At 69.7% G+C, this 115,343-nt stretch carries 103 protein-coding genes (2 of these 103 only partly in view); 42 read left to right on the top strand and 61 right to left on the bottom strand.

Translation table 11 applies throughout. The features are described from left to right. The 4 genes in view from BLS97_RS15330 to BLS97_RS15315 are tightly spaced (at most 28 nt apart) and all read left to right on the top strand, a layout consistent with a single transcriptional unit that may run on beyond the window. Nucleotides 1–606 carry the 3' portion of an acyl-CoA dehydrogenase family protein gene (locus BLS97_RS15330; RefSeq protein WP_090477296.1) on the top strand. 603 nt of this gene lie to the left of the window's left edge, so only the last 606 of its 1,209 coding nucleotides appear in the window; the start codon falls outside the window, past its left edge; its stop codon occupies nt 604–606. 28 nt (nt 607–634) lie between these two features. Continuing rightward, a complete protein-coding gene (locus tag BLS97_RS15325; RefSeq protein WP_090477294.1) occupies nt 635–1,393 on the top strand; it encodes a beta-ketoacyl-ACP reductase in 759 nt (252 codons plus the stop codon). After that, entirely contained in the window at nt 1,393–2,565 is a 1,173-nt protein-coding gene (locus tag BLS97_RS15320; protein WP_090477292.1) for an acyl-CoA dehydrogenase family protein, read from the top strand. Before BLS97_RS15325 ends, BLS97_RS15320 begins: the two co-directional genes overlap by 1 nt. Next, on the top strand, nt 2,562–3,038 hold the full coding sequence (locus BLS97_RS15315; RefSeq protein ID WP_090477290.1) for a MaoC family dehydratase: 477 nt from the start codon (nt 2,562–2,564) through the stop codon (nt 3,036–3,038). The genes BLS97_RS15320 and BLS97_RS15315 overlap by 4 nt, the downstream gene beginning before the upstream one ends. Here BLS97_RS15315 and BLS97_RS15310 read toward each other — a convergent pair. Further along, the gene (locus tag BLS97_RS15310; protein WP_157695455.1) at nt 2,953–4,299 is read right to left on the bottom strand and encodes an MFS transporter; all 1,347 of its coding nucleotides are present in this window, start codon (nt 4,297–4,299) and stop codon (nt 2,953–2,955) included. The two genes, BLS97_RS15315 and BLS97_RS15310, sit on opposite strands and share 86 nt — an antisense overlap. Before the next feature lie 142 nt (nt 4,300–4,441). On the opposite strand from BLS97_RS15310, the gene BLS97_RS15305 reads away from it, so the two are divergent. Together BLS97_RS15305 and BLS97_RS15300 are read left to right on the top strand one after the other, a co-directional pair. After that, a complete protein-coding gene (locus tag BLS97_RS15305; RefSeq protein WP_157695454.1) occupies nt 4,442–5,050 on the top strand; it encodes a TetR/AcrR family transcriptional regulator in 609 nt (202 codons plus the stop codon). Between the two features lie 163 nt (nt 5,051–5,213). Next, nucleotides 5,214–7,004 (top strand): HNH endonuclease signature motif containing protein, encoded by a 1,791-nt coding sequence (locus BLS97_RS15300; RefSeq protein ID WP_157695453.1) that lies wholly within the window; start codon nt 5,214–5,216, stop codon nt 7,002–7,004. A gap of 91 nt (nt 7,005–7,095) precedes the next feature. Here BLS97_RS15300 and BLS97_RS15295 read toward each other — a convergent pair whose 3' ends face one another. The 3 genes from BLS97_RS15295 to dxs all read right to left on the bottom strand — a co-directional run bounded on the left by BLS97_RS15295 (nt 7,096) and on the right by dxs (nt 10,994). Then, nucleotides 7,096–8,217, bottom strand: coding sequence for a sensor histidine kinase (locus tag BLS97_RS15295; RefSeq protein WP_407938060.1), 1,122 nt, complete (start codon nt 8,215–8,217; stop codon nt 7,096–7,098). An 82-nt stretch (nt 8,218–8,299) separates the two neighbouring features. After that, on the bottom strand, nt 8,300–8,971 hold the full coding sequence (locus tag BLS97_RS15290; protein ID WP_090482327.1) for a response regulator transcription factor: 672 nt from the start codon (nt 8,969–8,971) through the stop codon (nt 8,300–8,302). A gap of 1 nt (nt 8,972) precedes the next feature. Continuing rightward, nucleotides 8,973–10,994, bottom strand: a complete 2,022-nt coding sequence (dxs, locus tag BLS97_RS15285; protein WP_407938059.1) for a 1-deoxy-D-xylulose-5-phosphate synthase — start codon at nt 10,992–10,994, stop codon at nt 8,973–8,975. A 252-nt stretch (nt 10,995–11,246) separates the two neighbouring features. Here dxs and BLS97_RS15280 point away from each other — a divergent pair, with 252 nt between their 5' ends. After that, nucleotides 11,247–12,026, top strand: a complete 780-nt coding sequence (locus BLS97_RS15280) for a glycerophosphodiester phosphodiesterase (RefSeq protein ID WP_157695452.1) — start codon at nt 11,247–11,249, stop codon at nt 12,024–12,026. Between the two features lie 44 nt (nt 12,027–12,070). Continuing rightward, nucleotides 12,071–14,521: a beta-mannosidase gene (locus BLS97_RS15275; protein ID WP_090477275.1), complete on the top strand. Its 2,451-nt coding sequence runs from the start codon at nt 12,071–12,073 to the stop codon at nt 14,519–14,521. 263 nt (nt 14,522–14,784) lie between these two features. Here BLS97_RS15275 and BLS97_RS15270 read toward each other — a convergent pair whose 3' ends face one another. Together BLS97_RS15270 and BLS97_RS15265 are read right to left on the bottom strand one after the other, a co-directional pair. Beyond that, the gene (locus BLS97_RS15270) at nt 14,785–16,083 is read right to left on the bottom strand and encodes a class I SAM-dependent RNA methyltransferase (RefSeq protein WP_090477273.1); all 1,299 of its coding nucleotides are present in this window, start codon (nt 16,081–16,083) and stop codon (nt 14,785–14,787) included. Next, nucleotides 16,080–18,158, bottom strand: a complete 2,079-nt coding sequence (locus BLS97_RS15265; protein ID WP_090477271.1) for an APC family permease — start codon at nt 18,156–18,158, stop codon at nt 16,080–16,082. The genes BLS97_RS15270 and BLS97_RS15265 overlap by 4 nt, the downstream gene beginning before the upstream one ends. Nucleotides 18,159–18,394: 236 nt before the next feature. On the opposite strand from BLS97_RS15265, the gene BLS97_RS15260 reads away from it, so the two are divergent. Both BLS97_RS15260 and BLS97_RS15255 read left to right on the top strand, forming a co-directional pair. Beyond that, nucleotides 18,395–19,060 carry a potassium channel family protein gene (locus BLS97_RS15260; protein ID WP_090477269.1) on the top strand — a complete coding sequence of 222 codons (666 nt, stop codon included), beginning with the start codon at nt 18,395–18,397 and terminating at the stop codon, nt 19,058–19,060. Continuing rightward, nucleotides 19,060–19,713, top strand: coding sequence for a potassium channel family protein (locus tag BLS97_RS15255; protein ID WP_090477267.1), 654 nt, complete (start codon nt 19,060–19,062; stop codon nt 19,711–19,713). Before BLS97_RS15260 ends, BLS97_RS15255 begins: the two co-directional genes overlap by 1 nt. Nucleotides 19,714–19,765: 52 nt before the next feature. Here BLS97_RS15255 and BLS97_RS15250 read toward each other — a convergent pair whose 3' ends face one another. From BLS97_RS15250 to BLS97_RS15235, 4 genes are read right to left on the bottom strand one after another with little or no spacing between them, the layout of a single operon-like run. Then, complete coding sequence (locus tag BLS97_RS15250; RefSeq protein WP_090477266.1) at nt 19,766–20,503, bottom strand: DUF3159 domain-containing protein; 738 nt, start codon at nt 20,501–20,503, stop codon at nt 19,766–19,768. After that, the gene (locus BLS97_RS15245) at nt 20,500–20,868 is read right to left on the bottom strand and encodes an OB-fold nucleic acid binding domain-containing protein (RefSeq protein ID WP_090477264.1); all 369 of its coding nucleotides are present in this window, start codon (nt 20,866–20,868) and stop codon (nt 20,500–20,502) included. The genes BLS97_RS15250 and BLS97_RS15245 overlap by 4 nt, the downstream gene beginning before the upstream one ends. Continuing rightward, nucleotides 20,865–21,302, bottom strand: a complete 438-nt coding sequence (locus tag BLS97_RS15240) for a pyrophosphohydrolase domain-containing protein (protein ID WP_090477262.1) — start codon at nt 21,300–21,302, stop codon at nt 20,865–20,867. The genes BLS97_RS15245 and BLS97_RS15240 overlap by 4 nt, the downstream gene beginning before the upstream one ends. A 4-nt stretch (nt 21,303–21,306) precedes the next feature. Beyond that, on the bottom strand, nt 21,307–21,606 hold the full coding sequence (locus BLS97_RS15235) for a DUF4193 domain-containing protein (protein ID WP_090477259.1): 300 nt from the start codon (nt 21,604–21,606) through the stop codon (nt 21,307–21,309). Between the two features lie 420 nt (nt 21,607–22,026). Here BLS97_RS15235 and BLS97_RS15230 point away from each other — a divergent pair, with 420 nt between their 5' ends. The 3 genes from BLS97_RS15230 to BLS97_RS15220 all read left to right on the top strand — a co-directional run bounded on the left by BLS97_RS15230 (nt 22,027) and on the right by BLS97_RS15220 (nt 25,438). After that, nucleotides 22,027–22,803: a LytR C-terminal domain-containing protein gene (locus tag BLS97_RS15230; RefSeq protein WP_157695451.1), complete on the top strand. Its 777-nt coding sequence runs from the start codon at nt 22,027–22,029 to the stop codon at nt 22,801–22,803. Nucleotides 22,804–23,026: 223 nt separating this feature from the next. Continuing rightward, nucleotides 23,027–23,791, top strand: a complete 765-nt coding sequence (gene ppgK, locus BLS97_RS15225; protein WP_090477255.1) for a polyphosphate--glucose phosphotransferase — start codon at nt 23,027–23,029, stop codon at nt 23,789–23,791. Nucleotides 23,792–24,019: 228 nt separating this feature from the next. Then, the gene (locus BLS97_RS15220) at nt 24,020–25,438 is read left to right on the top strand and encodes an RNA polymerase sigma factor (RefSeq protein WP_090477253.1); all 1,419 of its coding nucleotides are present in this window, start codon (nt 24,020–24,022) and stop codon (nt 25,436–25,438) included. Nucleotides 25,439–25,527: 89 nt separating this feature from the next. Here BLS97_RS15220 and BLS97_RS15215 read toward each other — a convergent pair whose 3' ends face one another. From BLS97_RS15215 to BLS97_RS15190, 6 genes are all read right to left on the bottom strand, one after another. Then, nucleotides 25,528–26,919, bottom strand: a complete 1,392-nt coding sequence (locus tag BLS97_RS15215) for a DUF6297 family protein (RefSeq protein ID WP_090477251.1) — start codon at nt 26,917–26,919, stop codon at nt 25,528–25,530. After that, a complete protein-coding gene (locus tag BLS97_RS15210; protein ID WP_090477249.1) occupies nt 26,916–27,611 on the bottom strand; it encodes an ABC transporter ATP-binding protein in 696 nt (231 codons plus the stop codon). The genes BLS97_RS15215 and BLS97_RS15210 overlap by 4 nt, the downstream gene beginning before the upstream one ends. A gap of 20 nt (nt 27,612–27,631) precedes the next feature. Further along, on the bottom strand, nt 27,632–27,904 hold the full coding sequence (locus tag BLS97_RS15205; RefSeq protein WP_090477247.1) for a hypothetical protein: 273 nt from the start codon (nt 27,902–27,904) through the stop codon (nt 27,632–27,634). Next, a complete protein-coding gene (locus BLS97_RS15200) occupies nt 27,897–29,909 on the bottom strand; it encodes a S9 family peptidase (protein WP_090482324.1) in 2,013 nt (670 codons plus the stop codon). The genes BLS97_RS15205 and BLS97_RS15200 overlap by 8 nt, the downstream gene beginning before the upstream one ends. A 122-nt stretch (nt 29,910–30,031) precedes the next feature. Then, complete coding sequence (locus BLS97_RS15195) at nt 30,032–31,015, bottom strand: M56 family metallopeptidase (protein ID WP_172832282.1); 984 nt, start codon at nt 31,013–31,015, stop codon at nt 30,032–30,034. Between the two features lie 19 nt (nt 31,016–31,034). Then, a complete protein-coding gene (locus tag BLS97_RS15190; RefSeq protein ID WP_269457509.1) occupies nt 31,035–31,379 on the bottom strand; it encodes a BlaI/MecI/CopY family transcriptional regulator in 345 nt (114 codons plus the stop codon). A 79-nt stretch (nt 31,380–31,458) separates the two neighbouring features. On the opposite strand from BLS97_RS15190, the gene BLS97_RS15185 reads away from it, so the two are divergent. After that, a complete protein-coding gene (locus tag BLS97_RS15185; protein ID WP_090477241.1) occupies nt 31,459–31,755 on the top strand; it encodes a helix-turn-helix domain-containing protein in 297 nt (98 codons plus the stop codon). Nucleotides 31,756–31,824: 69 nt separating this feature from the next. Here BLS97_RS15185 and cydC read toward each other — a convergent pair whose 3' ends face one another. From cydC to BLS97_RS15165, 4 genes are read right to left on the bottom strand one after another with little or no spacing between them, the layout of a single operon-like run. Continuing rightward, nucleotides 31,825–33,483 (bottom strand): thiol reductant ABC exporter subunit CydC, encoded by a 1,659-nt coding sequence (gene cydC, locus BLS97_RS15180; RefSeq protein WP_090477239.1) that lies wholly within the window; start codon nt 33,481–33,483, stop codon nt 31,825–31,827. After that, nucleotides 33,480–35,159 (bottom strand): thiol reductant ABC exporter subunit CydD, encoded by a 1,680-nt coding sequence (gene cydD, locus BLS97_RS15175; RefSeq protein WP_090477237.1) that lies wholly within the window; start codon nt 35,157–35,159, stop codon nt 33,480–33,482. Before cydD ends, cydC begins: the two co-directional genes overlap by 4 nt. Then, on the bottom strand, nt 35,156–36,193 hold the full coding sequence (gene cydB, locus BLS97_RS15170) for a cytochrome d ubiquinol oxidase subunit II (protein ID WP_090477235.1): 1,038 nt from the start codon (nt 36,191–36,193) through the stop codon (nt 35,156–35,158). Before cydB ends, cydD begins: the two co-directional genes overlap by 4 nt. Nucleotides 36,194–36,227: 34 nt before the next feature. Then, a complete protein-coding gene (locus BLS97_RS15165) occupies nt 36,228–37,661 on the bottom strand; it encodes a cytochrome ubiquinol oxidase subunit I (RefSeq protein ID WP_090477233.1) in 1,434 nt (477 codons plus the stop codon). A 376-nt stretch (nt 37,662–38,037) separates the two neighbouring features. Between BLS97_RS15165 and BLS97_RS15160 the strand changes: the two genes are divergently transcribed. Both BLS97_RS15160 and BLS97_RS15155 read left to right on the top strand, forming a co-directional pair. Further along, on the top strand, nt 38,038–38,226 hold the full coding sequence (locus tag BLS97_RS15160) for a DUF7455 domain-containing protein (RefSeq protein ID WP_090477231.1): 189 nt from the start codon (nt 38,038–38,040) through the stop codon (nt 38,224–38,226). Between the two features lie 276 nt (nt 38,227–38,502). After that, a complete protein-coding gene (locus BLS97_RS15155; RefSeq protein WP_157695450.1) occupies nt 38,503–39,054 on the top strand; it encodes a hypothetical protein in 552 nt (183 codons plus the stop codon). Between the two features lie 36 nt (nt 39,055–39,090). Here BLS97_RS15155 and BLS97_RS15150 read toward each other — a convergent pair whose 3' ends face one another. Then, nucleotides 39,091–40,845: a DEAD/DEAH box helicase gene (locus tag BLS97_RS15150; protein WP_090477227.1), complete on the bottom strand. Its 1,755-nt coding sequence runs from the start codon at nt 40,843–40,845 to the stop codon at nt 39,091–39,093. Between the two features lie 235 nt (nt 40,846–41,080). On the opposite strand from BLS97_RS15150, the gene BLS97_RS15145 reads away from it, so the two are divergent. Together BLS97_RS15145 and dapA are read left to right on the top strand one after the other, a co-directional pair. Further along, entirely contained in the window at nt 41,081–42,277 is a 1,197-nt protein-coding gene (locus BLS97_RS15145; RefSeq protein WP_231988126.1) for a YihY/virulence factor BrkB family protein, read from the top strand. A 46-nt stretch (nt 42,278–42,323) separates the two neighbouring features. Continuing rightward, nucleotides 42,324–43,238 (top strand): 4-hydroxy-tetrahydrodipicolinate synthase, encoded by a 915-nt coding sequence (gene dapA, locus BLS97_RS15140; RefSeq protein ID WP_090477225.1) that lies wholly within the window; start codon nt 42,324–42,326, stop codon nt 43,236–43,238. Between the two features lie 54 nt (nt 43,239–43,292). On the opposite strand, the gene BLS97_RS15135 is transcribed toward dapA, so the two are convergent. After that, complete coding sequence (locus BLS97_RS15135) at nt 43,293–43,532, bottom strand: DUF3039 domain-containing protein (protein ID WP_090477223.1); 240 nt, start codon at nt 43,530–43,532, stop codon at nt 43,293–43,295. 135 nt (nt 43,533–43,667) lie between these two features. On the opposite strand from BLS97_RS15135, the gene BLS97_RS15130 reads away from it, so the two are divergent. The 3 genes from BLS97_RS15130 (at nt 43,668) to BLS97_RS15120 (ending at nt 46,022) form a co-directional block, all read left to right on the top strand. Continuing rightward, the gene (locus tag BLS97_RS15130; protein ID WP_407938020.1) at nt 43,668–44,630 is read left to right on the top strand and encodes a pseudouridine-5'-phosphate glycosidase; all 963 of its coding nucleotides are present in this window, start codon (nt 43,668–43,670) and stop codon (nt 44,628–44,630) included. Next, entirely contained in the window at nt 44,627–45,496 is an 870-nt protein-coding gene (locus BLS97_RS15125; protein WP_090477219.1) for a carbohydrate kinase family protein, read from the top strand. Before BLS97_RS15130 ends, BLS97_RS15125 begins: the two co-directional genes overlap by 4 nt. A 100-nt stretch (nt 45,497–45,596) precedes the next feature. Next, on the top strand, nt 45,597–46,022 hold the full coding sequence (locus BLS97_RS15120) for a hypothetical protein (RefSeq protein WP_157695449.1): 426 nt from the start codon (nt 45,597–45,599) through the stop codon (nt 46,020–46,022). Here BLS97_RS15120 and BLS97_RS15115 read toward each other — a convergent pair. From BLS97_RS15115 to BLS97_RS15090, 6 genes are all read right to left on the bottom strand, one after another. Further along, a complete protein-coding gene (locus tag BLS97_RS15115) occupies nt 46,015–47,274 on the bottom strand; it encodes an acetyl-CoA C-acetyltransferase (RefSeq protein WP_090477215.1) in 1,260 nt (419 codons plus the stop codon). The two genes, BLS97_RS15120 and BLS97_RS15115, sit on opposite strands and share 8 nt — an antisense overlap. Beyond that, nucleotides 47,267–48,340 (bottom strand): 2-oxoacid:ferredoxin oxidoreductase subunit beta, encoded by a 1,074-nt coding sequence (locus BLS97_RS15110; protein ID WP_090477213.1) that lies wholly within the window; start codon nt 48,338–48,340, stop codon nt 47,267–47,269. Before BLS97_RS15110 ends, BLS97_RS15115 begins: the two co-directional genes overlap by 8 nt. Next, nucleotides 48,337–50,256: a 2-oxoacid:acceptor oxidoreductase subunit alpha gene (locus BLS97_RS15105; RefSeq protein WP_090477211.1), complete on the bottom strand. Its 1,920-nt coding sequence runs from the start codon at nt 50,254–50,256 to the stop codon at nt 48,337–48,339. The genes BLS97_RS15110 and BLS97_RS15105 overlap by 4 nt, the downstream gene beginning before the upstream one ends. Further along, nucleotides 50,253–51,116, bottom strand: coding sequence for an SCO6745 family protein (locus BLS97_RS15100; RefSeq protein ID WP_090477209.1), 864 nt, complete (start codon nt 51,114–51,116; stop codon nt 50,253–50,255). Before BLS97_RS15100 ends, BLS97_RS15105 begins: the two co-directional genes overlap by 4 nt. A 45-nt stretch (nt 51,117–51,161) precedes the next feature. Beyond that, entirely contained in the window at nt 51,162–51,527 is a 366-nt protein-coding gene (locus BLS97_RS15095) for a DUF3099 domain-containing protein (protein ID WP_090482320.1), read from the bottom strand. A 144-nt stretch (nt 51,528–51,671) separates the two neighbouring features. Continuing rightward, complete coding sequence (locus BLS97_RS15090; RefSeq protein ID WP_090477207.1) at nt 51,672–52,256, bottom strand: HhH-GPD-type base excision DNA repair protein; 585 nt, start codon at nt 52,254–52,256, stop codon at nt 51,672–51,674. 54 nt (nt 52,257–52,310) lie between these two features. Here BLS97_RS15090 and BLS97_RS15085 point away from each other — a divergent pair, with 54 nt between their 5' ends. Then, on the top strand, nt 52,311–53,834 hold the full coding sequence (locus tag BLS97_RS15085; RefSeq protein ID WP_090477205.1) for a DUF7782 domain-containing protein: 1,524 nt from the start codon (nt 52,311–52,313) through the stop codon (nt 53,832–53,834). Here the strand turns inward: BLS97_RS15085 and BLS97_RS15080 are convergent. Next, a complete protein-coding gene (locus BLS97_RS15080) occupies nt 53,803–54,132 on the bottom strand; it encodes a hypothetical protein (protein WP_197676198.1) in 330 nt (109 codons plus the stop codon). The two genes, BLS97_RS15085 and BLS97_RS15080, sit on opposite strands and share 32 nt — an antisense overlap. A gap of 99 nt (nt 54,133–54,231) precedes the next feature. Here BLS97_RS15080 and dtd point away from each other — a divergent pair, with 99 nt between their 5' ends. Beyond that, complete coding sequence (gene dtd / locus BLS97_RS15075; protein ID WP_090477203.1) at nt 54,232–54,657, top strand: D-aminoacyl-tRNA deacylase; 426 nt, start codon at nt 54,232–54,234, stop codon at nt 54,655–54,657. A 428-nt stretch (nt 54,658–55,085) separates the two neighbouring features. Next, nucleotides 55,086–56,072 carry a sigma-70 family RNA polymerase sigma factor gene (locus tag BLS97_RS15070; RefSeq protein ID WP_090482314.1) on the top strand — a complete coding sequence of 329 codons (987 nt, stop codon included), beginning with the start codon at nt 55,086–55,088 and terminating at the stop codon, nt 56,070–56,072. A 246-nt stretch (nt 56,073–56,318) separates the two neighbouring features. Here the strand turns inward: BLS97_RS15070 and BLS97_RS15065 are convergent, their stop codons facing one another. The 3 genes from BLS97_RS15065 to BLS97_RS15055 are packed head-to-tail and all read right to left on the bottom strand — an operon-like array spanning nt 56,319 to nt 61,091. Further along, on the bottom strand, nt 56,319–59,003 hold the full coding sequence (locus tag BLS97_RS15065; RefSeq protein WP_231988124.1) for a bifunctional acetate--CoA ligase family protein/GNAT family N-acetyltransferase: 2,685 nt from the start codon (nt 59,001–59,003) through the stop codon (nt 56,319–56,321). Further along, the gene (locus tag BLS97_RS15060; RefSeq protein ID WP_090482311.1) at nt 58,996–60,180 is read right to left on the bottom strand and encodes an acetoin utilization protein AcuC; all 1,185 of its coding nucleotides are present in this window, start codon (nt 60,178–60,180) and stop codon (nt 58,996–58,998) included. Before BLS97_RS15060 ends, BLS97_RS15065 begins: the two co-directional genes overlap by 8 nt. A gap of 50 nt (nt 60,181–60,230) precedes the next feature. Beyond that, on the bottom strand, nt 60,231–61,091 hold the full coding sequence (locus tag BLS97_RS15055; RefSeq protein ID WP_090477199.1) for a sulfurtransferase: 861 nt from the start codon (nt 61,089–61,091) through the stop codon (nt 60,231–60,233). 84 nt (nt 61,092–61,175) lie between these two features. On the opposite strand from BLS97_RS15055, the gene BLS97_RS15050 reads away from it, so the two are divergent. Continuing rightward, entirely contained in the window at nt 61,176–61,841 is a 666-nt protein-coding gene (locus BLS97_RS15050; protein ID WP_231988551.1) for an LON peptidase substrate-binding domain-containing protein, read from the top strand. A 21-nt stretch (nt 61,842–61,862) separates the two neighbouring features. Here the strand turns inward: BLS97_RS15050 and BLS97_RS15045 are convergent, their stop codons facing one another. Then, entirely contained in the window at nt 61,863–62,741 is an 879-nt protein-coding gene (locus BLS97_RS15045; RefSeq protein ID WP_090477195.1) for a sugar phosphate isomerase/epimerase family protein, read from the bottom strand. A gap of 130 nt (nt 62,742–62,871) precedes the next feature. Here BLS97_RS15045 and BLS97_RS15040 point away from each other — a divergent pair, with 130 nt between their 5' ends. The 8 genes from BLS97_RS15040 to BLS97_RS24360 all read left to right on the top strand — a co-directional run bounded on the left by BLS97_RS15040 (nt 62,872) and on the right by BLS97_RS24360 (nt 69,604). Further along, nucleotides 62,872–63,396, top strand: coding sequence for a PadR family transcriptional regulator (locus BLS97_RS15040; RefSeq protein WP_090477193.1), 525 nt, complete (start codon nt 62,872–62,874; stop codon nt 63,394–63,396). A 16-nt stretch (nt 63,397–63,412) separates the two neighbouring features. Further along, nucleotides 63,413–64,102, top strand: a complete 690-nt coding sequence (locus tag BLS97_RS15035) for an ABC transporter ATP-binding protein (RefSeq protein ID WP_090477191.1) — start codon at nt 63,413–63,415, stop codon at nt 64,100–64,102. After that, nucleotides 64,099–66,495 carry an FtsX-like permease family protein gene (locus BLS97_RS15030; protein ID WP_090477189.1) on the top strand — a complete coding sequence of 799 codons (2,397 nt, stop codon included), beginning with the start codon at nt 64,099–64,101 and terminating at the stop codon, nt 66,493–66,495. Before BLS97_RS15035 ends, BLS97_RS15030 begins: the two co-directional genes overlap by 4 nt. Nucleotides 66,496–66,575: 80 nt before the next feature. Further along, a complete protein-coding gene (locus BLS97_RS15025; protein WP_157695447.1) occupies nt 66,576–67,157 on the top strand; it encodes a TetR/AcrR family transcriptional regulator in 582 nt (193 codons plus the stop codon). Beyond that, a complete protein-coding gene (locus tag BLS97_RS15020) occupies nt 67,157–67,927 on the top strand; it encodes a maleylpyruvate isomerase family mycothiol-dependent enzyme (RefSeq protein ID WP_090477185.1) in 771 nt (256 codons plus the stop codon). Before BLS97_RS15025 ends, BLS97_RS15020 begins: the two co-directional genes overlap by 1 nt. 61 nt (nt 67,928–67,988) lie before the next feature. After that, nucleotides 67,989–68,453: an ester cyclase gene (locus BLS97_RS15015; RefSeq protein ID WP_157695446.1), complete on the top strand. Its 465-nt coding sequence runs from the start codon at nt 67,989–67,991 to the stop codon at nt 68,451–68,453. 4 nt (nt 68,454–68,457) lie between these two features. After that, the gene (locus BLS97_RS15010; protein ID WP_090477181.1) at nt 68,458–68,781 is read left to right on the top strand and encodes a hypothetical protein; all 324 of its coding nucleotides are present in this window, start codon (nt 68,458–68,460) and stop codon (nt 68,779–68,781) included. 130 nt (nt 68,782–68,911) lie between these two features. Beyond that, entirely contained in the window at nt 68,912–69,604 is a 693-nt protein-coding gene (locus BLS97_RS24360) for a metal-dependent transcriptional regulator (protein WP_090477179.1), read from the top strand. A gap of 3 nt (nt 69,605–69,607) precedes the next feature. Here BLS97_RS24360 and BLS97_RS15000 read toward each other — a convergent pair whose 3' ends face one another. Further along, complete coding sequence (locus tag BLS97_RS15000) at nt 69,608–70,402, bottom strand: septum formation family protein (protein ID WP_090477178.1); 795 nt, start codon at nt 70,400–70,402, stop codon at nt 69,608–69,610. A gap of 275 nt (nt 70,403–70,677) precedes the next feature. Here BLS97_RS15000 and BLS97_RS14995 point away from each other — a divergent pair, with 275 nt between their 5' ends. Continuing rightward, nucleotides 70,678–72,153 (top strand): DHA2 family efflux MFS transporter permease subunit, encoded by a 1,476-nt coding sequence (locus BLS97_RS14995; protein ID WP_090477176.1) that lies wholly within the window; start codon nt 70,678–70,680, stop codon nt 72,151–72,153. Here the strand turns inward: BLS97_RS14995 and cobF are convergent. Next, entirely contained in the window at nt 72,150–72,917 is a 768-nt protein-coding gene (gene cobF / locus BLS97_RS14990; RefSeq protein ID WP_090477174.1) for a precorrin-6A synthase (deacetylating), read from the bottom strand. The genes BLS97_RS14995 and cobF overlap by 4 nt on opposite strands. Nucleotides 72,918–73,022: 105 nt before the next feature. Next, on the bottom strand, nt 73,023–73,274 hold the full coding sequence (locus BLS97_RS14985; protein ID WP_090477172.1) for a type B 50S ribosomal protein L31: 252 nt from the start codon (nt 73,272–73,274) through the stop codon (nt 73,023–73,025). Between the two features lie 126 nt (nt 73,275–73,400). Here BLS97_RS14985 and BLS97_RS14980 point away from each other — a divergent pair, with 126 nt between their 5' ends. Continuing rightward, nucleotides 73,401–74,273: an NAD-dependent protein deacetylase gene (locus BLS97_RS14980; RefSeq protein WP_090477169.1), complete on the top strand. Its 873-nt coding sequence runs from the start codon at nt 73,401–73,403 to the stop codon at nt 74,271–74,273. Nucleotides 74,274–74,517: 244 nt separating this feature from the next. Continuing rightward, nucleotides 74,518–76,050: a stealth family protein gene (locus BLS97_RS14975; protein ID WP_090477166.1), complete on the top strand. Its 1,533-nt coding sequence runs from the start codon at nt 74,518–74,520 to the stop codon at nt 76,048–76,050. Between the two features lie 64 nt (nt 76,051–76,114). On the opposite strand, the gene BLS97_RS14970 is transcribed toward BLS97_RS14975, so the two are convergent. The 7 genes from BLS97_RS14970 to BLS97_RS14940 all read right to left on the bottom strand — a co-directional run bounded on the left by BLS97_RS14970 (nt 76,115) and on the right by BLS97_RS14940 (nt 86,067). After that, nucleotides 76,115–77,023: a phosphodiesterase gene (locus BLS97_RS14970; RefSeq protein WP_197676196.1), complete on the bottom strand. Its 909-nt coding sequence runs from the start codon at nt 77,021–77,023 to the stop codon at nt 76,115–76,117. Nucleotides 77,024–77,272: 249 nt separating this feature from the next. Further along, the gene (gene ileS / locus BLS97_RS14965) at nt 77,273–80,452 is read right to left on the bottom strand and encodes an isoleucine--tRNA ligase (protein WP_090477164.1); all 3,180 of its coding nucleotides are present in this window, start codon (nt 80,450–80,452) and stop codon (nt 77,273–77,275) included. A 282-nt stretch (nt 80,453–80,734) separates the two neighbouring features. Next, a complete protein-coding gene (wag31, locus tag BLS97_RS14960) occupies nt 80,735–81,550 on the bottom strand; it encodes a DivIVA-like cell division protein Wag31 (protein ID WP_090477162.1) in 816 nt (271 codons plus the stop codon). 52 nt (nt 81,551–81,602) lie between these two features. Continuing rightward, on the bottom strand, nt 81,603–81,902 hold the full coding sequence (locus BLS97_RS14955) for a YggT family protein (RefSeq protein ID WP_090477160.1): 300 nt from the start codon (nt 81,900–81,902) through the stop codon (nt 81,603–81,605). Between the two features lie 51 nt (nt 81,903–81,953). Beyond that, the gene (locus BLS97_RS23555) at nt 81,954–82,613 is read right to left on the bottom strand and encodes a cell division protein SepF (RefSeq protein ID WP_197676195.1); all 660 of its coding nucleotides are present in this window, start codon (nt 82,611–82,613) and stop codon (nt 81,954–81,956) included. Between the two features lie 416 nt (nt 82,614–83,029). Continuing rightward, nucleotides 83,030–84,232 (bottom strand): cell division protein FtsZ, encoded by a 1,203-nt coding sequence (gene ftsZ, locus BLS97_RS14945; RefSeq protein ID WP_090477157.1) that lies wholly within the window; start codon nt 84,230–84,232, stop codon nt 83,030–83,032. A gap of 236 nt (nt 84,233–84,468) precedes the next feature. Beyond that, nucleotides 84,469–86,067 carry a hypothetical protein gene (locus BLS97_RS14940; protein WP_157695445.1) on the bottom strand — a complete coding sequence of 533 codons (1,599 nt, stop codon included), beginning with the start codon at nt 86,065–86,067 and terminating at the stop codon, nt 84,469–84,471. A gap of 100 nt (nt 86,068–86,167) precedes the next feature. Between BLS97_RS14940 and BLS97_RS14935 the strand changes: the two genes are divergently transcribed. Continuing rightward, nucleotides 86,168–86,935: a sulfite exporter TauE/SafE family protein gene (locus BLS97_RS14935; RefSeq protein WP_231988122.1), complete on the top strand. Its 768-nt coding sequence runs from the start codon at nt 86,168–86,170 to the stop codon at nt 86,933–86,935. Nucleotides 86,936–86,996: 61 nt separating this feature from the next. Here the strand turns inward: BLS97_RS14935 and BLS97_RS14930 are convergent, their stop codons facing one another. The 11 genes from BLS97_RS14930 to mraZ form a co-directional block, all read right to left on the bottom strand. Beyond that, on the bottom strand, nt 86,997–87,743 hold the full coding sequence (locus tag BLS97_RS14930; protein ID WP_090477150.1) for a cell division protein FtsQ/DivIB: 747 nt from the start codon (nt 87,741–87,743) through the stop codon (nt 86,997–86,999). Then, nucleotides 87,740–89,128: a UDP-N-acetylmuramate--L-alanine ligase gene (gene murC / locus BLS97_RS14925; RefSeq protein WP_090482302.1), complete on the bottom strand. Its 1,389-nt coding sequence runs from the start codon at nt 89,126–89,128 to the stop codon at nt 87,740–87,742. The genes BLS97_RS14930 and murC overlap by 4 nt, the downstream gene beginning before the upstream one ends. 65 nt (nt 89,129–89,193) lie before the next feature. After that, nucleotides 89,194–90,291 (bottom strand): UDP-N-acetylglucosamine--N-acetylmuramyl-(pentapeptide) pyrophosphoryl-undecaprenol N-acetylglucosamine transferase, encoded by a 1,098-nt coding sequence (locus BLS97_RS14920; RefSeq protein ID WP_172832381.1) that lies wholly within the window; start codon nt 90,289–90,291, stop codon nt 89,194–89,196. A 5-nt stretch (nt 90,292–90,296) separates the two neighbouring features. Further along, a complete protein-coding gene (gene ftsW / locus BLS97_RS14915; protein WP_090477145.1) occupies nt 90,297–91,973 on the bottom strand; it encodes a putative lipid II flippase FtsW in 1,677 nt (558 codons plus the stop codon). 237 nt (nt 91,974–92,210) lie between these two features. Beyond that, the gene (gene mraY / locus BLS97_RS14910) at nt 92,211–93,302 is read right to left on the bottom strand and encodes a phospho-N-acetylmuramoyl-pentapeptide-transferase (protein WP_090477142.1); all 1,092 of its coding nucleotides are present in this window, start codon (nt 93,300–93,302) and stop codon (nt 92,211–92,213) included. Continuing rightward, entirely contained in the window at nt 93,299–94,819 is a 1,521-nt protein-coding gene (locus BLS97_RS14905; RefSeq protein ID WP_090477140.1) for a UDP-N-acetylmuramoyl-tripeptide--D-alanyl-D-alanine ligase, read from the bottom strand. The genes mraY and BLS97_RS14905 overlap by 4 nt, the downstream gene beginning before the upstream one ends. Then, a complete protein-coding gene (locus BLS97_RS14900; RefSeq protein ID WP_090477138.1) occupies nt 94,816–96,417 on the bottom strand; it encodes a UDP-N-acetylmuramoyl-L-alanyl-D-glutamate--2,6-diaminopimelate ligase in 1,602 nt (533 codons plus the stop codon). The genes BLS97_RS14905 and BLS97_RS14900 overlap by 4 nt, the downstream gene beginning before the upstream one ends. Nucleotides 96,418–96,448: 31 nt before the next feature. Beyond that, on the bottom strand, nt 96,449–98,578 hold the full coding sequence (locus BLS97_RS14895; RefSeq protein WP_172832281.1) for a peptidoglycan D,D-transpeptidase FtsI family protein: 2,130 nt from the start codon (nt 98,576–98,578) through the stop codon (nt 96,449–96,451). A gap of 128 nt (nt 98,579–98,706) precedes the next feature. Then, nucleotides 98,707–99,528 (bottom strand): hypothetical protein, encoded by an 822-nt coding sequence (locus BLS97_RS22945; protein WP_157695444.1) that lies wholly within the window; start codon nt 99,526–99,528, stop codon nt 98,707–98,709. Continuing rightward, the gene (rsmH, locus tag BLS97_RS14885; RefSeq protein WP_090477132.1) at nt 99,525–100,556 is read right to left on the bottom strand and encodes a 16S rRNA (cytosine(1402)-N(4))-methyltransferase RsmH; all 1,032 of its coding nucleotides are present in this window, start codon (nt 100,554–100,556) and stop codon (nt 99,525–99,527) included. Before rsmH ends, BLS97_RS22945 begins: the two co-directional genes overlap by 4 nt. A gap of 352 nt (nt 100,557–100,908) precedes the next feature. Next, complete coding sequence (gene mraZ, locus BLS97_RS14880; protein WP_090477130.1) at nt 100,909–101,346, bottom strand: division/cell wall cluster transcriptional repressor MraZ; 438 nt, start codon at nt 101,344–101,346, stop codon at nt 100,909–100,911. A gap of 608 nt (nt 101,347–101,954) precedes the next feature. Between mraZ and BLS97_RS14875 the strand changes: the two genes are divergently transcribed. From BLS97_RS14875 to BLS97_RS14865, 3 genes are read left to right on the top strand one after another with little or no spacing between them, the layout of a single operon-like run. Then, nucleotides 101,955–102,986, top strand: coding sequence for an AAA family ATPase (locus BLS97_RS14875; protein ID WP_231988120.1), 1,032 nt, complete (start codon nt 101,955–101,957; stop codon nt 102,984–102,986). Next, nucleotides 102,979–104,274 carry a DUF58 domain-containing protein gene (locus tag BLS97_RS14870; RefSeq protein ID WP_157695443.1) on the top strand — a complete coding sequence of 432 codons (1,296 nt, stop codon included), beginning with the start codon at nt 102,979–102,981 and terminating at the stop codon, nt 104,272–104,274. Before BLS97_RS14875 ends, BLS97_RS14870 begins: the two co-directional genes overlap by 8 nt. After that, complete coding sequence (locus BLS97_RS14865) at nt 104,271–106,634, top strand: transglutaminase family protein (protein WP_157695442.1); 2,364 nt, start codon at nt 104,271–104,273, stop codon at nt 106,632–106,634. The genes BLS97_RS14870 and BLS97_RS14865 overlap by 4 nt, the downstream gene beginning before the upstream one ends. Nucleotides 106,635–106,860: 226 nt before the next feature. Here BLS97_RS14865 and BLS97_RS14860 read toward each other — a convergent pair whose 3' ends face one another. From BLS97_RS14860 to BLS97_RS14850, 3 genes are all read right to left on the bottom strand, one after another. Next, nucleotides 106,861–107,238: a DUF3040 domain-containing protein gene (locus BLS97_RS14860; RefSeq protein ID WP_090477123.1), complete on the bottom strand. Its 378-nt coding sequence runs from the start codon at nt 107,236–107,238 to the stop codon at nt 106,861–106,863. 113 nt (nt 107,239–107,351) lie between these two features. Next, nucleotides 107,352–108,668, bottom strand: a complete 1,317-nt coding sequence (gene dinB / locus BLS97_RS14855) for a DNA polymerase IV (RefSeq protein WP_197676194.1) — start codon at nt 108,666–108,668, stop codon at nt 107,352–107,354. A gap of 16 nt (nt 108,669–108,684) precedes the next feature. Next, on the bottom strand, nt 108,685–109,416 hold the full coding sequence (locus BLS97_RS14850; RefSeq protein WP_090477121.1) for a class I SAM-dependent methyltransferase: 732 nt from the start codon (nt 109,414–109,416) through the stop codon (nt 108,685–108,687). A 287-nt stretch (nt 109,417–109,703) separates the two neighbouring features. Here BLS97_RS14850 and BLS97_RS14845 point away from each other — a divergent pair, with 287 nt between their 5' ends. Next, entirely contained in the window at nt 109,704–110,483 is a 780-nt protein-coding gene (locus BLS97_RS14845) for a ParA family protein (RefSeq protein WP_090477119.1), read from the top strand. A gap of 15 nt (nt 110,484–110,498) precedes the next feature. Here BLS97_RS14845 and BLS97_RS14840 read toward each other — a convergent pair whose 3' ends face one another. Then, nucleotides 110,499–110,852, bottom strand: coding sequence for an SAV_6107 family HEPN domain-containing protein (locus tag BLS97_RS14840; protein WP_231988119.1), 354 nt, complete (start codon nt 110,850–110,852; stop codon nt 110,499–110,501). 428 nt (nt 110,853–111,280) lie between these two features. Here BLS97_RS14840 and BLS97_RS14835 point away from each other — a divergent pair, with 428 nt between their 5' ends. After that, entirely contained in the window at nt 111,281–111,871 is a 591-nt protein-coding gene (locus BLS97_RS14835) for a GNAT family N-acetyltransferase (protein ID WP_090477117.1), read from the top strand. An 18-nt stretch (nt 111,872–111,889) separates the two neighbouring features. On the opposite strand, the gene BLS97_RS14830 is transcribed toward BLS97_RS14835, so the two are convergent. The 3 genes from BLS97_RS14830 to BLS97_RS14820 form a co-directional block, all read right to left on the bottom strand. Next, a complete protein-coding gene (locus BLS97_RS14830) occupies nt 111,890–113,578 on the bottom strand; it encodes a DUF885 domain-containing protein (RefSeq protein WP_090477115.1) in 1,689 nt (562 codons plus the stop codon). A 212-nt stretch (nt 113,579–113,790) separates the two neighbouring features. After that, nucleotides 113,791–114,474 carry a hypothetical protein gene (locus tag BLS97_RS14825; protein WP_090477113.1) on the bottom strand — a complete coding sequence of 228 codons (684 nt, stop codon included), beginning with the start codon at nt 114,472–114,474 and terminating at the stop codon, nt 113,791–113,793. A gap of 63 nt (nt 114,475–114,537) precedes the next feature. Beyond that, nucleotides 114,538–115,343: the 3' portion of a vWA domain-containing protein gene (locus tag BLS97_RS14820; protein ID WP_197676192.1), read on the bottom strand. 1,021 nt of this gene lie beyond the right edge of the window; 806 of the gene's 1,827 nt are visible here — the last part of the coding sequence; its start codon lies off the right edge, out of view — the gene reads right to left on this strand; it ends in the stop codon at nt 114,538–114,540.

Raw genomic sequence — 115,343 nt, 5'->3', positions numbered from 1 at the left:
CCACGGGACACGCCCGGCGTCCACATCCGGCGCGGCATGCACGTCCTCGGGTACGACGACGCCGACCACGGTGGCCACGCGGAGATCGACTTCATCGATGTCCGGGTGCCGGCCACCAACCTGATCGGCACCGAAGGGTCCGGTTTCGCCATCGCGCAGGCCCGGCTCGGGCCGGGCCGGATCCACCACTGCATGCGCCTGATCGGCATGGCCGAGCGGGCCATCGAACTGATGTGCCGGCGGGTCACCGCGCGGGTCGCCTTCGGGCGGCCCCTGGCCGATCAGGGCGTGATCGGCGAGTGGATCGCCGACTCGCGGGTCGAGGTCGAACTGCTGCGGCTACTGGTGCTCAAGACGGCCTGGCTGATGGACACGGTGGGCAACCAGGGAGCCCACACCGAGATCCAGGCGATCAAGATCGCCACCCCGCGAACGGTGTGCGGGATCATCGACCGGGCCGTGCAGGCCCATGGCGCCGCCGGTCTGAGCCAGGACACGCCGTTGGCCGCGCTCTGGGCCCAGGCCCGCACCATCCGCCTGGCCGACGGGCCCGACGAGGTGCACCGGCGTTCGCTCGCCCGACGCGAACTCAAGCGCCACCAGTAACTTCGACATCGACGTCAGGAGAACGAACATGAGCAGGTTCCAGTCCCGGGTGGCCATCGTCACCGGCGCGGCGCAGGGCATCGGGGCCGCCACGGCGAGACTACTGGCCACCCAGGGGGCCTCGGTGGTGGTCGCCGACCTGACCGTCGAACGGGCGGGTGGGACGGTCGACGCCATCACCGGGGCCGGCGGAAGGGCCATGGCCGTCGGATGCGATGTCACCGAGGCCGAGTCGGTCGACGCGATGGTGACGGCCGCCCTTGAGCGTTTCGGGTCGGTCGACATCCTGGTCAACAATGCCGGGATCACCCGCGACAACCTGCTCTACAAGATGCCGCGATCCGATTGGGACGCGGTGATCTCGACCAACCTGACCAGCATCTTCCTGTGCTGTCAGGCCGCTTCGGTGCCGATGGTGAAGGCGAAGTACGGCAAGATCGTCAGCCTGTCCAGCCAGTCCGCGCTCGGCAACCGGGGTCAGGTCAACTACGCCGCGGCCAAGGCCGGCGTCCAGGGCGTGACGGCCACCCTGGCCCAGGAGCTGGGCCGCTACAACATCAACGTCAACGCGGTCGCGCCGGGCTACGTGGCCACCGCCATGACGGACGCCACCGCCGAGCGGGTCGGTTTCCGGCCGGAGGAATACCGCAAGATGGCCAGCGAGCAGACCCCGCTCGGCCGGGTCGGGCAGCCGGAGGACATCGCGAACGTGATCGCTTTCCTGGCCAGCGACGAAGCCTCCTACGTCACCGGCCAGACCCTGTACGTGAACGGCGGTGTCCGATAGTGGACTTCTCGATGTCCGACGAGGAACGGGCGATCCGCGACACGGCCCGGGAGTTCATCCGGAAAGAGGTCATGCCGCTGGAACCGGAGGTACTGCGCCGCGAGCGCGAGCACCGCCCGGCGCTGGAGCGCAGTGAGCTGACCGAGCTGCAGCACAAGGCGAAGGCCTTCGGCTTCTGGGGGCTGGCCACGCCGGAATCGGACGGCGGGATGGATCTGCCCGCGGTCACCCAGGCGCTGATCTCCGAGGAACTGGGCCGGACGTTCGTCCCGTTCCGGTTCGGCGGCGAGGCCGACAACATCCTCTTCCACGCCAACGCCGAGCAGCGCAGGGAATACCTGGAGCCGACCATCGCCGGCGACCGGCTCTCCTGCTTCGCCATCACCGAACCCGGCGCTGGATCGGACGCGGCGAACATCAAGCTGTCGGCGGTCAGGGACGGCGACGACTGGATCCTCAACGGCGAGAAGACGTTCATCACCGGCGGCAACGAGGCGGACTTCGCCATCGTGGTCGCGGTGACCGACAAGGACAAGGGCGTCCGCGGCGGCGGGACAACGGCCTTCCTGGTCGACCGGTCGATGGGCTGGACGTCGGAGTGGATCCGGGTGATGGGTCCGGGCGGTCCGGCGTCCCTGGTGTTCGACAACGTCCGGGTACCGTCACGCAACATTCTCGGCGAGATCGGCCAGGGTTTCGAGCTGGGGATGAAGTGGATCGGCAAAGGCCGGTATCTGATCCCGGCCAATGCGCTCGGGATCGCCGAACGCGTGCTGCAGATGGCGATCGAGCAGGCCAACTCGCGGGTCACCTTCGGCCGGCCGATCGGCGAGAACCAGGCCATCGCCTGGATGATCGCCGATTCCGAGGTGGAGCTCGAGGCGGCCCGCTGGCTGGTGCTGCGGGCCGCTTGGACGGTCGACCAGGGCGCGGATCCGCGACATTCCTCGTCCATGGCCAAGTTGTACGGGGCCGGGATGGTGAACCGGGTGGTGGACCGCGTCCTGCAGATCCACGGCGGCATGGGCTACACGCAGGAGCTGCCGATCGAGCGGTGGTACCGGCAGGTGCGGCTGTACCGCATCTTCGAGGGCACCGACGAGATGCAGCGCCTCATCATTTCCCGCGACCTGTTGCGCGGGTACACGAAGATCGGCGGCCACCTGGCATGAGGACCTTCTCCAGCGCGGAGGAACTGCTCGGCGCGGTCGGCGAGACCCTCGGTCCGGGTGAGCCGTACCTGGTGTCCCAGGACCGCATCCAGGCGTTCGCTGATGCCACCGATGATCATCAATGGATTCATCTCGACGAAGCCAGGGCGGCGGCCGGCCCGTTCGGCACGCGGATCGCGCACGGCTTCCTGACGTTGTCCCTGCTGCCGGTTCTGATGAGCGGGCTGTATCGCCTGGAGGGCGTCCGGATGGCCGTCAACTACGGCCTGAACAAGGTTCGCTTCCCGGCGCCGTTGCCCAGTGGCAGCTCGGTCCGGGCGTCGGCCGTCATCTCGGAGGTCATCCCGGTGGCGCCGGACGTCCTGCAGGTGGTGATGACGGTGAGCATCAGGGGAGACGGCGCGGCGAAACCGTGCTGCGTCGCCGAATCGGTGGCACGGATCTCGTTCGGCGCAACCGCGGTGATTCCGTGACCAGGATGGTCACCAGCAGGACGATTCCGATCAGCACCAGGATTCCGGCTCCGGCGACCATGGCCGTGACCAGTCCGCCGACCGCGCCAACGGCGCCCGATCCGAGCACGATCACGGCGGCGAAAGCGTACGACCCGGCGGCGTAGCGCGAGGTCACTGCGCCCTGGTGAGCGGGGTCCAGCCCGCGCGTGAGCAGCACCATGCCGCCGCGATAGCCGAGGGCCGGGCCGCCAGCGGCCACGATGCATCCGAGGTAGACCAGCGTCAGGCTGGCCGTGAGCGCGCCGACCGCGAGCAGGGCGAGACCGATCGTGCCCATCGCGGTACCGGCGGTGAGCTCGTACCCGCGGACCGCCCGCAGGATCGGGCGTTTGGCCAGCACCTGGAGGCACCAGGCCGAGGCCAGCAGCAGGATCGCCGGGCTGGTGGCGACCACGACGGCGGTCGGGCCGGTGAACTGGCGCAGCAGGGCCGGGACCAGACCGGTGACCAGGCCGGGGATGGCCCACCCGAGGGCCCCGACCGCCGTGCCGAGGACGACGTGCCGCCGGATCGTCTGCGGCACGTCGGTCAGCGCCGGGACCTTGAGTTCAGGTCCGTCGGACACCTCGGGACTGATGGTCCTGGTGTGCAGGATGGCGCGCCCGGCTCGGGCCGCGAGGGCGGCCAGGAGGGCGCCCAGGACGATCGCCGTCGCCACCGCGTGCACCAGGTAGATCGACTCGCCGATGCCGAGCTGAGCCAGCAGCACGGCCCCGACGGTGCCGACCAGGGCGCCGACGATGTTGCCGGTGGCCACCGAACCGCGGCCTCTTTCCCCGACCAGACGCACCATCATGGCCGCCGCCGCACCGGTGGACACGGCCACGCTGACGCCGGACAACCCGCGTCCGACGAGCAGCATCTGCGACGAGCGACTGGTGGCCATCAGCAGGTCGGCGCCGAGAGCCGTGGCCAGTCCCACGCTCAGCAGGACTCCGGCACCGGCCCGGAAGGCCGGGCGCGTGCACAGGATCAGCGTCGGCACCAGGAGCAGCAGATACGCCGAGAAGACGAGCGACAGACCGAACGGCGTGAGCCGGTACGTCTCCCGATAGGCCGGGAGGAGCGCGGTGGGCAGGTTCGGGCCGGCGATGACGAGGCAGAACGACGCAACGACGAGCCCGCCCATGAAGCGGACGGTCGGTGTCCACCGGGCCGCCGTCCAGGTCGCGACCTTCTCGACCGGTCGGGACCGGACAGTCGTCAGTACATCGGTCACGACCCACCCCTTCACGCATACGATAACTTCTTCTCATGTTGCCGGTGGCGCAGGCTACGGTCAACTTGATCTGAGAACTTCTTCTCGTGATCTTCGTCGCTTTGCGGGGGGAAGGGGGTCGGATGCGCGAGATGATGAGCCGGTGCACCCCTCGTCGGCGGAGACGCCACTGCGCAGCGACGCCCGACGTACGCGCGAGCGACTGCTGGAGGCGGCGGCCCAGCTGCTGGAAGCCGGCGGCCAGCACTTCACGCTGCCCGACCTGGCCCGGCAGGCCGGCGTCGGTACCGCCACCGTGTATCGCCACTTCGCCGACGTGGGTGAGGTTCTGGCCGCCGTCGAGGTGCAGTCGATCGAGGGCCTGACGGCCGCGATCTCCGCCGTCGACCCGAACCTGGACGCCCGGGTTCGGTTCGAGTCGGTCTGCGCGTTGTGGGTGGGCCGTTCCAGTCGGGAGTCGGCTCCGGTGCGCTTCCTGCGCTCACCCGAGGGCGTGCTCGAACGCGCACACCGCGGCGATCCGAGCATCACCGCACTGGTGTCCGCCCTGGGTCTCGTGGTCGCGGCCCTGATCGACGAGCACGTCGTGCCCGACCAGGATCTGACGGCGGCCGTGCTGATCTGGATCACGCTGTTCGACGAGCGCACCGTCGTCGACCTCTCCCGCACCCACGGCTGGACCACCCACAAGATCACCGACTACCTCGGCCGGGCCCTGCTCGGCGCCCTCGGGGCGGAATCGATCGCCTGACGGTGAGCGTCGGGCGGTGGGCGCCGCCGGGCCGCAGGCGTCGGGCCGCGGGCGTCGGGCACGGCATTGGCCACCCATCTCGATGCACGAGCCGTCCGCAGCGCAACTTGCGAAAGCCGCTGTCCACCAACCACTGTGTCCGCTGGATTCTATCCTTCGGCGGTTGACCGCGACCGCGCCGCACGATAGAATCGAACACACGATCGAATCACTTGCCCCGGGGGGGACGATGACGAGCGACACCTTGAGCGGCTGGGCGCGCGCCGCCACCGCGGATCCCAGTCCTTCGACGTTCGGAGCCGTTTCGGACGCCGACGCGGCCGCGCTCTCGCCCGCCGATCTACTAGATCTGATCGTCGTCACCGATCGTCTGCAGTCCCGGCTGGCCGCGCTGCAGATGACCGCCATGGCCGAGTTCGCGCGGCCGGGTCGGGCCGGGCGCATCGAGCGATTGCTGGACGCCATGGCCGGGAAGGCCGGCTGGGCGAAACTGGCCGACGGAACGGCCGATCCGGATGCCTTGAAGGCTGTCGTCGAAGAGCACGCGGCCGGCCTCGCCGCCACGGAGATCGCTGCGGCCCTTCGTCAATCCCATCGGACCGCGGCGCGGCGGGTCAACGCGGCCGTCGAAATGCTCGATGAATTGCCCGACACGCTGGATGCTCTGCGGGCCGGCCTGATCGACCGACGGAGGGCGGAGATGATCGCGCAACGCACCCGCAATCTCGACCCCGAGAACCGGCGGAAGGTCGAGGCCCTCATCCTGCCGTTGGCGTCCACGCGAACGGCCCAGCAATTGCGCCCGATGATTGATCGAAGGGTTCTGCGCGCCGATCGTGACGCTGCCGTCAAACGGGCACGGCAGGCGCGCAAGGCGCGCTACGTCCATCACTCTCCGGGCTTGGACGGCATGGCCGGAATCAGGGCCAACTTCAAGGCCGAAGACGCACTCACCGTGTACGACCTGCTGGACCGTATGGCCAGAGCCGTTGCCGGACAGGACGATCGACCATTGTCGGTGCTGCGGGCCGACGCATGGACGGACTTGTGCACCCGCCTGACGGTCGACGGGTATGTCGACCTGCGGGGCAACTTCGGATTCGATCGCTCGGCGCCGATGGCGCCGTCGGACCGCCTTCGCGAACCAGGAGCGTCCAACGCCGACCAGGATCTGGAACCGCTTTCATCGAGAGTCCAAGCCGCAGAAGGGCAACACGACGCAACACGTCGCCCGGACGCCGTCGAATCGCCCGCGCGAGGTGGAAAACGGCAGCGGGGGCGGGTTGCCCGGTTCCACGGCCGTCTCTCCCATTACATCCTCACGATGAGTCTCGATACGTACCTCGGCCTGTCGAACGATCCGGTTGACCTCGCCGGCCACGGCGCCATGCCGGCCGAATTCGGACGGTGGATGCGGAAGTCGTTGAAATCGTTGGCCGTCATGGTGGTCGACCCGCAAGGGCACGCCATCGCGGTCGGCGGCACTGTCTACCCACCCAGCCAAGCGGTCACCGATCAGGTACTCGCCGCCTCGGCCGAGTGTCGGTTCCCGGCTTGTCGAACCCGTTCCGAGCTCTGCGATCTCGACCACAGGGTACCGTTCGATCACGAGAAACCCGATCGAGGCGGACGTACCGTGCCGTGGAATCTCGATCCAGCCTGCGAACACCACCATCTGCTGAAGACCTTCACCGATTGGTCCGGTGACCGCGACCGCCGCGACCGCCTGACCATGAATTGGACCAGCCCCACCGGTCACCACTACGTCGACCACCCCACCGAACATGCCCTCCCCGAGGACCCGAGTGCCAGACGAAAGCACAGCGACCCCACCGCCGCGTCATTCGACGAGGAGGGCCGTACCGATCACCGGGCCCGGGGGCTCCCGCCTCCTTGGCAACACCAACCTCTTCGCCGCGCCAGAGGATGGCGCGACCGATCGCCGGTTTCGTGAAAGCGTCATGACATGACGGAAGAGTCTGTGCGCACGGCCTGATTTGCGGTTGTCCCTCCTGACCGGGGTCTACGCGGCCTTGCGTCGAGGATCAGACGCTCGGCGACCGGTCACGGCTGGGCATCTGCGCCCGGCTCGGTATCTGCACGCGCACCCGGAGGCCCCCGCCTTCGACCGCGGACGCCGACACCGAGCCACCGTGGGCGGCGACGACGGCGCTGACGATCGACAGGCCGAGTCCGCTCCCCCGATGTCCGGTGCGGGCGCGCTCACCCTGGCGGAAGGGCTCGAAGAGCTGGGCCACGGTACGCGGGTCGATCACCGTGCCGCCCGAGGCCACCTCGATGAATCCGACCCCGTCACCGACCCCGGTGGTGACACCCACTGCACCGCCGATCACGTTGTGGCGCACGGCATTCTCGATCAGATTGCCAACCACCCGCTCCAGCAACGCCGGATCTCCGGACACGAGCGCCGGTGCGCCCGCCACCCTCACGACCAGACGTCGCGCGGCGATCTCCGGTTCGACCGCCAGCAACGCCGGAGAGACGAGTTCAGCCAGATCGACCCGCTGGACCACCGACAGCCCGCTGGCCTGGGTCCGGGCCAGGAACAGCAACGAGTTGAGCAATCGGTCGGCCCGGTCGGTGGCCTCGCGCGCCACCTCCCCCATCGCCCGCAGCTCGGCCACCGACGCCGAAGGATCGGCCAGCGTCACGTCGACCTCGGTGCGGATCACCGACAACGGGGTTCGGAGCTCGTGGGAGGCGTTCGCCACGAACCGCCGCTCCGCCTCGAACGCCGACTGCAGCCGGGCGAGCATGTCGTCGAAGGTGTCGGCCAGTTCGGCCACCTCGTCCCGCGGTCCGGTCAGCGCGATGCGCTGGTCAAGGGAAGACTCCGACAGCGCCCGGGCCGCGCTGGTCAGGGTCGACAACGGCCGTAGGGCCCGCCCGATCAGAACCCAGGACAACGAACCGCCGGCGATGACGACCAGCGGAAACGCGATCAGCCCGACCACCAGCACGGTCTCCCGGCCCTGGTGCACCACTTGGTCGGAGAACGCCCGTGCATCGACGCTCCGGCCGTCCTCCAGCCGTACCTGCGTACCCGGCAGGTAGTGCGGCAAGGCAGCGACGATCCGCCCCACCAGCAGATAGGCCAACGCCAGCAGCAAGGCGCCGACCAGCGCCAGCAGGGCGGTGGAGAGCATGGTCAGCCGCAGGCGCAGCCCGTTACGGGCCACGATCCGGCTCCGCGGCCGCTCCGGTTCGGTCAGGGATGCAGGAGTTCGGTCATTCAGCGGCATCGGCGGACACCCGGTAACCGGCACCGACGACGGTGTCGATCATCCCCGGCTCGCCGAGCTTGCGCCGCAGCGTCATGACGGTCACCCGCACCGTCGTGGTGAACGGGTCGGCGTTCTCGTCCCACACCCGCTCGAGCAGTTCCTCGCTGGACACGACGGTCCCGGCCGCCGACATCAGCACCTCGAGCACCCCGAACTCCTTGCGGGTCAGCTCGACCGCATTGCCGCCCCGGAACACCAGGCGCTTGGCCGGGTCCAGTTCGACATCGCCCGCCCGCAGCACCGGCGGCGCGGCCGGGGTGGCCCGGCGGCCGAGCGCACGGACACGGGCCACCAACTCGGGGAACGCGAACGGCTTGGCCAGGTAGTCGTCGGCGCCGGCCGACAGTCCCTCGACCCGGGCATCGAGCCCGGACGACGCGGTCAGCATGAGCACCCGCGTGATGTCGCCGGACGACACCAGCTCGGCCAGCAGTTCGTCCCCGTGCATGCCGGGGAGGTCGCGATCCAGCACCACCACGTCGTAGCGGGTGTACGTCGACTTCTCGTGTCCCTCGGTGCCGTCATAGGCGACGTCGACCGCCATGCCCTCGGCGCGCAACCCACGGGCGATCGCGTCCGCCAGACGTTGCTCGTCCTCGACTACCAAAACCCGCATGTCAGCCCTCTCCGGCCGTTCGTTTGTCCTTGGTCGGGGTCCCGTTCAGCGGAGCCCGGTTCACCGGCGCAGTGTCAACGGGGGCGGCCGCCGATCGGTTCCTGGCGTCGGCGGTGGCCCGCTCGGCAATCCGCTCGGTGATCCCGCGCGCCACATCTTTCGCGGTCAGCCCGAGATCCTGCAGCAGATCACCGCGGGACGCCGGCTCCAGGAACTCCTGCGGCAGAGCCAGCACCGTCACCGGGACGTCAAGATCGGCCAATGTGTCAGCCACCGAGGCGCCGACGCCACCGGAGCGGCCGCCGTCCTCGATGGTGACGACCATCTTGTGCTCGATGGCAAGCAGGCGCAGCGCCGCCGGAACCGGCAGCGCCCACCGGGGATCGACCACGGTGACACCGATGCCCTGGTCGGCCAACCGCGATGCGGCCTCCACGGACAGGGCCCCGAAGGCGCCGACGGCGACCAGGAGCACGTCGTGGTCGTGGCCGGCACCAGGCTCCGCCAGTACGTCGACGGCACCGATCCCGCCGGCCGCCGGCACCAGCCGACCGTCATGCGCGACGACCCGGCGGAGCTGCTGGATGTCCTGCGGCACAGCACCTTTCGGGTACCGCAGGACGGTCGGGGCATTGTCGACGGCCACCGCCTCGTCCAGTTCCTGCACCAGTGTCGCGGCGTCGCGCGGGGCGGCCAGGGCCAGCCCGGGCACCAATGCGGCCAACGACATGTCCCACATGCCGTGGTGGCTCGGGCCGTCCTCACCGGTGACTCCGGCCCGGTCCAGAACCACCGTCACGCCGAGCTTGTGCAGTGCGCAGTCCATCAGCAACTGGTCGAACGCCCGGTTCAGGAACGTCGCGTACAGGGCCACCACCGGGTGCATCCCACCCATGGCCAGACCCGCGGCCGAGGTCAGCGCGTGCTGCTCGGCGATACCCACGTCGTACATCCGGTCCGGGAACGCCTCGGCGAACGGGCCGAGTCCGGTCGGACCGCTCATCGCCGCGGTGATGGCCACCACGTCGTCCCGCTCGGCGCCGATGGTCGCCAGCTTGCGCCCGAACACACTGGTCCAGGTCTTGGTCGGCGCGGCGATCGGAAGGCCGGTGTCGGGATCGAAAGCCGGCGGCGAGTGCATCTGCTCCGCGTCGTCGTTCTCGGCCGGCGAATACCCCTCCCCCTTGCGGGTCAAGCAGTGCACCAGAACCGGACCGCGGTAGCCCTTGGCGCTGTGCAGCGCCTCTTCGAGTGCGGCCGTGTCGTGGCCGTCGATCGGTCCGAGGTACTTGAGTCCCAGATCCTGGAACAGCGACTGCGGGATGAACCAGTCCTTCACCGCGGACTTGACGGCGTGCAGCGCCGAGTACAAGGGACGGCCGATCACCGGAGCCATCGGCAACCGGCTCTTCACCTGGCCCAACAGCCGCTCGTACCCCGGCTTGAGCCGAAGGGCGGCCATCCGTTGCGCCATCCCACCGGTGGTCGGGGCGTAGGAACGGCCGTTGTCGTTCAGTACGACCACCAGCGGCCGGTCCTTGGCCGCGGCGATGTTGTTCAACGCCTCCCAGGCCATGCCGCCGGTCAGCGCACCGTCACCGATCACGGCGACCACCGTGCGGTTGTGCTCGCCGCGGAGGGCGAAGGCCTTGGCCAGCCCGTCGGCGTAGGACAGCGAGGTGGTGGCGTGCGAGTTCTCCACCCAGTCGTGGACGGACTCGGCCCGGCTCGGGTATCCCGACAGACCGTTACGGGTCCGAAGTCGATCGAAGTCGCCGGCCCGACCGGTGACGATCTTGTGAACGTAGGACTGATGACCGGTGTCGAAGATGATCGGGTCGCCCGGGGAATCGAACACTCGGTGCAGCGCCAGGGTCAGTTCGACCACGCCGAGGTTGGGTCCCAGGTGCCCGCCGCGGCGCGAGGTCTGCTGGACCAGGAAGGCGCGGATCTCGGAAGCGAGCTCGTTCAGCGACTCCCGGTCGAGTGCCCGGAGGTCGGCCGGCGATGAGATCCGGCTGATCCGCGAGGTCCCTGGGGTCCTGCGCCCGGGCGGGTTCCGGCCCGAGAGCCCCTGTGCACTGGTGCCCCGTGATGGCACAGGTCCTCCCATTCGTCCTCGCCGGCGCCGGCCGGAGTCTGGTTTTGTTCGGGCCCGACGTCACACGTCCGCACCCACCCACCGACGTTACCGCCCATGGCTCTTGTCTGTGGACGGACGGGTCGCTTCCGGGTTGCGCAGAGCAGCAACTTCGGACCGGTAGTCTCACCCGCCATGACCGGTGTACGAGTTGCTGATCTTCTGCGCCCGGCGGCCGGCCCCTGGGTGATCGCGCACCGCGGCGCCAGCCGGACGGCACCGGAGAACACGATGCCCGCGTTCCAGGCCGCGTGGGAGTGCGGAGCGCCGTGGATCGAGGCGGACGTCCAGCCCACCCGGGACAACGTGCCGGTGCTGCTGCACGACGACCTGCTCGACCGGACGACCAACGGCTCCGGGCCGGTCCGCAGCCGGACCGCGTACGAGGTCGGTGAGCTGGACGCCGGGTCGTGGTTCACCACCGGCAGCACCCGCGCCTACACCCGCACGCCGATCCCGCTGCTGGCCGATGTGGTCGGCACCCTGGACCCGCAGCGGTCGCTGCTGCTGGAGATCAAGGGGGAGCACACCCGGGACCAGGTACTGGCCGAGATGGCCGTGGTCCGTGCCTCCGGTTGGGACGACCGGGTGCTGTTCGAGTCCTTCGAGGTGCCCGCGCTCAGACATGTCCGATCGATCGAGCCCGGACGCCCGGTCGGGCTGCTGGTGGAGGAACTCCACGACGACCCGGTCGCCGTCTGCCGCGAACTCGGGGCCGTCACCTACAACCCGGAGCACACCCTGCTGCGCGCCCGCCCGCAGGTCGTGGCGGCCCTGCACGAGGCGAAGATCGCCGTGTACGTCTGGACCGCGGACCACCCGGACGACTGGGAGTTCCTGACCGACCTGGGCGTCGACGGGATCATCACCAACACCCCCGGTGAGCTCATCAGCTGGCAGCAGAACCGGACCTGACCGGGCCCGGTCGCTCTCGGGCGGCGGTGTTACCGTCCCGCACCATGACCCTGCTGACCCGACCGCTGTCCGACGGATGGTCGGTGAGCCTCGATCCGCCAGGGTCCGCCCCGGCTCTGCCTGCGCTGATCCCGGCCACCGTGCCGGGCTGTGTGCACACCGACCTGCTCGCCGCCGGCCTGATCCCCGACCCCTACCTCGACGAGAACGAGGTCGCGCTGGACTGGATCGGCCGTCAACAGTGGCGGTACCGGACGACGTTCGACTGGGCCCCGGACGGACACGAGCACCACGACCTGGTGTTCGACGGACTCGACACCATCGCCACCGTGTTCCTGAACGGGGTGGAGATCGCCAGCACGGCCAACCAGCACCGCACCTACCGAGTGCCGGTGGCCGGGCGGCTGCTGGCCGGTTCCAACGAGTTGGAGGTGCTGTTCGGCTCGGCCTGGGCGTACGCGGAGGACTGGCGGGACCGTCTCGGGGATCTGCCCGGCCCGTACGCGGCCCCGTACAACTTCATCCGCAAGATGGCCTGCAACTTCGGCTGGGACTGGGGACCGGGGTTGGTGACGGCCGGGATCTGGAAGCCGGTCGCGCTGGAGAGTTGGTCCACCGCACGGCTTTCCGCCGTCCGTCCCGTGATCACGGTCGACGGCGGCGACGGGCGGATCGATGTCGTGGTTGACCTCGAGCCCGACACGGTCGATATGGTCGAGATGCGCGTCACGGCCGCGATCGCCGGGATCAGCGCATCGATGGTCGTGCCTCGCGGGGCGACGTCGGTGTCGATCCCGCTGACCGTGCCGGAGGTCGAGCTGTGGTGGCCGCACGACCTGGGGCCCCAACCGCTGTACGACCTGCACGTGGAGCTGTCTGCCGGCGGGTCGCCGTTGGACGAGCGGACGCAACGGATCGGCTTCAGGACCATCACCGTCGACACGTCGCCGGACGAGATCGGCTCGGCCTTCACCATCGTCGTCAACGGGATTCCGATCTTCGTCCGCGGGGCCAACTGGATCCCGGACGACTGCTTCCCGTCCCGGGTCACCGCCGAACGGCTGGCGGCACGCATCGACCAGGCGATCGCGGCCAACGTGAATCTGTTGCGCGTCTGGGGAGGCGGCATCTTCGAGTCCGACGACTTCTACCGGCTGTGCGACGAGCACGGGGTGCTGGTCTGGCAGGACTTCCTGTTCGCCTGCGCCGCCTACCCGGAGGAGGAGCCGTTCCGCTCGGAGGTGATCCAGGAGGCCAGGGACAACGTGACCCGGCTGATGCCGCACGCCAGTCTCGCGTTGTTCAACGGCGCCAACGAGAACATCTGGGGTTACCAGGACTGGGGGTGGCAATCGAGGATCGGCGACCGCACCTGGGGTGCCGGCTACTACACCGACCTTCTCCCGGCCGTCGTCGCCGAACTGGATCCGGCCCGTTTCTACTATCCGGGGAGTCCCTACTCCGGGTCACTCGATCAGCCCGCGAACCTGGATTCCCATGGGCTGCGCCACATCTGGGACGTGTGGAACGAAGTGGACTACACGACGTACGCGTCCTACGTACCGCGCTTCGCGGCCGAATTCGGCTATCAGGCGCCGCCGACCTACACCACCCTCCGCCGCGCGATCTCGGACCGGCCGCTGCGCCCGGACTCGCCCGGCATGCGGCATCACCAGAAGGCCGACGACGGGAATCTCAAACTGGCCCGCGGCGCCGCCGCCCACCTGCCGACCACCGCCGATTTCGACGACTGGCTGTACCTCATGTACGTCCAGCAGGCCGAGGCGGTCCGGTTCGGGGTCGAACATCTGCGCTCGCACCGCGGGGTCTGCATGGGCAGCGTCGTGTGGCAGCTCAACGACTGCTGGCCGGTGACGTCCTGGGCGGCGATCGACGGTGACGGTCGGCCGAAGCTCCTGTGGTACGCCCTCCGGGACGCCTACGCCGACCGCCTGCTGACCGTGCAACCGCAGGACGGTGGCCTGGAACTGTTCGGGGTCAACGATTCTCGACAGCCCTGGGCCGAGACCGTGACCGTGGAGCGGATCACCTTCGACGGGACGGTCGTGGCCTCGCACACCGTAGAGCTGTCCGTGCCCGGTCTGTCCCTGCGCTCCGTGCAGATCCCGCCCGATGTCGCCGCGCCCCGCGATCCCCGGGCCGAGGTACTTCTCGTCCGAGGCCACTCCGGCGCGGTCGCCCTGCACTTCTTCACAGCGGACAAGGACCTGGCCCTGCCCGATCCGGAACTGCGGGTCGAGGTGATGATCGACGGCGACGCCGCACGCATCGTGGTCCACGCCACCGGCCTGGCCCGGCACGTCGGGTTGCAGGCCGACCGGTTGCACCCGGCCGCCCTGTCCGATGACGCGCTGGTCACCATCCGGCCCGGCTCGTCGCACACCTTCACCGTGCGTGGGGCCGGGGCGTTCACCGCCGACGACGTGTGGAGCACCAAGGCGCTCCAGCATCTGGCCGGCGTCGCCCGCGCCTGATCGTCGATCGTGGTCAATCGTCATCAGTCGTCATCAGTCGTCATCAGTCGCGCTGCGGCGCATACGTTTCTGCCCGGCGCAGACAATCCTGCCCATTTCGGCCGCTCACCCCGTGATTCTGGGACGAACCGTATGCGCCGGGCACATCGGTATGCGCGGAACGGCAGCCGAGGTTCCGGCAGCCGAGGTCCGGCAGCCGAGGTTCCGGCAGCCGAGGTTCAGGCAGCCGAGGTTCAGGCAGCCGAGGTTCAGGCAGCCGAGGTTCAGGCCGGGAGGAACCGCGCGACGCACTCGACGTGATGGGTCTGCGGGAAGCAGTCGAAGGCCCGCAGGGTGTCCAGGCGGTAACCGGCGGCCATCAGCGCCGCCGTGTCCCGGCCCAGCGCGGCCGGATCGCAGGCCACGTAGACGATGACGGCCGGGGCGCGGGCCGCGATCTGCTCGCACAAGGCCGGGCCGGCCCCGGCCCGCGGCGGATCCAGCACCACCACGTCGACCGTGTCGGGTAGATCGTCGATCACCTTCTCGACCGACCCGAGCACGACGGACACCTGGGGGTGGATGGCCATGTTCTGCACGGCGAGCGCGGATGCGGTCCGATCGCCCTCGACCGAGACCACCGTCCCTGACTCCCCCACGGCTTCGGCGAGCACCTCGGAGAACAGCCCGACCCCGCCGTAGAGATCCCAGCTGCTGGCACCGATCAGCTCAAGATCGGTCAGGGCCTGCGCCACCGCCCCGGAGAGGGTGTCCGCGGCGGCCGGGTGCACCTGCCAGAAACCGTCGGCGGCGACCGAGAAATCCCGGCCGATCGCGTGTTCGGTGACCGTCGGCACCTGGTGCGTACCGGGTTGATCCGGCCAGATGGCCAGACGACGCCCGTCACCGGCGGCGGTCAGCACCACCTCGGGCAGCTCCGGACGCGCGGCCCGCCCCCGGACCTGACGTCCGCTGCGGTGCTGCGAGCCGGCCGATGCCGGGCGGTGGACACCCGACGGCACCTCGACGGTGGCGGCCAGCTCGTTGAGCCCGGGCGCCGCGATGAGGCACGGTTCGGTCGGGTTGACCCCTTCCACCCGGTGCGATCGAACGGCGCGGGGCCCGATACGGCCCTCCGGGTCGAGGGCCCAGCGGACCCGGGTCCGCCAGCCGAAGCCGCCGCCCGGCAGCTCCTCGACCGAGACCGGCCGGTCCAGCCCGGCCAGCCGGCTCAGTTGCTCGCGGACGACCGACGCCTTCAACTCTCGCTGGAGGTCGCCCGACGCATGCTGGAAGTCGCAGCCGCCGCAGCCGCCGGGACGGAAATGTGAGCACGGCGCCTCGACCCGCCGTGGATCAGCCCGGAGCACTTCGACGACCTCGCCGCGGCAGAACGAACCGCGGCGGGCCTCGGTGATCTCGACCACCGCGGTCTCGCCGGGCAGACCGAGCCGGACGAAGACGACGCGTCCCTGGTAGCGGGCGACGCAATGGCCGCCGTGGGCCACCGGGCCGATCTCCACCTCGACCCGGTCGCCGGGCCGCAGGTCGTCGGCCGACTTCGCGACCTCGGTGTCGTTCATTCGTCGTCCGAACCGCGGCGCGCCACCGGGGCGGTCGGGCGGGGCGTCATCTGCGACCGGCCGTTGACCGAGTCCTCCGGGGAAGCCGGCATCCGGACCCGCATCGGGAAGTCGCGCTCGGCCCGGGCCCGGATGCGCTGATCGAGCGCCTCCGAGGACGACAGCTGCCAGGGCACCGACGTCACCATGACACCTGGGGTGAACAACAACCGGCCCTTGAGGCGCAGCGCGGACTGGTTGTGCAGGATCTGCTCCCACCAGTGGCCGACGACGTACTCGGGGATGAACACGGCGACCACATCACGCGGGGAGTCCTTTCGTGCTCGTCGTACATAGTCCAGCGTCGGCTTGGTGATCTCGCGGAACGGAGAGTCGATCACCTTCAGGGCGACCGGGATGGCCCGGTCCTCCCACTCGCGGGCCAGCGCCGCCGTCTCGGCCGGATCGACGTTGACCGTCACCGCCTCGATGGTGTCCGGGCGGGTGGCCCGGGCGTAGGCCAGGGCCCGCATGGTCGGCAGGTGCACCTTGGAGACCAGGACGATGGCGTGCACCCGGCTGGGCAGCACCATGTCGTCCTCGTCGCCGGCGAGTTCCACGCTGACCCGGCTGTAGTGCCGGTTGATCGCCTTCATGGTCACGAAGATGATCACCATGGCCAGGATTGCGATCCAGGCACCGGCCAGGAACTTGGTGATCAGAACGATGACCAGGACCACGGAGGTGAAGCAGAAACCGGTGGCGTTGATGGCTTGGCTGCGCCGCATCCGGCGACGGACCACCGGGTCCGTCTCGGTCCGCAGGTGGCGGTTCCAGTGCAGGATCATGCCGGCCTGCGAGCAGGTGAACGACACGAACACACCGACGATGTAGAGCTGGATCAACGAGTTGACGTTGGCCTTGAACGCGATCACCAGGACCAGGGCGACGACCGCGAGGAACACGATGCCGTTGGAGAACGCCAACCGATCGCCGCGGGTGTGCAGCTGCTTGGGCAGGAACTTGTCCTGGGCCAGGATCGAACCGAGCACCGGGAATCCGTTGAATGCGGTGTTGCAGGCCAACACCAGGATGAGGCCGGTGGTGAACGAAACGATGTAGAAGCCCAGCGGAAAGCCAGAGAAGACCGCCTTGGCGATCTGCGCGACCAGCGTCTTCTCCTGGTACCCGGCGGGAGCCCCCTGCAGGATCACCCCGGCCTCGGAGTCGGCGATGTTCACGTGGGTCACCCGGGCCAGCACGACCAGGCCCAGCATCATCGTCACGGCCAGGCCGCCCATGAGGGCCAGCGTGGTGGCCGCGTTGCGCGACTTCGGCTTCTTGAAGGCGGGCACGCCGTTGGAGATGGCCTCGACGCCGGTGAGCGCGGCCGAACCGGAGGAGAACGCCTTGGCCAGCAGGAACACGAACCCGATGCCGGTGACGCTGACCGTTCCGGTGAGCTTGAAGGTGAAGTCGGCGCTCTCGGCGGCCATATGCGATCCGAGAGCCCAGCGGGTCAGCCCGGTCACGATCATCACGATGAGCGAGACCATGAACGCGTACACCGGAATGGCGAAGGCGGTACCGGACTCCCGGATGCCGCGCAGGTTCAGGGCGGTGATCACGACGATGATCCCGACCGCCCACTCCACCGGGTGGCGCCCGACGACACCGACGGCGGAGCCGATGTTGGCCACTCCCGAGGCGGTGGACACGGCCACCGTCAGGATGTAGTCGACGAGCAGCGCGCTCGCAACGATCAGGCCGAACGTCGGGCCGAGGTTCTTGGTCGCGACCTCGTAGTCACCGCCGCCCGACGGGTAGGCGTGCACGTTCTGCCGGTAGCTGGCGACCACGACGAGCATGACGACGGCGACCAGGATGGCGATCCAGGGGGCGTATACGTAGCCGGCCAGGGCCGCGATCGACAACGTCCGGAAGATCTCCTGGGGCGCGTACGCGACGCTGGAGAGCGCGTCGGACGCGAAAACCGGCAGCGCAATTCGCTTCGGCAGCAAGGTATGGGCGAGTTTGTCGCTGCGGAAGGGCCGACCCACGAGCAGGCGCTTGGCAGCGGCGGTCAGCTTGGACACGGACGCGAGCCTACGGCCCCGTACGCCCCTCGCACAGCCACGACCGGGTCACACGCCCCGATCAGACCCCGTGGTCGCGGCAAAGATCACGGTGCAATCGGGACCACGGGTTCACGCGGTACCTTTCTTGCCGTCACCGACGGTGAGACCATCCGGTCGGGCCGACGGCGACGCACCGGAAGCGATCTCCATCCGTTCCTCAGCGAACTGTTCCTCAGCGAAAAGGGGCACGTCACGTGCACATCGTGATCATGGGTTGCGGCCGCGTCGGCTCCGGCCTGGCTCGAGCGCTGTCCAGAGCCGGTCACTCGGTCGCCATCATCGACCAGGACCCGGTCTCGTTCCGGCGGTTGGGCCCCGACTTCCACGGGCAGCAGATCCGCGGCGTCGGATTCGACCGCGACACCCTTCTCGAGGCGAGGATCCGCGAGGCGGACGCCTTTGCCGCCGTGTCCTCTGGCGACAACTCCAACATCATCGCGGCCCGGGTGGCCCGCGAACAGTTCGGGGTCACGAACGTGGTGGCCCGCATCTACGACCCGAAGCGGGCCCAGGTCTACGAACGTCTGGGCATCCCGACCGTGGCCACCGTGCCGTGGACGACCGACCGACTGCTGCGGGCCATCATTCCGGACGGGCTGATCAGCGAATGGCGCGATCCGTCGGGCACGGTCACGATCGTGAACCTGCCCTATCACCGGGAGTGGATCGGCCGGCCGCTCACCGAGCTGGAGGATGCGCTCGGTGTCCGGGCTGCTTTCGTCGTCCGCTTCGGCAACGGCGTCCTGCCCACGCCCGAGACCGTCATCCAGGAAGGCGACCTGGTGTACGCCGCCGCCCTGTCCCACCAGACCAACGAGATCGCCCAGATGGCCGCGATCTCGCCCTCGGAAGGCATCTGATGCGCATCGCGATTGCCGGAGCCGGCTCGGTCGGACGTTCGATCGCCGGGGAACTCGTGGAGAACGGCCACCAAGTGATGCTGATCGACCGGGACGCCGGGGCGATGAAGCCGGAACGCATCCCCGCTGTCGAGTGGGTGCAGGCCGACGCCTGCGAGGTCGCCTCGCTGGAGGAGGCCGGCCTGCAGACCTGCGATGTGGTGATCGCCTGTACCGGTGACGACAAGGTCAACCTGGTGGTGTCGCTACTGGCCAAGACCGAGTTCGCGGTCGGGCGGGTGGTCGGGCGCGTCAACGACCCCCGCAACGAGTGGCTGTTCACCGACGCCTGGGGCGTCGATGTGGCCGTTTCGACACCGCGCATCCTGGCTGCCCTGGTGGAGGAAGCGGTGTCCGTCGGGGATCTGGTGCGGCTGTTCACGTTGCGGCAGGGACAGGCGAACCTGGTGGAGGTCACCCTGCCCCCGACGACCAGCCTGGCCGGCCGGCCGGTCCGCGATCTCCGCCTGCCCCGTGACTGCGCGCTGGTCACCATTCTCCGCGGCGGCCGCGTGATCGTCCCCCAGCCCGACGAGCCCCTGGAACCCGGGGACGAACTGCTCTTCGTCGCATCCACCGAAGTCGAGGACGCAGTGCGGGACGCACTGCGCTGATCACGACCCGGGCCGGACACCGGATCGGGCGGAGGCGGGGTGACTCCCCTGCCTACTCGGGTTCGACGGCAGTCGGATCGGCCGGGGCCTTGCGGCCCATGACGGTCGCCAGCGAAGGCAGGGACATGCCGTTGGCGCTGCCGACGATCAACACCGTCACCACGATCGCCAGCAGGTACACCGGGTAACCCATGAGCAGGCGGGCGGTGGCCAGCCAGCCGACCTGGTCGGCTCGGTAGAGCTGGTTCTGCACGGCGAACCGGGCGGCGAACACGACCACCCAGACAGCAGTCGCGCCGTCGTACCGGCGCACCAGCTTGCGGTCCTTGCGCCACGCGGTGCCGCGCCCGTTGATGCTCTCCCAGAGCACCCCGATCAGCGGCCAGCGGACCAGGATCGAGAGCAACAGCACACTGCCGTACAGCACGAACGACCAGATGCCGAACAGGAAGTAGCCCTTGGCCGATCCCGTCCGGTATGCGATGAACGCGGCGATGCCGACTCCGAAGAGTCCGGCGACGGCCTGGGTGACGGGCTTGCGCCGGACCAGCCGCGCGACGGCGATGGCGGCCCCCGCGGCCAGGGCCGAGCCGATGGCCCAGCCGAGGTGGTGCCAGATCGCATTGACGAGCACGAAGACCACGACCGGGAGGCCGGAGTCGAGCATTCCCATCGGGCCGCCCATCTGTTCCCAGATGGTGGGGGCGGGCTTCGTCTCGGGAGCCGGGCCGTCCAATGGCGCCTGCGCGTCAGGATCCGGCGCGGCGGCCGACCGGTCGGGTGAACTCACGCGTGGACCGGCATCAGTTCGTAGTCGGGGTTGTAGATCACCTTGTAGCCGTCCTTCATGGCCAGCCGACCCTTCGCCTTGACCGTGCGACCGGTCTCGATTCCCGGGATGGAACGGCGTCCGAGCCAGATCAGGCGGACGGAATCGGTGCCGTCGTACAACTCGGCGACCAACGTTGCCAGCGCATCGGTCGGTCGGAGGTCGACGGCGCGCAGACGACCGATGATCGTCACCCGCTGGCCCTGCCAGCAGCCGGAGGCGTGCTGACACCCGGAGGCGTCCACCTCGGAGCTCAGGTTGTCGGCGTCGACCGTCTCGTCGTCCGTCGCGAACTTCTTCAGCCACGAACCGATACGCGTGCTCATGTGTCCAGGGTATCTCTCGGCTGAGCGGCGAGAACGGCTTTCACATCCGGCGCCCGGTATCCCGGTCCCTTGAGGACCTTTCCGTCCGCTCGCCGGACCGGACGGCCGTCGACGCCGAGCTTGGTCATGTTGGAGGCGTGCACCTCGTCGAGCACCGCATCGAGGTCGATGCCGTAGACGTGCGCCGTCCCGTACGCGACGTACACGATGTCGGCCAGAGCATCGGCGACGCCGATCAGATCACCTCGTTCGGCCGCCTCCCGCAGCTCGCCGACCTCCTCCTCGATCAGTGCCAGCCGCAGTGCGGTCTGCTGGTCGCCGACCGCCGCGGTCGGCGAGGTCCGGACCGGCAGCTCGTAGCTGCGGTGGAACTCGCCGACCTGGCCGGCGATCCTGGAGGAACCAACCGGATCCCTCGGATCGTCGGCACTCACCCGCTCAGGCGCAATCGACGCAGACGAGCTTGCCACCGTTGTCCGACGCGAGCCGGCTCCGGTGCTGCACCAGGAAACACACGGAGCAGGTGAACTCGTCGGCCTGCTTCGGGATGACCTTGACGACGAGTTCCTCGCCGGACAGGTCGGCCCCGGGCAGTTCGAACGATTCGGCGGTGTCACTCTCGTCGATGTCCACCACGGCGGACTGCGCCTCGTTGCGGCGCGCTTTCAGTTCCTCGAGGGAGTCCTCGCTGGTCTCGTCGGACTCGTTGCGGCGTGGGGCGTCATAATCAGTTGCCATGTCGTGACCTCATTCGTTCTCACTGGTTTGCTGTCGTTGCTCGTGCTGCTGCACGCCGGACGTAACGCGTTCGGCCCGCTGCCGCGGTACGAGGTTTACTGCGTATTGCTCTGCCAGTAACGCCGGGCCGGTGTCTTTTGTGCCCTGGATGGGGCCTGAGCCGTCCCGGTCGCCTGAACTCTTCGTCACACCCGTTCGGAGCACCCGGTTCAGCGCTTTTTCGCGGTCGGGCGGGCTGCAGGGTAACTGATGAACGTGCGGATAGCGAATGGGAAACGACCGCGGCCCGCCTGACGGCGAACTGACACTCCGACCGCATACCCTTGCCGTCTGTGTCAGGCTCCGACCCACGGCGTCGACCATCCGCCGCCGACCTGATTTCACAGATCGACGTCATCCCAGATGAGGAGAACGAACCCGGTGAGCCCCGACTCCCCAGCAGATCGGTACCACCGTCGTCGCCGCGCCCCGATCCTCATCGTCATCGCCGTGCTCATGATCGGCGGTGGGGTCGCCTGGTTCCAGGTCCTCAAGCCGGCACCGGCCGCGTCGACCAGCTGCAACCAGCCGGGCCCGGCGCCGGTCACCAGCGCCAAGAAGTCGACCCGCACCTCCGGCACGGCGGCTTCGTCGGCCAAGACGACCAAGACGACCAAGACGACCAAGACGACCGCCAAGAGCACTCCCACGACATCCACCACCACGTCGATCGTGACGTCACTGGGCCGGTTCGCCAGCCCGGATTCGCTGGCCGGCGTCCGCCCGGCCGATCCGGCCAACATCACGGTCCAGGTCTTCAACGCGAGCAAGGTCGTGGGGCAGGCGCGCACTGTCACCGGTGACCTACGCGCGGCCGGGTTCAGCTCGATCCTGGGCGGCGCGAACGACCCGCTGTACCCGGCGTTCGATCTGGCCTGCACGGCGGAGATCCGTTACGGCCAGGCCGGAACGGCTGCGGCCCGCACCCTGCTGCTGGTCGAACCGTGTGCCCAGCTCGTCCTCGACGACCGGATCTCGGACTCCGTCGACCTCGCCCTGGGCAACAACTACACCTACAAGGCGCTCAGTCCCGACGTGGTCAAGGTGCTGGCGGCGGTGCACGCCGCCAACCTGGCACCGGCCGTCATCGAAGGCGTCACCGCCGCGGCGCGCCCGACGGCCACGATTCCGCCGTACTCGTCCGCCGGCTGCAGCTGACGCAGACCGGTGCACGGGGTCGACGGCCGACGTCGATCTGCCGGCAATGTCCTCCGTTCGTCGTCGTGGTCCGTGGCGGTTGTGGGTCGGAGCGGCCGGGTCAGTACGATCCGGGCGACTCACCGTCCGCCGACCGGACGGCCGGCGCAACACCTGATCGAGTCGCGTACCACCCTGCGACCGGCAGGGACCAACAGTCCACAGCAGCAGGGAGAATCGCACCGTGACCATCGAGCGGACCGGCCAGGCCTTCGGCATCGACATCGGCGGTACGGGCATCAAGGGCGGTGTCGTCGATCTGGCGACCGGTGAGCTGATCGGTGATCGTTTCCGCAAGGACACCCCGCAGCCGGCCACCCCGGCCGCGGTGGCCGAGACGGTGGCCGAGGTGGCCGGCCACTTCCCGGACTACCGGGGGCCGTTCGGCGTCGACTTCCCCGGGGTGGTGCTCGGCGGCGTGGTCCAGACCGCCGCCAACGTCGACCCGAGCTGGAAGGGCACCGACCTGGTGAAGACGATGTCGGCCAAGCTGCCCGGCCCGGTCACCGGGCTCAACGACGCCGACGCGGCGGGCCTGGCCGAAGCCCGGTACGGCGCCGGACGGGGGCACGACGGGGTGGTCATCATGGTCACCTTCGGCACCGGCATCGGAATCGCGATCATCCACAACGGGCAGCTGATCCCGAACTCCGAGCTCGGGCACCTCGAGCTGGACGGGCACGACGCCGAGACCAAGGCGGCCGCTTCGGCCAAGGAACGCGACGGCTTGAGCTGGGAGCAGTGGTCCAAGCGGGCATCCAAGTACCTCTCGGCGCTGGAGAACCTGATGTGGCCGGAACTGTTCATCCTCGGCGGCGGAATCTCCAAGAAGCCCGACAAGTGGGTGCCGCTGCTGAAGTGCCGTACCCCGTTGGCGGTCGCACAGCTGATCAACAACGCCGGAATCGTGGGCGCCGCCCTGGCTGCGCACGAGGCCACCGCCCTCTGACCCGACACCTCGCGAGTTGCACCGTCCGGTCACCTCCGGTGGCCGGGCGCACCCCCGCCCACCTGTGTCAATCCCCGGAAAAGTCGTGCCCGGCCGCCGGACGCCGTTACACTGGCACAGTCGTCCTCCGGTCAGTCCCTCTGATCCGGTCCTGAAGTTCGCAAGCGCCCGCCGTCGCACGGGCGCGGCAGGCGGACCACGACGGCTATCTTTCGTGAAAGGGCATCAGTGGCAGGCGCAACAGCTTCCTCCTCGCAGGTCAACACCGGAACATCGGCGAAAGATCAGAGCGAGCAGATTGTCCAGGGGGCCGCGGGCTCCGGTCCGGTTCTGGCTCAGGCTCCATCGGCCGCCGGAACCAAGTCCGGCTCCGGCACCGCAGCACCGGCCACCCCGAAGGCGCGGCGCGCCCCGGCCAAGTCCACCAAGGCCCGCCCGGTCAAGGTCGCTGCCGACGCCGTCGAGCCCGATGCCGACGAGGCCGTCGAGCCGACGGACATCGATCCGGCGGCACTCGTCGAGGTCGTCGAGGTCGAGGTGGTCGACGAGATCATCGAGGTCGGTGCCATCGAGCCGGACGCCGAAGAGGACGAGACGGTCGACGAGGAAGAGGCCAACAAGGCCAAGGGTCCGGCCACGGTCAAGGCCGAGTCGGACGAATTCACCTGGGACGACGAAGAAGAGTCCGAGGCTCTCAAGCAGGCCCGCAAGGACGCCGAGCTGACTGCCTCCGCCGACTCCGTCCGGGCCTACCTGAAGCAGATCGGTAAGGTCGCTCTCCTCAACGCCGAGGAGGAGGTCGATCTGGCCAAGCGGATCGAGGCCGGCCTGTACTCGGTCGAACGGCAGCGCCAGAGCGCCGACGCGGGCGAGAAGATCACCACGCAGATGCGGCGTGATCTGAACTGGATCAAGCGTGACGGCGAGCGGGCCAAGAATCATCTGCTCGAAGCCAACCTCCGCCTGGTGGTGTCACTGGCCAAGCGGTACACCGGTCGTGGCATGGCGTTCCTTGACCTGATCCAGGAGGGCAACCTCGGCCTGATCCGCGCGGTCGAGAAGTTCGACTACACCAAGGGCTACAAGTTCTCCACCTACGCGACGTGGTGGATCCGTCAGGCCATCACCCGCGCCATGGCCGACCAGGCCCGCACCATCCGGATCCCGGTGCACATGGTCGAGGTCATCAACAAGCTCGGCCGTATCCAGCGCGAACTCCTCCAGGATCTGGGCCGCGAGCCCACGCCGGAGGAATTGGCCAAGGAAATGGACATCACCCCGGACAAGGTGCTGGAGATCCAGCAGTACGCCCGGGAGCCGATCTCGCTGGACCAGACGATCGGCGACGAGGGTGACTCACAGCTCGGCGACTTCATCGAGGACTCAGAGGCCGTCGTCGCGGTCGACGCAGTGTCGTTCACCCTCCTTCAGGATCAGCTGCAGGCCGTCCTGCAGACCCTGTCCGAGCGCGAGGCCGGGGTCGTGCGTCTCCGCTTCGGTCTGACCGACGGTCAGCCGCGCACCCTGGACGAGATCGGCCAGGTCTACGGGGTCACGCGCGAGCGGATCCGCCAGATCGAGTCGAAGACGATGTCCAAACTGCGCCACCCGTCGCGCTCGCAGGTGTTGCGCGACTACCTGGAATAGAGATCGTCCCGCCAACCGGCCCGGTTCTCACGTCATGCGGGAACCGGGCCGTTGTGCGTCCTGGACGCGTTTCGGCGCCGGTTCGAGGTTCACAGGTGTCGCTGGGTGAGACCGGCGGTGATCAGGCCGAGGAGGAGAGCGCCGCCGAACAGGAGCGCCAGCCCCCTGAGGAGAAGGCGCGTCATGTCGTTGGCGTACTGCTGCCCCTGGATGTAGCTCGGCCGGAACGGCGCCAGACCGGCCCGGAATTGCACCAGGGCCAGGGCGGCGACCGGCACCAGTACGACCATGACCGACGGGGCGTTCAGCGCCAGTACCGGTGCGGTGAGGACGGCCCACCCGGCAGCCGCCAGTTGCGGCAGCCGCATGGCTGCGGATTTGGCCTCGCGGCGATCCAGCCCGTACCGATCGGCCAGGGTCGGCGTGCCGGCGAACTGCCGGACCGTTCCGCACAGACCGCTGATCGCGGCCACCCCGGCGAAGAACGTGAGCATGGCCAGCGCCGCTCCCGACCAGCTCACTCCGGCCAGCAGAGCCCATGCGCCGTAAGGGATCAGCACCATGAGGCACCATCGGGCGATCGCCGATCGGTTACGCAGCGTCCGGCGGCGAGTAACCGCCACCACGGCCGACCGACCGGTGCCGTGCAAGGGCCGGTTCGGTGCCCGGGTGCGACGCCGGCTGGGAGGCCCGGCGATGACGGCCGCCAGCGGCGCCAGGGACTGGTCGGCGATGGCCAGCGCGACCGCGGACACGGAGCCGGATCCGGCGGCCAGGGACGACAGCGGAATCAGGCCCACCCCGGACAATCCGATCAGGCCGACGCCCAGGCCGGCCAGCAGGGTCAACGGAGCCAGCAGGGGCAGGACCGAGGAATCCAGCTGGCCGACCGGGCGCAGAGCGAAACCGACCGCGGCAATGCCGAAGGCGGCCGCGGACCAGAGCCAACCGCGACCGCGGCCCGAGCCGGCCGCACGCATCCGCTGCTGCCACATGGCCAGGCCGCCGGCGCCGACGACGGCCCCGACCCCGACGGCCACCGCGCCGAGCGCCTGCCCATGCCGGAAGCCGGACGCGTCGGCGATCAACGCGCCCAGGACGATGCCCGGGACGACCAGCAGGACCAGTACCCCCGCGCTCCGCCGCCGGAGCAGGATCCCTCGGTCCAGCGGCGTCGACAGCACCCAGGACCGCCACTCCCGCGACGCCGTGACCGGCCCAACGGTGACGCAGGCCAACCCGACCAGCGCCGCACCGCCCAGCATCAACAGCCCGGCCGCCGGCCAGTTCAACACCGAAATCCCGGCCGACGACTGATCGAGATCCCGCCAGATCCCGACCGCGACCCCCGGTCCGAACCACAGGACGGCGACCACCACCTCGTACCGCAGGCTGGTGCCGGTCCGCTTCCGGGTACGGCGCGCCGCCGTCCGCAGGTATCGGCCGAAACTCGCCGGGTCGGTCGATGTCGGCGCGGTCATGTCCACTCCGGCGGTCCGCCCGAGTCGGCCTCCGAGTCCGCACCGTCGAAGCCAGCGTCGAAGTCATCGGTCCATTCGGTGGACAACACCACCTCGGAGTCGGCCACCTCGGCGACCAGATCGGCGTCGTGGCAGGCGATCAGGACGGACACCCCGGACCGCCGCTCGGAAAGGAGCTTCGCGGCCAACCACTCCCGGCCCTGGGCGTCGAGGTTCTGCTCGGGCTCGTCGAGGATGAGCAGGTGCCGCGGACGGACGAAACACGAGGCCAGGCCGAGCCGGCGGCGCTGACCCTGCGACAGGGTGAACGGGAACCGGTCCTGCAGGCCGCGCAGACCGAGTTCCCGCAACACCTCGTCGACGATCGCCGCCGGCTGGTCGTTGCCGTGGGCACGGGCCATGAACTCCAGGTGCTCGCGCACCGTCAGATCGACGAATTCGTCCCCGGCCCCCAGAGCCACGGCCACGTTGGCCCGCACCGCGGGCAGGTTGTCCAGGTACCGGGTGCCGTGGAAGAACACGACTCCCGAATCGGGCTCGTCCCAGCCCACCACGCAGCGGAGCAGGGTCGACTTGCCCGAGCCGTTGCGGCCGGTGAGAGCGACGACCTCGCCCCGGTCGACGGTGAAGCTGACGTTGACCAGCACCGGTGACTCGCCGTAGGACTTGCTGATGTCCCGCAGTTCCAGCACCGGCGCCCGGCCAGGGGTACTCAGAGCCAGCTGCCGTCTCGCGGGCCGCGCAGGAAGCTCTTGGCCGGCTGCACCTGGGCCTTGATGGCAATGATGGAGGTCGCCCGGACCACCACGCCGCTACCGGGGTGGGTCTCGTGCAGGCCGTCCTCCTCACGGGCGATGACGATCCAGCGGTTGGCGACCAGGCTCGCCGCAGCCCGGTCCGGCAGGTTCGACCCGACGATGACCCGGGTGCCGCTGGTCAGCTCCAGGAACACCTCGTGCCGGTCGTCCGGGTGATCCTCAGGCATCGGCGTCCCCGTCCTTCTTGGCCGGGCCACCGAGCAGGGGCGGCAGCGCGGCTGCGCTCTGGTGCAGGACGTGCTCGGCCAGGAAGCCGAGCACGACCTGGTACCAGACCTTCGCGTGCCCTGGGGTGAGCACCCAGTGGTTCTCCGACGGGAAGTACAGGAATCGATGGGGGGTGTTGCCGTCGTCGTCGGCGGCCAGCGCGGACTTGGACAGCAGGTCGTACCAGAGGCGGATGCCCTGGCCGATCGGCACCCGGTAGTCCTTGTCCCCGTGCACCACCAGCATCGGCGTGGAGATCGACTCGGCGAACGCGTGCGGCGAGTTCTCCGCCATCATCCGGGGCGACATCTCCCGGCCCCAGTAGCTGGCCACATCCGTGGTGGGACCGAACTCTTCCAGGGACCACAGGCTGGCGTGGGTGACGATCGCCCGGAACCGGTCGGTGTGCCCGGCGACCCAGTTGGCCATGTACCCGCCGAACGACCCGCCCATGGCGGCGGTCCGGGTGTCGTCGATGTCGGGCCGGGCGACGACGGCGTCGGTGATCGACATCAGGTCGGTGTAGGGCGCCTGGCCCCAATTGCCCCAGCCCCGCTGGACGAATTCCTGCCCGTACCCGGTGGAGAGCGCCGGGTCGGGCAGCAGGACGGCATACCCCGCGGCCACCATGATCCACGGGGTCCACCGCCACGACCAGGCGTTCCAGGACGCCAGCGGTCCCCCGTGGATCCAGAGCAGCAGCGGGGCCGGGTGATCCGGCCCGGCGCCGTGCGGGAGGGCCAGCCAACCCCGGACCGCGGTGCCGTCGGCGGCCTGCGTCCGGACGTCGACCAGGGTCCCGGGGAGTGCGGGCAACTCCACCGGGGCCGGCAGCGGCACGGCCGGGGAGGGCCCGTCACCGGCCAGGGCGACCCTGACCGGGTGGGACGGCGCCAGGTAGCCGGCGCGCATCGCATAGACGAATCGACCGTCGGGCGAGACCACGGCGTCGGAGTAGGCGAATTCGTCGTCGGTCAGCGTGCGGACCGCACCGCCGCCGGACGGAATGACGAACAGGGGGCCGCGGCCGTCCTGGTCGGCCGTCACCACCAGGTGCGATCCGTCCGGCGTCCAGGCCACGCCGCTCGGCCACCGGTCCCAATCGGGAGCCGGGTCGATGACGGTGCCGTCGGCCAGGTCGAGCACCCGCAGGCCCACCGACGGTGCGCTGTCCGGCGTGGACCGACGCTCGCGCCGGTAGACGATCCGGGTGCCGTCCGCCGAGAAGCGGGGGCCTTCCAGGTCGGCGTCGGGGTCGGAGGCGACCACGGTCCGCTCACCGGAGGCGACGTCGATCAGGACGATCTCGCTGCGCTGGTCACCGCGGCCGATCGGGCGATGCCAGCCGGACGCGATCCGGCTGCCGTCCGGAGAGACGTCGGACGACTGCTCGATCAGGGCCCCGCCCGGCGCCGGTGTCAGGTCGCGCAAGGTCAGCCGGTCGGGATCGGACAGGTCGGCCGTCAGCAGATGCGGGTGGTCAGGCCCCAGGTCGTGATCCCAGTACCGCACCGGATACCCGTCGTGCAGGATCGCCCAGACGCCGGCCTCCTTCCGCGCCTTGCGCAGGGCGTCGTCGCCCGGGTCGGTCGCCCCCGGCAGTACTCCGGCCGGGAACACCACCACCGGCGCCTGGCGGGCGGCCAGGATCCCGGAGAAGCCCCCGGCCCTGGTGGTGAGGATCCGGGCCTCCCCCTGGCCGTTCGGGAGGATCCAGACCGACGATCGCTCCTCCGTCTCGCGGCTCTCCGGATCCGACCGTTTGGACGTGAACAGCAGGTCACCCTGGTGGGTGAAGGCGGCTGCGGCCTCACCGGCGGCGCCCCGCGTCAGACGGACGGCCGGGCGTTCCCCCGCCGGGTCGACCGAGTACAACGCGCTCTGGTAGCGGTGGGCCGAGGTGTCCGGCCGGCTCACCGAGACGACCAGGGTCCGGCCGTCGGGCGACATCGTCAGACCCGACATCCGGGGTAGGGCGACGAATGCGTCCAGATCATGGAACGGCGTGCTCACTTCGTTCTCGTCCTGCGCTGAGTTGCTCACCCCGGTGTCCTATCACGAGAGGCCGTCACCGTGTCCGGGCACCGTCAACTCCAACCGACCGTCAGAGATAGCGCGGGCACGGCCAACAGCAGCAGGGCGACGACGTAGACGCAGGTCAGCGCCCAGGTCGACAGGGGCCGCGGATGCCGGAGGCGCTCCACCCGGGCCGCGACCGACCGGCTGGCCACGGCCGGGGTCTGGGAGCCGGCCACCCCGGCGTTCCGTGACACCCCGGCCAGCGCGACCGTGGCCAGCGCCTTGGCCAGGGTGGACGGGGACGATCGGGACGCGGCCCAGTCGTCGGCGAGCATCTCGGTGAGTTCGGCCACCGAGTCCGCCGCCGCCCGCACGCCGGGCAGCCATCCGACCGCCGTCCCCCAGGCCTGGAACGGCAGTACCAGCAGGTCGTGTCGGCTGCGCACGTGCGCCTTCTCGTGGTCGATGACAGCGACCAGCTCGGCACGGGCCAGCAGATTCACCATCCCGGCCGACAGCACCACCCGGGAGTGCCACCCGGGCAACGTGTACGCGACGGCGGAGGCATGATCCAGGATCCGGACGTCGGACAGCAGGTCGTCGATCTCCGGGCCCGGGCGGGCGCCGCTGGGATCCGGTCCGCGGTCGCCGGTGAGCAGGTCGAGCAGCAAGCGGTGGGCGCCGCGGCGGCGCACGGTCAGCACCGTGCTGCGGATCAGCACACCGAACAGGATCAGCGCGGCGGCGGTCGACAGGGTGCCGGTGATGATGCCGTGACCGGTCATCCCGACCAGGGCGCGGCCGGACCACAGACGCCCGAACCACGCCGCGGATGCGTCGAAGATGTTGTGCCCCAACGGCTCGAGGGCGATGACGAACCCGGCCCCGATCAAGCACAGACCGGCGGACAGACACACGCTCTGCCAGAGCACGAGGGCGGCCCTGGGCGCCCTGCGGGTCCAGCTCGCCTTGGCCAGCAGCGCACTGACCGGAGAGGCCAGGACGAGCGACGCGACGGCGAGGCCGCCGGCCAGGAACGGAGCGGCCGGCACGATCACCAATCTACCTACGTCAGCGGCCGTCGAGAGCGCGTCGTAGAGCCTCGATGTCCTCGGGTGAGACGGCGCCGACGAAACGGGCGAGCGCATCGTCACGGTCACCGGCGGTGTCGAGCACCTGACGCATGAGGTGAGCCGTGTGCTCCTCGCGACCGGCCACCGCCTCGTAGGTGTGGGCGCGACCGTCCCGGGCCCGCCGGACGATGCCCTTGCCCTCGAGCCGGGCCAGCACGGTCAGCACCGTGGTGACAGCCAGATCGCGACCGGTCAGTGCCTCGGTCACGGAGCGAGCGGTCATCGGCTCTCCGGCATCCCAGAGGACGCTGACGACCGCCCGTTCCAACTCGCCACGACCCACCACGGGTATACCTCCTGCTTCCGTCAGATTGATTCTACTTCATGTAGAACTTCTACAACTTGTCGAATATCGTGAGGGCATGACAGCTATTGCCGCCGGGGGCAGACCCGCACAGGCAGCATCGTGGAACATTCCGGTCGCGGGTCGGCGCCCGACCAACGAACACCATCTGACGCCACGCGAGGATCAGGTGCTCGGATTGGTGGGGCTCGGCATGACCAACCGGGAGATCGGCGGCCGGCTGGGCATCGCGGAGAAGACCGTGAAGAACACCGTCACCATGGTGTTGGCCAAGCTCGGACTCGAACGTCGGACCCAGGCGGTCATCTACGTGACCGTGCAGCGCATGGCCGCCGATCAGATGCCGGCCGGCTAGACCGTCACCGGCCGGGTCCACCGGTCGCCGACTGGCCGCACCGGCGACCACCGGTTGGGTCGCCGCCGGTCAGACCGGGGTCGGCACCAGCCGGCGCAGCCGGCCGCCGGTCATCTCCAGCACCGTGTCGCCGCGTCCGACGTCGTCGGGCCGATGGGTGATGAGTACCACGGAACGACGCGGGTCAGGCGCGAGTGCCGCCGCGGTCACCGCCGCCGCCGTCTCCTCGTCCAGGTGGGCCCCGATCTCGTCGGCCACCAGCACCGGGCGATCGGCCAGGAAGGCCCGGGCCAGCGCGATCCGCTGCCGCTGGCCACCGGAGATGCCCAACCCGTTCTCCCCCACCGGGGTCTCGCCGCCGGCCGGCAGGCCGGCCACCCAGTCGCGCAGACCCGCTGCGGCCAGCGCGGCGCGGAATTCCGCCTCGGTGGCCTCCGGGCGGGCCAGCATGACGTTCTGCCGGATCGAGGTGTCGAACACGTGCGCCTCCTGGTCGGCCCAGGCCACCCGGCCCAGCCCGGCGAGATCGGGCACCACGCGGTCGTTGACCGTGATGGTCCCGGCCGTCGGCTTCAGCAGGCCGACCAGCACGGCGGCGAGGGTCGACTTCCCGGCGCCGCTCTCGCCGACCAGGACCACCCGGCCGCCCGGGTGCAGATCCAGATCGATTCCCGAGATGACGTCCCGCTCCGATCCCGGCCAACGGGCGGCCACGCCGCGCAGCCGCACCACCGTGTCCTGGTCCGCTCCAGCCGGGGTCGGCGGGGGCGCCGATACCTCGGGTTCGTCCAGCAACACGGCCAGCCGCCGGCCGGCCGCGCCGGCCCGGGCAAACGCGGCCACGCTGTCGGAGATCGAGCTGATCATCTCGGTCAGGGCCAGGGGCATGAGCACGAGCACGGCCAGCCAGGCCGGCCCCAACCCGCCCGTGACGACCGGCGGGGCGCCGACGGCCAGGGTCAGCACGACCGCACCGCCGGTGGTCAGGACAGCGACCGCGGCACCGGCCGCGGCCGTCCGGGCCGACCGGCGCCGCAGGGTGAGATCGGCGCGTTCGCTCGTCGCCAGCCGCCCGAGGGCGGCCGGGAAGGCGCCGACCGCGACCAGGTCGGTGATCTTGTCGACCGTTTCGGTGAGGATCTGGTCCCTGACCCGGCGACGACCCACACTCGCCCGCTCCACCTCGGCGATCGATCGGGCGGAGATCACCGGCGCCACGACGCAGCCCACCAACAAGCAGACGGCCAGGACCACCCCGGCCGACGGGAGCACCGTCGCGGCGACCAGCACCGTGGCCACGGCGACGGACCCGGCCGCCATCAGCGGCAGCAACCCCCGCAGCAGCAGATCGCCGACCTCGTCGGCGTCGGCCACCGCGCTCGTCAACAAACCCGATCGACGGCCGAGCGCGCCACCCCGCTCGACCACCCGGGTCAGGGCCGAGACCACGGCCGCCCGCAGCGACCCGACCACGCGCAGGGCGACGTCGTGGGACAGCAGACGTTCGGCGTACCGGAGCACGCCGCGGGCGATGCCGAAGGTGCGCACCGCGACCGTGGCGACCAGCAGGGTCAGCACCGGCGGATGAGTCGCGGCGGTCGCGATCAGCCAGCCGGCCGTTCCGGTCAGGGCCACCGAGGCCGCCAGGGCCAATGCCCCGGCGCACACGGCGAGCAACCACCGCCACCGCCATGGACGGATCATGGGGATCACCAGGCGCAGCGTCATACCGACGGCTCCAGTGCACGATCGCGATCCAGGTCCGGCACCGGCCCCAACCGCACCACCCGGTCGGCCAGACGCAGTGGAGCGTCGCGGTGGGTCGACAGGACGACCGTCCGCCCGGCCAGCAGACGGGCCATACCGTCGACGACGTGTTCCTCGGTCTCCGGATCGAGATCGGCCGTCGGTTCGTCGAGCAGGACGACCGGTTGCGTCCCGGCCAGCGCCCGGGCCAGGGCGATCCGGTGTCGCTGACCGGCCGACAACCCGGCTCCGTCGTCGCCCACGACGGTCTCCAGACCGTCCGGCAGCGCCGTCAGGAAGTCGGCCGCGGCCACCGCTTCCAGGGCCAGGCGCCGTCGCTCGGGATCCAGTCGGCCGCCGAGGTCGAGGTTCTCGGCGATGGTGCCCGGAACGAGCAAGGGACGCTGCCCGCACCAGGCGACGGCGTCCCGCCAGGCGGGCGGCGCGATGGCGGACAGATCGGTCCACCCGGCGGCGGTGGTCACCTCGACCAGCCCCGAGTCCGGCTGCAGCAGCCCCGCGGCCATGGCCAGCGCAGTGGACTTGCCGGACCCGCTGGGTCCCTGGACGGCCGTGATCCGACCGGGCTGGGCCACCAGGTCGACGTCGGCCACCCCCCGTCCGGCACCGTGATCGACCGTGGCCCCGATCAGCCGGATGCCGGGCACCGCAGCCAGATCGGTCCGGTTCCCGTTGTCCGGCAACGGGGTTCGGAGGATGTTGAGCACCGTGTCGACGGCGGCGACGCCGTCGGCGGCGGCGTGGAACCGGGCGCCAAGGGTGCGGAGCGGTAGATATGCCTCCGGGGCCAGGATCAGCACGGTCAAGGCCACCGACAACCCGACGTGACCGTCGACCAGACGCAGCCCGACCGTCACCGCGACCAAGGCCACCGACAGGGTGGACAGCAACTCCAGCACCAGTGAGGACAGGAACGCCAGCCGCAGCGTGGCCATGGATGCCTTGCGATGCTCCTCGGCGACCGCGGCGACCGAGGAGGCCTGCTTCCTCGCCCGTCCGAACACCACCAGGACGGGGAGCCCGGCCACCACGTCGGCGAAGTGCCCGGACAGCTGGGCCAGCAGGCGCCACTTCCGCCGGGTGTCCCGGTCGGCATACCACCCGACCAGCGCCATGAACACGGGCACCAACGGCAGCGTCAGGACCACGATCAGCCCGGTCTCGACGTCGACCGAGAACAGGTAGGCCACCATCGCGGCCGGGACGAGGGTGGCGAGCACCAGCGCCGGCAGATACCGGGCCAGGTAGTCGTGCATCGCGTCGAGGCCGGCGCCCAGTACCGAGTTCAGCCCGGCGCCGGTGCGCCGGCTCCGCCAGCGTGGTCCCAGGGCGGCCACATGCACCAGCGTCCGGTGACGCAGATCGATCACCACCTCCGCCGCCGAGGTGCGGGCGAAGAACTCCGCCGCGGCGGCCAGCGCAGCCCGGGCGGCGACCACCACGGCCAGCAGGACCAGGCGGCCGGCGATCGCGTCGACGTCCCGGTGCATCACCAGGACGTCGGTCAAGGTCCCGGCGATGAGGGCGGCCATGACGATCATCAGGGCGGCCGAGGCGATCCCGATCGCCACAGAGGCCGCCAACAGCCAGCGAACCGGCGCGGCCAGCCGCAACAAGGCGGGATCGAGCGGCTTCACCGGGCGAGGCTCTCCGGCCGGGCCGCCGGCCGCCGGGGCGACGGCGGGATCGAAGCGCTGGAGATGCGCCTGCGGAAGATCCAGTAGCTCCAGGCCTGGTAGGCCACCACGAACGGAACCAGCGCCAGCGCGACCCAGCTCATCACCACCAACGTGTAGTGGCCGGACGCCGCGTTGGTCAGGGTGAGGGTGCCGGCCGGGTCCGTGCTCGAGGGCATCACGTCCGGGTGCAGGGCCAGGAACCACCCGGCGACCAGCGCCAGGGTGGCCACGGCCGAGGCGACGAAGGCCCATCCGTCGCGTCCACGCCGGGTCAGGACGACCGCGCCGGCCAGCATGGCCACCGCGATCACGGCGGCCAGCCCGCTCCAGCCGGTACCGCGGATGCCCCACTGCCAGCCGACCGTCACGGCCATCACCACCACCGCCGCCGATCCGAACCGCAGGGCCATCGACCTGGCCCTGGCCCTGACCTCCAGCGTCGTCTTCAGGGCGAGGTAGATCGACCCGTGCGTGAGGAACAACAGCAGCGTGGTCAGCCCGCTGAGCAGCGCGAACGGATTGAGCAGGGTGAACAGGTTGCCGGTGAAGTTGTGGGCCGAGTCCAGCGGCACCCCGTTGACGATGTTGCCGAAGGCCACGCCCCACAGGAAGGCCGGCAGCCAGGACGTGATCTGGATGGCCCAGTCCCAGTTGCGGCGCCACTCGTCGGTGTCCCCCTTGCCCCGGAACTCGAAGGCGACCCCGCGGACGATCAGGCAGACCAGGATCAGCAGCAACGGCAGGTAGAACCCGGAGAACAGGGTGGCGTACCACTGCGGGAAGGCCGCGAACGTGGCCCCGCCCGCGGTGAGCAGCCACACCTCGTTGCCGTCCCACACCGGACCGATGGTGTTGATCAGCACCCGCCGGCCCTTCTCGTCCCGGCCGATCACGGCCAGCAACGCCCCGACCCCGAAATCGAACCCCTCGAGTACGAAGTACCCGACCCACAGCACGCCGATGACGAGGAACCACAACTGGTTCAGCCACATGGTGTATTCCGCTTCTCTCTTCGTGGATCCGGGGTCAGTACGCGAAGGTCAGGACGCGTTCGCCCTGGTCCACGTCGTCGTCATGGTCATCGGGCCCGCGGCGGGTGATCGATTCCAGCGCCTCGTCGGCACTGATCGGGCCGGCCTTGGTGTACCTCAGGAAGAGCCGGGCCTCGATGGCCGCCATCACCCCGTAGAGCACGGTGAAGATGATCAACGAGGTCAGCACCTCCCCGGCAGACACGTTGGGCGACACCGAGTCCGCCGTCTTGAACAGCCCCACCACCGTCCACGGCTGGCGGCCCATCTCGGTGAAGACCCACCCCGCGGAGTTGCCGATGTAGGGCCCGACGACGGCCAGCATGGCCAACCGCCACACCCATCTGGACGTCGGCAGCCGGCCCTTCCTGGTCAACCACAGCCCGACGATCGCGACCACGAGCAGGGCGAACCCGGCCCCGACCATCAGCCGGAACATCCAGTAGGTCAGCGGGACGTTCGGCCGGTAGTCGCCGGGACCGTAGAGCTGGGTGTACTCGGCCTGCACGTTGTTGATGCCCTCGACCTTGCCGTCGAAGCTGCCGGTGGCCATGAACGACAGCAGATCGGGGACGCGGACCGACCAGACCTCGTGCTGCCCGTCCAGGGTGCCCACGGTGATCAGCGAGAACGACGCCGGCTGGGACGTCTGGTACAGAGCTTCGGCGGCCGCCATCTTCATCGGCTGCACGTCGGTCATCACCTTGGCCTGTAGGTCACCCGAGATCAGCACCGCGATGGCGCCGATGAGCATGCCGACCAGCCCAAGACGCAGGGACGGCCGGAAGACGTCCTCGTTGCGCCGGCGCATCAGGAACCACGCCGAGACCGCCGTGATCAGCACGGCGCCGGTCAGGACGCAGGCCAGGATGACGTGCCCGAAGGTGTACAGCTGCAACTTCTGGAACAGCACCGCCCCGATGTCGGTCATCCGAGCCTGCTTGGTCACCGGGTCAATCGTGTAGCCGACCGGGTGCTGCATGAACGAGTTGGCGGCCAGGATGAAGTACGCCGAGGCCGAGGTGCCGGCGGCCACCACCCACATGCAGGTGACGTGCAGACGCGGGGAGAGCTTGTCCCAGCCGAAGATCCAGAGCCCGATGAAGGTCGACTCCAGGAAGAAGGCCAGCAGGGCCTCCATGGCCAGCGGCGCCCCGAAGACATCGCCCACGAACCGCGAGTAGTCCGACCAGTTCATCCCGAACTGGAACTCCTGGACGATGCCGGTCACTACGCCCACGGCGAAATTGATCAGGAACAACTTGCCCCAGAACTTGGCCGCGCGCAGGTACTGGACCTTGCGGGTCCTGACCCAGGCCGTCTCGATGATGGCGATGAACAACGCCATCCCGATGGTCACGGGCACGAACAGGTAGTGGTAGACGGTCGTGATGCCGAACTGCCATCTGGCGAGGGCGAGGGAGTCCATGGGTGACAGCCTGCGAGACAACGCCGCTGGTCAACCAGGGCCGAAGGTCCCGGGACGGCCGGCTCTGGCGGTGAGTGCGATCACAGCCATCTGACATCGGCGACACACCTGGCGTTCGCCACGGGCGAAGTCGCGCATGAATCCGGGTGGCGAATGGCACCATGAAGTGGTCCCGCAACATCCCCGATGGTTGTTCGCTCGTACACCGGTCCGAACCGGCTGTGGCGTCGAATGCCCCATATCCACCAGGTAAATGTGCTGTAACGCATTCGCTTCGGAGGGAACAGACCGATGCCGGCCAGCGTCGCATCCTGTGTAGTGGTAACTGAAGTACACGCAAGCCACCGGAAGCGGTGGCCGAAGATGGGAGGACGACATGACCGGAACCCTGGCCAGTCCCGCAGCACTCACCGCCGCCGATCGTTGCGATCGGTGTGGAGCCGCAGCGGCGGTTCGAGCTGTTCTTCCCAAGGGCGGAGAGCTGTTGTTCTGCGGCCACCACGCCCACGAATACTCGGCCAAGCTGGAAGAGCTTGCGGCGGACCTGTACCGCGCCGCCAACTGAGGTCTCCGGCGAACCGTCCGCTCGGTAGCGATGCCGTCGGGCGGATCGCCGGAAGCGGGTGCCCGGGCGCTCGTCACCCGGGGTGGTTCCGATCCGAAGTCGGTATCCCGCCAAGAACGTTGCTCCTGACGCCGCCCCTCGGGGCGGCGTTTTGCGTTACCGGGCCATCCATTCTCCGGGACCCATCATCTCGGTCGCGCCGATGGGAGATGATGGTGACGGTCGTCGCCCACCGGTGGCGGACCGAACACCCTCACCGTCCGGGAGCCTTCCGTCATGTCAGCAGCGCCAGGTCAACGAAGCCGCGGCGCGTCCGGCGTGGCCTGGCCGGTGACCAGCGATCACGGCTTCCGGCCGCCCAGAGGCGATCTGCTGGCCGCCCTGCTGACCGTCGTGGCCGGCGCCTGTGGCCTTGGCCAGTTGTTCCTGTCGTGGAGTTCGATGGTGACCGGAGTCGGCCTGCAGGCCACCGGTGGCGGTATCACCGGTTGGGAGCGCTACCAGGCCGCCCGCACCGGCGCCGCTCTGTCCACCAGCGACACCGTCACCGCCTATTCGGTCATCGGTGTCGCGCTCGCCGGCGCCGCCCTGCTCCTGCTCGGGCTCTGCCTGCTCACCCCGATCGATCACCGCCCGCTCGGTGTCGTCGCCCTGCTGCTGTCGATCGCCTGCCTGGCCGGCGCCGCCTGGTGGCCCCTGCACGGCTACCAGACCTTCAACCAGTCCGTCTCGGATCTGTTCAGCCACGCCGGCCTCGGGTGGTACCTGTTCCTGGCCGCCGGACCGGTCGGCATCCTCGGTTCGGCCAAGGCGATCTCCACCGGCTGAGGAGCCGGATTCTCCGGAGCGGCCGGATTCCTGACGTCAGAGCATCCCGAGCAGGTGGTCGCGGCGGCGCTCCAGCACTTCGGCCGACGCCGCGGCCGACGGGGGGCCGGGTACCGAACGGCGGATCTGCGAGTGCACCTGCGCGTGGGGCGATCCGGTCCGGGCGGCCACGCGACCGACCAACTGGTTGACCTCGCGTCTGAGCTCGGCGGCGGCCCGCCAACCGGCGTGGCCGTCGGACAGTCCCTCGGAGCTCACCTCGGCCGCCGTGAACAGGTCTCCACCGCCCATCTGGTGGTTCCGGGCGGCGGTGTCGACCCGGCGCCGAAGTTCCGAATCCCGACGGGCGAGCACGGCCGCGGTCTGCTCGGCGGTCAGGAGTCCGGGCAGACCCAGGTAGGCCTCGTCCTCCTCGGTGACCGGGCCGGCCGTCATCGGCTCGGCGGTGACCGCCCGTCCGGAGTGCAGGACGTGCGCGAACTCGGCCTGCGAGTCGAGGAACTCGAACTCCGACCGCTCCTTCTCGGCCGGCTCCGGGACCGGCATGTCCAGGGTCTCGAGGTCGTCCTGGGCCGCCTTCGGTGGCGGGGCCATCACGTAGTTCCGGTCGATCTCCATCTCGGCGGCCAGGGTCAGCAACGGCCGGACGGCCGGGAGGAACACGGTGGCCGACTCGTGGACCCCGCGGGCCCGCACCACACGCCCGACGGCCTGAGCGAAGAACAGCGGCGTGCGGTAGCTCGTCATCCAGGCCAGACAGGCGGCCCGCGGGACGTCGACCCCTTCGGAGATCATCCGGACGCACACCGCGATCCGTCTCGTCGACGTGCGGAACTCCTCGATCTTCTTCGACGCCTTCGGGTCGTCGGACAGGATCAGCATCGGCTGCTCGCCGGTCAGCCGCTTCACCACACCGGCGTAGGCCCGGGCGTCGTCCTGATCGCTGGCCAGCACCAGCCCGGCCGCATCGGGCATCCCGGTCTCGCGCAGGTGGGTGATCCGCTCGTCCATGGCCGCGATGACGTGCGGCACCCAGCCGCCGGTGGGGTCGAGCGCGGTCTTCCACGCCGCCGCCTCGACCGACCTGGTGCCGGCGTCGGTGAGCGACGCGGCGACCACCTCGCCGGCGTTGTTGCGCCAGCGGGAGACACCGGTGTACGCGGCGAAGACCACCGGCCGGACCACGGCGTCGGCCAGCGCCTGCCGGTAGCCGTAGGTGTAGTCGGCGATCGAGCGGAGCAGATCCCCGTCCATCTCGTAGCCTACGAACGGGATCCGCTCGTCGGGGCGGGTGCGGAACGGCGTGCCGGTGAGCGACAGCCGGCGGTGCACGTCACCGAAGGCCTCGGCCACCGCCTCGCCCCAGCTGAGCCCGTCCCCAGCGTGGTGGATCTCGTCCAGGATCACCAGCGAGCGCCTCCGGCCCGAGCGGGCGGCGTGAATGATCGGGCGGCCGGCCACCTGGGCGTAGGTCGTCACGTAACCGTGCGCACCGTCCGGGACCGGTCCTTGCGCGTTCGTCATGGTCGGGTCGAGGTTCAGCCCGACCGCCGCGGCGGCGTCGGCCCATTGGGTGCGCAGGTGATCGGTCGGGGCCACCACGACGATCCGGTCCACCACCCGGCTCAGCAGCAACCGGCACGCGACGGCCAACGCAAAGGTCGTCTTACCGGCGCCCGGGGTGGCCGTGACCAGGAAATCCTTCGACGCGGCGGCGTCGTAGGACGCCAATGCCTCCTTCTGCCAGATCCGCAGGCGTCCGGGATCCACCCCGATCGGGACGAAGGCCACGACTGGCTCCCCCACCCTTCTGCACGAAACCAATGAACTGAGAACCGAGAACGGACACCGACAACCGGCACGAGCGCGCCGGCGGCCCGGACGCCGGGACCGGCCCGGTAGAGGTTACCGGCGACCCACGACGGTGGCGGTCCATCGACGGGCGCCGAGCGGGAAGTGTCACAAGTTAGCGGCGGTGCGGAGGGTCGCCTGACCCGCCGTGGGCAAAAAAGGCAGACTCGGGAGCGTGACCAGTGCCCGCCACTCGGACGATGAGCGCTCCGCGCTCGACCCGAGCGCCCGCGGAGGGCCACGTCCACCGGCCGAAGCCCGGTACGTCGAGGACGGCTCGAGCGCCACCGTCGCCCTGCACCGACCGGATCCCACCGCCGACGCACGACCGACGGGCAACGGCCGGACCACCTCCGCGCCGTCCCCGGCCGACAACCTGACGGTGCCGTGGCACCGGCTGACCGCCGGGCCGGTCCCGGTGCCGACCGGTCCGGTGCCGACGGCCGACGGGCCGGTCCGGCACCGCTGGCGCAAGGTGGCCGTCCGGACCATGTCGAAGGCCTGGAGCGACTCTCTTTTCGGGATGAGCTCGCAGGCCGCATTCTGGTGTGCCCTGTCCACCGCACCCCTGTTGCTGGCCCTGCTCGGACTGGTCGGCTTCGTGGCCCCGCTGTTCGGGGCGGACACGCTGACCCAGATCGAGCACGCGATCTTCGTGTTCCTGCATCAGGTCTTCAACAAGGAGGTCGCCGACAACCTGGTCGGCAACACGGTCAAGACGATCCTCGGACACGGCCGATCGGACGTGGTGTCGGTCGGCCTGGTGATCAGCCTGTGGGCCGGGTCGTCGGCGATGAGCGCGTTCGTCGAGGCGATCACCATCGCCTACGGCCAGCACGAGATCCGGCATCCGATCGCGGAGCGGTTCTTCGCCCTCGGCCTCTACCTGATGTTCCTGGTGGCCGGGATCTTCGGCCTGCCGATCCTGGCCATCGGACCGGAGGCGCTGCCCAAGCTGTTCCCGGAATCGTGGCAGAGCACCGCCACCTCGGTGGTGAACATCGCCTACTACCCGGCGCTCGCCGTCGGACTGCTGTTGCTGCTGACCAGTTTGTACAAGGTCGCGCCGAAGCACCGCCACGCATGGAAACGAGGACTTCCCGGGGCCGTGCTGGCCGCGGTGGTCTTCTTCGTCGCCTCGTTCGGATTGCGGCTGTACCTGACCTACGTCTACGCCCATGGCCTGACGTACGGCGCGTTGGCCACCCCGATCACGTTCCTGCTCTTCTACTACTTCATCTCGATGGCGATCATCATCGGCGCCCAGTTCAACAACGCGTTGCTGGAGTACTACCCGCCGAAGCGGCCCAAGCGGGAACTGCGACGCTGGCAGAAGTACGACCCGGCCCGCCACCCGGCCGACGCCGTCTGAGGCAACGCTTGTCGCCGGTTCCGCCGGGTCCCGTTAGGCTCCGCCCATGGTCAGTCCCCTGGTTTCCCCTTCGGCCCCGTTCGGTCGGGTGCTCACTGCGATGGTCACCCCGTTCACCCCTGACGGTGAGCTCGACCTGGTCGCGGCCCGCCGGGTGGCGTCCCACCTGGTCGATCAGGGCAGCGACGGTCTGGTGGTCAGCGGCACCACCGGCGAGTCGCCCACCACGACCAGCGACGAGGACGGCCGGCTGCTCGAGGTCGTCCTGGACGAGGTCGGCCACCGGGCGACGGTGGTGGCCGGCGTCGGGACCAACGACACCCGCCATTCCAGCCAGTTGGCCGCACAGGCGGGCCGGCTGGGGGCGCACGGACTGCTGGTCGTCACGCCGTACTACAACAAGCCGCCGCAGGCCGGCATCCTCGCCCACATGAACGCGGTGGCCGAAGCCGGCGGCGGGGCTCCGGTGATGATGTACGACATCCCGGGCCGCACCGGGGTGCAGATCGCCGAGTCCACCTACCTCGAACTCGTCAAGAACCCGCTGATCATCGCGGTGAAGGACGCGGTCGGCGACCTGGAACGGGGAGCCTGGCTCCAGCGTGAGACCGGCATCCGGATCTACTCCGGTGACGACGCGCTGAACCTGGCCTGGCTCGCCGTCGGCGCCTCCGGCGTCGTCAGCGTGGTGTCGCATGCCGCGGCCGGCGCCTACGCGGAGATGATCCGGTCGGTCGACTCCGGCGACCTGGTCGCCGCGCGGGCGATCAACTCACGGCTGGTGCCGGCGGTGCGGGCCATGATGACGACGAGCCAGGGTGCGATCACGGCCAAGGTCGCGCTGGAACTGCTCGGTGTGTTGGAGCACAGCACGGTGCGGCTGCCGCTACCGCCGGCGCCGGAATCAGACCGGGAGACCGTCCGGGCCGGGTTGCTGGCGTCCGGACTGCTCCCGGCCTGACCCTCGCCGGGTCCATGCCGGAGGGACCTTGCCGGGACGACCGCCGGCGGAGGATCAGTCGCGACCCTTGGGCATCGCGTCGAAGATCTTCTTGCAGTCCGGGCACACCGGCGAACCCGGCTTCGCCGACTTCGTCACCGGGAACGTCTCCCCACACAACGCCACCACCATGTTGCCCATGACGGCGCTCTCCGCGATCTTCGCCTTGCGGACGTAGTGGAACATCTTCGGGGTGTCGTCACCGGTGCGGTCAGTGGTCTGCTCTTCGGGTTTGGTGAGCGTCTCGGTCGACATCGGGTGATCCTCACGGTTGATCTGGCCGGTTTCATCGACCGCGGGGCGAACTGGGAGTTTGCCACCGCGGCAGTTGCCATGATGCCATCGGCGGGAGCCCGTCGCCGATGACGTCACCTCCGGGCCCGCCCGATCGTGACCGGCCGGGCCCGATCCCCCTTGACGCATGGAGTAGACGTGAGCTCGTTGCTGCAGATCCACCCGGAAGTGGCGGATGCCCTGGCCACCGGCGGGGCCGTCGTCGCGCTGGAATCGACGATCCTGGCCCACGGGCTGCCCCGCGGCGACAACCGGGTCATCGCCGACCGGATCGAGGGCGAGGTGCGCCGGAACGGCGCGGTCCCGGCCACCATCGCGGTGCTGGACGGGGTGGTCAAGGTCGGTCTCGGGCCGGCCGACCTTGACCGGCTCTGCGCATCCGACGACATCGCCAAACTGTCCGTGCGCGACCTGGGAGCAGCCCTGGCGCTGCACCGGGACGGCGCCACCACCGTCGCGTCCACCTCGGCCCTGGCCCATCGGGCCGGGATCTCGGTCTTCGCCACCGGCGGCCTCGGCGGCGTGCACCGCGGCGCCGCGTCCAGCTTCGACGTGTCGGCCGACCTCGGCGTGCTGGCCCGCACCCCGGTGCTCGTGGTGTGCGCCGGCGTGAAGTCGATCCTCGACGTACCGGGAACCCTGGAGTACCTGGAGACCCTGTCGGTCCCGGTGCTGGGCTACCGCACCGATCGGTTCCCCGGTTTCTACCTCTCGGACTCCGGTTACGGGGTGCCCTGGACGGTCCGGACCCCGGCCGAGGCGGCCGCGGTGGTGCTGGCCCGCCGTGAGCTGGCGACCGATCAGGCGGGGGTCGTGCTGGCCAACCCGATCGCGCCGGACAAGCAGCTGGACCCTGACCTGCACGACCGGACCCTGGAATCGGGTCTGGAACTCCTCCGGACGGAGGGGATCACCGGCAAGGACGTCACGCCCCGGCTCCTGGAGTTCTTCCACCACACGACCCACGGAGCCAGCCTGACGGTCAACGTCGACCTGGTGTTGAGCAACGCGTCTCTGGCCGGCGAGGTCGCCGTCGCTCTCGCCCGGGCCGGTCGGTGAGCCGGCCGCACGTCACCGTCGTCGGGGACGTGGGCCTCGACGTGGTGGCCAAGCTGGCCGGCGCGGTGGTGTTCGGGCACGACACCCGGGCCGCCGTGGCCGTCGCGCCGGGTGGAGCCGGCGGCAACACCGCGGCCTGGCTGGCCAAAGAGGACGTCGACGTCTCGCTGATCGCCCGGGTCGGCGATGACGAGGCCGGCCGGACCGCTGCGACCGAACTGACCGCGGGCGGTATCAGCTGCCGGTTCGCCGTCGACCCGGTGCTGCCGACCTGCTGCGTCGTCGTGCTGGTGGCCCCGGACGGCGACCGCACCATGCTGGCCGATCGCGGTGCCAACAACGCGTTCTCGCCGGACGACGTGGTGCTGCCCGACGTGGACGGTCGAGCCCATCTGCACCTGTCCGGGTATGTCTTGCTGGACGAAGGGTCACGCCCAGCCGGGCTCGCCGCGTTGGCCAGGGCCAAGGCGGCCGGGTGGACCACATCGGTGGATCCGCAGGCGGCCAACCACATCCCCTCGGTCGGGGCCCAGACCTTCCTGTCCTGGGTGCGCGGCGTCGATCTGCTGCTGCCCAACGACGCCGAACTCAGCGCCCTCGGCGGCATCGAGGTCGTGTTGGAGGTGGTCGGGGCCCTGGTCGTCACCCACGGACGACACGGCGCCTCCTGGTACTCGCCGGACGCCCGCGTCACCGTTCCGGCCCCCCAGGTCCACGAAACCGACTCGACCGGAGCCGGCGACGCGTTCAACGCAGGCCTGCTGGCCAGCTGGCTGGCCGGCGCCGACCCCCTGGACGCGCTGCAGGCCGGCGTGCGGGCCGGGACCGCAGCGGCCGCTCATGTCGGGGCCCGCCCACGGGAGTGAGAAGGCCGGCCCGGCCGAGGTTGTGCACAAACTCGCTTGCTCGGCGGGCCGTGTGGACAACCCTCCGGCCCCGATCGCGTCCGGGGCCACACTGCCGGACATGCATCCACCGAACGCTTCCCAAGCGATGGAGATCCCCCTGCGGACCGGGGCCGAGTTGCTGGAACGGGTCAGCTCCCTGGTCGGTCGGGCGATCACCGCGCGCCAGGTCTGGGTGATGTTCCTCGATCGTCAGCGCCGCCAGATGCCGGTCCTGATCCCGATCGGCGACACTCCCCCGCGGCCGAGGGCCGACATGATCGGCGGCCTGATGAACATGATCAGCCGGGTGCTCGACCAGCAGGCGCCGGGCGGGTCGGCCGTACTGGCCCTGGAGCGCTGGGGGCCATCCCGGGCCACCCGCTCCGACCAGGTCTGGACCGATGCGCTGATCGACGGCGCCGAGCGGGCCGGCGTCGAGTTGGCCGGGCTGTTCCTGGTGACCTCCGACGACATCCGGTCGGCCCTTGGCTCCGAGCTCAGCTGAGGCGCTCGAAGATCACCGCCATGCCCTGGCCTCCGCCGACACACATGGTCTCCAGCCCGAGGGTCTTGTCGTGGGTGCGCAGTCCGTTCAGCAAAGTGGTGGTGATACGGGCACCGGTCATGCCGAACGGATGCCCGACGGCGATGCTGCCGCCGTTGACGTTCAGCCGGTCGAGGTCGATACCGAGTTCCTGGTAGCTGGGGATCACCTGCGCGGCGAAGGCCTCGTTGATCTCGACCAGATCGATGTCACCGATGGTCAGGCCGGCCAGCGCCAGCGCCTTGCGGGTGGCCTCGACCGGACCGAGGCCCATGATCTCCGGCGAGAGGGCCGACACCCCGGTGGCGACCACCCGGGCCAGCGGGGTCAGGCCGAGTTCGGCGGCCCGGACGTCACTCATGATCACCAGCGCGGCGGCGCCGTCGTTGAGCGGGCAGGCGTTGCCGGCGGTGACGGTGCCGTCCGGACGGAAGACCGGCTTCAGCCCGGCCAGGGCCTGAACCGTCGTGCCCGGCCGCGGGCAGTCGTCGACTTCCACCACCGAGCCGTCGGGCCGGATCAACGGGGTGATCTCCCGGCTCCAGAAGCCCTCCGCGGCCGCCGCTTCGGCCCGGTTCTGCGACCGGCAGGCGAACTCGTCCTGCTCGGCCCGGCTGACCGACCGCAGACCGGCCACGTTCTCCGCGGTCTGCCCCATCGCCACGTAGATGTCCGGCAGTTCCCCGGCCTCGCGCGGGTCGTGCCAGCGGTCGGCTCCACCGGCCGACCGCACCGCCGACCGCTGCCCGGCGGAGGCGAAGATCGGGTTGAGCCAGGGGTTCCGGGCCCGGTCCCTGGGATCGGCGCTGGGATCGACCGGTGGGTTGTCCGACGTGCCGCGCCCGGCCCGGCTGACCGCCTCCACCCCGGCCGAGATGAACACGTGCCCCTCCCCGGCCCGGATCGCGTGCATCGCCATCCTGGTCGTCTGCACGCTGGACGAGCAGTAGCGGGTGACCGTCGTGCCGGGCACCGTGTCCAGGCCGAGGGCCACCGCGACCACCCGTGCCATGTTGAAACCCTGTTCCCCGCCCGGAGTCCCGCAGCCCAGCAGCAGATCGTCGACGGTGGTCGGATCGAGTTCGGGCACCTTGGCCAGCGCGGCCCGGACGATCTGGACCGTCATGTCGTCCGGGCGCATGTCCTGCAGAGAACCCTTGAACGCCCGACCGATCGGTGATCGGGTGGCGGCGACGACGACGGCCTCAGGCATGTCGGTTTCCTTCCCGGGACGACGGCGTCCCGACGGTCCAGGTGTCGTGACCGGCGAGCAGGCCGGCCAGGTCACCGTGGCCCTGGTGGGCCACGGCGGTGCGTAGTTGTTCGGCCACTCCGGCCTCGTAGGTGGGCCGCTCGACGTCGCGGAAGACGCCGATCGGGGTGTTGGCCAGGGTGGCCGGATCCGACAGCCGCGACAGGGCGAACGCCGACGACGGGTCGGGGTCGTGGGCGTCGTGAGTCACCGGGTCATGACCGGCGGTATCGGCGATCTGCAAGCGGCCGTTGGCATCTCGGCTGACGCAGTGTTCTCCGGCGGTCCCGAAGGTGATCGGGCGTCCGTGCTCCAGCGCGATGGTGACGTCGTCCCGGGTTTCCGAATCCTTCAGCGGGTCGAACGCGCCGTCATTGAAGATGTTGCAGTTCTGGTAGATCTCGACCAGGGCGGTGCCGTTGTGGGCGGCGGCGGCGCGCAGCACGGAGGTGAGGTGCTTGCGATCGGAATCGATGGTCCGGGCGACGAAACCGGCCTCGGCCCCCAGGGCCAGCGAGACCGGGTTGAACGGAGCGTCGACCGAACCCATCGGCGAGGACTTCGTCACCTTGCCGATCGGCGACGTCGGTGAGTACTGCCCCTTGGTCAGACCGTAGATGCGGTTGTTGAACAGCAGGATCTTCAGGTTCACGTTGCGGCGCAGGGCGTGGACGAGGTGATTGCCGCCGATCGACAGCGCGTCACCGTCACCGGTGACCACCCAGACGGACAGATCGGGCCGGGTCAGGGCCAATCCGGTGGCGATCGCCGGCGCGCGGCCGTGGATGGAGTGCATGCCGTAGGTGTTCAGGTAGTACGGGAAACGGGCGGCGCAGCCGATACCGGAGATGAAGACGATGTTCTCTCTCCGCAGCCCCAGCTCGGGCAGAAACCCTTGGACGGCAGCGAGAATCGCGTAGTCACCACAGCCCGGGCACCACCGGACCTCCTGGTCGGTCTTGAAGTCCTTCAGGGTCTGCCTGGCCTCGGACCGAGGGACCAGGTGCAGCGAGATCGGATCTGTCATGACGCTCCTCCGAACATCCCGGCCGGCCCGATCGTCGACGGGCGATGGCTCCCGGCCAGGACGGATCGCACGGCATCGGTCAACTCGTCGATCCGGAACGGCAGGCCCCGCACCTGATTGACACTGACCGCGTCGACCAGGAACAGGCCGCGCAGCAGCAGGGCCAGCTGCCCGAGGTTCATCTCCGGGACGACGACCTTCCGGTAGCGACGCAGAACCGCCTCGACGTTGGCCGGCATCGGGTTCAGATGACGCAGATGAGCCTGGGCCACCGCCAGCCCGTCGGCCCGGAGCCGGCGCACCGCCCCGGTGATCGGCCCGAAGGTGGAACCCCAGCCGAGCACCAGGATCTCCGCGTCGCCCGTCGGGTCGTCGACGCTCAGGTCCGCGATGCTCGACCCGATCCCGGCGATCTTGGCCGCTCGAGTGCGCACCATGTGGTCGTGGTTGGCCGGGTCGTAGGAGATGGTGCCGGGGCCGTCGGCCTTCTCGATGCCGCCGATCCGGTGTTCCAGCCCAGCGGTCCCCGGGATGGCCCACGGCCGCGCCAGCGTGTCCGGATCCCGGAGATACGGCCAGAAGTCGTTGTCGTGGTTGGGTTCCGAGGCGAACGTCACCGTCAGGTCGGGCAGCTGATCCAGCGCCGGGATCAGCCACGGCTCGCTGCCGTTGGCCAGGTACCCGTCGGACAGCAGGAACACCGGGGTCCGGTAGGTGGTCGCGATCCGGGCCGCTTCCAGGGCGGCGGCGAAACAGTCCGAGGGGGAACGGGCGGCGATCACCGGTACCGGAGCCTCGCCGTTGCGCCCGAACATCACCTGGAGCAGGTCGGCCTGTTCGGTCTTGGTCGGCAGTCCGGTCGACGGGCCGCCCCGTTGCACGTCGATCACGATCAGCGGCAGTTCCAGAGCCACAGCCAGCCCGATGGCCTCGCTCTTCAGGGCGATCCCGGGTCCGGACGTGCTGGTCACCCCCAGGCTCCCGCCGTAGGAGGCGCCGATGGCGGCTCCTACCCCGGCGATCTCGTCCTCGGCCTGGAACGTCTGCACGCCGAAGTTCTTCAGCGCCGACAGCTCGTGCAGGATGTCCGAGGCCGGCGTGATCGGGTACGACCCCAGGAACAACGGCAGCCCGGTCTGCCGGCTCGCCGCCACCAGGCCGTAGGCCAGGGCCTGGTTGCCGCGGATGGTCCGGTACCGCCCGGGCGGCAGGGGGGCCGGTTTCACCTCGTAGTGCACGGCGAAACCCTCGGTGGTCTCGCCGAACGACCAGCCCGCCTCCAGCGCGATCAGGTTGGCCCGCAGCACGTCCGGTCGGCGGGAGAACTTGGCCTGCAGGAACCGCTCGGTGCCGGACAGGGGCCGGTGGTACAGCCAGGACAGCAGCCCGAGGGCGAACATGTTCTTGGCCCGCTCGGATTCCTTGCGGTGCAGCCCGACCGGCTTCACCGCCTCGACCGTCATCGAGGTCAGCGGCACCGCGTGCACCTGGTAGGACGCCAGGGAGCCGTCCTCGAGCGGGTTCGTCGTGTAGCCCACCTTGGTCAGGCTGCGGGCGGTGAACTCGTCGGAGTCCACGATGATCACGCCGCCGAGCGGCAGATCGGCCAGATTGGCCTTCAGCGCGGCCGGGTTCATCGCGACCAGGACACCGGGAGCATCGCCCGGGGTGACGACTTCGTGGTCGGCGAACTGCAGCTGGAAGGCCGACACCCCGGGCAGAGTGCCGGCCGGGGCCCGGATCTCGGCCGGGAAGTCGGGCAGGGTGGACAAGCCGTTGCCGAAGATCGCGGTCTCGGAGGTGAACCGGTCCCCGGTCAGCTGCATGCCGTCACCGGAGTCACCGGCGAACCTGATCACCACCTGCGGCAGCACCTCGACGGCCTTGGCCCTGCCGGCGGCCGGCCGCCCGGTCAAGTCGCGAACACCTTCGGCGGGAACGCGCCGCGGTCGACCACCCGACGCGTGAGGGTCTTGCCGAGGGAGATGAGCTCGTCGACGGAGTCGGCGTCGATCCCCCGCCACGGCGCGGCGCTCAGGCGGTCGGTCTCGTCCTCCAGCTCCGCCCGGAGCGCGCTCCCGGCGGCGGTGAGATTCCCTTCGGCGTCGAGGATCCCGCGCCCGGCCAGGCCGGCCTGCGCCGCCGCCCACTGTCCGTCGGACCACATCCGCAACGCCTTGGCGGCGTCGGTGAGGAAACCTCGTCCGGTCGCCGTGTGCGTGACGATCGCCTCGATACCGGACAGTTCAGCGCGCACCAGCGCCGTGATGTGGCCGTCACCCCGGTGTTCCCGCAACAGAGTCACGGCGTGCCAGAAAACCAGGTGGGTTTCCTGCGGCCACTCCAGACCGGCGTGACCGGCGAACAGCGGGCGCCCCTCGATGCCGCAGGCCAGCGCCGCCCGGCGGGCGATCTCGGCGGCCCGCTTCAGGTCGGCCGACCCGATGATCTCCGGGCCGAGCAGACGGCGCAGGCCGCGGTCGGCGACCCGCCAGCGGGCCGCCAGCACCCGCTCCGGCGTGGCCAGCGTCCAGGCCCGGGGGATGTGCCGGGCCACCAGCTCGGGGTTGAAGTTGTAGAACGTCGCGGTGACGGTCCCCGGTCCGACGGCTCCCATCGGTGCCGCTCGCGAGGCGAAGTAGCCCATCCGACCTGGGCGGAGCCCGGCCGCGACGTACTCCTCGTCGCCCTCGGGCACGAAGTAGACCAGCGAATGCAGCGAGTTGGTGGCACGGAACACCCGGCCGGCTCTGGTGATCACGTCACTGTCGATCATCCCGCCACCGTATGCCCGTCCGGGTCGGCCGGGGAGGCCGGGTGTCTACTCGCCGTCGACGATCTCGCGGGTGCCGGGCGGTAGCGCCTTCTCGTAGTTGATGACGCCGGGAACGACCTTCTTGGCCCGTTTGCGGGCCGGGCGGTCGTTGGCGATCAACACCGCCATCCACGGCAGCGGAATCGAGATCAGCAGCAGCGGGATCGCGATCCAGAGGTGCTGATAGGTCAGGGTGGCCGCGATCAGCAGCGGCACCCGAAGGCCCATGGTGATCAGATAGCGTTTCTTGCGGGCCTTGAGCTGGTCGTCGTAGGACGGCTCGGCCTGGGTGATGACGGTCGGCTCCACCCGGCGGGACGGCGGGGTGAGGTGCGCCTCGAACGACGTGTCGTGCACTTCGAACTGGGACATCCGCCACGCTCCGATCAACATGTCCGCTCCGCGGCCGGGCGCCACGTGCGGAACACCTCGTCAAACATCGAGGCGGACAACTTCTTCTCAGGTCTCACGCTACTCCCGAGCGCCCGCACGCCCCGGGTGGAAGTGATGCAGGAGCTACTTGGTCGCCGCTGCCTTCGCGGCCGCCTTGACGGCCTTCTTGGTCGCTCTGACCTGGGCCAACGATTCACCGTCAGTGACGTCGGCGACCGATCGGCGGCTGCCGTCCTCGCCCCAGGCGCCGGCCGCCTCCCGCCATCCGTCGGGCGTCACGCCGTACTGCTTGCCGAGCAGCGCCAGGAAGATGCCGGCCTTCTGTGCCCCGAAGCCGGGCAGCGCCGCGATCCGCCCGAGCAGTTCACGGCCGCTGCTGACGTCGGCCCAGAGGTTGGCCGCGTCGCCGTCGTACTGCTCGACCAGCACCTGGCAGACGCTCTGCACCCGTGCCGACATCGACCCGGGGAAGCGGTGCACCGCCGGCGGGCGGGCACAGATCTCCTTGAACACCTCCGGATCGGCGGCGGCGATGGCCCGCACGTCGAGCCCGCCCATTCGCTGCGCGATGACGGCCGGGCCGCTGAACGCCTTCTCCATCGGGATCTGCTGGTCAAGGACCATGCCCAGCAGCAGGGCGTTCGGGTCTCCGGCCAGGAGAGCATCGGCCGCCGGATCACCGGTCAGGTAGAGACGCTGCGCAGTCATGCCGTTCAGCGTTCCACATCCGGGCGGCGATCGCCGTCTTCGCTCACCGGCCGGATGACCACCCGGGGGCCACCTAGGGTGAACCGGGTGATCACCGAACCGATGACCGATCCGGACACCGTCGACCGTCTGGGCCAGGACCTCCGCAACGCCGGCTACGACGCGACCGGGGTCCCCGAACTGCTCGGCCCCAGCGCTCACCGGGCGCTGAGCCGGGGCGAGATGTGGCCGGCCCTGCGGGCCACGCGGGACGGCTCACCCCTGGCCACCCTGGTCCGGCTGTTCCTGCTCGGATCGACCGAACCCGAGGTCGCGGTGCACGCGGCGTTCCCCACCACCGGCCTGGACGCGGCGCTGGCCGCCGGGGCGCTGGAGCGTGACGGAGACGCCATCCGCGCCGGATTGGACATTCGGCCCCACGCCGACGACGACAACGAATACCTCGTCGTCTCCGATCTCGACTCCGACACCCGCCCCGGGCCGGTGCGGCACGACCACGTCCTTGGCATCGGGCAGGCGTCGATCACGCTCGCCAACGCCGTCATCCGGGAGCGCGCCGAGAGGGTCATGGATCTCGGCACCGGCTGCGGGATCCAGGCCCTGCACGCCTTCTCCCATTCCGGTTCGATCGTGGCCACCGACACCAACCCGAGGGCACTCGCCCTGGCCGGCGCCACCGCCCGGCTGAACGGGCAGCAGTGGGACCTGCGGGCCGGGTCGCTGTTCGAGCCGGTCGCCGGCGAACAGTTCGACCTGATCATCAGCAACCCGCCGTTCGTCATCGGCACCGGGGTGCAGCAGTACATCTACCGCGATTCCGGTATCGCCGGCGACGGCATGTGCCAGGCGCTGGTGGCCGGCGTGCCGGATCACCTCAAACCGGGCGGCACCGCCCAGATGCTGGCCAACTGGATCGTCCGGGAGGACACGGACTGGCGGGAGCGGGTCGGGGCCTGGGTCCACGGAACCGGTTGTGACGCCTGGGTGGTGCAGCGCGAGATGGCCGACCCGGCCGAATACATCGCACTGTGGCTCAAGGATGCCGGGGAGACCGGCGGGGCGGCCGAGCGCACGGCGACCGACTGGCTCGACTACTTCGCGCGGGAGAAGGTGGCCGGCATCGGCATGGGCATGATCATCCTGCGCCGCAGCGGCTCCGCCGATCCGGATGTGGTGCTGGACGAGATCACCGGCGCCGGCGAGGAGGTCACCGGCCCGGAGGCCGCGGCCTTCCTCGCGCGCCGGGCCTGGCTGCGGACCGCCACCGACGCCGACCTGCTCGGAGCGCGGCTCTCACTGGCGCCGTCGGTGATCCTGGAGCAGCGGTCCCTCGCCGGCCACGAGGGCTGGACCACCGTCTTGCGGATGCTCCGCCGGCCGGGCGGGCCCGGCGCCACTCTGCAGCTGGACGAGTGGGGTCAGGCCCTGCTGGCCGGATGCACGGGCGAACTGCCGCTGGCGATGCTGCTGGACCTGCTGGCGACGGCCCACGGTCTCGACCTCGGCGCCCTGGCCGACGCGGTACTCCCGACGATCCGGGTGGCGATCACCCGCGGGCTGCTGCACCCGACTTTGTGAGGGCGCGCCGGACGACCAGCCGGCCGGCCACCGCGAAGACCTGACGGTAGGACAGCACCGAGCCGATCGAGGCGAAGGACAGCACCGAGAGCACGCCGGCGAAGGACCCGATCGACGCGATCGACAGGAACGAGCCGGCCGACCCGACGGACAGGATTGAGCCCGACGAGCCGATAGACAGGATCGATCCCGACGAGCCGATGGACAGGATCGAACCCGACGAGCCGATCGAGCGGATGGACCCGTTGGGTCCGGGCCGGGCAGCCGACGGGACGGTCGGGGGCGAGGACGCAGGCATACCGAAAGCGTGCACCCGAGCGCGTCGTCCGCGCATCCCGGGGCGTGTGCCTTGCAGGATGCTTCGGCCTCACCCGGGACGTCCGGCATCATCGCGGGTATGAGAGCCGTTGCCAGCCGCGTCACGTCCGCGTCGGTCACCGTCGACGGCGAGGTGGTCGGGGCCATCGACGAACCGGGCCTGCTGGTGCTGGTCGGCGTCACGCACGAGGACACCGTCGCCACCGCGGCCCAGATGGCGCGGAAATTGCACGGCCTGCGCATCCTGCGGGACGAGCAGTCGTTGGAGAGCACCGGGTCCCCGGCACTGGTTGTGAGTCAATTCACACTGTACGGACAGGTGGCCAAAGGACGTCGCCCGAGCTGGACCGCGGCGGCCGGCCGGGTCGTGGCCGAACCCCTCGTACAAGCGGTCGTGGCCGAACTGCAGCGACTCGGCACGCGGGTGCAGACCGGCGTCTTCGGCGCGGAAATGGCCGTGGCCAGCGTGAATGACGGACCGTTCACCCTGCTCGTCGAGCTGTAGGCGGGACCAGAGGGACACCGGCGCCCGGGTTCCCATCCCGTTCCCATGGACGGCACAGCCGACCTGCGCATCGCCCGGTGTTGAGTACCGACCACGAGGTCCTTCGGCCATCGCAGCACCGCAGCGCCCCGGAGCGTTCATTCATGTGAGCACCGGGGTACAGGCACCTGGCGACGAGGCTCACGAAACGGCCAGTCCGTCGCAGGATCCGCGACGAACCGGGAACGAAACAGCAAGAGCGGGCGTTTGAACAGATGTCGAAGCCGATACCAGCGGCTTGATACGACACTTGCAACGAAGGGAGCACCAACATGACCGACTCCCCTACGGTACACGCGGACGTCATCGACGCGCCGGAATCCGAGACGGCCTTTGCCAGCACTGAGAACAACACCGACACGACGGTCGTCGAGTTGGATAGCGCAACCATGCCGTCGGCGCGCGAAGTCGCCGACGCCGCCAAGGTGATCGCCAAGCGTGAAGCCGAGGATCTCGACGCCCAAGGGCCGTCGGCCGATCTGGTGCGGGTGTATCTGAACGGTATCGGGCGCACCGCCCTGTTGACCGCAGAGCAGGAAGTCGATCTCGCGAAGCGAATCGAGGCCGGGGTTTTCGCGGCCCACAAACTCGCGACCGGTTCGCGTCTCTCGGCGCAGCGGAAAGCAGATCTGCGGGCCGTGATTCGCGGCGGAAATGCGGCGCGCAACCATCTTCTGGTGGCCAATCTCCGGCTCGTTGTTTCGCTCGCGAAGCGTTACACCGGTCGCGGCATGCCGTTGCTGGATCTCATCCAGGAGGGCAACCTCGGGCTGATCCGCGCGGTGGAGAAGTTCGACTACACCAAGGGTTTCAAGTTCTCGACGTATGCCACGTGGTGGATCCGTCAGGCGATTTCCCGCGGCATGGCCGATCAGGGACGCACCATCCGGCTGCCCGTGCACCTCGTCGAGCAGGTCAACAAATTGTCGCGTCTGAAGCGGGAACTGCATCAGCAGCTCGGCCGCGACGCGACGATGGCCGAACTCGCCGAGGAATCGGGAATTGCCGAGGAGAAGATCGCGGATCTGCTCGACCACGCTCGCGATCCGGTATCGCTGGACATGCCGGTCGGAAGCGACGAAGAGGCGCCCCTGGGTGACTTCATCGAGGATTCCGAGTCGACCTCGGCCGAGGCTCAGGTCGTCGCCGGGTTCATGCACGAGGACATCAACAAGGTCCTGCGCACGCTCGACGAGCGGGAGCAGTCGGTGGTCCGGTTGCGCTACGGGCTGGACGACGGCCGGCCGCGGACACTGGACGAGATCGGTCGGGTGTTCGGCATCTCGCGTGAGCGCGTGCGGCAGATCGAACGGGATTCGATGGCCAAGCTGCGGGTCGGCGAGCGGTCAGAGGCCCTGCGGGCCTACGCCAGCTGATCGAAACGTCTTCGGCGGTCGGGTCACCACCGCGCACCTGAGGGGCCGGGCTTGCACTGCGAGCCCGGTCCTTCGCTATGTCCGGCGCCGTCGGTTTGTCGGCGCCGGCGCCATCGGTTTGTCCGGTGACGTCGGTCAGCGTGGATCAACTTCTCAGGCGTGGATCAACTTCGCCCGTTTGGGACCAATGTGACGCAAGTGGTCAAGTTCGGCCATGCCTGAGAAGTTGATCCACGCCGAACGGGGTCAACGCAGCCGGCGGCGCACGTCTGGACGGACGCCCGGCGGCCCGATCCGCCCGGTTGCCCCGGTCACACTCGCGCCGGCCGGACCGAGAAGGACCGGTTCCAGCAACAACTCGGAGATCTCGGGCAGGTCGTCGGCGAGAGCCGAGAGGCGCAGGGCCAGATCGACGACGGCCGCCTGGTCGACGACCGGGCCGCCCCGGTACCCGGTGAGCAGCGGCGCGGCCTTGGGCGCCTTGATCAGGTCCTCGGCGTCGACGTCGGTCAACGGGACGGCCTGGTAGGCCAGGTCGTGGAGCAGTTCGGTGGCCACTCCCCCGATGCCGAAACTCACCAGGGCACCGAACGACGGGTCGGACGTCACCGCCAGCACCGTCGGCAACACCCCGCGCTCGCGGGGGGCCATGGCCTGGATGTACACCTGAGGCATACCGGCGTCGGCCAGATCGTCGTAGGCGACCGCCACCTGATCTGCATCGCCGAGGGACAACCGAACCCCGAGCTGGTCGTAGCGGTGACGCCAGGTCAGGTCGTACGCCTTGAGCGCCACCGGATAGCCGATCCGCTCGGCCGCAGCCACCACATCGGCAGCGGTGTCGGCCGTCTCGAACGGCAGGATGCCGATCCCGTAGCAATCCAGGAGTTCGACCAGCTCGGCGTCGGTGAGCGCCCGGTCGCGCGGATCCTTGGCCCGAAGCGCGGTGACCAACTCACGAGCCCGGCCCGCGTCGACACCGTCCAGCTCCGGGATCGAACCGGCCGGACGCGACCGCCAGGCCCCGTACCGCACGGCGTGGGCCAACGCGGCCACGGCACGCTCCGGCGTCCGGTACGACGGAACCGACCCACGTGCGGCCCCCCCGTCCTCACCGGGCACGGTCAGCGCCTCGGCCAACCCGTCGACGGCCAGGAATGTGGTGACCACGGGCACGCGGGCTCCCCGCGCCGCCTCCTTCAGCGCCTCGGCGTGGGCCTGTCCGGGAATCGCCACCGGCGGCACGTAGACCACCACCACCGCGTCCACGTCGACCCGTCCGACGGCGACCCTGACCGCCGCGCCGAGGTCCCCCGGGCTGACGTTGACCCCGAAATCGACCGGCACCTCGTCCACCACGACCAGGCCGGCCTCGATGCACGCGTCCAGCGCGAGCACCCCGAGGGCACTCGAGTTGCCCAGGATGGCCACCCGGTTCCCGGCGGGAATCGGTTGGTGCGCCAGCAGTTGCGCGGCGTCGAAGGCTTCCCCCAGGGTGTCCGTCCGGATGACCCCGGACTGCGCGAACAGGGTGGCCACGGCGGTGTCGGACACGGCGGCCGAACTGGCGGCCAGGCCGGGACTGACGAGCGCGTGCCGACCGGATTTCACCGCGATCACCGGTTTGTCCCGGGCCAGGGTGCGGGCCAGCCGGGCGAACTTGCGGGGATTGCCGAACGACTCCAGGTACAGCAAGACCACTTCGGTGCGGTCGTCGGAGTGCCAGAACTGCAACAGGTCGTTGCCGGACACATCGGCCCGGTTGCCGGCCGACACGAACGAGGAGAGGCCGAGGCCGCGCGACGCCGCGTCGGCCAGGATGGCGATGCCCAACGCCCCGGACTGGCAGAAGAACCCGACCCGACCCGGCGGCGGTACGACCGGGGCCAGCGTGGCATTGAGCCGCACCCCGGGGTCGGTGTTGACCAGACCGAGGCAGTTGGGTCCGACCACCCGCATGCCGTTCGCTCTGGCCAGCGCGACCATCCGGCGCTGCGCCGCGGCGCCGTCGCCGGCCAGGTCGGTATCGGCGTCGGCGTCGGCGAATCCCCCGGTCACCACCACCAGGCCGTGGACCCCTTTGATCCGGCACGACTCCAGGACCTGTGCCACCGAGGCGGCCGGCACGGTCACCACCGCGATGTCCACCGGGTCCGGGATGTCCAGGACCGACTTGTAGGCCCTGACCCCCTGCACGGACAGGGTTTCCGGGTTCACCGGGTAGACCGGACCGGTGAACCCGGCCCGGAGCAGGTTGACCAGCACGGCATGCCCGAGCTTGCGGGTCTCGTTGGAGGCACCGATGACGGCCACCGACCGCGGAGCGAGCAGCCGGGCGATCGACCGGGACTCGGCCCGGAACTCCCTCGAGGTGATGACGGCCAGCGACGACTCGGTCGGCTTGATGTCGAAAGCGAGATCCACCACGCCCGAGGAGAATTCCCGGGTGACGGCGTAACCGGCATCGATGAAGACGCGCAGCATGGTCTGGTTCTCGCCCAGCACCTCAGCGGTGAAACGCTTGATTCCCCGCTCCTGCGCGGCGGCGGCCAGGTGCTCGAGCAGGATCGAGCCGAGACCGCGGCGCTGGTGGGCGTCCTCGACCACGAACGCGACCTCGGCGGTGTCCGGCCGGGTCGGGTCGCGGTGGTAGGACCCGGCGGCGATTAGTTGACCGCCCAGTTCGGCCACCAGACCGACCGAGCTCACGTGGTCGACGTCGGTGTAGACCGCGAGCTGAGCGGGCGAGATCCGGGACACCGCCTGGAAGTAGCGCAGGTAGCGGGTGCGGTCACTCATCCGCTCGTGCATGGCCATGATGGCCGGCCCGTCGGTCGGAGCCGCCGGCCGAATGTGCACCGCCCCGCCGTCGGCCAGCAGCACGTCCGCCTCCCAGTGCTGCGGGTAGGCGCCGGCCGGGTCGTCAGTCACGCGGATCGAACGGATCGAGTCCATGCAGCGGAAACACGCGGCTGCGCACCTCGGCAATGGCCTTGTCCACCGGCGCGCCGTCGTCGGCGTCCCAAGGCTCGTAGTCCACCGGGCGATCGTCGGACATGGTGGTCGGCAGATGCAATCCCGGCCGAGCGGCCGCCGCGTGTTCCAGCCAGGCCGGCGGCAGCGGCGTCACCGGGTCGACGTCCCGGTCGGCCACCGTCGCCAGCAGGTGGGTCCATGCCCGCGGAACGACTCTGACCACCGAGTAGCCACCGCCGCCGAGGGCCAGCCAGCGTCCGCCGGCCGCTGTTTCGGCGAGATCCCGCAGGGCTCGGTAGGACGCCCGCTGGCCGTCGACCGACAGGTTCAGGTCGGCCAACGGATCGTCCGCGTGCGAGTCGGCACCCTGCTGGGTGACCAGCACGTCGGGACGGAAGGCCCGGACGATGCCGGGCACCACCGCGTGAAACGCCCGCAGCCAGGCGGCATCGCCGGTTCCGGCCGGCACCGGGATGTTGACCGCGGTCCCGGCGGCGGCGCCGCGGCCCATCTCGGCCGGCCACCCGGTCCCCGGCCACAGCGACAGCGGCGACTCGTGGATGGACACCGTGAGCACTCGCGGATCGTCGTAGAACGCCGCCTGCACACCGTCGCCGTGATGCACGTCGACGTCCACGTAGGCCACCTTGGCGACGCCGGCATCCAGCAGGGCCCGGACGGCGAGGGCGGCGTCGTTGTAGACGCAGAACCCGGACGCATGGTCGGCCATCGCATGGTGCAGGCCGCCGGCGATGTTGACCGCGCGCGCCACCTCACCGCGGGCGATCGCCCTGGCCCCGGCGATCGAACCCCCGGCGATGAGGGCGGCCGTGGCGTGCATGTGCTCGAACACCGGGTTGTCATCGTTGCCCAGGCCGTGCCCGAACCGGTGGCCGGCCGTGCCCGGGGGCCCGGAGGCCGCCTTGACGGCCTCGATGTACCGGGGACTGTGCACGGTCGCCAGCTCGGCATCGGTGGCCGGCTGAGGGGCGAACCGTTCGACCCCGTCAAGGACGCCCAGCTGCCCGGCCAGGTCCCAGGTCAACTCCCACCGCAGCGGGTGCAGCGGATGGGACCCGCCCAGGTCGTACCCCAGCATGACCGGATCCCAGATCACCAACGGCGGCGCCATGGCTGCAGGCTACTGTCGCCGCGCCGGGGCCGGGAGCGGCGGCACATGATTCACGGGCTCGGCGGCCCGCCGACGGCTACCGGCCGGCCGAGGGCGAGCCACTCGGAGTACGACCCCGGGTACAGCGCCAGCGGCCGGCCGATCATGGCCCCGGCCAGGATCAGGTGGCAGCCGGTGACCCCGGAACCGCAGGACGCGGCCACCTCGCCGTCGTCGTCGGGCCCGATGGTGCGCTCGAAGACGGCCTCGATCCCGGCCGGTTCGCGGAACGTCCCGTCGGGCTTCAGCAGTTCGGTGAGCGGCAGGTTGACCGCGCCGGGGATGTGTCCGGCGATCGGATCGAGCGGCTCGATCTCGCCGCGGTAGCGAGCCGCGGCCCGCGCGTCGAGCAGGGTGCCGCCGGACAGGGTCATCTCGCGGGCCCGATCGGCGTCGATCGTGGGCATGCTCCCGGCGATGACCGTGATCGACCCCGGCCGGGGTGATGCGCCCGGGCCGGTCTCGACCGGGTGGCCGCCGGCGACCCAGGCGGCCAAACCGCCGTCGAGCACCCGCACCGAGCTCAACCCCGACCACCGCAGCAACCACCACGCCCGGGCGGCCACCGAGGAGTCCTTGGGGTCGTAGACGACGACGGAACTGTCGTCGACGATGCCGGCCGCGCGCCAGACCTTCTGCAGGTCCGCCGGACGGGGCAGCGGGTGACGCCCACCGACTCCAGGCGGCCCGGCCAGGTCGGCGTCCAGGTCGACGAAGACAGCTCCGGGGACATGACCGGCCAGGTACCCCTCGCGGTCCACGACCCCGGCCACCCATCGCACGTCCAGCAGCACCGGCGGCGCACCCGACTCCAGGGCCTTGGCCAATTCGGCCGCCGAGATGAGGACTTCGCGCACGTGCTGATCGGTCATGCGGTCATTGTCACCTCCGCCTCCGGACACCGGCGACCCGGTTCCCCGAAGCTCGTCGCGAGTAGCTTGGCTGGGGTGACCTCCATGACCCTGCACATCTTCCCGCTGGGAACCGTGCTCTACCCAGGGAGCCTGTTGCCCCTGCACATCTTCGAGGCGCGCTACCGGCGGATGGTGGCTGAACTGCTGGATCAGTCAGCCGGACGTCGGCGCTTCGGAGTGGTCGCCATCAGGAGCGGGCGAGAGGCCTGGGACGAGGGCCACTCCGACGTGTACGACATCGGGTGCACGGCGGTACTGCAGCGGGTCGAGGCCTACCAGGACGGCCGGTACGACGTGCTGGCCATCGGTGAGAGCCGGTTCCGGCTGGCCTCGCTCGACACCTCGTCGGACCTGCTGTGCGGGACGGCCGAGATGCTGCCCGACGCCAATGCCGATTCGTCGGCCGCGTTGGCGGCCAAGGTCGGCCGGATGTTCGGCCGGTACCTGGTCGCGCTGCGGGCGGCGGGGGGCATCCACCACGAGGACGACGACGAGGAGCCGCCGGCCGATCCGACCGCGCTGTCGTACTTCGTCGCCGACGGCATGATTCTCGATCTCACGGACAAGCAGGCCCTGCTCGCCGCGCCCAGCACGCACGACCGTCTCACCCTGGCTCTGGAGTACCTTCGCCGCGAAGCCGCGATGGTCAAACAGTTCTCGATGCGGCCGGCGGTCGAACTCCCCCGGGCTCCGTACAGCACCAACTGACAACTGCCGCGTCCACGCAGGTCAGTGAAGATTGATCGAGGCGACTGCGGTGATGTGCCCGCGGATGAAGTCGTTGGCGTTGGACGCGAGTTCCTCGTTGTCGTCCCACAGGTTCCGCCAGATGCCCAGCATGCGGCTCAGATCAGGGGCGACGACGGCCGAGGAGAACGACTCGAACACGATCGGCCCCTGATACCCGATGCGCCCCAACGCCTTGAAATAGGAGTCGAAGTCGACGCTGCCGGTTCCCAGGTACCCCCGGTGACTCTCGCCGATGTGCACGTACCCGAGCTTGTCGCCGCAGTCAAGGACCGGGGCGTACATGTCCGACTCCTCGATGTTCATGTGGTAGCTGTCCAGGTGGACCGCGACATTGTCCCGGCCGACCTTCTCGACATAGGCCAGAGCCTGGCGGCCGGTGTTGAGAATGTTGGTCTCGTAACGGTTCACCGTCTCGAGAGCGATCGACAGACCGAGTTCGGCCGCACGGTCGGCGACTTTGCCGATGGCGTCGATGCTGTTGGCCAGACCCTGTTCGGTGAGCGGGTCCATGTACTTCTTCATGGCGCTGTAGATGACGCCGCACAGTTGCGTACCGCCGAGTTCGGCCACCACCTCCAGCGCCCGCATCAGGAGCTTCTGCCCGGACGCCACGATCGCCGGGTCCTCGCTGCTGACGTCGGTCGCCGGCGACAGCCCGAGGCTGGCGCTGGCCGCCATCCCGTGCTGGGCCAGCGCGGCCTTGGCGACCGCCGTGTCGAACGTGAACGGATCCATCAGCGGGAACTCGACCAGGTCGAAACCGGCCCTTTTCGTCTTCTCCACCGAGAGACGGATGCCGTCCGGATCGAAGGTCCCGGTCCAGACCAACGCGTGGCAGCCGATGAGCGAGTTGGACACGGGTTCCTCCGGGAGTCGGGTGGGTCGTCGGTGACCCGGAGAAGGCTACGTCAGGCGGTGCGGGACCCCACGCACGTGACGACTGGAATGTGTAGGTAGCGAAGGTAGATACGGCATGTATAGTCCTGCCATGTCGGTCTCCAAAGCACTCCTCGGACTCCTGGAAGTAGGCCCGTCGCACGGCTACGACCTCAAGCGAGCCCACGACGACCTCTTCAGCCCCGGCCGCCCGCTGGCGTACGGGCAGGTGTACTCGACCCTGGCCCGACTGCTGAAGAACGGCTTGGTGACGGTGGAGGGACACGAGGCGGGCGACGGCCCGGACCGCAAGCGTTACGCCATCACCGACTCCGGGATCACCGACGTCGACACCTGGCTGGCCACGCCGGAGAGCCCGCAGGAGTACCTCCAGAACACCCTCTACACCAAGGTGGTGCTTGCGCTCATGTCCCACCGGTCGGCCGGGCAGATCCTCGACCAGCAACGGCAGGAGCATCTGCGGACGATGCGAGAGTTCAATCGACGCAAGCAGTCCGGGGACCTTGCGGACCAATTGATCTGCGACCATGCGCTTTTTCATCTCGAAGCCGATCTGAAGTGGCTCGACGTCACCGCGTCACGACTGGACGAGTTGACCGAAAGGGTGGGGAAATGACCGAAAGGGTGGGGAAATGACTGAGGACTCCGGGGGCCTGTTGACGGCGAAGGATCTGCACAAGAAGTTGGGACGCTCGAACGCCCTGCAGGGCGCGAGCCTGCGCGTTGAACGGGGCGAGGTGTTGGCCGTGCTCGGCCCGTCCGGGTCCGGCAAGTCGACCTTGCTGCACTGCGCGGCCGGAATCATGAAGCCGGACTCGGGCACCATCTCGTTCCGCGGTACCGACATCACAGCGCTGTCGGATCGACAGCGATCTGCTCTGCGGCGCAACGAGTTCGGTTTCGTGTTCCAGTTCGGCCAGCTGGTGCCCGAGCTCACCTGTCTGGAGAACGTCATTCTCGGGCTGCGCCTGGCCGGGGTGTCCCGGCGCACCGCGGAGATGACCGGGCGGGCGTGGCTCGACCGCCTCGAGGTCGCCGACATCGCCGATCAGAGATCGAGTGAGGTCTCCGGCGGGCAAGGGCAGCGGGTGGCCATCGCCCGGGCCATGATCGGCGATCCGTCGGTCATCTTCGCCGATGAACCCACCGGCGCCCTGGATTCACTCCAAGGGGAGAAGGTGATGAACCTGCTCGCCCGGACCGCCCGCGAAACCGGAACGGCGGTGGTCCTGGTCACCCACGACGTCCAGGTCGCGGCGTATTCCGATCGGGAGCTCACCGTCCGTGACGGTCGCACCGCCGACGCGACAGTGCCGGCATGACCGCTCTTCTCGAATCGCCGAAGGTGAGGATGACGGAGTCGAGGGGTCTCCGTTCGTTCCTGGTCGAGATCGGCATCGGGACTCGGCTGGCGGTGCGTGGTGGTCGGCCGGGCTGGACCCGTTTGCTGCTGACCGCCGTCGGGCTGGGTCTGTGCGTCGTGGTGCTGCTCCTGGGCACGTCGATCACCGGTGCGATGGCGGCGCGAGAAACACGCGAAGCCGCTCTGGCTCCGCGATACACGCCGAATCAGCAAGCGCCGGACGGGGCTTCCGAGTTCGAGATCCACCAGACGAAGGTGCCCTGGAACGACCGAATGGTCACCGGCAATTATGTCGCCCCGCTCACCGGCGTAGCAGCACTCCCGCCCGGACTTTCCGCCTACCCGGGAGTTGGTGATGTGATCGTCTCACCGGCGCTCCAGGCGCTTCTCGATTCCAGCGGAGGCGTGCAGCTACGTCGAATGATTCCAGGGCGAGTCGTGGGGGTCATCGAGGATTCCGGGCTCACCTCACCGACGGACCTCCGCTTCTACGCGGGAATCAGGCCAACGGGGAATGCCTCGGTCGGTTCGTTCGATACGACGAGCATGGTCGACTGGGCATGGGGCAATCAGGGATCCACGAATCTCGGGCCGTACTACGAACCGACCGGTTCGAACGACTTCTACTTCCAGATGCTGGCGAGCGCCGGCGCTGCTCTGGTCCTTGTTCCGCTGGCGATCTTCGTGCTGATCATCTCGCGACTGGGGACCGCGGGACGAGAGCAGCGGCTGGCGGCGATCCGCCTTCTCGGTGGTTCTCGACCTCAGGTGCGCCGGCTGATCGCCGGGGAATCGCTCGTCGGTGCCGCTCTGGGAGTGATGATCGGGGTGGCCGGCTTCTTCGTCGCCCGTCTCGGAGCCCGCTGGCTGGTGCTCGGGGGCGACAGCTTCTTCCCGTCGGATCTGCGGCCGCCCACTGCCGCGCTGACGGCGGTTGGGCTCGGAATTCCGCTGATCGCAGTCGCGACAACGGTTCTGGGGACCGGGCGGATCATGACTGACCCGCTCTCGACCGTTCGGAATCGCCCCCCGGGCCGCCCGCGCCTGATCTGGCGGCTGGCGCTCACCGCCGTGGGACTTGGCAGCATCGCGTTGTTCTCGGCCGGCTTCCGGAGCGGGCAGACCTTCGGGCTGCTCGCCGGTTCGGTCGTCCTGGTGTTGCTCACGGTGCCGGTGCTGTTGCCCTGGCTGCTCAGGGTGACTCTGGCCCGCGTCCGCCCCCACCGGCCAGCAGCGCAACTCGCGATCCGTCGACTGCAGATCGAGTCCACCACGTCGGCGCGGGTGGTGGCCGGAGCGGCCACAGTTCTGGCCGGCGCGATCGCCCTTCAGTATCTGATCGGACTGATCGACACGAGTCCGGTCAGGACGGTGACCGCCGCGCACCGCGGGTCCTACGTCGTGAACGTCCAGACCCCGACACCGGCCGACATCACCGACATTCCGGGCCGGCTGAAGGCATCGGGCGACTACACGGACATCCGCGGCGGGGCCATACTTCAGATGACCGGGTCCACCGCCGGGCAGTCCACCGAGGCATACATCGGGAGCTGCGCGCAGATCACGGCGAACCTGGGCATCACCAACTGCCGGGACGGGGACTCGTTCCGTCTGGATGACGGCGGAACCGGTGGCCCGGCCGCAGGCTCGAGGTGGACCCCGACATTCGGCGATACGAGCGCCGGTTTCGTCGTCCCGGACCGCATCCGTCGAGTCACGGTCGACGAGTTGAAGTCACAGTCGTTCGATTTCGCACCGCAACTGGTGCTGACCGTCGGCGCGCTCGGTCCGAACGGGCCGAAGCTGCTGTCCTCGTCGTTCATCTACCTGTTGGTCCGGCCCACGACGGCTGATCCGGCGACGTTGCGCGCCTTGCGCATCGATCTCGCCGACCTCACATGGCGCGCGGATGTCTCCTCGTTCTCCGAGGTGTTGCCGACCAGTGGACGACTGCAACTGGCGTCCACCATCCGAGTGGGCCTGATCGCCGCCGGACTGCTGACCCTGGTCGTGTCTGCGGCCGGTCTGGTACTCGTCGCCGTCGAGGACCTGAACCGTCGACGTCGGGCGCTCACCCTGCTCGTCGCGGCCGGGGTTCCGCGGGCGACGGTGGCCCGATCACTGCTGATCGGCTCGGCCGTCCCGGCCGCCGTCGGCACCGTGGTCGCGGCCGTCGTCGGGATCGGGCTCTCGGCTTTTCTGCAGGTGGACGCGATGGGATCGGTCCGGATCAACGGCTGGACGGTTGCTCTCTACGCGGCGATCGAGTTCACCGCCATCCTGAGCGTGACCGCCTTGACCCTGCCCGCAGTGCGGCCGACCACCAGGCCCGAGACCCTACGGACCCTCTGAAAAATGCGGGCACAAAGTCCTTGACACCCGCCGTCTGACTATCGATGATAGGTACTGCGCCTACCAGTGATAGGAGAATGATGACCACCCAGACGATCGCCGACCGCCGCTCGCGGCGGTTGGACCAAATCCTGACCGCAGCGTGGGCGATCGCCACGGAGGCGGGCCTGGGGGCGGTGTCGCTGCACGAGGTGGCCCGGCGGGTGCAGATGCAGCAGCCGTCGCTGTACGGCTACGTGAGCTCCAAGCTGGACCTGTTCGACGCCATGTTCGCCCAGGCCTACGAGCAATTGCTGAGCCGCCTGGACGCGGTACCCCCGGCCGGAAACGCGCGTGAGCAACTGCTCCAGCTGAGCCGCACCGTCCTGGACTTCGTGGTCGACAACCCGCCTCGCCAGCAGCTGTTGTTCCAACGGACCATCCCTGGGTTCGAGCCATCGCCCGCTTCCTATGCCCTGGCCCGCCGCCTGACCGACCGATGTGCCGGGCTGTTGGCCGCCCTGGGCGCCGATACGCCCGCCCACCTCGAGGTGTACACCGCGGTTCTGGCCGGCCTCGGCTCGCAGCAGGTCGCCAATGATCCCGGCGGAGACCGTTGGACCCGGCACCTCGAAGCAATGCTCGCCATTTTCATCGACCACTTCGTCCCCCCGGAGCCGTGATGATCCAGACCCCCTCCCGAGCCGAAAACATCCACGCCGTCGACCACGCCGAGGCCATGCGCGTGACCGCGACCGAGAACGCCCGCCTGCTGGCGCAGATCCGCGGACTCACCATCGCCCAATGGAATGCCCCGACCGATTGCCCCGGCTGGCGCGTGCGCGACGTCGTCGTCCACCTCATCGCCTCGGCACAGGCGCAGGCCAACCCGATAGAGTTTCTCCGGCAGGTGATCGGCGGGCGCCCCCTGACCGAACAGATCGGCGGCCACCACTGGGTGGACGGGCTCAACGAGGCCCAACTCCGGGCCCGCACCGACTGGAAAACCTCGGCCCTGCCTGACTTGTGGCAACGGCACTCCGCCGCCGCCCTGCGGGCCCGGACCCGCATGCCGGCGCCGATCCGTGCCCTGCCGGTCCTGCCGATCGGGACCGGGCTCGGCGTCCACATCGGCTGGCAGCCGCTGCGCTACCTGTTCGACATGGGCTTCACCCGGGACGTCTGGATGCACCGGATCGACATCGCACGTGCGGCCGGAATCGAACCCGATCTGACCGCCGAGCACGACGGCCGGATCGTCGCCGACATCCTCGCCGAATGGTCACGGCACCACGGTGAGCCGTACACCCTCACCCTCACCGGTCCGGCCGGGGGCACCTTCCACGCCGGCGTTGCGGGTGACACCCGGACGGTCGACGCGATCGAGTTCGCCCGGATCCTCTCCGGACGCGCCGCAGGCGCCGGCATCCTGCGCCACAAACTGCCGCTCTGACCGAAACCCACAGATCTACCGACCGCCCATCCATCCCATCCCATCCGAAAGGAACACCGCTGTGTTCACCACTACCGCCACCACCCCCACCTCGCCGTCGGCCGCTGACCTCAGGTCACTTGCGCAGCGGTTCACCGACGACGTCATCAATGCGCGCGACCTCGACGTGGCCCTGGCCGAACTGGTGGTCGAGGACTTCGTCGAACAGAACCCCCTCCCGGGTCAGGGGCCGGGGCGCGCCGGTCTGGCCGACGTGCTCGCCGGGATGTTCGCCGCCTTCCCCGATCTGCACTGGACGTTGCACGACACGGTCGCCGAAGGCGATCGCATCATGAGCTTCTCGACCTGGACGGGTACCCACCACGGCGACTTCCTCGGCATTCCGGCCACCTGCCGCAGCGTCCAGGTCGAGGCGTGGACCCTGGACCGGTACCGCGATGGCCAGCTCACCGAGAGCCGCATCATCATGGACGTGGCCGGCCTGCTCATCCAGCTCGGTGTTCTGCCGGCCCCGGCGGCGGGCTGAGCGCATGCGCGGGCTCGTCGTCTACAGCGACATCGTCTGCCCGTGGGCCACGGTCATCGTGCTCCGCCTGGGCGCCGCCCACGACCGGGCCGGGGCGCGGCACGAGCTGCCCATCGTGGACCGCGCGCTCTCTCTCGAACTCGAACACCAGAAACCGATTCCCCGCCGGATCGTCGATGCCGAGATCCCGTTGTGCGCGTCGCTCACGCCGGAGTTCGGGTGGTCGGTGTGGCAGGGACGAGCCGAGGAGTACCCGGTCACCACGTTGCCGGCGCTGGAGGCCGTCCCACCGGACGACAACCGGACCGGCGCCGCGACCGCGCCGTGAATGACCAGACCGACGGGCGCTCCGGGCCGCCGGCCGGACGAGCCCGAATGTTCGCTCCTGGGTGAGTCGCTTGGCCAGAGACGTCGTGGGTTCCCGGGTAGGCTTGGCCTTCGTCAGAAGGGGTCCCGGCGTGAACGATTTGATCGATACCACCGAGATGTACCTCCGCACCATCTTCGAGCTCGAAGAGGAGGGCATCTTTCCTCTGCGTGCCCGTATTGCGGAGCGTCTGAACCAGAGTGGACCGACGGTCAGCCAGACCGTGGCGCGGATGCAGCGCGACGGACTCCTGATGGTGTCCGACGATCGTCATCTCGAGCTCACCGATCTCGGTCGTGAGCGGGCGGTCGCCGTCATGCGCAAGCACCGCCTGGCCGAGCGGCTGCTGCTCGACGTCATCGGGCTGGACTGGCGCGACGTACACGTCGAGGCCTGTCGCTGGGAACACGTGATGAGCGAAGAGGTCGAACAGCGCCTGGTCGCACTGCTCGGTCACCCGCAGATCTCCCCGTACGGCAACCCGATCCCCGGCCTGTCCCAACTCGGCGTGGATCAGCCGGGCGTCACCGAGACCCACGCCGACCTGATCGGCGCCGATGCGGCGGCGGCCAAAGGCGGCCGGTTCGAGGTGCGGCGCATCATCGAGATCGTCCAGAACCAGCCGGCCATCATGGACCGGCTGCATCGGGGCGGGATCAAGCCGGGTGCCGTCCTGGAATTCGTCACGCGGGACAACGCCCTGTTGGTCATCGACGGCGCGATCACGACCGAGCTGCCGTCGGACATCGCGCACGGAATCCACGTCCGCCAGCCGATCACCTGACCGTCAGGCCGAGTGGACCGTCGCCGTTCCGGCGTAACGGACGCTCCCGCCGACCGACGGCTGACGGTCGGCGACGCAGTAGACGGTCCGGTCCCCCTGCACCCAGCTCTCCCTCGACGGGGTGAACGCGGATGCGGTCAGGGTGACCGGCCATTGATCAGACGCCCGACCCAGATAACGGGCGAGGTCCAACCGGCACTGGGGATAGACCACGCCGGTCCAGTAACTGGCCGCCGGATACTGGTCGGCCCGCCCGGTGAGTTGCTCGAAGGCGACCAACTCGTAGCGATGCGGATTGGCGCAGGGAGTCACGCTGGCGCGCGGCACGTCGGCCGTGGCCGGCACGTCGAAGCAGGTACCCAACGGGGTCGAGCGCGTGAGCCCGGCCAACCGGGGCGGAAAGGTGTCGTCGGCCGCCGCGAAATCGGTCGCCGGCGGCAGTGGGCCTCCGGCGCCGGTCGCGGCCGCGCCGAGTGGGGCGATGTGCAGCAACCCCGTCAGCACGACCGAGGCGACCATCACCATGACCACGATCAGCGCGATGCCGACCGATCGGACCCGTCCGGGGTGACCGAACCCGGCGTCGGCCCAGCCGCGTAACGGGTGATCGGCCTCGGTCGGCTGCGGCCTCTTGGCCGGCCGGGGTCGCATGGTCGGTGGGAGGGCCCTCTCGTGGGGCTCCAACGAGGCTTCCGGGATGCCGGCCGACACGAAGTCGTCATCGAGCACCAGGGAGTCGAATTCGTCGGGTTCACTTGCTGGTTCCGACTCGTTGCTCCCACCTGGGTCGCTTCGCATAGGTCCTGCCCGCCATCCTTACCCGCAACCACCCCAACTCGACATCTCAGGCTACGTCCGGAGATCGGAGAGGGCATCAGCCGGGACTCCGTGATCACTCCCGGGCCCGTCCGCCACCGGCCCGGGCCGTGCCGGCCGACGTCCGCCGGACGGGGCCCCGCCGTCATCGGAACAGATCGAGCGGGCCTAGGGTTGACAGCGGTGAATCGCTTCACCTGACCCTGCTGTCCGGCACCGCACACGCCGGACGGTACCGCCCGTTCGCCAGGAGCGTCGTGTCCAGACCCCACCGTCCGGCTGAGCCCGCAACGACCAGCGAGGCCGGGCTTCCCCAGCCTCTCGCCTACGGCTCCAGCCAGGGGAAGTGGGTGTTGCTGGCCACGGTCCTCGGCAGCGGCCTGGCCCAGCTGGACGCGACGGTCATCAACGTCGCACTGCCCCGGATCGGCGCTGATCTGCACGCCGGACTCACCGGTCTGCAGTGGACCCTGAACGCCTACACGCTCGCCCTGTCCGGCCTCCTGCTGCTCGGCGGGTCACTCGGCGACCGGCTCGGCCGCCGCCGGGTCTTCGTGGTCGGGGTGGTGTGGTTCACCATCGCGTCGGTGCTGTGCGGACTGGCCCCGAGTGCGGGCACTCTGGTGCTGACGCGCGCCCTCCAGGGCGTCGGCGCAGCGTTGCTGACCCCGGGTTCGCTGGCCATCCTGCAGGCGGTCTTCCGGAAGGAGGACCGGGCCACCGCGGTCGGCGCCTGGTCGGGACTGGGCGGGGTGGCCACCGCGATCGGTCCGGTGCTGGGCGGCATCCTGGTCGGAGTGGCCCCGTGGGGCTGGCGACTGGTCTTCCTGATCAACGTCCCGCTGGCGGTCGTCGTCGTCATCACCTCCCAGCGGTTCATCCCGGAAACCAGGGACACCAGTGCGACCGGCCGGCTCGACTGGGTGGGAGCCGTCCTCGCCTCGACCGGTCTCGGGGCGCTGGTGTACGGCCTGACCGAGGGACCCGCACAGAACTGGCCGGGCTACACCATCGCGTCGACCGCGCTCGGCGTCGTCATCCTGGCCGCGTTCGTGCTCTTCGAGTCGCGGCACCCGGACCCACTGCTGCCGTTGGGCCTGTTCCGGGTCCGCCAGTTCACCGCGGCCAATCTGGTCACCTTCGCGGTGTACGCCGCCCTGTCCGGCGGGCTGTTCCTGCTGCCCGTGCAACTGCAACGGGTCACCGGCTTCTCACCCCTGCAGGCCGGCACGGCCCTGCTCCCGATGACCGTCGTCATGCTGCTCCTGTCGGCCCGCGGCGGCGCCCTGGCCCAGCGGATCGGACCGCGCTGGCCGATGACCGTCGGCCCGATCGTCGCCGGCCTCGGCATCGCCCTGTTCTCCCGGCTGGACGAACGGTCGACCTACCACGGCGGCGTGCTGCCGGCGGTGCTGGTGTTCGCGCTCGGCATGTCGGCCACGGTGGCCCCACTGACCTCCTCGGTCCTGGCCGCCGCGCCGGATCACCAGACCGGGGTCGCCTCCGCCGTCAACAACGACGTGGCCCGCATCGCCGGTCTGCTCGCCGTCGCCGTCCTCCCGTCCCTGGCCGGCATCACCCCGGCGGCGTACGCGGACAAGGCCCTGCTGTCCGCCGGATTCCACCACGCCGTCTTGATCGCGGGGGCACTCTGCGCCTTCGGTGGCGTACTGGCCTTCTTCACCATCAGCGACGCCGGACTGCGGAAATCCGTTGCCGCACAGCAGATCTAGACGGGCCGCCGGATCAGGTAGGTGTCCATGATCCAGCCGATCCGCTCGCGCGCGGCGGCCCGCCGCCCGGCGATCTCGTCGATCACGTCGGCCAGCAGACCATGCACCAGGATCTGCTCGGGGCTGCCGAGGTAGGCGCCCCAGTAGATCTCCAAGCCGGCCTCGGTGAGGTCCCGGCAGGCCAGGTCGGAGTCCAGCATCACGACCACGTTGTCCTGTCCGGCGGGCAGCCCGGAGCGCAGGCGCCGCCCGGTGGTGATGTGGATCGGCTCGCCGATCCGGTTCAGCACGATCCGGTGCGCGGCCGCCAGCTGCTGCACGCTGCTGATGCCGGGGATCACCTGGTAGTCGAAGTCCAGGGCTCCCCTGGCCCGCAGCCGGTCGACGATCCGGATGATGCTGTCGTACAGCGCCGGATCGCCCCAGACCAGGAAACCCGGATTCTCCCCGGGCGCGAGCTCGGCCAGCATGGCCGCTTCGATCGCGCCCACCCTGGCCTCGTGCCAGTCCTGCACAGCGGCGTTGTACTGGCGGCCGGTGAGCACCGACCGATCCCGATCCGGGTCCGCGATCTCGACGATTCGGTACGGCCGCTCCGTGACGTACCGGCGGCAGATCTCGGCCCGCAGTGCGACCAGGTCGTCCTTGGCCGCCCCCTTGTCCAGCACGAAGAACACATCGACCGCGTTCAGGGCACGAATGGCCTGCACCGTGACCTGTTCCGGGTCACCCGCACCGATGCCGATGACGTAGAGCTGGCGCACGGGACTCCCTGGGACGAGGCGGACCATCAGCCTAGAACGAAGTCCTCGGTCCGGATCGCAGACGCCGGAGCCGGACCGCCGAGGCGATCCGGCTCCGGTCCGGGCTCATCGGACTCGACGGCCGTACCGCTGGTGGAACTTCTGTACCTGCCCCTGGCTGTCCACGACCCGCGCGTTCCCGGTCCAGAACGGGTGGGAGGCGCTGGTCACGTCGGCCACGATCAGCGGGTAGGTGTGCCCGTCGGCGTGGTCGACGGTCAAGGCACTGGTCGCGGTGGAACGCGTCAGGAATTCGTCCCCGGTGCTGGAATCGCGGAATACGACCTGGTGGTAGTCGGGGTGGATGTTCGTCTTCACGATGTGCCTGCTTCCTGCTCCGGCGGACTCCGCCCGGAGCTGCTCGTCCTGGGTCGTACAACCGAACTCAGGTGCCGAATAGTCCCGGGCGCACAGCGGCCCCAGGCGTACCGTGGACCGGTGCCCGTGACCCGTATCCCACCCCCGCCGGCGGCCACACACCGCGGCGTCGAAGACGTTGTGGACGAGGCCGCGTTCGCCGCCACGGTCGACCTCCTCGCCGGCGGATCGGTCGTTGCCCTCACCGGGGCCGGGCTGTCCACCGATTCCGGGATTCCGGACTACCGAGGACCCGGCGCACCGGTGCGGACCCCGATGACGATCGCCGAATTCAAGTCGGGACCGGTTGCGCAGCAACGCTACTGGGCCCGCAGTCATCTCGGCTGGCGGCGCATGGGGACGGCGGTTCCGAATGCCGGGCACCGAGCCTTCGCCGCCCTGGAGAACGCCGGCCACCTCAGTGAGTTGATCACCCAGAACGTCGACGGGCTGCACCAGCAGGCCGGCAGCCGCTCGGTCGTCGACCTGCACGGCCGGGTCGACGAGGTGATCTGCCTGAACTGCGGGCAGATCACTCCCCGGTTGGAACTGCACCGCCGATTGGACGAGGGCAATCCCGAATTCGGCGCCGACCTTGACCTGGTCAGCGCTCCGGACGGCGACGTCGAGTTCGACGACACGAACGACTTCCGGGTGGCCGCGTGTGTCCGCTGCAGCGGCGCCCTGAAACCGAACGTGGTCTTCTTCGGCGACAGTGTGCCGAAACCGGTTGTCCAGCATTGCTTCTCAGCCGTGGATGATGCCAAGGCGCTGCTCGTCGCCGGATCGTCGCTGAGTGTGATGTCGGGCCTGAGGTTCGTCCGCCACGCCTACCGGCGCGGCATCCCGGTGGTCATCATCAATCGGGGACCGACGCGCGGCGACGGCCTGGCGACCTGGCGGATCGACGCCGGCTGTTCCCCGGCCCTGAGCCGGCTGGCCGCCGAACTCGGAGCCTGAGCCGGCCGGCCCCCGGGCGAAAGCGACGTGACCTTCCACGCCGCGACCGATCACGCAGACCGGGAATGCTCTGGTCACGGGCACAGACACCCGGTGTGGTTCGGACCGAAACATTTGTCCGTCATGATGGTTGAAACGGGGATCACACGCGGCGCCGGAGGTATTCCGTCCGACGCCGATGAAAATTGCAGGGAACTGGAGCTGAACCATCGCTGACGCACACGACACCCCCGCCTGGCCGCTGCTGCTGGCCCGACCCGACGTGGTCGTCATCGACGGTCGGTTCACCCTGGTCAACACGGGCGCGACGCCGGAGGATGCCGTGGTCGCGGATCTGCTGTTCGTCGGCGGCATTCTGGACGAGGCCGGGATCGAGTACTTCCTGGCCCGTGGCGAGCACGACCGCCCGGTGCTGGCCGTCAATCGTCGTGAGCGCCATCGGCTGGCCTCCGCACTGCAGACTGCATCGGCCGCGGAACCGCTGTACTCCAAGGCAATCGGCCGCCGGAAGTCTCCGGCCGTCCTGATGGCCGCCGGTGCCCTGTCGACCGACCCGAAGGCGCGGGTGTTCCGCCTGTTCCGGCCGCGGGTGGAGTTGCGGGGTGGCCTGACCTACGGCGCCGAGCTCGGCGTGCAACTGGAACTGTGGACCTTCCGCCGCACCAGGTTCAAGGCGCCGATCGAGAACCGCCTGACCCGCAGTGAGTGGACCACGGACCCTCTCGTCCCAGCCACGGTGCAGCGCCACGGGCGCACGTGGCCCACGGTGGACTTCATGTTCGACGACTTCGCCGACGACATCACCTTCGACATCGACATCGTGTTCTCCTGGGTCGACGGCGGATCCCTGGAGTGGCAGAAGGCGAGGGCCAGGCGGATGGCCAGCTACGTGGTCGGCGAGGGTGACGATCACGAGGCCCGCTTCCGCCAGTTGGACGAACTCAAGTACGCCCTGCGCTCGGTGCATCTGTTCGCGCCCTGGATCCGGAAGATCTTCATCGTCACCGATTCGGAGCGGCCGGCCTGGCTCGACGAGCACCCGAAGGTCACCGTCGTCCGGAGCGAGGACTTCTTCGCCGACCCGTCGGCACTGCCCACGCACAACTCGATGGCCGTGGAGAGTCAGCTCCACCACATCCCCGGTCTGGCCGAACATTTCCTGTATTCGAACGACGACATGTTTTTCGGCCGTCCGGTGCGGCCGGACCTGTTCTTCACCTCGGGCGGGGTGACGAAGTTCCTGGAGGGGCCCAACCGCATCGGCGTGGGCGAGAACAACGGTGAGCGCAGCGGTTTCGAGAATGCGGCCCGGGTCAACCGGCAGCTGTTGCGGGGCCGGTTCGGAAAGCTGACCACCCGTCACCTGGAACACGCCGCGGCGCCGTTGCGCAAGTCGGTGATGGCCGAGATGGAATCGGAATTCGCCGAGGAATTCCGCGCGACCATGTCCAGCGCATTCCGGGCCAGCAACAACATCTCGGTGACCAACTCGTTCTACCACTACTACGCACTGCTGACCGGACGGGCCGTCAGGAACGAGACCGCGAAGGCGGCGTACATCGACACCACCACCGAGGCCGGACTGCACAGCCTCAACAAGCTGCTGCGCCGGCGCGGGTTCGACTGCTTCTGCCTCAACGACGGGAGCTTCCCCGAGGTGCCGGCCGATGTGCGGGCCACCGCCGTCCGTCAGTTCCTCGACCGGTACTTCGCCATCCCCGCCCCGTGGGAGAAGCGATCCACCGGGGCCGCTGATCTGGCGGCGGTCTCGGGCTGACTGACCCCCTACGGCCGGGCCTCGTCGCCGGGCCAGGCCTAGCGACGGCGCCGGGCCGAGGTCGCTAGGGCCGGGACCGGGCGGCTGTGCCCAGCGGCGGCATCACGAGGCCCGCCGCCCGCAGCGAGGCGGCCGCGCCTTCCGGGGACACCGTGGACACCACCGGGAACGCTCCCCGGGGGGCGACCGAGTGCATGACGGTGTGCGGGTAGACGTGGACCAGGTTGACCGCCTGGGCGCCGTCCCGGCTGCGCATCGAATCGACCGGCACGCTCAGGTCCTGGGTGTAGCAGCTGGCCGAGGCGACGGACACCGGGATGCCGGCGAACGTCGCGGTGGTCGAGTAGTGCAGATGTCCGGCGAGGATCGCCCGCACGTCGGTGCCGGCCAGCACCGCGGCCAGCCTCGACTGGTGCTGCAGTTCGACCAGGACGGCGAGGTCGAGCACGCTCGGCACCGGTGGGTGGTGCATGGCCAGCAAGGTGCCTTCCGGGGCCGGCGTGGCCAGTTCGGCCGCCAACCAGGCCAGCTGGGCCTCGGTGACGTCGCCGTGGTGCCTTCCGGGGACGGACGTGTCGAGCGCGACCAGCCGCAACCCGCCGAACCAGTGCACGCGGTCGATCGGTTCGACCGAGGGTTCTTCGTCCAGCAGGCACACCCGGACCGCGGCCCGGCTGTCGTGGTTGCCCATCACCCAGATAACCCGGGCGCCGAGACGGACCGCCATCGGCTCGATGATCGCCCGCAACCGGCGGTAGGCGGCCGGATCCCCGCTGTCGGCCATGTCCCCGGTCACGACGATGGCTTCGGGTCGGGCGTGACCCACCTCGAACTGACCGAGCAGCTCGGCCAGGTGGGCCTCGGCGTCGACCGCTCCGTAGAGCAGGCCGTCGCCTACGAAATGGGTGTCGCTCACGTGGAGCAGGAAGTGGTTCGGACGTCCGTACTGCAGGGACAGAGCGGGGCTCTGCATCTCGACCATCGTCACAACCTCGCTCGTTCCGGACCCGCATGCACGGCGCACGTCATCATGCGCTCGGAAGGCAACCATCAGACCAGATCGGCGTGTGCATCGTGCGAACGTCGGACGGCGAGTTGTGGGTCTTGCCGCGCCGAACTGATCCCGCCGTCCGGTGCGGGGACGGCCGCCCGGGCTCCGGGCACCCGACGATCACGCCCCCGCCGGCCGGCGGGGGCGTGATGGTGGTCTGGCGGTCCGTGCTCAGGCCGACGCGAGCGCCACGGCCAACGTGAGCTTGACTCCGTCGCCCACCTCGCCGGCGACCGCCCGGTCGGAGACGATCTCCGGCACCCGGCCGATCGCGGTGGCCAGGGTCTCGGCCATGATCTGCTCCCGCCGGTGTTCGACCGCGGCCCAGAGGTCGTCGTCGACGGCCAGGGCCAGGGTGATGCGGTCGGACACCTGGAACCCGGCGTCCTTGCGGGCCTGTTGGACCAGGCGGAGCAGGTCGTTCACGCTGCCCTGGGCCAGCAGCTCGTTGTCCAGCACGGTGTCGAGCGAGACGAACCCGCCGGACCGCAGCATCCCGATGACGTCGGTCCCGGAGCCGGAGGCGACCAGGTCCAGGGTGTATTCGCCCTCGATCAGGTCGACCCCGCCGACCGTGACGACGCCGTCGGTCACCGACCAGTCGCCCTTCTTGGCCGCACCGATCACCTGCTGCACCTGCTTGCCCAGACGTGGGCCGGCGGCGCGGGCGTTGACCGCCAGCTTGCGCTCGACGCGGTGGTCCTCGCCGGCCTCGACCGGCGTCACCGACACGTTGCGCACGTTGACCTCGTCGGCCAACAGGGCGCCGAACTGCTGCAGGCGCTCGAACGCGGGCGATGCGACGGTCAGCGCGGCCAGCGGCTGCCGGACGCGGAGCTTGGCTCCCTTCCGCAGCGAGAGAGCCACCGACGCGACCTCGCGGGCCTCGTCCATGGCCGCGACCAGCTCGTCGTCCGTCGGCATCACGGTCGGGTCGGGCCAATCGGTCAGGTGGACCGACCGCTCGCCGGTCAAGCCGCGCCAGACCGCTTCGGTGGTCAGGGGCAGCAAGGGCGCAGCCACCCGGCAGAACGTCTCGAGCACCGTGTGGAGGGTGTCGATGGCGTCGTCGTCGCCGTCCCAGAAGCGCTGGCGGGACCGACGCACGTACCAGTTGGTCAGCACCTCCAGGAAGCTGCGGACCGACGCGCAGGCCCCCGCGATGTCGTAGACGTCCATCTGCGCCGTGACCTCGGCGACCAACGTCGAGGTCTTGGCCAGGATGTAGCGGTCCAGCACGTCAGAGGAATCGGTCCGGATCCGGCCCGTCTTCTCCGCCGCCCCGGCGTACAGGGTGAGGAAGTAGTAGGCGTTCCAGAGCGGCAGCACGGCCTGCCGGACTCCCTCGCGGATGCCCGGTTCGGTGACGATCAGGTTGCCGCCGCGCAGGATCGGTGAGGACATCAGGAACCAGCGCATCGCGTCCGACCCGTCGCGGGCGAACACCTCGTTGACGTCCGGGTAGTTCTGCAGCGACTTGGACATCTTGCGGCCGTCGTCGCCCAGCACGATGCCGTGGCTGATGCACGTCTTGAACGCTGGGCGGTCGAACAGCGCCGTGGCCAGTACGTGCATCAGGTAGAACCACCCGCGGGTCTGGCCGATGTACTCGACGATGAAGTCGCCCGGGAAGTGGCCGGTCATCGCACCGTCGAGGCCCTCGAACCACTCCTTGTTCTCGAACGGATAGTGCACCTGTGCGTAGGGCATGGAGCCGGAGTCGAACCACACGTCCAGCACGTCGGTGACGCGGCGCATCATTGATCGGCCGGTGGGGTCGTCCGGGTTCTGCCGGATCAGGTCGTCGATGTACGGCCGGTGCAGGTCGGTGACCGTCGTCCCGAAGTCGGCCTCCAACTCGGCGATGGACCCGTACACGTCGATCCGCGGGTAGTTGGGGTCGTCTGACTTCCAGACCGGGATCGGGCTGCCCCAGAAGCGGTTGCGGCTGATCGACCAGTCGCGGGCGTTCGCCAGCCAGTTGCCGAACTGGCCGTCCTTGATGTGCGATGGGGTCCAGGTGATCTCCTGGTTGAGTTCGACCATGCGATCGCGGAACTTGGTCACCTCGACGAACCAGGAGGAGACGGCCTTGTAGATCAGCGGGTTCCGGCAGCGCCAGCAGTGCGGGTAGCTGTGCTCGTAGGTCTCGCGGCGCACGAGGTGGCCGGATTCCTTCAGCGCGTCGATGACGAACGGGTTGGCGTCGAAGACCTGCATGCCCTCGAATGGCGGGACGATCGAGGTGAAGCGGGCCCGATCGTCCACGGTCAGGATGGTCGGGATCCCGGCCGCCGTACAGGCCAGCTGATCCTCCTCGCCGTAGGCCGGGGCCATGTGCACCACACCGGTGCCGTCCTCGGTCGTCACGTGGTCGGCGGCGATGACCCGGAAGGCGGCCTGGGTGCCGAACCGGTCGAAGTCGGCCAGGAAGTCGAACAACGGCTCGTAGGTCCGTCCGATGATCTCGCTGCCCTTGAGCCGATCGACGACGACCGCGTCCTCCCCCAGCTCCCGGCGGTAGGCGTCCAGCCGGGCCTCGGCCAGGATGTACCGCTCGTCGTCGAACTCGACCACGACGTAGTCCAGGTCCGGCCCGACGGCCATGGCCAGGTTGCTGGGGAGCGTCCAGGGGGTGGTGGTCCAGGCCAGCAGCCGCTCTCCGGTCTGCAGCCGCACCCACACGGTGACAGACGGGTCCTGCCGCGACTGGTAGACGTCGTCGTCCATCTTCAGCTCGTGGCTGGACAGCGGGGTCTCGTCGACCCAGCAGTACGGCAGCACCCGCTGGCCCTCGTAGACGTAGCCCTTGTCGTAGAGCGTCTTGAACGCCCAGAGCACGCTCTCCATGTACGACGGGTCGAGGGTCTTGTAGTCGTGTTCGAAGTCGACCCATCGGGCCTGCTTGGTGACGTATTCCTGCCACTCGCCGGCGTACCGCATGACGGATTGCCGACACGCGTCATTGAACTTCTCGATCCCCAGGTCCAGCACGTCGCCGCGGCCCTTGATGCCCAGCTGCCGCTCGGCCTCGAGTTCGGCCGGTAGTCCGTGGGTGTCCCAGCCGAAGCGGCGCTCGACCCGACGGCCCTTCATGGTCTGGTAGCGCGGCACGACGTCCTTGGCATAGCCGGTCAGCAGGTGGCCGTAGTGCGGCAGGCCGTTGGCGAACGGCGGCCCGTCGTAGAAGACGAACTCATTGCTGCCGTTCTCACCGGGCTCACGGGCGTCGATCGATGCCTGGAACGTCCGGTCGGCCTTCCAGTAGGCCAACACCGTCGCCTCGGAGGCGGGAAAATCCGGCCGGGCGGAAACCTCGGTCGCTCCGGCCCGCGGGTAGGTCTTGCTCATCAGGTACCTCTCGTCGACACAGCGTCTCGGCTGCGGGGACGACGCCGGCGACCTGCGCCGGAACCGCGGTACCACCCCACTTGCCCGGGATCGCCGGGCCACTCTGCGCGCTGCGGTGACAGCGCTCCGGCTGTGACGGGCCAGGTCCCGTTCGGTTCTAGTGAACGCACAAATCCCCCGGCCGGAGCCGGGGGACCTGCACGTCGTTCTTCCGAATGGCTCGCCGGTGATGGCCGGGTCGACGCCGTACTGCAAGTCCTATCCAGAAAGACTACCGCTGATTCACTCGGCGCCCTGGGTGGCCGGCTCGGAGTTGGCGGCGACGCCACCCTCGTCCAGCTGGGAGAGCTGGTCGGTGATCCAGCTCTTCAGGCGGCTGCGGTACTCCCGCTCGTACACCCGCAGATCGTCGATCTTCTTCTCGAGCGTGGTGCGCTGCTCGGTCAGCTGACCCATGACCTGCGAGTACTTGCCCTGGGCCTCGCGGTCCATGGCGTCGGCGCGGATCCGGCTGTCCCGCTCGAGGGCCTCGGCCTTGGCCGTGGCCTCGTTGACCATGCCCTCGGACTTGTTCTGCGCCTCGGACAACAGCCGGTTCGCCTCGGCCTGGGCATCGGAGACCAGCTTCTCGGACTCGGCCTTGGCCGCTGCCCGCTGGGCTTCGGCGTCGGCGGCCGCTTCGTTGGTCAGCCGCTCGGCCGTCTCCTGGGCGATACCGAGAAGCTTGGCCGCCTGCATGTGATGCACAGCCGGGCCGGGCTCCGCCGCGACGACCGGGGCGGGCGCCTCAGCGACCGGGGCCGGAGCCTCGGCTGCCTCGTGGTCGTGCTCGGCCTCGACCGGGGCCTGCTCGACGTACTGCTGCACAGCCTCGGGCTGCTGGTACGGCGCCTGCTCGGCCGGGGCCCCGGCCGCGAAACCGCTGGCCTGGGCCGCGGCCAGCCGCTGCGTCAGCTCGTTGTTCTCCTCGATGAGGCGGCTGAGCTCCGCTTCGACCAGGTCGAGGAAGGCATCGACTTCGTCTTCGTCATACCCCCGTTTACCGATCGATGGCTTCTTGAACGCGACGTTGTGGACGTCGGCTGGCGTGAGCCGCATTGCTAACTCCTTGCGTGGCGATGTCAACGATGACGATGACGACGGCTGAGAATCAGGCGCTGGCGTAGGCCAGGTTCTGGGTCACGGCCATCAGGATCCAGACGACAATGAACAAAACATAAATGCTGAGGTCGAACCCTACCCCGCCGAGCCGCACCATCGGGATCACCCGACGAAACAGCTTCACCGGAGGGTCGGTACTGGCGTACAGAATCTCCATCGACGCCGCTGGGCGCCCCACCGGGCGCCAGGTCTTGGCGAACATCCGGACGATCTCGATGACAATGCGACCGATCAACAGCAACCGGAAGATCCAGAGCAACAGGTACACGACCTGCCAGACGATGTTCACCCCTCTACTACTACCTGATCTCGCGCCCCGAACCGACGTCGCGGGGCCCGGTCAGCGTCCGGCGTAACCGCCGACGTACGCACGAGCATCCTCCAGAGCGGTTGCGCTCCCGCCGGCGATGTCCGCTTCGGCCGGCAGCAACATGAAGACCTTGGGCGCAACCTTCTCGATCGATCCCCGCAGGGAGAAGGCCAGACCGGCCGAGAAGTCCACCAGTCGACGAGCGTCGGAGTCGGACATACCGGTCATGTCCAGGATCACCGACTGGCCGTCGCGGTACTTCTCGCCGACGATGCGCGCTTCGCCGAAACCGGTCAGCTTGACGCTGGCCGGCCGGGAGGCGGTGCTGCTGTCGGCGTCACGCCGCTGGTCAGCCTTCATGGCGAGTGCTCCCTGGGTGACCGGCTCGGAGGCGAAGGGGCGGCGCGAGGAGCTCACCGGACGGGACGACACCGGTTCGGGGGCCTCGCTGCGGTAGCTCTCCGCCGGGTGATCGGACTTCCGGTCGGCGTAGCCGTCGGAGTAACCGGCGTCGGCGTCCCGGGAATAGGAGCTGCCGGCGTAGCTGCCGCTGCGGTCGCGCGGCGAGTCGTACCCATCGTCGTACTGGCTGCCTTCGTACCCGGCGGCCTCGTAGTCGTCACCCTCGTAGTGGTGACCCTCGTCCGGAACGAGTCCGAGGAAGGCCCCGACCTTGCGCCACGATCCCATTGGTCTGCTTCCTTCCTCGGCCGGCACGGGAGTGCGCCGGATCTTCTTCTGCAGCTGAGGTTATCGGCCTGGCGCTCACCGAACGTGGTGCGACACACCGTGACCAGTCACGAGAAACGACATCTGTCACATCTGTCCCGGGCGTCGCGCCTGTCCCGGTGGTCCGGCCCGGGTCGCCCGTCCGTCTGGTCCGTCCGTGTGGTCCGGTCGCTGTTCCTGCCGCCTGCCTGCCGCCTGCCTGCCGCCTCCCGCATCCGGCCGGCGTGGATCAACTTCGCCGGTTTGGGATCAGAGGGACAGGGGTGGCCGATTTCCCCCATGCCTGCGAAGTTGATCCACGCCAGGAACGGGCGAACGGGGCGACCGGAGGCTCCCGGTCGCCCCGCTCGGCGATGGTTCTGCGTTCGAGAAGCGGGTCAGCGCTTCATGAACGGGGGCACGTCGACATCGTCCTCGTCGTCGATCGGGCGGACCTGACGAGGCGCGCCGTAACCGCTGTGCGGGGCCGGCGGAGCGGCGGCCGGCGTGGCCGGGACGTACGGCGCCTGCTGCACCGGCTGCTGGTACGTCGGCGGCGGCGCGGGCGCCTCGACCGCGGGTGCATGACGGATCTCGCCGGCCGCGGCGTCGGCCAGATTGCGGGCCGGGCGACGGTCCGGGGTGGTGATCGACGGGGTCGAGTCGAACCCGGCGGCAATGACGGTGACCCGCACCTCGTCGCCCAGCGAGTCGTCGATGACGGTCCCGAAGATGATGTTGGCGTCCTCGTGGGCCGCCTCCTGCACCAGGGACGCCGCCTCGTTGATCTCGAACAACCCGAGGTCGGATCCGCCGGCGATCGACAGCAGCACACCGTGGGCGCCGTCCATGGACGCCTCCAGCAGCGGGGAACTGATCGCCTTGCCGGCGGCCTGGACCGCACGGCCCTCCCCGCGGGCCGAGCCGATACCCATCAGGGCGGTACCGGCCCCGGCCATGACCGACTTCACGTCGGCGAAGTCGACGTTGATCAGACCCGGAGTGGTGATCAGGTCGGTGATGCCCTGAACACCGTTGAGCAGCACCTCGTCGGCACTGCGGAACGCGTCCATCAACGAGACGCCGAGGTCGCCGAGCTGCAGCAGCCGATCGTTCGGAATGACGATCAGGGTGTCGCACTCGTTGCGCAGGTCCTGGATGCCGGTCTCGGCCTGACCGCCGCGGCGCCGTCCCTCGAACGCGAACGGACGGGTCACCACACCGATGGTCAGGGCACCCAGCTTGCGGGCGATCGACGCCACGACGGGCGCGCCGCCGGTCCCGGTGCCACCACCTTCGCCGGCCGTCACGAAGACCATGTCGGCCCCCTTGAGGACCTCCTCGATTTCCTCGCGGTGATCCTCGGCCGCCTTGCGGCCGACCTCCGGGTTGGCCCCGGCGCCGAGGCCGCGGGTGAGTTCGCGGCCGACATCGAGTTTGACGTCGGCGTCGCTCATCAGCAGCGCCTGGGCATCCGTGTTGATCGCGATGAACTCGACCCCGCGGAGGCCGACCTCGATCATCCGGTTGACCGCGTTGACGCCGCCGCCGCCGATGCCGACGACCTTGATCACGGCGAGGTAGTTGTGCGGTGGCGTCATCGCCTTGGCCTTCCTTGTTGGTGTGCTTCGACAGTCAAGTCTGACCTCTTCGCCAGGTCCGATCCGTGCTGCCCGAGGCCGGGAAAACCCTGAACCTCAACCAGACGGTTATAGTTATGTCAAGTGCTGATGGGTATGAAAGTAGGGTCATCGACCCGCTCACGGTGGCAGGCGCGCCGCGCGCCGCGCCGAGGAAATCTGTGAAGTCCGCCGCGCCCGCGGAACGGCCCGAATCACTACTGGGACGGCGGAGTGCCGATCCCCAGTTCCCACGGCTTGAGGGCCGGCTCCAACTGGTCCAGGACCACGACCCGGCCGAACCGCACCTCGTGGAAGGTCACCTGGTGCGCGCGCAACACGTTCTTGAGCCACGCGGCCCCGAACTTCGCCGTCGAACTGGGGCCGGTGGCTGCGTAGAAGAAGTCGTCGGCCTGGTCAACCGATGCCGTCACGGCCGGGAACTTGGTGCGACCGGCGCTCAGCGGGGCCACTGCGATGTCGCCTCCGCCGATGTACAGCAACGGCATCGCGGTCCAGTAGTCGGCGTATCCGAAGCCCTGCCCACTGGACCGCAGATAGCGGCTGGCCGCGTCGACGTCCGCCAGGCTGTGCGCTGCGGGGACATAGGGCCGGTTCGCCAGCATGGTGACCGAGGTGGCGGCGAAGACCGCCGCGCCGGCGATGACGGCCACGGCGCGCGCCACACTCGGTCGCTGCGGCCAGGCCGCGGCCAGGCACCAGACGAGGACCGGAGAGAAGCTGAACAGATACCGCGGTTCGGCCGACACCCAGGCCCACTTGGACGCGCCGTAGATCACCACGACCACCGGGACCGACAGCAGAAGGGCGTCGAACGGTGTCCATCCAGCCTTTCGGAACCTGAGCATCTGCAGGATGCCGGCGCGACGACGCACCACCGCGACGATGTAGCCGAGGCCGAGTCCGGCGACGGCCAGGTACTGCAGAACCAGCGGCCAGCCCGGAGATCCGTTGGTCCAGGCGACCCCGATGAACTCCCGGACCACCGGATCGAAGAGATTGCGCAGGCGCTGCCAGACCGTGGACGGTGCGATCGGTGGGCCGGCGTCGAACAGGGCGAACGTCTGGTTCCGAAAGCTCCACACCAGGAGCGGGAGCATCCCGACGACGAGACCGGGCACGGCCGCCATCCAGAGCTGCCAACGCCGGAACAAGTAGGGAGCAGCCAGAAAGCCGGCCGGGATCAGCAACTCGACGCCGGACAGCCCGAGCCATGCGATGAGGCCGGCGGAGAACCCGAGCCCGGCCGCGGCGAACATCCCACTCCGACCGGGCTCGCCAACGCGCAGGGCGCAGTACAGGCCCACCAGGCCGACCACGATCAGGCTCGGATAGGCGCCGAACGTGCCGATGCCGCGGGCCAGCGTCCAGTACGGACCGAAGGCGAACAGCACCGCGGCGACGACCGCCGCCCAGGGCCGCGCGAGCAGCCGGCATCCGACCAGGTAGACGAGCCAGGTGGCGGCGGCGGTCAGCGCGATCTGTGGATATCGCAGGGTGACGGGGTTCTGGGGCAACCGGAACAGCCAGTACATCCCGGCCTGCAGGTATTGTTCCAACGATCCGTTGTACTGCTGACCTGCGAAGAACACGTAGTGGTTCTGTCCGGCCAGGATCCGCCGGACCATCACTCCGGTCACGGCCTCGTCACCGTTGAAGGCACCCAGCGCCGTGCTCCGAAGGGCCCACACACGCAGGACCACGCCCACCACGGTCGCTCCGAGCGCCGCCAGCGTCGGCGCTTCGATCGTTCGCCGCCAGGGCCGTGGCCGTGGGGTGACGACTATCTCGGCCATGACATCACCGCCCCTTTTTCACATCCCGCGCGCACCCCGAACGGTTCCGACACGCAGTGTTGCAGAAGGTGCGCCCTTGGACCACCTAGGGTCAGCGACTGTGACGTCCGTACTCGGCAGTGCCGCCATGCTCCTGGCGGCCGGGTTCGGCGCCGGGATCACCGGTTCGACCGCCGGGCTGGCCTCCCTGATCTCCTACCCCGCCCTGCTGGCCCTGGGGCTGCCGCCGGTGACGGCGAACGTCACCAACACGGTCGCCCTGATCGGCAGTTCCGTCGGCTCGGTGTCCGGGTCGCGATCCGAACTGCGGGGACAGGGGCCGGACATCCGTCGTTGGATCGGCATCGCGATCATCGGGGGCGCCCTCGGCGCCACCTTGCTGCTGACCACACCGCCCGGGGTGTTCCAGCATCTGGTGCCGTATCTGGTGGCGGGCGCTTCGGTCCTGTTGCTCGCCAGCCCGTCGTTGCGGGCCATCCGGGCCAAGCGTTCGAAAGAGACAGCAGCGCTTGAACATTCGGGCCCACTCGTGCCGGTGACGTTGTTCTTCACCTGTCTGTACGGCGGCTATTTCGGCGCCGCGGCCGGTGTGATGATCCTGGCCCTTCTGCTGCTGGGCACCGACAAGTCGCTGCCGGCAGCCAACGCGGTGAAGAATCTGCTGCTGGGCGTGGCCAACGCGGTCGCCGCCGTGGGCTTCGCCGTCTTCGCCGACGTCCGCTGGGCGGCGGTGGTGCCGCTGGGCATCGGTTGCGTGCTCGGTGGTCGGATCGGCCCGGCCATCGTCCGCCGGGTCCCGCCGACGCTGATGCGGACCGTCATCGCGGTGGCCGGCTTCGCACTGGCGGTGAAGCTCTGGCTGGACTGACCCGGACCCGACCCGGAGGCGCAGCGCCGCCCGTTGTGGAATCGCCGCGGGCTGCTCCGCGTCAGTGGCTGATGGTCAGGATGTCCGGGTCCGACACGTCATAGGTCTTGCCCGGCTGTTGCAGGGCGGCCGGGAGGATCTGCATCTTCTTGGCCCCGTCGTCCGGGCTCCCCCAGAGGACGGTGCGCCCGTCCTTGAGCAGCAGTTGCACGTCGTACGCGGATCGCGCGCTGATCGAGGCGACCAGCGGCTTGACCTGCGCCTTCAGCTCGGCGGCGACGGAGAGGGCGGCAACGGTGGCCGCGTCTCCGGCTCCGGGGGTGGCCAGCTGGAGGGTCAGCAATCCGGCCGGGACGTTCGCGGCGGAGACCCTGATGTAGGGATCGCCGTCGTGATCGAGCAACCACATCGAGCCGTTGGCCTTGGTGACGGCGACCGGGACGCGCTGGGTCACGGTGATCACCACGGCGTTGGGCCAGTGCCGGGCGACCGTGGCCGTGGCGACCTCGGGCACGGCCAGGACGCGGCGACGTGCCGCGTCCAGATCGATGTTGATCAGTGGTGTTCCTTCGGCGATACCGGCCGCTGCCCTGACCTCGTCGGAGACGTCACCACTGAGGTCGCCGCCGCCGGCCGCCACCTCCAGCTGCTGCAGCCCGAACACCGGCGTCCGATAGACGACGTACGCGCCGGCACCGACGATCGCCATCAGGACGAACGCGGCCAGCCAGTAGGGCCAGGTCCGCCTGGGAGGCCGGGTGGTGAGCGTACGGGCCGTCGGCCGGACCGGCGTCTGCGTCATGGTCATCGGTGCTCCAGGTATTCCAGCAGCTGCGGGCCGAGCATGGTGACGTCGCCGGCGCCCATCGTGATCACCAGGTCACCCGGTCGCGTCAGGTCACCCACGACCGACGGCACGGTGGCCAGCGAGGGCAGGTAGTGGACCTGGACATCGCCAGACGCCGTGATCTGCCGTGTGATCAGCTCGCCACTGACCCCGGGCACCGGGTCCTCCCGGGCACCGTAGATGTCGAGCACGACGACCACGTCGGCCGCCGAGAGGGCCCGGGCGAACTCGGCGGCGAAGCTGACGGTGCGCGAGTACAGGTGGGGCTGGAACACCACGACCAGGCGACCCGGGGTATCGGCGGCGGCGAGGACGGAACGAGCGGCCAGCAGCTGGGCCGCCACCTCGGTCGGGTGGTGCGCGTAGTCGTCGTACACCGAAACACCGTCGGCCCGGCCCTTGTACTCGAAACGGCGGCGGACACCGGTGTATCCGGACAGGCCGGCCGCCATGGTGCCGCCGGGCACCCCGAGGGCCATGCCCGCGGCCAGTGCGGCGACCGCGTTGGACAGCATGTGGGCGCCGGGCACGTTCAGTCGCAGCAGCACATCGACACCGCCGGTGACCTGCACGGCCGCCGTGCCGCCGTGTCCCGCCGGACGGTGGTCGGTGATGCGGAGGTCGGCGCCTTCGCCGAAACCGTAGGTGATCAGCCGGGGCGCGCCCGGTTGGCCGGCCAGTTCGGCCTGCAGCGCCGCCGTGCCCGGATCGTCAACACACAGCACCAGGAAACCGCCGGGCGTCACGCGCTGCACGAACTGCCGGAAGACCTCGGTGTAGGCCGCGGCCGTGCCGTGGTGGTCGAGATGATCCGGTTCCAGATTGGTGATGATGGCACCGTGTGGCGCGAACGCCAGGAAGGAGCCGTCGGACTCGTCGGCCTCGGCGACGAACACGTCACCGGTTCCGTGATGGGCCCCGGAGCCGGACTCGTTCAGTTCACCACCGATGGCGAACGACGGGTCGAGACCGGCCGCCTGCAGGGCCACCGTGAGCATCGACGTGGTCGAGGTCTTCCCGTGGGTGCCGGCCACGCACACGCTGCGGTACCCGGTCATCAGCGCGGCCAGCGCGACCGCGCGCTGGACGACGGGGATGCCGCGGCGGCGGGCCTCGACGATCTCCGGGTTGGACGGACGGATCGCGGTGGACACGACGAGCACGGTCGGCCCCCCGGGCAGCAGGTCGAGATTCCCCGCCGCGTGACCGATCGCGGTGCGCACGCCACGCTGGGCCAGTCCGGTCAGCACGTGCGAACCCTTGGCGTCGGAGCCGGACACCGGCAGTCCGCGATCGGCCAGGATGCGGGCGATGGCGCTCATCCCGGCCCCGCCGATGCCGACCATGTGGACACGCGCCAGCGAGGTGCCGTCGTCGGTGGTGGGAACTTGCGGGGCCGGTTGCGGGCTGGTCACCGTGTGTCCTTGCTGTGTGCGGTATCGAGGACGATCCCGGCGATCACCCGGTCGGCGTCCTGGGTCGAACTGGTCGAGGCCGCGGCCGACATGGCGGCCAGCGCCGAGCGGTCCTTCACCAGCGGGACGATCCGGTCCAGGATCGCGGCCGGGGTCAGCTCGTCCTCGGAGATGATCACCGCGGCGCCCGACTGGGCCTGCGGGACGGCGTTCAGACGCTGCTCGCCGTTGCCGAACGCCAACGGCACGTACACGACGGGCACGCCCAACGCACCGATCTCGGCCACGGTGATCGCCCCGGACCGGGCCACGATCAGATCCGCGGCTGCGTAGGCCAGGTCCATTCGGTCCAGATAGGGCGTGGCCACGTAGGCCGGGGTGCCCGGTTCCGGCTCGGGCAGCACCACCGGTTTGGCCCGACCGTGTGCGTGCAGGACGCCCACTCCGGCCCGACCCAGGTCGGCGGCCACCGACGAGAACGCGTCGTTCAGCTTGATCGCACCGAGGGAGCCCCCGATGACCAGCAGGGTAGGCGCATCGGGGTCCAGTCCGAAGTACTCCCGCGCCTCGGGCCGCAGCGCCGCCAGGTCCAGCCCGGACAGCGACCGACGCACCGGATTGCCGACCACGCGAGCGCCTTTGAGGCAGGACCCGGGGACGGCCGCGACCACGACCGCGGCCAGCCGCGCGCCGATCTTGTTGGCGATACCGGCACGCGCGTTGGCCTCGTGGACCACCACCGGCACCCGGTGCCGCAGCGAGAGCCGGGCGGCCAGGTAGGCCGGCAGGGAGACGTAACCGCCGAACCCGACGACGATGTCGATGCGGTCCTTCTTGATCACCTTCGACGCGGCCCGGACAGTGCCGATCAGCCGGCCCGGAATCCGCAACGCCTCGAGGTTGAGCTTGCGCCGGAACTTGACCTCGGGGACGAGTTCGAGGCGGTAGCCGCGTTCCGGGACCAGGATGGTCTCCAGACCGCCGGCCGTGCCCAGACAGGTGATCCGCACGGTCGGGTCGGCCGCGACGAGCGCGTCCGCCACCGCCAGGGCCGGTTGCACGTGGCCGGCGGTGCCCCCGCCCGCAATCAGCACATTCGTCATGGACGTACCGTACGGCCGCGGCGGCCGTCGCCCCGCTCGTCCCGTCGGGCCGGCTCGGCCCGCCGTCCGGCTCGCGGATCGACCCGTCGGGCCGGACTGCGATCGACGAAGGCACGGCCCTCGAAGTCCCGGACCTGAGGTTCGGGAGCCGGCCGACGGCGGGGTTCGGATGTGCGGCTGCGGACCGGTGCGGCGGCCGCCCGCCGTTCGGCCGGACGGCGCCCGCCCGTGCGGTCGGAACGTTCGTCGTCGTACCGGTCGACTCCGCCCGTGGCCCTCCGGGCCGCCGTGGCCGACGGCGAGTACCGCCGCCCGGCCTCGCGGGCCGGCGTTCCACCGCCGGCCTTGCGGGAGCGGGCGGCCGCCGGGTGGACCTTGCGCTCCGGGCGGGCCTTGGCCGGCTTGGGTGCCTTTCGCGGTTTCGAGGGCTTGGGACCGGTGACGCCGATACCGAGGAAACGGGCCATCCGACCCGGTCCCTGCGAGTGCAGCGCGGCCGCGGCCTGCGGTTCCCGACGGGCGAAGTTGGCCAGCAGTCCGAATACCACCATGGTGATGACCAAGGACGTCCCGCCGCGGGAGATCATCGGCAGCGGGATGCCGGTCACCGGCAGCAGGCCGACGACGTAGCCGACATTGATCGCGGCCTGGCCGACCAGCCACACCGTGGCCGCGGCGGCCACGATCTTGATGAACGGATCGGTGTTGCGGCGGGCGATCCGCAGGCCCGTGTAGGCCAGCATGCCGTACAGCACGAGCAGCAGCCCGGCGCCGATCAGGCCCAGTTCCTCGCCGATGATCGCGAAGATGAAGTCGGAGTCGGCGTTGGGCAGCCAGCCGGTCTTGGAGATCGACTGACCGAGCCCGGCGCCGAAGATGTGCCCGTGGGCCAAGCCGTACAGGCTCTGCTTGATCTGAAACGTCGAGGCATCCGAGGCGGTCGACGGGTGCAGCCACGCCACGACCCGGGCCGATCGGTAGCCGGCCGAGTTCGCGAGGTAGACGACCAGGGCGATGGCGCCTCCGCTGAGCGTGGCGAACATCCACCACGGGGCCCCGGCGAACCAGAGCACGGCGATGAAGACGATCCCGAGGCTGACCGTGGTGCCCAGGTCCGGTTCCAGCATGATCAGGCCGACCATGCACACGAACACCGGCAGCACCGGAATCAGCAGGGCGCGCAGCGATCGCAGGGTGTTCCGCCGGGCGGCGAGGACGTGCCCCATCCAGATCAGTAGGGCCAGCTTGGCCACCTCGCTCGGCTGGAACTGCACCGGCCCGAGGGAGATCCAGCTCCTGGCCCCGCCGACCGTCCGGCCGACCACCAGCACCGCGGCGAGCAGCAGGATCGACACGGCGACCATCGGGAAGGAGAAGGTGCGCAGGACCCGGGTGGAAATGCGGGCGGCGACCACGAATCCGATCAGGCCGATCGCGGCGAACACCGCCTGGTTCTCAAAGGTGGCGAAGGACGACCCGCCGTTGTCCTTGTACGAGGCGATCGAACTGGCCGACAGCACCATCAGCAGACCGAAACCGAGCAGCAGGAAGAAGATGGCCGTGATCAGATGCCACGAGGTCATGGGTCGGTCGAGCCAGTCCTTGGCCGCGCGACGGACCGTGGCGAGCACCGACGGCCGGATCGGCTTGGACGCGGGGTTGGCCGCGGTCACGAGCTCTGTTCCCGCGCGCCGGACAGCACAGCCCGGAAATCACTGCCACTGTCGCTGCGCGCCCGAACCTCAACCATGACTTCATGGTCGGGCCCCGCGGTGGCCATCCCCGGGACATTCGGCGCGTGTCGGAAAACTGACCCGACGGGCTTGCCCGACGGCGTCGATCCGGGCCGGGACGGGCGCGCCGGAGGTCGGCCGGCCCGGACGCTCAGCGGACGGGCCTCATGGGACTGCTCAGCCACCGGTTCTGGTCAGCCATTCCGCGTAGAACAGGGCCGCGCCGAGGGCCGCCGACATGGCGGCGAGCAGCCAGAACCGGACCATGACGGTGGTCTCGGTCCAGCCGCCGACCTCGAAATGGTGATGGAACGGGGCCATCTTGAAGATCCGGACCTTGCGGGTCTTGTAGACCGCGATCTGGAGCACCACCGACAGCATCTCCACCACGGCCAGACCGGCGATGACGACGGTCAGCAGCTCCGTCTTGGACAGGATCGACAGGCCGGCGATGAGGCCACCGAGGGCCAACGACCCTGAGTCACCCATGAAGATCCGGGCCGGGTGCGCATTCCACCAGAGGAAGCCGACACAGCCGCCGAGAGCGGCCCCTGCCACCACGGCCAGGTCGAGCGGATCGCGTACGTCGTAGCAACCGTTGGCGGCGGCCCCGGCCAGGTCGATCGAACAGGAGTTGCGGAATTCGTAGAAGCAGATGAACACGTAGGTCCCGACCACCATGACCGACGAACCGGCGGCCAGCCCGTCGAGACCGTCGGTGAAGTTGACCGCGTTGGACCAGGCGGCGATGACCAGGATGGCGAAGATGACGAATCCGATGGCGCCGAAGGTGATGAACTTCAGATCCCGGGCGTACGACAGGTGCACCGAGGCGGGTGCGACGCCGTCGGCGTTCTTGAACAGCAGGGCCAGCACCGCGAACGACACCGCGATGAACGTCTGGCCGACCAGCTTGGCCCGCTTGTTCAGACCCAGGCTGCGTTGCTTGCGGATCTTGATGTAGTCGTCCAGCATCCCGACGAACCCGAGTCCGGTGGTCAGGTAGAGCAGCAGCCAGGCCGACGCCGTCGGGCCTGCGCCGCCGGTCGCCCGCTGGATGCCGATCGACACCAGATAACCGGCCCACATCGCGATGATGATCGCGGTGCCACCCATGGTCGGGGTGCCCCGCTTCTTCAGGTGCGTCTGCGGGCCGTCGTCGCGGATCTCCTGGCCGAAGCCCTGCCGGGAGAAGACCTTGATCAGATAGGGCGTCAGGAGAATGGAGACCACCAACCCGACGACCGCAGCGATCAGGATGGATTTCACGCGCTCTCCTGCCCGTTCGACGATTGCTGGATGGAGCTCGTGGGTGGGGTATCTCCGGGAAGCGGCGCCGCGAGCTCGGCCAGTACCGCGGCGGCCACCCGGTCGAGGCCGACCGAACGCGATGCCTTGACCAGCACTACGTCTCCCGGCTCCAGATCGCGGCGCAGGATCACCAACGCGGCGTCGAGATCGTCGACGATCTCGCTCTCCCCGCCCCAGGAGCCTTCCAGATGCGCACCGAGGTGCAGGGCCCGGGCCCGTTGTCCGACAACGATCAGCCGGTCGACGCCCAGCCGGACGACCAACCGTCCTATCTCGTCGTGGGCCGGTTGGGACAGCGGACCCAACTCGGCCATCTCGCCCAGGACGGCCCAGGTGCGCCGATGCTCGCCGATCACCGCGAGAGCCTGCAGGGCGGCCTTCATCGAGTCCGGGTTGGCGTTGTAGGCGTCGTTCACGACGGTCACGCCGTCGGCCCGCTCGGTGATCTCCATGCGCCACTTCGACGCGGCGGTCGCGGCACTCAGAGCGCCCGCGACCTGTTCGACGGTCAGGCCGACGGCCCGCCCGACGGCGGCCGCGGTGAGGGCGTTGGAGACCTGGTGGGCACCGACCACGGTCAGCGCCACGGGTGCCGACCCCTCCGGGGTGACCAGCGTGAAGTGGGCCCTGGCCTGCGGATCGGTGACCACATCACGCGCCCGGACCGTCACGTCGGGTCCGGTACCAACGGTGACGACGGCCGCGGTGGTCCGGGGCGCCATGGCCCGCACCCGCGGATCGTCCGCGTTCAGGATGGCCACTCCCCCGGCGTCCGCCGACGGAAGGGCCTCGACCAGCTCCCCCTTGGCCCGGGCGATCGCGTCGACGGTGCCGAACTCGCCGATGTGGGCGGTCCCCACGTTCAGCACCGCACCGATGAGGAGCGGAACCGAGCGGGCCAGGGTCGCGATGTGACCGATGCCCCGGGCGGACAGTTCCAGCACCAGGAAGCGGGTTCGTTCGGTCGCCCGCAACGCGGTGTAGGGATGACCGAGCTCGTTGTTGAACGACTCCGGCGGGGCGATCACGGTCTGATCCTCCGCGTCGGTCGTCTCCGACCCGCCGCCGGTCCCGGCCCGGAGCACCGCGGCGATCATGTCCTTGGTGGACGTCTTCCCGGCCGAGCCGGTGACTCCGACGACGGTGAGCCCGGTCCGTTCGACCAGGGCCGCCACACTCACCCCGGCCAGAACCGACAAGGCCTCCAGCACGGCGTCGTTGTCCGCCACCCGGAGCAGCGGGAGCGCGGATCCGGGGGTCTCCTTCGAGCCGAGCACGGCGACCGCCCCGGCCTGCCGAGCCGTCTCGGCGAAGTCGTGGCCGTCCACCCGCTCCCCGACCAGCGCGACGAACAGGGCACCGGAGGTGACCCGGCGGGTGTCGAACTCGACGCTCGTCACAACGGCGTCGCCGCCCGCCGCCGGTGGGGTCACGCCGATCGCCGTGGCGATCTCGCGCACGGTCATGGCGATCATCGGTCCCTGCTTTCCTGCACCGGCGCGAGCGCGGGCTGGTCGTTGGTGCGGTGTCCGAGAGTCGCCAGGGCGGCCTGCGCCTCGACCCGGTCGGAGAACGGATGGATGACGCCACCGACATCCTGGCCCTGTTCGTGCCCCTTCCCGGCGATGACGACGGCGTCGCCGGGACGGGCGGCCGCGATGGCCGTCCGGATCGCGTGCTGCCGATCGCCGATCTCGGCCAGGCTGACCTTGCCGGGCCGCCCGCGCGGGCCCGGGTTCCTGGCCCCGGTCAGGACGGCGGCGCGGATCGCCGACGGCGGTTCGGATCGCGGATTGTCGTCGGTGACGATCAGCAGGTCGGCCAGCGCGGCGGCGGCGGCGCCCATCATCGGTCGCTTCGCCACGTCGCGATCGCCGCCGGCTCCGACCACCACGATCAACCGGCCGGTCAGACCGGTGGCGATGGCTTCGAGTACCGCCGACAGCGCAGCCGGCTTGTGGGCGTAGTCGACGACCACGAGGAACGGCTGGCCGGCGTCGACCCGCTCCATCCGGCCCGGGACCACCACACGGCCCATCGCCTCGGCCGCGCGTTCGACGTCGCGTCCGGCCGCGGCCACGCAGGCCAGGGCGACCAACGCGTTGGCCACGTTGAAATGCCCGGGGAGGGCCAGTTCGACCGGCAACGGCGCCCCGGCCGGGCGGTGGGCGGTGAACCGCTGGCGGCCCGCCCCGGCGGTGCGCACGTCGGTCACGGTCCAGTCGGCCCGGCGGTCGGGGCGGATGGAGACGGTGGCCGCGTCCGGGTGGAGCGCGGCCAATCGGGTCCCGTACTCGTCGTCCACGTCGATGACGCCGGTGCGGGCCCGCCCGTCGAACAGCATGGCTTTGGCCTGGAAGTACGACTCCATGTCGGGGTGGAAGTCGAGGTGGTCCTGCGAGAGGTTGGTGAACGCGCCGACCTCGAACCGGGTGCCGGCCACCCGGCCGAGCGAGAGCGCGTGCGAGGACACCTCCATCGCGACGGTGTCCACCCCCTGTTCGACCATCACGGCGAACAGGGCCTGCAGATCCGGAGCCTCGGGAGTGGTCAGCAGGGACTTGCTGGGCCGCCCGTCGATGCGGGTCTCCACCGTGCCGACCAGTCCGACCCGGTGGTCCGGGCCGGCCAGAGCCGCTTCCAGGAGGTAGCCGGTGGTCGTCTTGCCCGAGGTGCCGGTGACACCGATGACGGCCAGCGATCGGCTCGGGTCGCCGTAGACCCGGGACGACACCGCCCCGAGGACGGCCCGCGGGTCCTCGACGACCAGCACCGGAACGGCCGGGTCAGCGCCGATCGCCGCCGCGCCCGCCCGGTCGGTGAGCACGCAGGTGGCGCCGGCCCGGATCGCGTCGGCGGCGAAGACCGCACCGTGCACCCGCGTGCCCGGGAGCGCGGCGAACATATCCCCCGGCCTGACCCCCTGGGCACGGAGGGTGATGCCCGTGACCTGCGGATCGACCGAACCGGCGGGAAGGTCGGAGCCCGCCGACCGGGCGAGCGACCCGAGCGGAACGCCGACGACCGATTGTGGTCGGAGCCCGCGGTCGGGAGATGCAGATGATGTGGACACGTCGGTGAAGGCTACCCGGCTCGCTGGGTGGTCACTGGCCCGTCGGGGGGACGTACAGGTTGTAGATGGGCGCCGCCGTCTTCGATGGCGGCACGTCGGCCGAGCGCAGCGCGTACGAGGCGATCTTGTGGAACAACGGGGCCGCACTGTCGCCACCCTCGGATCCGTTGACCGGGGCGTCGATCATGATCGCGATGGCGTACTTGGGGTTGTCGGCCGGGACGATCCCGGCGAACGTCGCATTGGTGAGCGTCTGCGAGTAGGCCTTGGTGGTCGGGTCGACCTGCTGCGCGGTGCCGGTCTTGCCGGCCACCTGGTAGCCGGTGATTGCGGCCGAGGTGCCGGTGCCCTTGGTGTACCAGTTGCCGCCCTGGATCGGGCCCCGCAGCATGTCGAGGAGGGTCTGCGCGGTGGTCGCCTTCATCACCCGGGTGCTCGACTTGATCTTGGCCGGGGTGTAGACGCCGTTCTTGGTGGTTCCGGCGATGATGGTCGGCGCGACCATCACGCCCTTGTTGCCGATCGCCTGATACATGTCGACCAGTTGCAGCAACGTCATGCTCACGCCCTGACCGATCGGCAGGTTGGCGAAGCTGGTGGCCGACCAGTTGGCCTGGTCCGGGTAGTAGCCGGCGGACTCGCCGGGCAGTTCGATGCCCGTCTTACGGCCCAGACCCATCTTGGCCAGCTCGGCCGCGAAGGTGTTGGCGCCGACCTTCTGCGCGATCATCAACGTGCCGACGTTGGACGACTTGCCCAGGATGCCGGTGGCCGTCATCTGCACCGGGCTGTGCGCCCAGGCGTCATGGATCTGTCGGCCGCCCATCGAGATCTGCCCGTCGACCAGGAACTGGGTGGTCGGAGTGATCAGGCCGCGTTCGATGGCGGCGGCGAAGGTGACCACCTTGTTGACCGAGCCCGGTTCGAACGGCGTGGTGACGGCCAGGTTTCCGGTCTGCGCGGGTGTCTTGCCCGGTTGGTAGCAGGCCATGGCCAGGATCTGCCCGTCGCCGATGCCCTTGACGACAGCACATCCGCCCTTCGCCTTGGACGCGTTGACCTGGGCGATGAGCTGCTCGTTCAGGGTGTACTGCAGGTCCTGGTCGAGGGTGAGCCGGATGCTGGTGCCGTCGACGGCCGGCGTGACGTTGGTGACGGTGTTGGGGATCGCGCTTCCGGTGTTGTCGATCTGTACCGTGCGCGAGCCGTTCCGGCCGGCGAGCAGACTGTTGAACTTCGATTCGATCCCGGCCATGCCGGTCGAGGTGCCCTTCGACCCGTCCCATTGGGTGTAGCCGACCACCGAGGCGGCCAGGCTACCGTCGGGGGTCGACCGGATGTCCTGCGCCTCGGTGACGACCGCGTTGATCAGCTTGTTCTGTTCCTTCTGGGACGCCTTGGGAGCCGACAGCACCTTGGCCACCTTGGCCATGATGGACGTCGCCATGGCCGGCATGACCGCCCGCGCCAGGTACACGTACTTGTTCTTGGACCGCATCTGCTTCAGCAGCGTCGCGCGATCGACGGCCGATCCGAGGGCCGCGACCAGGATGTCGGCGACCTGGACGCGCTGCTGGTCGTTCTGGAAGTCGGCCGGACGGGCCGCGATGGCCCGACCCTCCACGGTGAACGCCAGCGGTGTGCCGTTGCGATCGGTGATGGAGCCACGCTCACCGTGCAGGGTGAGGGTGACCTCCTTCTGGTCGAGGCCAGTGGTCGCCAGGGCCTGTGCATCGACCGTCTGGATGGTGATCAGCTTGCCGAGCGCGGCGGCGAGCAGGGTCAGCACGACGGCCAGCGCCACCTGATTGCGGCGGCGGTGATCGACCCGCGCGGCGCGGTCCCGACGGGTGCGGCGGCCGCGCTGCGACACCGCCTGGGGCTTGCGTCGAGGGCGCTTGCGCGGTGGGGCGGCGGGGCTCCGGACCGTGCCTCGGGGAGCAGCCGGCACATCCGAGCGGACCGGCCGGCGGCGAGGCTCATCCCCCGCCGTCCGTCCGCGGGCCGGCGTCGGACGGTTCGCGACCGGCGCCGCTCCGGCGCCGCGGCGCGGGTCCCGGGGGTTGCTGCCGTCGGCGCGACGGTTCGACCGGACCGGATCGGACGGCTGGTCCGCCTTGCGGTAGTCCCGGTAGGGATCGTCCCGGTAGGGATCGGACACCGTCGCGGCGCCCCGGCCGGCAGTGGGCTCGCGTCGGGGGTCGGTTCGGGTGCGCGGGTCGGGTCGGTTTCGCGGGTCCGGTCGGTTCCGCGGGTCGTGGCGGTACGGATCCTGGGAGCGCCCGTTGGTCATCGTCCGGCTCCTGTGGTGGTGGTCGCCCGTGCTGGCGTGGTGTTCACCGGTGTGGTCTTCGCCGGTGTGGTCTTCGCCGGAGTGGTCTTCGCCGGAGTGGTCTTCGCCGGAGTGGTCTTGGCTGTGGTCCGGGCCGGCGTGGTCTTCCCGGCCGTCGTCGCCGTCGACTTCGCGGCGGTGGACGCCGCCGCGGTGGTCTTGGCCGGCGCGGTGCTCGGTGCGCTCGACCTGACCGGAGCGGTCGTCTTCCTGGTCGTGGTGGCCGGAGCGGACGAGGAAGCGGAGGTCGACCGGGAGGCGGCCGGGGTGGTCGACGGCGTCGCGGCCGGCGTCGGCGCGGCCGCCACCGGCGCCGGGACGGGCGTCGGCGTCCCGAGGATCGAGACCTTTCCGTCCGCCCCGATGCTCATGATGGCCGCGTCGCCCGCTGGGACGAGCCCCAGCGCTTGGGCCTCCGCCGCCAACCTGGCCGGATTCTTCAGATCGGCGATGTCCTTGTTGGCCGCCTCGATCCGAGTGTTCAGATCCATCTGGGCCCGGCGGCTGACACTCGCCTGGAGCCCGGCGGCGTCGGAGACGGTGTTGAGATACAGCACCCCGACGATCCCACCGGCCAGCAGCAGGATGATGAGGGCGACGAACGGCACCCGGGCCAGCGCAGCGCTGATCGGTGATCCGGTGGCCGTCAGTCGCTGGCTGACCGGCTGCTGGCGACGGGTCCGCCGCGCGTAGGCCTTCCCGGCCGCAGTCGACCGGCCCGGAGATTCGGTGACGACCCCGCTCGGACTGTCGATGCGCTCGGTTTCCTGGGCCGTCATGGAGTCGCCTTTCGCACGCGTTCTGCTGCCCGCAGGCGCGCCGAAGCGGCCCGCGGATTCTCGTTGATCTCTTCTTCGGTCGGTTTCTCCGACCCTCTGGTCAGCCATCTCAGCTTGGCTTCGTGCCCGGGCAGATCGACCGGGAGGTCGATCGGAGCCGTCGATTGCGTCCCTGGAGCGATGGCGTGCTTGACGATCCGGTCCTCGAGCGACTGGAACGACATGACGACGATCCGGCCCCCGACCGCCAGCGCATCCACCGCTGCCGGTATCGCCGTGGTGAGGACCCCGAGCTCGTTGTTGACCTCGATGCGCAACGCCTGGAACGTGCGTTTGGCCGGGTGACCGCCGGTGCGGCGGGCCGGCGCCGGGATCTCGGCGTAGAGCAGTTCGACCAGCCGGGCGCTGGTGCGGAACGGCTCCTTCGCGCGCTCGCGCACGATCGCGAACGCGATCTTCTTGGCGAACTTCTCCTCGCCGTACCGGCTCAGCACCCGGGCCAGGTCGCCGGCCGTGTAGGTGTTGAGCACGTCCGCGGCGGTGACGCCCGTGGTCGGATCCATGCGCATGTCGAGCGGGGCGTCAACCGAGTAGGCGAAACCGCGATCCACCTGGTCCAGCTGCAGCGAGGACACGCCGAGGTCGAACAGGATGCCCTGCACGCCGTCCCGGGCCCGGCGGCGGATCACCGCCCCGACCTGGTCGTTGGTGGCGTGGACCAGTTCGACCCGGTCGCCGAATCCGGCGGCTTCGATCCGGGCACCGGCGATCCGCAGGGCGGCCGGATCACGGTCGATGCCGATGACGCGCAGCTGGGGTACGGCGGCCAGCATCAACAGGGTGTGCCCGCCCATGCCGAGGGTGCCGTCCACGAAGACCGGCTCCGGCACGGTCGCGAAGGCGGGGAGGAACAGCGAGACGATCCGCGCGGCGAGTACCGGCACGTGGATCCGGTCGGCACTGCCTTCGGCCTCGGGGTGGCTCTGGCCGGCGGTGTGATCATCGTGGGGGTCAGAGCCGGGGGCCATTGAGTAGTCCCCTTCTGCTCTGCGATATCGGGCCGTTCGGTGCGGGGTGAGGCAGGTACGGCTCAGACAGCCCCGGTGCGGCGATGCCGTCGGTAGCTGTCTGGAGTTGCTTGGTTCGGTGCTCGAGACGGGTCGGTCGTGCTGTCTGGTCCCCACCCGTCTCGGGCCTGGCGCGGGGGAAGTCGCGTCAGGAGAGAACCATCCCTGGCACGGGGGAAGTCGTGTCAGGTGTGGAGCGGGTGTAGGCCGGGCGGCACGAACTGCTCGGACTGCGGTGGGTCTGGTGTTGCTGGTGTTTTCCGTTACTGCTGGTGCTTGCGACGGGTGCTGCCGGCGATCGAACAGGGCTGGATCAGGCGGGACCGAGGAGATCCCGGGCCGGGGACGAGTAGCCCGCTTCCTGAGCCGCTTCGTACCGGGCCCATTCCGCTGCGTCCCAGACCTCCATGCGCTTGCCGACCCCGGCGATCACGATGTCCTTGCTCAGACCCGCGTACTCGCGCATCCGGGCCGGGATACTGATCCGGCCCTGTGCGTCGGGCTGCTGGTCGTCCGTGTTGGACAACATGTACCGCTGGTAGCCACGAGCTCGTTCGTCCGTGATGGGGGCGTTGATGGCCTCCTCCGCGAAGTCGTCGAACCCTTCCGGTGTGAAGAGGTAGAGACAGTGGTCCTGCCCCCGGACGATCATGATTCCGGGCTTGAACGTCTCCTTGTACCGAGCCGGAAGCGTCACCCGCCCCTTGTCGTCCATCCGAGGCGTGAAGGTGCCGAGGAAGCCTTTGAACACTGCTCGCCACCTCGATTCACCTCATTCCGCCTCGGTCTCGGCCCGCCGGTGAGAGCACGGGCCAGATCCACACCTTGTCGAGGTCAACCCTGCGGCCCCAACGCGTGCCACACTACCCCACTCTGTGCCACTTTCGACCCCAAATTTGCCGACGAGTCTTCTGGCGTCCCCGTCCTCGCACTTCAGGACGGTGGGGTGAAGTGGGGGGATCCGACGGCAACCCGGGCGGCGACCGGCGGGGCGGCCCGGCGACCAGCAGTGAACCGGGCTGGGCAAGCAGTTGAACTGCGAATTCGGCCGGCCCTGACGGCCGTTGGGGTGCTCGGGGGACCCGAGTGGGGCCGGGTGGGGAACCCGGTGGGGCCGGGTGGGGTGAACCGTCACGGAGATCGCATCGTTGTCATGGACACGCGATGTCCGGCTCGGCATCACGGACCCACGCGGTGATCCGGCGAATGGGCGGTCACCTCACGGGAACTTGTCCGAGTCACGCCGTAGCCTTCTCCCTGCTGGCAGACTGGCAAGACTGCCGGGGCACCACTCGTTCGCCCGGCGCTCGGGAGGACGCACGCGCCGCCCGCCGCGGCGAGACCACGGAGGACCAACTAGTGGCACAGCACGTCGACCTCAACGGGATCGGTTCCGCCCCGCCGGCCCCTCCCGCTCCAGCGGTTCAACCGATCCGGCTGGACGCCTCGGAGGTGGCCGGCATCGGGCGGAAGATCGCCGGGGCGATCTCGCAGGTGGTGCTGGGCAAGCCGGAGGTCGTCCGTCTGGCCGTCATCTGCATGCTCACCGAAGGCCACCTCCTGATCGAGGACGTGCCGGGCACCGGCAAGACCAGCCTGGCCAAGGCCTTGGCCAAGTCGGTCAGTGCCGCCGTGTCCCGCGTCCAGTTCACCCCTGACCTGATGCCCAGCGACGTGACCGGGGTGAGCATCTACGACCGGCAGACGGGGAAGTTCGAGTTCCGTCCGGGCCCGGTGTTCGCCAACATCATCGTGGCCGACGAGATCAACCGCGCCTCCCCCAAGACGCAGTCCGCCCTGCTCGAGTGCATGGAGGAACGACAGGTCACGGTGGATGGGACCACCTATGCCCTGGCCCGCCCCTTCCTGGTGCTGGCCACCCAGAACCCGGTCGAGATGGAGGGGACCTACCCGCTGCCCGAGGCGCAGCGTGACCGGTTCCTGGCCCGGACCTCGATCGGTTACCCGGACGCGGCCAGCGAGGTGGCCATGCTGGCCGGACGGGACCACAGCGACCCACTGGACGACCTGGTGCCGGTCACCGATGGCCCGACCGTGGCCGCGCTGATCGACGCGGTCAGCACCATCCACCTGGCCCCGGAACTCCGGCAGTACATCGTCGAGGTGGTCGGAGCGACCCGGGCCATCCCCGAGGTCCGCCTTGGCGGATCACCGCGCGCCGTGCTCCATCTGGCCCGCGCGGCCAAGGCCGCGGCCGCACTGGACGGGCGAGGCTACGTCGTACCGGACGACATCCAGCGTCTCGCCGCCCCGGTCCTGGCCCACCGCTTGTTGCTGACCGTCGAGGCCCACGCGGCGCACCGGTCGGCCGAGGAGATCATCAGAGTGCTGCTCGGACGCCTCCGGGTGCCGCGGGGTGGTCGTGTCTGATCGGTCCGCTCGTCGCGATCGCAGCGTCGGGCGGGGGCTGACCACCCGTGGCCGCTGCCTGGTGGCCGGCGGGATCGCCGCCATCATCTGCGCCTTCGTCCTGGACGAGCGGGATCTGCTCCGGGTCGGGTTGATGGCCGCGGCCCTGCCCCTGTTCGCGGTGGCCGTCACCGCTCTCCGCCGGACGCAGCTGGCCGGTGTGCACCAGGTGACGCCCGAGCGTCTCCGGCCGGGGACCCGGGGGCAGGCCGTCCTGCTCATCACCAACGCCGGGCAGACCAGGACCCCGTCGATCGAGATCTCCGAACCGGCCGTACCCGGCCTGTCCGCCGGGATGCGCTACCTGATCGCCCCGATCCGGCGCGGCGAGGTCTCCCGGATCATCTACCCGATCTACGCCTCCCGGCGGGGCCGGTTCACCATCGGTCCCCCGCACATCCGCATCGGCGACCCGTTCGATCTCTGGGAGGACAACCGGATGCTGGACGCCCGCGCCGAGGTGCTGGTGGTCCCGACCGTGGTGGCGCTGACCGGGATGCCGAACAGCTCGGGGGCCCGGTCCGCGGCATCCGGACGAGCCACGGTCGGCACCGTCGGCGGCGACCCGGACATCGGTGTTCGGGAGTACCGCAGCGGTGACGACATCCGCACCATTCACTGGCGCGCATCGGCCCGCCACGACGACCTGATGGTGCGATTGGAAGAGCCGGTCTCGCACGGCGGGGCCACCATCGTCCTCGACCATCGGGCGTCCGCTCATCGCGGCAGCGGTGCCGCCTCCAGCCTCGAGACCGCCGTGGTGCTGGCCGCCTCGATCTCGCTACATCTGCTCGACTCCGACCACCAGGTGAAGCTGGTGTCCCATCGGGGAACCGTCATCGCCCAGGGCCACGACATCTCCGATGACGTGCTGGCCGGTCTGGCCGTGCTCGAACCGGACGAGCACGTCAAGCTCAAACCGCTGCTCCTGGGCCGGGCCGGGCTGGTCATCGCTGTGCTGGGCGAGATGAGCGCCCCGGACGCGCAGCTGTTCGCCGCCACCCGTCGCCGCGGGGTGAACGCGGTGGCCCTGGTGATGGCCACGCAGGACTGGGATCCGGAGAGCGGCTCGGTCGGTTCCCAGGTCACCGTCGACGCGTTGCGGGCGGCCGACTGGCGGGTCGTGGTGGTGAGGCCGGGCGACGATCTGGCCGGCGCATGGCGTCGTGCCTGTCACGCCGGCGACGGGTACTCACTCAGTGCCGTCCCGGTCAACGGCCGGCCCGCGTTCGACCGGAGGCCGGTGTGAGCACGGCGACCGCGTCCGTTCCCCGTCCCGGATACGCCCCGGTCCCGCCCCTTCCGACCCCCCCGCCCACTCCGCCCGTCGGGATCGGTGCGACGTTCCTGGCCGCGGCGGCCGTGCTCACCGGGTCCAGCGCGCTCAGCGCGCCGATCATCGGTCACTCCTGGGTCCTGCCGCTGATCGAGGTGGTGGCGGTGATCTGGCTGGTCGGCGTGGGAGGGCGGTTGATCCGCCTGCCGACCGTGGCCACGGCGGGTCTCCAACTCGCCGGGTTCGTGATCGCGCTGACGTCGCTGTTCACCTCGAGTGGGATCGGCGGGGTGCTGCCCAACAGCGCCGCCGTCGGCGAGGCCGGCACCCTGCTCTCCGGCGCGTGGAAACAGATCGTCGAGACATCCCCTCCAGCCCAGTCGACCCCGGAACTGAGTTTCCTGATCTCCCTCTCGATCGGCCTGGCGGCGTTCCTGGCCGATTTCCTGGTCGCCGAGGCCAAGGCCCCAGCCCTGGTGGCTCTACCTCTCCTCTGCCTGTATTCGGTGCCCGCCTCGATCGCGAGCACCATGCTGCCGTGGTACAGCTTTGCCGGCCCCGCAGTGCTCTACGCGGCCCTTCTCGCGGTGACCGGCCACAAGGACCGTCGCAGCGGGGTCAGAGCGGGGGTGGGGCTGGCCATCAACGGCGGAGCCATCACGATCCTGTCGGCCGCGGTCGCGCTCGTCGTGGCCGGGTCGGTGACCGGCATCGGCACCACCGGCCGCCTCCCCCACACCAGCGGATCGAACAACGGCACGGTCGGGCTCTCCCCGTTCGCGTCCCTGCTGGGCAGCCTGAAGAAGTCCGACCCGGTCAACGTGCTGACCGTCACCGGACTCAAGCACCCCGACTACTTCCGGACGGTCAGCCTGACCACCTGGACGCCGAACAAGGGCTGGTCCCTGGGGACGCTGTCGGCCGACGTCAACCAGGTCGACGGAGAGCTGCCGGGTGCCACGGCACTGCCGACGAACGCCACCGTCACCGTCACCCCGACCGGCTACCAGGACCGCTTCCTGCCCATCCTCACCGGCACCGCCGCGGTCAGCGGTCTGTCCGACGGTTGGGACTTCGACTCGGCGCTGACCACGATCTTCCGCACCGACAAGATCAAGCCGACGCCGTACCGGCTCTCGGTCGACCAGACTCAGCCATCGGCCGAGTCCCTCGAGCAGGACGCCGTCGTCTCCGGTGGCAACCTGACCGAGACGGGTTCCCTCCCGGCCATGGTGCGCGACGAGGCCGCCCAGGTCACGGCGGACGCCCCGACCGCGTACGACAAGGCGCTGGCCCTGCAGCAGTGGTTCACCGATCCGGCCAACGGCTTCGTCTATTCGCTGGACGTACTGCCGGGCAACAGCGGTGACGCACTGGTCGACTTCCTGACCAACAAGCAGGGCTACTGCGAGCAGTACGCCTCGGCCATGGCGATCATGCTCAGGTCCCTGAACATCCCCAGCCGGGTGGTCGTCGGATTCACCCAGGGCGTGAAGCAGTCCAACGGCAGCTGGCTGGTCACCAGCCACGACGCCCACGCCTGGGTCGAGGTGGACTTCGAGAATCACGGCTGGGTCCGGTTCGACCCGACGCCGCCGGTCGCCGGGCAGGGAGGCCTCCAGGGTTTCACCCAGCCGACGGCCAACCCCACGACGGCGACCTCGGCGGCCACTGCCACCAACACCAAGGCCGCACCGACGACCAACAATCACCTCGACACCACCACCAAGGCCACCAAGTCGAGTGCGGTCGCCACGCAGGTGTCGGTCGTCGGGGGCGCCGGCCACTCGTCCACCGGCTGGATCCGCACGGCGCTGGTCGTCCTGGCCGGCCTGGCGGTGCTGATCGGACTGCTGTTCCTGCCGACCGTGTTCCGTCTGCGCCGGCGGTCGGCCCGGATCCGGCTGGCTCGCTCCGGCGGTCCGGCGGGGGCCGTCGCAGCGTGGAACGAGATCGAGGACACCGCGATCGATCACGGCATCCTGCCCCATTCCTCGGAGTCGGCGCGGATCACGGCGAACCGGCTCGCTCGTCGTGCGCACCTGGACGATGTCGGCCGGCACCGCTTGCGGACGGTCGTCATCGCCGCCGAGAGCGCCTGGTACGGCGCACCCGCGGGCCCGGTGTCCTCGGTCTCGACGGCATCGGCGACCGCGAACGGACGGACGGAAGGGCCTGACGGCCAGACGTTGGTGCTCGACCGGGCGGAGCCGGAGATCAACGGCCGCGAGCTGGTGGCCGGTGTGAACAGCATCGTCGACGGCCTGAAGGAGCACGCCACGGTCCCACTGACCGAGCGGTTGATTCCGCGCTCGTTGCGCCGCTTGCGTTAGACATCGGATCGCCGGCGCCGCTCTGGTTCACCCCCTATTCGCCCCGGCTGGTCGGGGCCCGGTCCGTCGGCGCCCCGGTCCGTCGGCGCCCGGGTCCATCACCCGGCCCGCCCCGCGCCCGGTCCGGATACGCCAGAAGACCTGCCCCGCCGCGAAATGCGGTGGAGCAGGTCTCCGGTGGAGATGGCGACTGAAGTTGTGATGCCCAGGATCGAGGCGGGTGTTCTCAGCCCTGCTCGTCGAAGCGACGGCGGAAACGCTCTTCCATCCGATCGGACAGCGAGTTGCCGGCTCCCGGAGCGCTGGCGGTCGGTTTGCCGGCCGCGCGGGCGCCGGGCTGGCCGAAGACGAACAGACCGACGGAGGCGACCATCACCAGGAATCCGACCACGCTGACGATCACTCCCAGAGTGAGGACACTCTGCGTCGCGATCACGCCGACCACCAGTAGCACGAGGCCGATCAGGAAGGCACCGGCGGCCAGAATCGGTCGGCGGCGGCGAATACGGCTGACGTTCACACTGGTGGCGAACTTCGGGTCGTCGTGATACAGAGCGCGTTCAATCTCGTCGAGCATGCGCTGCTCGTGCTCGGAGAGCGGCATGGGTCCTCCTCCGGCACCCGACCAACGTTGGCCAGTCTTCGTCAAGTGATCACTGTGGTAACGGACGTCGAACGACGTCCTTCCGCAAGGATACGAGCACTCGGCTGCTACTTCTAGCGACCGGGCAAATCTGCCCCAGAATCGGACTCCTTTGTGATATTCGGATGCCCGCTGGACCGGTTTTCTCCCTCTAACGGGGGATTCGGGCGGTCGAACAGTGATGCACGACGCACCGCCAGGGACCCGAAACGCGCCGTTACCCGATCCAGGGCGCCCTCGGCCTCACGCCAACCCGGCCGATCGTCGTCCACCCCGAGTTCCAGCTGCTCGCTCACCTGATCCGCCGTGACCAACTGCTCGAGCCGGATCCCGACCAGGCGGACCAGCCGGCCGTAGCCCAACTTGGCCAACAGCTCAGCGGCTGTCCGGTGGATGACCCCGGACAGGTCGGTCGGTGTCGACAGGGTCACCGAGCGGCTCACGGTGGAGAAGTCCTCGAATCTGACCTTCAGCGCCACCGTCCGTCCCCGCAACCCGGCCTCCCGCGCGCGCCGTGCGGTTTTCTCGGCCAGGGCCAGGAGCTCCCGGTTGAGGAACGCCCGGTCGGAGGTGTCGGAACTGAACGTCGTCTCGGCTCCGATCGAACCTTCGGTCGATACGGTCTCGACCGAGCGGTCGTCCAGTCCGTTGGCCAGGTCGTGCAGTTTCGCGCCGGTGGCCCGACCAACGTGACGCATCAGGGACGCCCGGTCCATCGCCGCCATCTCCCCGACGGTGGACAGTCCGAGCGCCTCGAGCGTCTGCGCAGTCTTTGGCCCGACACCCCACAGTGCGCGTACCGGCAAGGGGTGCAGCAGGTCGAGCACGTGATCCGGTGGCACCAGCAACAACCCGTCCGGCTTGGCCAGACCGGACGCCAATTTGGCGATGAACTTCGTCGCCGCGCCACCGACGGTCGCCGTCAAGCCGAGTTCGTCCCGGATCCGGGTCCGGAGGCGGGCGGCGATCTGCCCCGGCCGACCGGCGAGCCGCCGCGCACCGGAGATGTCGAGGAAGGCCTCGTCCACCGAGAGCGGCTCGACCAGCGGCGTCACGTCGCCGAAAATCGCCATGACCGCTTGTGAGGCCTCCCGGTAGGCGGCCTGATCGGGCTCGATGACGATGATGCCGGGACACAATGCCTTGGCCCGTCCGGTGGGCATGGCCGAGCGGACGCCGCTCGTGCGGGCCTCGTAGGTCGCCGACAGGACGACACCCCGCCCGCTGTCGCCAGCGACCATCATCGGTCGCCCACGGAGTTCCGGTCGTCGCCGAAGCTCCACGGACGCGAAGAAGGCATCCATGTCGACATGCAGGATTGTGCAGAGCCGATCGTCGATCGCCTCGAGGTCGTCGGTGATGTAGCGGCGGCCGTTCGCACTCTGGCCCACTGGGTCGTCCCGCCGATCAACCGGCCCGCAGCCGGACCACGGCGTGCAGATCGGTGGCGATCTCACGGAGTTGCCGGTGCCCGGCGAGTCGGTGCTCGAGCCCGCTGAGCTGCTCGGTGCCGAGGCCGGTCGGGCGGATCCCACCGGGCACGAGCCCGGACACCACACCGACCCCGTCGAGGGAGACGATCTCCAGGCTGGCCTCGGCCAGCAGAGCGGTCAATCCGTCGACGTCGAACCGCCGGCGCACCGGGTCGTGCGGGCCGAAGTTGCCGTCCGCGCTGTCGAGGATGGCCGCCGCGTCGGCGTACCGCCCGGCCACCGCCTGGGCCAGCACCGCCGCGAATCGACCGGCCACGAGTACCGACGCCCGGCCGTCCGGTTTCATCGCGGAGGCGATCCCGGCCAGGGTGGCGGCCGGGTCGTCCACCGTCTCCAGGAGGTGATGACACAGGACCAGATCGGCGGTCGCGGGCGACACCGCTCCGGCCAGGGCTACGGCGTCGGCCTGCACGGCCGTGATGCGGTCGGCCACCCCGGCGTCCGCCGCTCGGCGTCGCAGGATGGCGAGGGCGTCGATCGACGCGTCGACGACCAGCACGGTGCATCCCAGACGGGCCAACGGGACTGCCCTGGTGCCACTGCCGCCGCCGACATCGATCACCACGGCGCCACCCGCCGGGCCGGCGAGTGCAGCGACAGCCTCTCCCACCGGGTCGGGCGTGATGGTGCGCGATGCCGCGTTCATGTTCGACTCTCCTGCTGCTCGTGGTCGGACCGGATCGACCGGCCGCGGCCGCACCCGGTGCCGACCGACCGGCACCTGCTCATCCCCGTCGGCCCGAGGAGCAATCGGCGGCGAATCAATCTGGTGCGGGCAGCGTATCCGTCGACCGGGCACCGCGGACCGGACCGCCGTCGGCTCGGCGGCCGGGGGATGCTCGGAACTGCCCCCGACGCCCGCGGCAACGACCCGCGGGACGACGCGCACCCGCGCGCCATCGGCTCGCCGATTGCGACCTGTACGGTGTGGCGATGTTGGTGGCCAGTGTCCTCAGTTTGAAGGGCGGCGTCGGCAAGACGACCGTCACCCTCGGTCTCGCGTCTGCCGCCATACACGCCGGGTTGAACACCCTGCTGGTCGATCTCGACCCACAGATGAACGCCACCACCACCGTCGAGATCGATGACGGGGGGACCAACATCGCCGACGTGCTGGCCAACCCGCGTCGGGCCATCGTCAACGAGACCGTCCGCGTGTCGCCGTGGAGTCCACACCTGCGGGTGCTGGCCGGCAGTGAGGACACCGAGGCGCACAACAACCCGGATCCGACGGCGAAGCAGCTGGCCCGGCTGACGACTGCCCTGTCGAAGGTCGATCCGGTGCCCGACCTGATCCTCATCGACTGCCCGCCGTCGCTCGGTCAGCTGACCCGCTCGGCACTGGTCGCCTCCGATCGAGCCGTGCTGGTCACCGAGCCTTCGTTGTACGCCGTGACCGGTGTGCAGCGGGCCCTCGAGGCCGTGCAGAAGGAACGCCTCACCCACCGGCACCTGCAGCCGCTCGGTGTGGTGGTGAACCGGGTCCGCCCCCGGATGACCGAACACGACTACCGCCTGGCCGAACTGAAGGACCTGTTCGGCCCGCTGGTGTTGAATCCGCAACTCCCCGACCGAGCGGCGATCCAGCAGGCGCAAGGCGCCGCCGTTCCGATCCATCAGTGGCCAACCGCCGGTGCCCGGGAAATGGCCGTCATGTTCGACGCTCTGCTCGACCGTCTGATGCGATCGGCGAAGCACAAGTCACGGGCGTGACCCGTCCGGATCCGCTCACAACGCAGCCTCGACCAGATCGAGGAACACCGCACACTGGCGCACCATGTCGTCCGCCTCGCGCGGGCTGATGAAGCGTGCGATGCCCGCCTCGGCCGCCTGCCGCTTCGCCGAACCGGCCGCGAAGAAGGCCGACCACTCGGAGAACTCCGGTGCGACCTTGGCCAGCAGATCCCACGCGCTGGCCTGACGGGATCGCCCGGGCCGCGCCTTCGTCGCGAGCACCGCCGCGGCTCCGCGCAAGGCGGCCAGATGCGCCGCAGCGTAGCGATCGGTCGGTTGGTCGGCACGAATCGCTCGGCCGAGGCCGCGACCGGCGTCGGCCAGCAGATCACGCGCGGCCTGCGACACCGGGCGAGGCGGAACCGGCAGGGGCAGCGAACCCTGGCCGTCGCGGGCGACGCCGGATCGACCGGCACCGCGCGACACCCGCCTTCCGCTGACGGCCGCGGGATGGCCGGCGATCGGCCGGGTACTGATGCTGACTGACATGTCCACTCACCTTCGCTGGTTACGCATCGAGAATCCGTTTCGATGTCGGCCCCGATCGCTCCGGCCGAGGCGTTCCTCCCGGCCGAACATCGCGATCGAACGACTGTTCGAGTATATCCCCGACCACCGACAACCCGCCAGAGTGCACGCACCCATCGCCGACCGGCCTGCCGGGGACGGCCCGATGGCTCCGCTCCGGGCGCGGATTCGCCCCGCCATCGGTCCCTCCACCGTCCGTCGTGGTGGGATAGCGGGATGACTGACGCGACTCACCGGCGCCGTCGAGGATGACCTCGCACGCCTCCCGGCCGGACACGGTCTCCCCCGGCCCGTTGACCCTGCGGAATCTGGACGCGCCCGCATTCACCGAGCGGCTCCCGGAGCTGGTCGGGGTCTACGTCGCGGCCATGCAGTACCCCGACGGCATCGTCGGCGCGCGGGCCGCCCTGTGGCAGGAGCACAGCCGTCGCCCCGGCTTCGCCTGCACCGTCGCCGTCGACCAGGACGACCACATCCGTGGGCTGGCCTACGCCTACACCGGACAGCCCGGGCAGTGGTGGTACGCCGAGGTACAACGCGGCCTGGGCCGGTCGGACTCCCCTTGGCTGGCCGACTACCTCGAGCTGACCGAGCTACATGTACGACCCGACACCCAGGGTGCCGGACTCGGTCAGGCCCTGCTGACCAGGCTGCTGACCGACCGGCCCGAACGGGCGGTGCTGCTGTCCACGCCGGAAGGGACCAACCGGGCGTGGCGGCTCTACCGCCGGATGGGATTCGTCGACGTGTTGCGGAACTACCGGTTCACCGGCGATCCCCGCCCGTTCGGGGTGCTGGGCCGAACGCTCCCGCTGGACGCGGCCGGCACGAGTGCCTGACCCGGCGCACGACACCGGTCAGAGCTTCGCGAGCTCCGCCTCCAGTGGCTCCAGACCCATCCCACCCAGGTTGAGGGCCGACGTGTGGAAAGCCTTCTCGTCGAAGGACTTTCCGTGTCGGGCCCGGGCGGCGTCCCGCCCGGCGATCCAGACCCGCTCCCCCACCTTGTACGCCGGGGCCTGGCCGGGCCAGCCCAGGTAGCGGTCGATCTCGTCCCGGCACTGAGTGGCATCCATCAACGTGTGACTCAGCAGGAACTCCAGGCCGAGCTCCGGGGTCCAGGTCGCACCGTCGTGGAATCCGGCGCCCTCCGGGATCGGCAGCTGCAGGTGCATCCCGATGTCGAGCACCACCCGTGCGGCGCGGAACATCTGCGAGTCGAGCATGCCGAGCAGATCGCCGTCGTTGCGCAGGTAGCCGACCTCCCGGACCAGCCGCTCGGCGTACAGGGCCCACCCTTCGGCGTGGCCCGACGTTCCGGCCAGCACCCGTTGGAAGTCGTTGAGCCGATCGGACCGATAGACCGAGGTACCGATCTGAAGGTGATGTCCGGGCACCCCTTCGTGATAGACGACCGTGGTCTCCCGCCAGGTGCTGAAGTCGATCCGATCCGCCTCCACCGACCACCACATCCGTCCGGGGCGACTGAAGTCGTCGCTCGGCGGCGTGTAGTAGGCGCCCACCCCGCTGCCGGGCGGCGCGATGAGGCACTCCAGGGAACGCAACGGCTCGGGGATGTCGAAGTGGGTGCGGCCGAGCTCGTCGACCGCGCGGTCGGACAACGCCTGCATCCAGGCCTTCAGCTTGTCCTGGCCGTGGACCGTGTAGGAGGGGTCGGCATCCAGCCGCGCCGCCGCGCCCTTGACGCCTTCCCCGGGCGCGATGCGCTCGGCCAGGGTCTTCATCTCGGCTTCGATCGCCGCGATCTCGGCCCAGCCCCATGCATACGTCTGCTCCAGATCGACGGTGGCGCCGAGGAACTCGCGGGAGGCCAGGACATAGCGTTCTCGACCGACGGCGTCCTCGACGGGGGCCGCCGCAGCCAGCTCGTCGCGCAGGAAGGTCGCGAGATCGGCGTACGCCCGGTCCGCGATCGCCGCGGCCTCCGCGAGCTCGTCCCGCAGCGGGCCGTCCGCCACGAACCGGGAGACCGTCGAGCCGAAGAACGACGAGAACGCGTCGCACTGCCCGGCACACTTGCGGACCTGCCGGACGGCAGCCACCTGCCCCCGGGAGGCCCCCAGCCGCAGGCTCTCCCGGTAGCCGTCCAGGGCCGCCGGCACGGCCCGCATCCGTCGGGCGAAGACCGCGAGCTGCTCCGGCGTCTCCGACGGCGTCATGTCGAAGATCATCCGGGTGTGCTGCACCGGTGAGGCGATGACGTTCAGAGCGGCGTGGCCCCAACCGGATTCGTACCGATCGCGCTCGACCTCCAGCCGTTCCACGATGACGCTGCGGGCCACGTCGTCGGAGGGGCCGGTCGATTCGGTGTCAGCCAGCGCGGCCAAGGTCCGGACCACCAGTTCCTGAACCCGGGCGAGACCGGCCGGCGAGAAGTCGTCGAGCTGATCGTCGAAGTCGGAGACGCCCAGCTGGGTCGCCGTCATCGGGCTGATCGCGACCAGATCGCGCACGAACTGGTCCGAGATCTGATCGATCTGGGTCGAATCGGCTGGATCGGTGGCTTCGGCTGTGTTGTCGGTCATGACCGACGAGCCTACGTCCCCCTCCGGTGCCGACCCGGGGCGCTCCCGGCCGGTCCGGGGTCAGCGGCGGGGCGGGCCACCCTCGTCGCGCTTGACCTTGCGCCGGGCCAACGCGGACACGATGCGGTCGACCAACCTCATGACTGCCTTCACGACGTACGCCCTTTCGATGTCGGGTTCCTGTGCACCACAGTGCCACGGCCGCGGGCTGATCAGCCGTCCGTGGTGGATTTCGCAACCGCGTCGAGTTCGGCGAAGGCCCCGCGGATCGAATCGAGGGCCTCGCTGACGTCCGCCACCGGATCCATCCCGGTGCTCAACTCCAGGCCGCCCGTGACTTCGGGAGCGGTCGAGAGCTCCAGCAACTTCGCGTACAGCTCTCCCACCCCGTCGACGGCGGCCCCCAGTTTGCCCAGCATCTCGGTGCGGCGGGCCGTCATCCGACCGACTGGGCCAGCCACGCGGGCCGCCGTCGACATCGTGGTGGCGACCTGACGTGAACTCAGCAGGGCCGAATCCAGCCGATCGAGCGAGGCGGCGACTCCCAGCGCCACGGCCCGGGCTGCGTCGGCGGCCTGGACCGCCTCGGCTGCCCGGTCGACCAGCAGCGGCGGCACCTGGCCGTCACGGAACCGGACCAGGTCGGCGCGGTAGGAATCCAGGGTGGCCACCATTCGGCGCTGATCGGTGCCGTCCTTGGGATCCGGCTGGTCGTCGCGACCCGCACCGCCGGCGCCGACCACGGCCGCCACCCCGAGCATGCCGACGCCGACCGCCCCGATCCCCACGACCGGAAAGGCCAGAGCCCAGGCCGCGCCGACTCCGACCGCCGTCGCCAACAAGCTCCACGGGTCACGCATCGCCTGGGCAGCGCGGCGCATCCGGGACTCGGCCATGCGCGGCCTCCTGGGTCGCTCGAACGAAGGGTGGTCGGGTCAATCGAAACGGTGGCCGGTCGGTCAGAAGTTGGACAGGACGTCACCGAAGACCTTCGTGATGCTCTCGGGCTTCCTGGCATCGTAGGCGGCGGCACGGGAGGCACCGGAGATCTTCTGCAAGGTGTCCAGATCGGCGTCGGCGCCGTAGGCGATCGAGAAGACCCGGACTCCGTTCTCCGCCGCACTGGACGAGAGGTCGCTCACCAACGAATCAAGATCGTCGTCGGTGTACTCGTTCTTGCCGTCGGTCAGCACCACCACCGCGTTGATCAGGTCCGGGTCGACCGAAGAGTTCATGTACTGGCTGGCCTGACGCGTCGCCGCGTACAGCGGCGTGCCGTTCTTCGGGATCAGCCCGCTCAGGGTGGTGGTCAGCTGGGTCCGATCCTTGGCCAGGGGCGCGATCGGCACATCCTCGCTGTAGATCTTCGACGGGGTGCTCAGGCCGGTGGTGAAGGTCCACAACCCGACCTCGTCGGTGTCCGACAACTGGCCGAGCGCCGAGGCCGCGGCCCGTTTGGCGAGGTCGAGCTTGCTCAGCCCGCTGGAGCCGGCGTCGTCACCCATCGAGCCGGACACATCCAGCAGCAGCAGGACTCTGGCCCGCTTCCGCAGGTCCGACCACAGGGAGCGAACACCGGCCAGCACTGCTGATCCCGGCGGATTCAGCGTCACCTTGACCCCGTCCGCGATCACCGACGAACTGGCCTTGATCGGGGCGCCGGCCTGGTGGTCGAAGGTGCGGAAATTCGCGTCGGTGAACACCTTCTGCTGCTCCGGGGCAAGCAGGTAGGCCAGGAAGTCGTTGGCGCCGGCCTGTTTGGCCG

It is taken from the genome of Nakamurella panacisegetis (assembly GCF_900104535.1).
In the GTDB taxonomy this organism is placed as follows: Bacteria; Actinomycetota; Actinomycetes; order Mycobacteriales; family Nakamurellaceae; genus Nakamurella; species Nakamurella panacisegetis.
The sequence above is the reverse complement of the archived record's forward strand: the minus strand, read 5'-3'. Positions and strand labels throughout refer to the sequence as shown.

What these genes read in the sequence shown, in the direction of transcription:
- murC (WP_090482302.1), bottom strand. Translation starts at nt 89,128, where the DNA reads ATGGTCGGCATCGGCGGGGCCGGGATGAGCGCCATCGCCCGCATCCTG.
- BLS97_RS14830 (WP_090477115.1), bottom strand. Translation starts at nt 113,578, where the DNA reads ATGACCGACAACACAGCCGAAGCCACCGATCCAGCCGATTCGACCCAG.
- BLS97_RS15085 (WP_090477205.1), top strand. Translation starts at nt 52,311, where the DNA reads ATGACCACCCGGGGGCCACCTAGGGTGAACCGGGTGATCACCGAACCG.
- BLS97_RS14835 (WP_090477117.1), top strand. Translation starts at nt 111,281, where the DNA reads ATGACCTCGCACGCCTCCCGGCCGGACACGGTCTCCCCCGGCCCGTTG.
- BLS97_RS22945 (WP_157695444.1), bottom strand. Translation starts at nt 99,528, where the DNA reads ATGACGGCCCAGGAAACCGAGCGCATCGACAGTCCGAGCGGGGTCGTC.
- BLS97_RS15255 (WP_090477267.1), top strand. Translation starts at nt 19,060, where the DNA reads ATGCGCATCGCGATTGCCGGAGCCGGCTCGGTCGGACGTTCGATCGCC.
- BLS97_RS14825 (WP_090477113.1), bottom strand. Translation starts at nt 114,474, where the DNA reads ATGGCCGAGTCCCGGATGCGCCGCGCTGCCCAGGCGATGCGTGACCCG.
- BLS97_RS15095 (WP_090482320.1), bottom strand. Translation starts at nt 51,527, where the DNA reads ATGTCCCAGTTCGAAGTGCACGACACGTCGTTCGAGGCGCACCTCACC.
- BLS97_RS14845 (WP_090477119.1), top strand. Translation starts at nt 109,704, where the DNA reads ATGTTGGTGGCCAGTGTCCTCAGTTTGAAGGGCGGCGTCGGCAAGACG.
- BLS97_RS15325 (WP_090477294.1), top strand. Translation starts at nt 635, where the DNA reads ATGAGCAGGTTCCAGTCCCGGGTGGCCATCGTCACCGGCGCGGCGCAG.
- BLS97_RS15215 (WP_090477251.1), bottom strand. Translation starts at nt 26,919, where the DNA reads ATGACCGCGCCGACATCGACCGACCCGGCGAGTTTCGGCCGATACCTG.
- BLS97_RS15115 (WP_090477215.1), bottom strand. Translation starts at nt 47,274, where the DNA reads ATGCCTGAGGCCGTCGTCGTCGCCGCCACCCGATCACCGATCGGTCGG.
- BLS97_RS15010 (WP_090477181.1), top strand. Translation starts at nt 68,458, where the DNA reads ATGCGCGGGCTCGTCGTCTACAGCGACATCGTCTGCCCGTGGGCCACG.
- BLS97_RS15120 (WP_157695449.1), top strand. Translation starts at nt 45,597, where the DNA reads ATGCATCCACCGAACGCTTCCCAAGCGATGGAGATCCCCCTGCGGACC.
- BLS97_RS15020 (WP_090477185.1), top strand. Translation starts at nt 67,157, where the DNA reads ATGATCCAGACCCCCTCCCGAGCCGAAAACATCCACGCCGTCGACCAC.
- BLS97_RS15315 (WP_090477290.1), top strand. Translation starts at nt 2,562, where the DNA reads ATGAGGACCTTCTCCAGCGCGGAGGAACTGCTCGGCGCGGTCGGCGAG.
- cydB (WP_090477235.1), bottom strand. Translation starts at nt 36,193, where the DNA reads ATGTGGCTGAACCAGTTGTGGTTCCTCGTCATCGGCGTGCTGTGGGTC.
- BLS97_RS15160 (WP_090477231.1), top strand. Translation starts at nt 38,038, where the DNA reads ATGACCGGAACCCTGGCCAGTCCCGCAGCACTCACCGCCGCCGATCGT.
- BLS97_RS15275 (WP_090477275.1), top strand. Translation starts at nt 12,071, where the DNA reads ATGACCCTGCTGACCCGACCGCTGTCCGACGGATGGTCGGTGAGCCTC.
- wag31 (WP_090477162.1), bottom strand. Translation starts at nt 81,550, where the DNA reads ATGCGGCTCACGCCAGCCGACGTCCACAACGTCGCGTTCAAGAAGCCA.
- BLS97_RS15040 (WP_090477193.1), top strand. Translation starts at nt 62,872, where the DNA reads ATGTCGGTCTCCAAAGCACTCCTCGGACTCCTGGAAGTAGGCCCGTCG.
- ileS (WP_090477164.1), bottom strand. Translation starts at nt 80,452, where the DNA reads ATGAGCAAGACCTACCCGCGGGCCGGAGCGACCGAGGTTTCCGCCCGG.
- rsmH (WP_090477132.1), bottom strand. Translation starts at nt 100,556, where the DNA reads ATGGCCCCCGGCTCTGACCCCCACGATGATCACACCGCCGGCCAGAGC.
- BLS97_RS15185 (WP_090477241.1), top strand. Translation starts at nt 31,459, where the DNA reads ATGACAGCTATTGCCGCCGGGGGCAGACCCGCACAGGCAGCATCGTGG.
- BLS97_RS15000 (WP_090477178.1), bottom strand. Translation starts at nt 70,402, where the DNA reads ATGCGAAGCGACCCAGGTGGGAGCAACGAGTCGGAACCAGCAAGTGAA.
- BLS97_RS15060 (WP_090482311.1), bottom strand. Translation starts at nt 60,180, where the DNA reads ATGGCGCCGCCGTTGGTGATCTGGGATCCGGTCATGCTGGGGTACGAC.
- ftsZ (WP_090477157.1), bottom strand. Translation starts at nt 84,232, where the DNA reads ATGACGCCACCGCACAACTACCTCGCCGTGATCAAGGTCGTCGGCATC.
- BLS97_RS15080 (WP_197676198.1), bottom strand. Translation starts at nt 54,132, where the DNA reads ATGCCTGCGTCCTCGCCCCCGACCGTCCCGTCGGCTGCCCGGCCCGGA.
- BLS97_RS15165 (WP_090477233.1), bottom strand. Translation starts at nt 37,661, where the DNA reads ATGGACTCCCTCGCCCTCGCCAGATGGCAGTTCGGCATCACGACCGTC.
- BLS97_RS15025 (WP_157695447.1), top strand. Translation starts at nt 66,576, where the DNA reads ATGACCACCCAGACGATCGCCGACCGCCGCTCGCGGCGGTTGGACCAA.
- BLS97_RS15100 (WP_090477209.1), bottom strand. Translation starts at nt 51,116, where the DNA reads ATGATCGACAGTGACGTGATCACCAGAGCCGGCCGGGTGTTCCGTGCC.
- BLS97_RS14940 (WP_157695445.1), bottom strand. Translation starts at nt 86,067, where the DNA reads ATGGCCGAGATAGTCGTCACCCCACGGCCACGGCCCTGGCGGCGAACG.
- BLS97_RS14930 (WP_090477150.1), bottom strand. Translation starts at nt 87,743, where the DNA reads ATGACCATGACGCAGACGCCGGTCCGGCCGACGGCCCGTACGCTCACC.
- BLS97_RS15030 (WP_090477189.1), top strand. Translation starts at nt 64,099, where the DNA reads ATGACCGCTCTTCTCGAATCGCCGAAGGTGAGGATGACGGAGTCGAGG.
- BLS97_RS15135 (WP_090477223.1), bottom strand. Translation starts at nt 43,532, where the DNA reads ATGTCGACCGAGACGCTCACCAAACCCGAAGAGCAGACCACTGACCGC.
- BLS97_RS14850 (WP_090477121.1), bottom strand. Translation starts at nt 109,416, where the DNA reads ATGAACGCGGCATCGCGCACCATCACGCCCGACCCGGTGGGAGAGGCT.
- cydC (WP_090477239.1), bottom strand. Translation starts at nt 33,483, where the DNA reads ATGACGCTGCGCCTGGTGATCCCCATGATCCGTCCATGGCGGTGGCGG.
- BLS97_RS15055 (WP_090477199.1), bottom strand. Translation starts at nt 61,091, where the DNA reads ATGACCGATCAGCACGTGCGCGAAGTCCTCATCTCGGCGGCCGAATTG.
- BLS97_RS15050 (WP_231988551.1), top strand. Translation starts at nt 61,176, where the DNA reads ATGACCCTGCACATCTTCCCGCTGGGAACCGTGCTCTACCCAGGGAGC.
- BLS97_RS14970 (WP_197676196.1), bottom strand. Translation starts at nt 77,023, where the DNA reads ATGCAGAGCCCCGCTCTGTCCCTGCAGTACGGACGTCCGAACCACTTC.
- BLS97_RS15070 (WP_090482314.1), top strand. Translation starts at nt 55,086, where the DNA reads ATGCCGTCGGCGCGCGAAGTCGCCGACGCCGCCAAGGTGATCGCCAAG.
- BLS97_RS15155 (WP_157695450.1), top strand. Translation starts at nt 38,503, where the DNA reads ATGTCAGCAGCGCCAGGTCAACGAAGCCGCGGCGCGTCCGGCGTGGCC.
- dapA (WP_090477225.1), top strand. Translation starts at nt 42,324, where the DNA reads ATGGTCAGTCCCCTGGTTTCCCCTTCGGCCCCGTTCGGTCGGGTGCTC.
- BLS97_RS15090 (WP_090477207.1), bottom strand. Translation starts at nt 52,256, where the DNA reads ATGACTGCGCAGCGTCTCTACCTGACCGGTGATCCGGCGGCCGATGCT.
- BLS97_RS15290 (WP_090482327.1), bottom strand. Translation starts at nt 8,971, where the DNA reads ATGCGGGTTTTGGTAGTCGAGGACGAGCAACGTCTGGCGGACGCGATC.
- BLS97_RS15235 (WP_090477259.1), bottom strand. Translation starts at nt 21,606, where the DNA reads ATGGCAACTGATTATGACGCCCCACGCCGCAACGAGTCCGACGAGACC.
- BLS97_RS14860 (WP_090477123.1), bottom strand. Translation starts at nt 107,238, where the DNA reads ATGCCGCTCTCCGAGCACGAGCAGCGCATGCTCGACGAGATTGAACGC.
- BLS97_RS14905 (WP_090477140.1), bottom strand. Translation starts at nt 94,819, where the DNA reads ATGATCGCCATGACCGTGCGCGAGATCGCCACGGCGATCGGCGTGACC.
- BLS97_RS15270 (WP_090477273.1), bottom strand. Translation starts at nt 16,083, where the DNA reads ATGAACGACACCGAGGTCGCGAAGTCGGCCGACGACCTGCGGCCCGGC.
- BLS97_RS15205 (WP_090477247.1), bottom strand. Translation starts at nt 27,904, where the DNA reads ATGCCTGAGGATCACCCGGACGACCGGCACGAGGTGTTCCTGGAGCTG.
- BLS97_RS23555 (WP_197676195.1), bottom strand. Translation starts at nt 82,613, where the DNA reads ATGGGATCGTGGCGCAAGGTCGGGGCCTTCCTCGGACTCGTTCCGGAC.
- BLS97_RS15110 (WP_090477213.1), bottom strand. Translation starts at nt 48,340, where the DNA reads ATGACAGATCCGATCTCGCTGCACCTGGTCCCTCGGTCCGAGGCCAGG.
- BLS97_RS15245 (WP_090477264.1), bottom strand. Translation starts at nt 20,868, where the DNA reads ATGAGCACGCGTATCGGTTCGTGGCTGAAGAAGTTCGCGACGGACGAC.
- BLS97_RS15295 (WP_407938060.1), bottom strand. Translation starts at nt 8,217, where the DNA reads ATGCTCTCCACCGCCCTGCTGGCGCTGGTCGGCGCCTTGCTGCTGGCG.
- BLS97_RS15035 (WP_090477191.1), top strand. Translation starts at nt 63,413, where the DNA reads ATGACTGAGGACTCCGGGGGCCTGTTGACGGCGAAGGATCTGCACAAG.
- BLS97_RS15280 (WP_157695452.1), top strand. Translation starts at nt 11,247, where the DNA reads ATGACCGGTGTACGAGTTGCTGATCTTCTGCGCCCGGCGGCCGGCCCC.
- dtd (WP_090477203.1), top strand. Translation starts at nt 54,232, where the DNA reads ATGAGAGCCGTTGCCAGCCGCGTCACGTCCGCGTCGGTCACCGTCGAC.
- BLS97_RS15200 (WP_090482324.1), bottom strand. Translation starts at nt 29,909, where the DNA reads ATGTCGGGTCTGACGATGTCGCCCGACGGCCGGACCCTGGTCGTCTCG.